The organism is Ramlibacter sp. (assembly GCF_035627355.1).
Taxonomy (GTDB): Bacteria; Pseudomonadota; Gammaproteobacteria; order Burkholderiales; family Burkholderiaceae_C; genus Ramlibacter.
Window position 1 is genome coordinate 53,066 of sequence record NZ_DASPLW010000007.1, and the last position, 109,784, is coordinate 162,849.

Annotated in this window: 115 protein-coding genes (2 of these 115 running past the window's edge); 56 read left to right on the top strand and 59 right to left on the bottom strand. The window is 70.2% G+C overall.

Features of this window, described 5'->3' with window-relative positions; translation table 11 throughout:
* Window positions 1-218, bottom strand: the beginning of a protein-coding gene (locus VEC03_RS01660) for an aminotransferase class IV (RefSeq protein ID WP_324912390.1). Its footprint begins 688 nt before the window's first position; the window shows 218 of its 906 coding nt (coding positions 1-218); it begins with the start codon at window positions 216-218; its stop codon lies beyond the left edge, outside the window.
* Between the two features lie 66 nt (window positions 219-284).
* Between VEC03_RS01660 and VEC03_RS01665 the strand changes: the two genes are divergently transcribed.
* From VEC03_RS01665 to VEC03_RS01680, 4 genes are all read left to right on the top strand, one after another.
* Window positions 285-1,097 carry a TIGR00266 family protein gene (locus VEC03_RS01665; RefSeq protein ID WP_324912391.1) on the top strand — a complete coding sequence of 271 codons (813 nt, stop codon included), beginning with the start codon at window positions 285-287 and terminating at the stop codon, window positions 1,095-1,097.
* 174 nt (window positions 1,098-1,271) lie between these two features.
* The gene (locus VEC03_RS01670) at window positions 1,272-1,616 is read left to right on the top strand and encodes a PA2779 family protein (protein ID WP_324912392.1); all 345 of its coding nucleotides are present in this window, start codon (window positions 1,272-1,274) and stop codon (window positions 1,614-1,616) included.
* Between the two features lie 28 nt (window positions 1,617-1,644).
* Window positions 1,645-2,646 carry a PA2778 family cysteine peptidase gene (locus tag VEC03_RS01675; protein WP_324912393.1) on the top strand — a complete coding sequence of 334 codons (1,002 nt, stop codon included), beginning with the start codon at window positions 1,645-1,647 and terminating at the stop codon, window positions 2,644-2,646.
* A 368-nt stretch (window positions 2,647-3,014) separates the two neighbouring features.
* On the top strand, window positions 3,015-3,458 hold the full coding sequence (locus VEC03_RS01680) for a DUF4864 domain-containing protein (RefSeq protein WP_324912394.1): 444 nt from the start codon (window positions 3,015-3,017) through the stop codon (window positions 3,456-3,458).
* Window positions 3,459-3,560: 102 nt separating this feature from the next.
* On the opposite strand, the gene VEC03_RS01685 is transcribed toward VEC03_RS01680, so the two are convergent.
* Both VEC03_RS01685 and VEC03_RS01690 read right to left on the bottom strand, forming a co-directional pair.
* Entirely contained in the window at window positions 3,561-4,169 is a 609-nt protein-coding gene (locus VEC03_RS01685; RefSeq protein ID WP_324912395.1) for a L,D-transpeptidase, read from the bottom strand.
* A 145-nt stretch (window positions 4,170-4,314) separates the two neighbouring features.
* Window positions 4,315-5,223, bottom strand: a complete 909-nt coding sequence (locus tag VEC03_RS01690) for a hypothetical protein (protein WP_324912396.1) — start codon at window positions 5,221-5,223, stop codon at window positions 4,315-4,317.
* A 13-nt stretch (window positions 5,224-5,236) separates the two neighbouring features.
* Here VEC03_RS01690 and VEC03_RS01695 point away from each other — a divergent pair, with 13 nt between their 5' ends.
* On the top strand, window positions 5,237-5,938 hold the full coding sequence (locus VEC03_RS01695) for a hypothetical protein (RefSeq protein ID WP_324912397.1): 702 nt from the start codon (window positions 5,237-5,239) through the stop codon (window positions 5,936-5,938).
* A gap of 47 nt (window positions 5,939-5,985) precedes the next feature.
* Here the strand turns inward: VEC03_RS01695 and VEC03_RS01700 are convergent, their stop codons facing one another.
* The 9 genes from VEC03_RS01700 to VEC03_RS01740 all read right to left on the bottom strand — a co-directional run bounded on the left by VEC03_RS01700 (window position 5,986) and on the right by VEC03_RS01740 (window position 12,394).
* On the bottom strand, window positions 5,986-6,252 hold the full coding sequence (locus VEC03_RS01700) for a hypothetical protein (RefSeq protein ID WP_324912398.1): 267 nt from the start codon (window positions 6,250-6,252) through the stop codon (window positions 5,986-5,988).
* 76 nt (window positions 6,253-6,328) lie between these two features.
* On the bottom strand, window positions 6,329-7,243 hold the full coding sequence (locus VEC03_RS01705) for a DUF808 domain-containing protein (RefSeq protein WP_324912399.1): 915 nt from the start codon (window positions 7,241-7,243) through the stop codon (window positions 6,329-6,331).
* 84 nt (window positions 7,244-7,327) lie between these two features.
* Window positions 7,328-7,522, bottom strand: a complete 195-nt coding sequence (locus VEC03_RS01710) for a hypothetical protein (protein ID WP_324912400.1) — start codon at window positions 7,520-7,522, stop codon at window positions 7,328-7,330.
* Window positions 7,523-7,592: 70 nt separating this feature from the next.
* Window positions 7,593-7,838, bottom strand: coding sequence for a F0F1 ATP synthase subunit C (atpE, locus tag VEC03_RS01715; RefSeq protein WP_324912401.1), 246 nt, complete (start codon window positions 7,836-7,838; stop codon window positions 7,593-7,595).
* A 42-nt stretch (window positions 7,839-7,880) separates the two neighbouring features.
* Window positions 7,881-8,348 (bottom strand): 2-amino-4-hydroxy-6-hydroxymethyldihydropteridine diphosphokinase, encoded by a 468-nt coding sequence (gene folK / locus VEC03_RS01720; protein WP_324912402.1) that lies wholly within the window; start codon window positions 8,346-8,348, stop codon window positions 7,881-7,883.
* Window positions 8,349-8,380: 32 nt separating this feature from the next.
* On the bottom strand, window positions 8,381-9,985 hold the full coding sequence (gene pcnB / locus VEC03_RS01725; RefSeq protein WP_324912403.1) for a polynucleotide adenylyltransferase PcnB: 1,605 nt from the start codon (window positions 9,983-9,985) through the stop codon (window positions 8,381-8,383).
* Window positions 9,982-10,656 (bottom strand): HAD family hydrolase, encoded by a 675-nt coding sequence (locus VEC03_RS01730; RefSeq protein WP_324912404.1) that lies wholly within the window; start codon window positions 10,654-10,656, stop codon window positions 9,982-9,984. Before VEC03_RS01730 ends, pcnB begins: the two co-directional genes overlap by 4 nt.
* Window positions 10,653-11,327, bottom strand: a complete 675-nt coding sequence (gene hda / locus VEC03_RS01735; protein WP_324912405.1) for a DnaA regulatory inactivator Hda — start codon at window positions 11,325-11,327, stop codon at window positions 10,653-10,655. The genes VEC03_RS01730 and hda overlap by 4 nt, the downstream gene beginning before the upstream one ends.
* Window positions 11,324-12,394, bottom strand: coding sequence for an AI-2E family transporter (locus tag VEC03_RS01740; protein WP_324912406.1), 1,071 nt, complete (start codon window positions 12,392-12,394; stop codon window positions 11,324-11,326). The genes hda and VEC03_RS01740 overlap by 4 nt, the downstream gene beginning before the upstream one ends.
* 92 nt (window positions 12,395-12,486) lie before the next feature.
* On the opposite strand from VEC03_RS01740, the gene purM reads away from it, so the two are divergent.
* Window positions 12,487-13,521 carry a phosphoribosylformylglycinamidine cyclo-ligase gene (purM, locus tag VEC03_RS01745; protein ID WP_324912407.1) on the top strand — a complete coding sequence of 345 codons (1,035 nt, stop codon included), beginning with the start codon at window positions 12,487-12,489 and terminating at the stop codon, window positions 13,519-13,521.
* A 58-nt stretch (window positions 13,522-13,579) separates the two neighbouring features.
* On the opposite strand, the gene VEC03_RS01750 is transcribed toward purM, so the two are convergent.
* Window positions 13,580-14,431: a SirB1 family protein gene (locus VEC03_RS01750; RefSeq protein WP_324912408.1), complete on the bottom strand. Its 852-nt coding sequence runs from the start codon at window positions 14,429-14,431 to the stop codon at window positions 13,580-13,582.
* A 61-nt stretch (window positions 14,432-14,492) separates the two neighbouring features.
* Window positions 14,493-16,058: a murein biosynthesis integral membrane protein MurJ gene (gene murJ / locus VEC03_RS01755; RefSeq protein ID WP_324912409.1), complete on the bottom strand. Its 1,566-nt coding sequence runs from the start codon at window positions 16,056-16,058 to the stop codon at window positions 14,493-14,495.
* 107 nt (window positions 16,059-16,165) lie between these two features.
* Between murJ and rpsT the strand changes: the two genes are divergently transcribed.
* Window positions 16,166-16,471, top strand: coding sequence for a 30S ribosomal protein S20 (gene rpsT, locus VEC03_RS01760; RefSeq protein WP_324912410.1), 306 nt, complete (start codon window positions 16,166-16,168; stop codon window positions 16,469-16,471).
* 262 nt (window positions 16,472-16,733) lie between these two features.
* Here the strand turns inward: rpsT and VEC03_RS01765 are convergent, their stop codons facing one another.
* On the bottom strand, window positions 16,734-17,039 hold the full coding sequence (locus VEC03_RS01765; protein ID WP_324912411.1) for a DUF3579 domain-containing protein: 306 nt from the start codon (window positions 17,037-17,039) through the stop codon (window positions 16,734-16,736).
* Window positions 17,040-17,271: 232 nt separating this feature from the next.
* Here VEC03_RS01765 and VEC03_RS01770 point away from each other — a divergent pair, with 232 nt between their 5' ends.
* Together VEC03_RS01770 and argF are read left to right on the top strand one after the other, a co-directional pair.
* On the top strand, window positions 17,272-18,465 hold the full coding sequence (locus tag VEC03_RS01770) for an aspartate aminotransferase family protein (protein WP_324912412.1): 1,194 nt from the start codon (window positions 17,272-17,274) through the stop codon (window positions 18,463-18,465).
* Window positions 18,466-18,469: 4 nt separating this feature from the next.
* Window positions 18,470-19,390, top strand: a complete 921-nt coding sequence (gene argF, locus VEC03_RS01775; RefSeq protein ID WP_324912413.1) for an ornithine carbamoyltransferase — start codon at window positions 18,470-18,472, stop codon at window positions 19,388-19,390.
* 50 nt (window positions 19,391-19,440) lie between these two features.
* Here argF and VEC03_RS01780 read toward each other — a convergent pair whose 3' ends face one another.
* Window positions 19,441-19,818: a hypothetical protein gene (locus VEC03_RS01780; RefSeq protein WP_324912414.1), complete on the bottom strand. Its 378-nt coding sequence runs from the start codon at window positions 19,816-19,818 to the stop codon at window positions 19,441-19,443.
* 75 nt (window positions 19,819-19,893) lie between these two features.
* Between VEC03_RS01780 and VEC03_RS01785 the strand changes: the two genes are divergently transcribed.
* The 4 genes from VEC03_RS01785 (at window position 19,894) to kynA (ending at window position 23,086) form a co-directional block, all read left to right on the top strand.
* A complete protein-coding gene (locus tag VEC03_RS01785; protein ID WP_324912415.1) occupies window positions 19,894-20,220 on the top strand; it encodes a YkgJ family cysteine cluster protein in 327 nt (108 codons plus the stop codon).
* Between the two features lie 73 nt (window positions 20,221-20,293).
* A complete protein-coding gene (gene kynB / locus VEC03_RS01790) occupies window positions 20,294-20,920 on the top strand; it encodes an arylformamidase (RefSeq protein WP_324912416.1) in 627 nt (208 codons plus the stop codon).
* A gap of 58 nt (window positions 20,921-20,978) precedes the next feature.
* Window positions 20,979-22,241 carry a kynureninase gene (gene kynU / locus VEC03_RS01795; RefSeq protein WP_324912417.1) on the top strand — a complete coding sequence of 421 codons (1,263 nt, stop codon included), beginning with the start codon at window positions 20,979-20,981 and terminating at the stop codon, window positions 22,239-22,241.
* Window positions 22,238-23,086, top strand: a complete 849-nt coding sequence (gene kynA / locus VEC03_RS01800) for a tryptophan 2,3-dioxygenase (RefSeq protein WP_324912418.1) — start codon at window positions 22,238-22,240, stop codon at window positions 23,084-23,086. The genes kynU and kynA overlap by 4 nt, the downstream gene beginning before the upstream one ends.
* 18 nt (window positions 23,087-23,104) lie before the next feature.
* Here the strand turns inward: kynA and VEC03_RS01805 are convergent, their stop codons facing one another.
* From VEC03_RS01805 to VEC03_RS01820, 4 genes are all read right to left on the bottom strand, one after another.
* Complete coding sequence (locus VEC03_RS01805; RefSeq protein ID WP_324912419.1) at window positions 23,105-24,283, bottom strand: FAD-dependent monooxygenase; 1,179 nt, start codon at window positions 24,281-24,283, stop codon at window positions 23,105-23,107.
* Between the two features lie 39 nt (window positions 24,284-24,322).
* On the bottom strand, window positions 24,323-25,327 hold the full coding sequence (locus VEC03_RS01810; protein ID WP_324912420.1) for a hypothetical protein: 1,005 nt from the start codon (window positions 25,325-25,327) through the stop codon (window positions 24,323-24,325).
* A 124-nt stretch (window positions 25,328-25,451) separates the two neighbouring features.
* On the bottom strand, window positions 25,452-28,322 hold the full coding sequence (locus VEC03_RS01815) for an aconitate hydratase (RefSeq protein ID WP_324912421.1): 2,871 nt from the start codon (window positions 28,320-28,322) through the stop codon (window positions 25,452-25,454).
* A 108-nt stretch (window positions 28,323-28,430) separates the two neighbouring features.
* Window positions 28,431-29,093, bottom strand: coding sequence for a helix-turn-helix domain-containing protein (locus VEC03_RS01820; protein ID WP_324912422.1), 663 nt, complete (start codon window positions 29,091-29,093; stop codon window positions 28,431-28,433).
* A 39-nt stretch (window positions 29,094-29,132) separates the two neighbouring features.
* On the opposite strand from VEC03_RS01820, the gene VEC03_RS01825 reads away from it, so the two are divergent.
* Window positions 29,133-29,852, top strand: coding sequence for a DAPG hydrolase family protein (locus VEC03_RS01825; protein ID WP_324912423.1), 720 nt, complete (start codon window positions 29,133-29,135; stop codon window positions 29,850-29,852).
* A 16-nt stretch (window positions 29,853-29,868) separates the two neighbouring features.
* Here the strand turns inward: VEC03_RS01825 and VEC03_RS01830 are convergent, their stop codons facing one another.
* On the bottom strand, window positions 29,869-31,065 hold the full coding sequence (locus VEC03_RS01830) for a phosphoglycerate dehydrogenase (RefSeq protein WP_324912424.1): 1,197 nt from the start codon (window positions 31,063-31,065) through the stop codon (window positions 29,869-29,871).
* The gene (gene serC / locus VEC03_RS01835; RefSeq protein ID WP_324912425.1) at window positions 31,058-32,140 is read right to left on the bottom strand and encodes a 3-phosphoserine/phosphohydroxythreonine transaminase; all 1,083 of its coding nucleotides are present in this window, start codon (window positions 32,138-32,140) and stop codon (window positions 31,058-31,060) included. The genes VEC03_RS01830 and serC overlap by 8 nt, the downstream gene beginning before the upstream one ends.
* Window positions 32,141-32,426: 286 nt before the next feature.
* Here serC and VEC03_RS01840 point away from each other — a divergent pair, with 286 nt between their 5' ends.
* Entirely contained in the window at window positions 32,427-33,257 is an 831-nt protein-coding gene (locus tag VEC03_RS01840) for a helix-turn-helix domain-containing protein (RefSeq protein WP_324912426.1), read from the top strand.
* Window positions 33,258-33,260: 3 nt separating this feature from the next.
* Here the strand turns inward: VEC03_RS01840 and sbmA are convergent, their stop codons facing one another.
* Window positions 33,261-34,271, bottom strand: a complete 1,011-nt coding sequence (gene sbmA, locus VEC03_RS01845) for a peptide antibiotic transporter SbmA (protein ID WP_324912427.1) — start codon at window positions 34,269-34,271, stop codon at window positions 33,261-33,263.
* A 334-nt stretch (window positions 34,272-34,605) separates the two neighbouring features.
* On the opposite strand from sbmA, the gene VEC03_RS01850 reads away from it, so the two are divergent.
* The gene (locus VEC03_RS01850; protein WP_324912661.1) at window positions 34,606-34,965 is read left to right on the top strand and encodes a pyridoxamine 5'-phosphate oxidase family protein; all 360 of its coding nucleotides are present in this window, start codon (window positions 34,606-34,608) and stop codon (window positions 34,963-34,965) included.
* A 49-nt stretch (window positions 34,966-35,014) separates the two neighbouring features.
* Here the strand turns inward: VEC03_RS01850 and acnB are convergent, their stop codons facing one another.
* From acnB to VEC03_RS01870, 4 genes are read right to left on the bottom strand one after another with little or no spacing between them, the layout of a single operon-like run.
* Window positions 35,015-37,606, bottom strand: a complete 2,592-nt coding sequence (acnB, locus tag VEC03_RS01855; protein WP_324912428.1) for a bifunctional aconitate hydratase 2/2-methylisocitrate dehydratase — start codon at window positions 37,604-37,606, stop codon at window positions 35,015-35,017.
* Between the two features lie 24 nt (window positions 37,607-37,630).
* Complete coding sequence (locus tag VEC03_RS01860) at window positions 37,631-38,416, bottom strand: hypothetical protein (RefSeq protein ID WP_324912429.1); 786 nt, start codon at window positions 38,414-38,416, stop codon at window positions 37,631-37,633.
* Between the two features lie 25 nt (window positions 38,417-38,441).
* On the bottom strand, window positions 38,442-39,428 hold the full coding sequence (locus VEC03_RS01865; RefSeq protein ID WP_324912430.1) for a CoA ester lyase: 987 nt from the start codon (window positions 39,426-39,428) through the stop codon (window positions 38,442-38,444).
* Between the two features lie 11 nt (window positions 39,429-39,439).
* Window positions 39,440-40,426, bottom strand: a complete 987-nt coding sequence (locus tag VEC03_RS01870) for a malate dehydrogenase (RefSeq protein WP_324912431.1) — start codon at window positions 40,424-40,426, stop codon at window positions 39,440-39,442.
* A 191-nt stretch (window positions 40,427-40,617) separates the two neighbouring features.
* Between VEC03_RS01870 and VEC03_RS01875 the strand changes: the two genes are divergently transcribed.
* The 7 genes from VEC03_RS01875 (at window position 40,618) to gltA (ending at window position 46,576) form a co-directional block, all read left to right on the top strand.
* The gene (locus tag VEC03_RS01875) at window positions 40,618-41,400 is read left to right on the top strand and encodes a GntR family transcriptional regulator (RefSeq protein WP_324912432.1); all 783 of its coding nucleotides are present in this window, start codon (window positions 40,618-40,620) and stop codon (window positions 41,398-41,400) included.
* Between the two features lie 166 nt (window positions 41,401-41,566).
* Window positions 41,567-42,001, top strand: a complete 435-nt coding sequence (sdhC, locus tag VEC03_RS01880) for a succinate dehydrogenase, cytochrome b556 subunit (RefSeq protein ID WP_324912433.1) — start codon at window positions 41,567-41,569, stop codon at window positions 41,999-42,001.
* 19 nt (window positions 42,002-42,020) lie between these two features.
* Window positions 42,021-42,386, top strand: a complete 366-nt coding sequence (sdhD, locus tag VEC03_RS01885; protein ID WP_324912434.1) for a succinate dehydrogenase, hydrophobic membrane anchor protein — start codon at window positions 42,021-42,023, stop codon at window positions 42,384-42,386.
* A gap of 76 nt (window positions 42,387-42,462) precedes the next feature.
* Entirely contained in the window at window positions 42,463-44,199 is a 1,737-nt protein-coding gene (sdhA, locus tag VEC03_RS01890; protein ID WP_414708447.1) for a succinate dehydrogenase flavoprotein subunit, read from the top strand.
* Between the two features lie 58 nt (window positions 44,200-44,257).
* On the top strand, window positions 44,258-44,962 hold the full coding sequence (locus tag VEC03_RS01895; RefSeq protein ID WP_324912436.1) for a succinate dehydrogenase iron-sulfur subunit: 705 nt from the start codon (window positions 44,258-44,260) through the stop codon (window positions 44,960-44,962).
* A gap of 5 nt (window positions 44,963-44,967) precedes the next feature.
* Entirely contained in the window at window positions 44,968-45,249 is a 282-nt protein-coding gene (locus tag VEC03_RS01900; RefSeq protein WP_324912437.1) for a succinate dehydrogenase assembly factor 2, read from the top strand.
* A gap of 16 nt (window positions 45,250-45,265) precedes the next feature.
* Window positions 45,266-46,576 carry a citrate synthase gene (gene gltA / locus VEC03_RS01905; protein WP_324912438.1) on the top strand — a complete coding sequence of 437 codons (1,311 nt, stop codon included), beginning with the start codon at window positions 45,266-45,268 and terminating at the stop codon, window positions 46,574-46,576.
* Between the two features lie 68 nt (window positions 46,577-46,644).
* Here gltA and VEC03_RS01910 read toward each other — a convergent pair whose 3' ends face one another.
* From VEC03_RS01910 to VEC03_RS01920, 3 genes are all read right to left on the bottom strand, one after another.
* Entirely contained in the window at window positions 46,645-47,448 is an 804-nt protein-coding gene (locus VEC03_RS01910; protein ID WP_324912439.1) for a methyltransferase domain-containing protein, read from the bottom strand.
* Between the two features lie 116 nt (window positions 47,449-47,564).
* A complete protein-coding gene (locus VEC03_RS01915) occupies window positions 47,565-49,205 on the bottom strand; it encodes a LuxR C-terminal-related transcriptional regulator (protein WP_324912440.1) in 1,641 nt (546 codons plus the stop codon).
* A 52-nt stretch (window positions 49,206-49,257) separates the two neighbouring features.
* The gene (locus VEC03_RS01920) at window positions 49,258-49,737 is read right to left on the bottom strand and encodes a BON domain-containing protein (protein ID WP_324912441.1); all 480 of its coding nucleotides are present in this window, start codon (window positions 49,735-49,737) and stop codon (window positions 49,258-49,260) included.
* Between the two features lie 153 nt (window positions 49,738-49,890).
* Between VEC03_RS01920 and leuC the strand changes: the two genes are divergently transcribed.
* The 11 genes from leuC to accD all read left to right on the top strand — a co-directional run bounded on the left by leuC (window position 49,891) and on the right by accD (window position 62,093).
* Window positions 49,891-51,312: a 3-isopropylmalate dehydratase large subunit gene (leuC, locus tag VEC03_RS01925; RefSeq protein WP_324912442.1), complete on the top strand. Its 1,422-nt coding sequence runs from the start codon at window positions 49,891-49,893 to the stop codon at window positions 51,310-51,312.
* A gap of 12 nt (window positions 51,313-51,324) precedes the next feature.
* Complete coding sequence (locus tag VEC03_RS01930) at window positions 51,325-51,456, top strand: entericidin A/B family lipoprotein (RefSeq protein WP_324912443.1); 132 nt, start codon at window positions 51,325-51,327, stop codon at window positions 51,454-51,456.
* Window positions 51,457-51,602: 146 nt separating this feature from the next.
* The gene (gene leuD / locus VEC03_RS01935; protein WP_324912444.1) at window positions 51,603-52,253 is read left to right on the top strand and encodes a 3-isopropylmalate dehydratase small subunit; all 651 of its coding nucleotides are present in this window, start codon (window positions 51,603-51,605) and stop codon (window positions 52,251-52,253) included.
* A gap of 7 nt (window positions 52,254-52,260) precedes the next feature.
* Window positions 52,261-53,349 carry a 3-isopropylmalate dehydrogenase gene (gene leuB / locus VEC03_RS01940; protein ID WP_324912445.1) on the top strand — a complete coding sequence of 363 codons (1,089 nt, stop codon included), beginning with the start codon at window positions 52,261-52,263 and terminating at the stop codon, window positions 53,347-53,349.
* Between the two features lie 77 nt (window positions 53,350-53,426).
* Window positions 53,427-54,575 carry an aspartate-semialdehyde dehydrogenase gene (gene asd, locus VEC03_RS01945; RefSeq protein ID WP_324912446.1) on the top strand — a complete coding sequence of 383 codons (1,149 nt, stop codon included), beginning with the start codon at window positions 53,427-53,429 and terminating at the stop codon, window positions 54,573-54,575.
* Between the two features lie 285 nt (window positions 54,576-54,860).
* A complete protein-coding gene (locus VEC03_RS01950) occupies window positions 54,861-57,632 on the top strand; it encodes a FimV/HubP family polar landmark protein (protein ID WP_324912447.1) in 2,772 nt (923 codons plus the stop codon).
* Between the two features lie 25 nt (window positions 57,633-57,657).
* A complete protein-coding gene (gene truA, locus VEC03_RS01955; RefSeq protein ID WP_324912448.1) occupies window positions 57,658-58,440 on the top strand; it encodes a tRNA pseudouridine(38-40) synthase TruA in 783 nt (260 codons plus the stop codon).
* Window positions 58,437-59,159 (top strand): phosphoribosylanthranilate isomerase, encoded by a 723-nt coding sequence (locus VEC03_RS01960; protein WP_324912449.1) that lies wholly within the window; start codon window positions 58,437-58,439, stop codon window positions 59,157-59,159. The genes truA and VEC03_RS01960 overlap by 4 nt, the downstream gene beginning before the upstream one ends.
* On the top strand, window positions 59,137-60,384 hold the full coding sequence (gene trpB, locus VEC03_RS01965; RefSeq protein WP_324912450.1) for a tryptophan synthase subunit beta: 1,248 nt from the start codon (window positions 59,137-59,139) through the stop codon (window positions 60,382-60,384). The genes VEC03_RS01960 and trpB overlap by 23 nt, the downstream gene beginning before the upstream one ends.
* Entirely contained in the window at window positions 60,381-61,190 is an 810-nt protein-coding gene (gene trpA, locus VEC03_RS01970; RefSeq protein ID WP_324912451.1) for a tryptophan synthase subunit alpha, read from the top strand. Before trpB ends, trpA begins: the two co-directional genes overlap by 4 nt.
* Before the next feature lie 30 nt (window positions 61,191-61,220).
* Window positions 61,221-62,093 carry an acetyl-CoA carboxylase, carboxyltransferase subunit beta gene (gene accD / locus VEC03_RS01975; RefSeq protein ID WP_324912452.1) on the top strand — a complete coding sequence of 291 codons (873 nt, stop codon included), beginning with the start codon at window positions 61,221-61,223 and terminating at the stop codon, window positions 62,091-62,093.
* Window positions 62,094-62,156: 63 nt separating this feature from the next.
* On the opposite strand, the gene VEC03_RS01980 is transcribed toward accD, so the two are convergent.
* Window positions 62,157-62,702, bottom strand: a complete 546-nt coding sequence (locus VEC03_RS01980; RefSeq protein ID WP_324912453.1) for a YggT family protein — start codon at window positions 62,700-62,702, stop codon at window positions 62,157-62,159.
* 56 nt (window positions 62,703-62,758) lie between these two features.
* Here VEC03_RS01980 and VEC03_RS01985 point away from each other — a divergent pair, with 56 nt between their 5' ends.
* Entirely contained in the window at window positions 62,759-63,394 is a 636-nt protein-coding gene (locus tag VEC03_RS01985) for an LON peptidase substrate-binding domain-containing protein (protein ID WP_414708443.1), read from the top strand.
* Window positions 63,395-63,415: 21 nt separating this feature from the next.
* Here VEC03_RS01985 and VEC03_RS01990 read toward each other — a convergent pair whose 3' ends face one another.
* Window positions 63,416-65,263: a nucleoside-diphosphate sugar epimerase/dehydratase gene (locus VEC03_RS01990; protein ID WP_324912455.1), complete on the bottom strand. Its 1,848-nt coding sequence runs from the start codon at window positions 65,261-65,263 to the stop codon at window positions 63,416-63,418.
* Between the two features lie 36 nt (window positions 65,264-65,299).
* Here VEC03_RS01990 and pseB point away from each other — a divergent pair, with 36 nt between their 5' ends.
* The 18 genes from pseB to lysS are packed head-to-tail and all read left to right on the top strand — an operon-like array spanning window position 65,300 to window position 83,562.
* On the top strand, window positions 65,300-66,310 hold the full coding sequence (pseB, locus tag VEC03_RS01995) for a UDP-N-acetylglucosamine 4,6-dehydratase (inverting) (RefSeq protein ID WP_324912456.1): 1,011 nt from the start codon (window positions 65,300-65,302) through the stop codon (window positions 66,308-66,310).
* Window positions 66,307-67,461, top strand: coding sequence for a UDP-4-amino-4,6-dideoxy-N-acetyl-beta-L-altrosamine transaminase (gene pseC / locus VEC03_RS02000; protein ID WP_324912457.1), 1,155 nt, complete (start codon window positions 66,307-66,309; stop codon window positions 67,459-67,461). Before pseB ends, pseC begins: the two co-directional genes overlap by 4 nt.
* On the top strand, window positions 67,458-68,351 hold the full coding sequence (locus VEC03_RS02005) for an aldo/keto reductase (RefSeq protein ID WP_324912458.1): 894 nt from the start codon (window positions 67,458-67,460) through the stop codon (window positions 68,349-68,351). The genes pseC and VEC03_RS02005 overlap by 4 nt, the downstream gene beginning before the upstream one ends.
* Entirely contained in the window at window positions 68,348-69,136 is a 789-nt protein-coding gene (locus VEC03_RS02010; protein WP_324912459.1) for a glycosyltransferase family protein, read from the top strand. The genes VEC03_RS02005 and VEC03_RS02010 overlap by 4 nt, the downstream gene beginning before the upstream one ends.
* Window positions 69,133-69,801 carry a class I SAM-dependent methyltransferase gene (locus tag VEC03_RS02015; protein WP_324912460.1) on the top strand — a complete coding sequence of 223 codons (669 nt, stop codon included), beginning with the start codon at window positions 69,133-69,135 and terminating at the stop codon, window positions 69,799-69,801. The genes VEC03_RS02010 and VEC03_RS02015 overlap by 4 nt, the downstream gene beginning before the upstream one ends.
* Window positions 69,798-71,081 (top strand): aminotransferase class III-fold pyridoxal phosphate-dependent enzyme, encoded by a 1,284-nt coding sequence (locus tag VEC03_RS02020; protein ID WP_324912461.1) that lies wholly within the window; start codon window positions 69,798-69,800, stop codon window positions 71,079-71,081. Before VEC03_RS02015 ends, VEC03_RS02020 begins: the two co-directional genes overlap by 4 nt.
* Before the next feature lie 4 nt (window positions 71,082-71,085).
* Complete coding sequence (gene pseG, locus VEC03_RS02025) at window positions 71,086-72,651, top strand: UDP-2,4-diacetamido-2,4,6-trideoxy-beta-L-altropyranose hydrolase (protein WP_324912462.1); 1,566 nt, start codon at window positions 71,086-71,088, stop codon at window positions 72,649-72,651.
* The gene (locus VEC03_RS02030; protein ID WP_324912463.1) at window positions 72,648-73,325 is read left to right on the top strand and encodes a hypothetical protein; all 678 of its coding nucleotides are present in this window, start codon (window positions 72,648-72,650) and stop codon (window positions 73,323-73,325) included. Before pseG ends, VEC03_RS02030 begins: the two co-directional genes overlap by 4 nt.
* The gene (locus VEC03_RS02035; RefSeq protein WP_324912464.1) at window positions 73,322-74,005 is read left to right on the top strand and encodes a PIG-L family deacetylase; all 684 of its coding nucleotides are present in this window, start codon (window positions 73,322-73,324) and stop codon (window positions 74,003-74,005) included. The genes VEC03_RS02030 and VEC03_RS02035 overlap by 4 nt, the downstream gene beginning before the upstream one ends.
* 22 nt (window positions 74,006-74,027) lie before the next feature.
* Window positions 74,028-75,077, top strand: a complete 1,050-nt coding sequence (pseI, locus tag VEC03_RS02040; RefSeq protein ID WP_324912465.1) for a pseudaminic acid synthase — start codon at window positions 74,028-74,030, stop codon at window positions 75,075-75,077.
* A gap of 44 nt (window positions 75,078-75,121) precedes the next feature.
* The gene (locus VEC03_RS02045; RefSeq protein WP_324912466.1) at window positions 75,122-76,708 is read left to right on the top strand and encodes a hypothetical protein; all 1,587 of its coding nucleotides are present in this window, start codon (window positions 75,122-75,124) and stop codon (window positions 76,706-76,708) included.
* Window positions 76,709-77,668 (top strand): hypothetical protein, encoded by a 960-nt coding sequence (locus VEC03_RS02050; RefSeq protein ID WP_324912467.1) that lies wholly within the window; start codon window positions 76,709-76,711, stop codon window positions 77,666-77,668.
* 10 nt (window positions 77,669-77,678) lie between these two features.
* A complete protein-coding gene (locus tag VEC03_RS02055) occupies window positions 77,679-78,974 on the top strand; it encodes a hypothetical protein (protein ID WP_324912468.1) in 1,296 nt (431 codons plus the stop codon).
* The gene (locus VEC03_RS02060; protein ID WP_324912469.1) at window positions 78,958-79,731 is read left to right on the top strand and encodes a class I SAM-dependent methyltransferase; all 774 of its coding nucleotides are present in this window, start codon (window positions 78,958-78,960) and stop codon (window positions 79,729-79,731) included. Before VEC03_RS02055 ends, VEC03_RS02060 begins: the two co-directional genes overlap by 17 nt.
* Window positions 79,728-80,483 carry a glycosyltransferase family 2 protein gene (locus tag VEC03_RS02065; RefSeq protein ID WP_324912470.1) on the top strand — a complete coding sequence of 252 codons (756 nt, stop codon included), beginning with the start codon at window positions 79,728-79,730 and terminating at the stop codon, window positions 80,481-80,483. Before VEC03_RS02060 ends, VEC03_RS02065 begins: the two co-directional genes overlap by 4 nt.
* Before the next feature lie 5 nt (window positions 80,484-80,488).
* Window positions 80,489-81,421 carry an NAD-dependent epimerase/dehydratase family protein gene (locus VEC03_RS02070; RefSeq protein WP_324912471.1) on the top strand — a complete coding sequence of 311 codons (933 nt, stop codon included), beginning with the start codon at window positions 80,489-80,491 and terminating at the stop codon, window positions 81,419-81,421.
* Window positions 81,418-81,981, top strand: a complete 564-nt coding sequence (locus VEC03_RS02075; protein ID WP_324912472.1) for a sugar transferase — start codon at window positions 81,418-81,420, stop codon at window positions 81,979-81,981. Before VEC03_RS02070 ends, VEC03_RS02075 begins: the two co-directional genes overlap by 4 nt.
* 45 nt (window positions 81,982-82,026) lie before the next feature.
* Window positions 82,027-83,562: a lysine--tRNA ligase gene (gene lysS / locus VEC03_RS02080; protein ID WP_414708444.1), complete on the top strand. Its 1,536-nt coding sequence runs from the start codon at window positions 82,027-82,029 to the stop codon at window positions 83,560-83,562.
* A gap of 28 nt (window positions 83,563-83,590) precedes the next feature.
* Here lysS and VEC03_RS02085 read toward each other — a convergent pair whose 3' ends face one another.
* From VEC03_RS02085 to VEC03_RS02195, 23 genes are all read right to left on the bottom strand, one after another.
* On the bottom strand, window positions 83,591-84,418 hold the full coding sequence (locus VEC03_RS02085; protein ID WP_324912474.1) for a class I SAM-dependent methyltransferase: 828 nt from the start codon (window positions 84,416-84,418) through the stop codon (window positions 83,591-83,593).
* 60 nt (window positions 84,419-84,478) lie between these two features.
* Window positions 84,479-85,537, bottom strand: a complete 1,059-nt coding sequence (nagZ, locus tag VEC03_RS02090) for a beta-N-acetylhexosaminidase (protein ID WP_324912475.1) — start codon at window positions 85,535-85,537, stop codon at window positions 84,479-84,481.
* Window positions 85,534-85,944 carry a holo-ACP synthase gene (gene acpS, locus VEC03_RS02095; protein WP_324912476.1) on the bottom strand — a complete coding sequence of 137 codons (411 nt, stop codon included), beginning with the start codon at window positions 85,942-85,944 and terminating at the stop codon, window positions 85,534-85,536. Before acpS ends, nagZ begins: the two co-directional genes overlap by 4 nt.
* 34 nt (window positions 85,945-85,978) lie before the next feature.
* Window positions 85,979-86,731 carry a pyridoxine 5'-phosphate synthase gene (locus tag VEC03_RS02100; protein WP_324912477.1) on the bottom strand — a complete coding sequence of 251 codons (753 nt, stop codon included), beginning with the start codon at window positions 86,729-86,731 and terminating at the stop codon, window positions 85,979-85,981.
* Window positions 86,728-87,477 carry a DNA repair protein RecO gene (gene recO / locus VEC03_RS02105; RefSeq protein ID WP_324912478.1) on the bottom strand — a complete coding sequence of 250 codons (750 nt, stop codon included), beginning with the start codon at window positions 87,475-87,477 and terminating at the stop codon, window positions 86,728-86,730. The genes VEC03_RS02100 and recO overlap by 4 nt, the downstream gene beginning before the upstream one ends.
* Window positions 87,464-88,411: a GTPase Era gene (gene era, locus VEC03_RS02110; RefSeq protein WP_324912479.1), complete on the bottom strand. Its 948-nt coding sequence runs from the start codon at window positions 88,409-88,411 to the stop codon at window positions 87,464-87,466. The genes recO and era overlap by 14 nt, the downstream gene beginning before the upstream one ends.
* Complete coding sequence (gene rnc, locus VEC03_RS02115) at window positions 88,408-89,100, bottom strand: ribonuclease III (protein ID WP_324912480.1); 693 nt, start codon at window positions 89,098-89,100, stop codon at window positions 88,408-88,410. Before rnc ends, era begins: the two co-directional genes overlap by 4 nt.
* A gap of 7 nt (window positions 89,101-89,107) precedes the next feature.
* Window positions 89,108-89,461, bottom strand: a complete 354-nt coding sequence (locus tag VEC03_RS02120; protein WP_324912481.1) for a DUF4845 domain-containing protein — start codon at window positions 89,459-89,461, stop codon at window positions 89,108-89,110.
* Between the two features lie 29 nt (window positions 89,462-89,490).
* Window positions 89,491-90,459 carry a signal peptidase I gene (gene lepB / locus VEC03_RS02125; protein WP_324912482.1) on the bottom strand — a complete coding sequence of 323 codons (969 nt, stop codon included), beginning with the start codon at window positions 90,457-90,459 and terminating at the stop codon, window positions 89,491-89,493.
* A 66-nt stretch (window positions 90,460-90,525) separates the two neighbouring features.
* Window positions 90,526-92,334 (bottom strand): translation elongation factor 4, encoded by a 1,809-nt coding sequence (lepA, locus tag VEC03_RS02130; protein ID WP_324912483.1) that lies wholly within the window; start codon window positions 92,332-92,334, stop codon window positions 90,526-90,528.
* A 510-nt stretch (window positions 92,335-92,844) separates the two neighbouring features.
* Window positions 92,845-94,323, bottom strand: a complete 1,479-nt coding sequence (locus tag VEC03_RS02135) for a DegQ family serine endoprotease (RefSeq protein WP_324912484.1) — start codon at window positions 94,321-94,323, stop codon at window positions 92,845-92,847.
* A gap of 69 nt (window positions 94,324-94,392) precedes the next feature.
* Window positions 94,393-95,430 (bottom strand): MucB/RseB C-terminal domain-containing protein, encoded by a 1,038-nt coding sequence (locus VEC03_RS02140; protein ID WP_324912485.1) that lies wholly within the window; start codon window positions 95,428-95,430, stop codon window positions 94,393-94,395.
* Window positions 95,431-95,434: 4 nt separating this feature from the next.
* Entirely contained in the window at window positions 95,435-96,037 is a 603-nt protein-coding gene (locus VEC03_RS02145; protein WP_324912486.1) for a sigma-E factor negative regulatory protein, read from the bottom strand.
* A 16-nt stretch (window positions 96,038-96,053) separates the two neighbouring features.
* Window positions 96,054-96,689, bottom strand: a complete 636-nt coding sequence (gene rpoE, locus VEC03_RS02150) for an RNA polymerase sigma factor RpoE (RefSeq protein WP_324912487.1) — start codon at window positions 96,687-96,689, stop codon at window positions 96,054-96,056.
* Window positions 96,686-97,120 (bottom strand): hypothetical protein, encoded by a 435-nt coding sequence (locus tag VEC03_RS02155; RefSeq protein WP_324912488.1) that lies wholly within the window; start codon window positions 97,118-97,120, stop codon window positions 96,686-96,688. Before VEC03_RS02155 ends, rpoE begins: the two co-directional genes overlap by 4 nt.
* A 46-nt stretch (window positions 97,121-97,166) precedes the next feature.
* The gene (gene fabF, locus VEC03_RS02160; RefSeq protein WP_324912489.1) at window positions 97,167-98,411 is read right to left on the bottom strand and encodes a beta-ketoacyl-ACP synthase II; all 1,245 of its coding nucleotides are present in this window, start codon (window positions 98,409-98,411) and stop codon (window positions 97,167-97,169) included.
* Between the two features lie 7 nt (window positions 98,412-98,418).
* Window positions 98,419-98,658 (bottom strand): acyl carrier protein, encoded by a 240-nt coding sequence (gene acpP, locus VEC03_RS02165; RefSeq protein ID WP_013902185.1) that lies wholly within the window; start codon window positions 98,656-98,658, stop codon window positions 98,419-98,421.
* Window positions 98,659-98,751: 93 nt separating this feature from the next.
* Window positions 98,752-99,495 carry a 3-oxoacyl-ACP reductase FabG gene (gene fabG / locus VEC03_RS02170; protein ID WP_324912490.1) on the bottom strand — a complete coding sequence of 248 codons (744 nt, stop codon included), beginning with the start codon at window positions 99,493-99,495 and terminating at the stop codon, window positions 98,752-98,754.
* Entirely contained in the window at window positions 99,492-100,442 is a 951-nt protein-coding gene (fabD, locus tag VEC03_RS02175; RefSeq protein ID WP_324912491.1) for an ACP S-malonyltransferase, read from the bottom strand. Before fabD ends, fabG begins: the two co-directional genes overlap by 4 nt.
* Before the next feature lie 43 nt (window positions 100,443-100,485).
* Window positions 100,486-101,463, bottom strand: coding sequence for a beta-ketoacyl-ACP synthase III (locus VEC03_RS02180; RefSeq protein WP_324912492.1), 978 nt, complete (start codon window positions 101,461-101,463; stop codon window positions 100,486-100,488).
* Window positions 101,460-102,509 carry a phosphate acyltransferase PlsX gene (gene plsX / locus VEC03_RS02185; protein WP_324912493.1) on the bottom strand — a complete coding sequence of 350 codons (1,050 nt, stop codon included), beginning with the start codon at window positions 102,507-102,509 and terminating at the stop codon, window positions 101,460-101,462. The genes VEC03_RS02180 and plsX overlap by 4 nt, the downstream gene beginning before the upstream one ends.
* A gap of 133 nt (window positions 102,510-102,642) precedes the next feature.
* Window positions 102,643-102,825: a 50S ribosomal protein L32 gene (gene rpmF / locus VEC03_RS02190; RefSeq protein ID WP_135249669.1), complete on the bottom strand. Its 183-nt coding sequence runs from the start codon at window positions 102,823-102,825 to the stop codon at window positions 102,643-102,645.
* Window positions 102,826-102,959: 134 nt separating this feature from the next.
* Window positions 102,960-103,502 (bottom strand): DUF177 domain-containing protein, encoded by a 543-nt coding sequence (locus VEC03_RS02195; protein ID WP_324912494.1) that lies wholly within the window; start codon window positions 103,500-103,502, stop codon window positions 102,960-102,962.
* Window positions 103,503-103,528: 26 nt separating this feature from the next.
* Between VEC03_RS02195 and VEC03_RS02200 the strand changes: the two genes are divergently transcribed.
* Together VEC03_RS02200 and VEC03_RS02205 are read left to right on the top strand one after the other, a co-directional pair.
* Window positions 103,529-104,122: a Maf family nucleotide pyrophosphatase gene (locus tag VEC03_RS02200; RefSeq protein ID WP_324912495.1), complete on the top strand. Its 594-nt coding sequence runs from the start codon at window positions 103,529-103,531 to the stop codon at window positions 104,120-104,122.
* Window positions 104,122-104,883: an SAM-dependent methyltransferase gene (locus tag VEC03_RS02205; RefSeq protein ID WP_324912496.1), complete on the top strand. Its 762-nt coding sequence runs from the start codon at window positions 104,122-104,124 to the stop codon at window positions 104,881-104,883. The genes VEC03_RS02200 and VEC03_RS02205 overlap by 1 nt, the downstream gene beginning before the upstream one ends.
* Here the strand turns inward: VEC03_RS02205 and VEC03_RS02210 are convergent.
* From VEC03_RS02210 to VEC03_RS02225, 4 genes are read right to left on the bottom strand one after another with little or no spacing between them, the layout of a single operon-like run.
* Window positions 104,880-105,887, bottom strand: a complete 1,008-nt coding sequence (locus VEC03_RS02210; RefSeq protein ID WP_324912497.1) for a S49 family peptidase — start codon at window positions 105,885-105,887, stop codon at window positions 104,880-104,882. The two genes, VEC03_RS02205 and VEC03_RS02210, sit on opposite strands and share 4 nt — an antisense overlap.
* A gap of 10 nt (window positions 105,888-105,897) precedes the next feature.
* Window positions 105,898-106,272 carry a Rieske (2Fe-2S) protein gene (locus VEC03_RS02215; RefSeq protein ID WP_324912498.1) on the bottom strand — a complete coding sequence of 125 codons (375 nt, stop codon included), beginning with the start codon at window positions 106,270-106,272 and terminating at the stop codon, window positions 105,898-105,900.
* A complete protein-coding gene (locus tag VEC03_RS02220) occupies window positions 106,265-106,933 on the bottom strand; it encodes an HAD-IA family hydrolase (RefSeq protein ID WP_324912499.1) in 669 nt (222 codons plus the stop codon). The genes VEC03_RS02215 and VEC03_RS02220 overlap by 8 nt, the downstream gene beginning before the upstream one ends.
* Window positions 106,905-107,912 carry an RluA family pseudouridine synthase gene (locus VEC03_RS02225; protein ID WP_324912500.1) on the bottom strand — a complete coding sequence of 336 codons (1,008 nt, stop codon included), beginning with the start codon at window positions 107,910-107,912 and terminating at the stop codon, window positions 106,905-106,907. The genes VEC03_RS02220 and VEC03_RS02225 overlap by 29 nt, the downstream gene beginning before the upstream one ends.
* 511 nt (window positions 107,913-108,423) lie before the next feature.
* On the opposite strand from VEC03_RS02225, the gene VEC03_RS02230 reads away from it, so the two are divergent.
* A protein-coding gene (locus VEC03_RS02230) for an Rne/Rng family ribonuclease (RefSeq protein WP_324912501.1) crosses the window boundary here: on the top strand, window positions 108,424-109,784 show its 5' end (the start). 1,585 nt of this gene lie beyond the right edge of the window; 1,361 of the gene's 2,946 nt are visible here — the first part of the coding sequence; it begins with the start codon at window positions 108,424-108,426; its stop codon lies beyond the right edge, outside the window.

Below are 109,784 nucleotides of genomic sequence, written 5' to 3' on the forward strand. Positions count from 1 at the left end.
CCCGGGTCGAGGCGGAAGCGCCGGCAGCTCTCGAAGAAGCGATCCAGGTGCGCATCGAGGCGGAAGAACGCGCCCTGCCACACCGTCACGACGTCGTAGGTCGCGTCGGAGCGCAGGAATCCCCAGTCGGTGATCGGGATCGAGGCCTGGTCCACCGGCAGGTAACGGCCACGCTGCCAGGCGCAGCCGCGCGAGAAGTCGTCGTTGGCGTTGTCCATGGGCGCATTCTGGACCGAACCGGTTCGTTACCATCGCGCGGTTTTTCATCGCGAAGGAAGCAGCACATGGCAATGGACGTGATCGACTACGAGATCCGCGGCTCGGAGATGCAGTTCGTCGAGGTCGAACTCGATCCCGGCGAGGCCGCCATCGGCGAGGCCGGCAGCATGATGTTCATGGACGCCGGCATCGCCATGGACACGGTGTTCGGCGACGGCAGCGCGCAGCAGGGCGGCCTGTTCGGCAAGCTGATGGGCGCCGGCAAGCGGCTGGTGACCGGCGAGTCCCTGTTCACCACCATCTATTCCAACAATGCCCGCACCAAGCAGCGCGTGGCCTTCGCCGCGCCCTACCCCGGCAAGATCCTGCCGATGGACCTTCGCCAGCTGGGCGGCACGCTGATCTGCCAGAAGGACGCGTTCCTGTGCGCCGCCCGCGGCGTGTCGCTGGGCATCGCGCTGCAGCGCAAGCTGTCCACCGGCTTCTTCGGCGGCGAAGGTTTCATCATGCAGAAGCTCGAAGGGGACGGCCTGGCCTTCGTGCACGCCGGCGGCACCGTGGTCCGGCGCGAGCTCCAGGCCGGCGAGACGCTGCTGGTGGACACCGGCTGCGTGGTGGCCTACACGGCGGGCGTGGCCTTCGACATCCAGTACGTGGGCAAGGTCAAGACCGCGCTGTTCGGCGGCGAGGGGCTGTTCTTCGCGCGCATGGCCGGCCCCGGCACGGTGTGGCTGCAAAGCCTGCCGTTCTCGCGCCTGGCCTCGCGCGTGTTCGCGGCGGCACCGCAGCGCGGCGGCTCGCAGGGCGAGGGCTCGGTGCTGGGCGGCTTCGGGGCCGGCGGCCTGCTCGGCTCGGTCCTGGGCGGCGACAACGACTGAGGCGCCGGGCCGGGCTCGAAGGGGCCGGCACAGGGTCAGCGCCGCCTGTGCGAAGGGTGCAACTCATCCGTTGCTCTGACGACACAAGCACGCGTGGCGCGCGTATATTGACCTCGCGCCGGGGCCCGCATGCCGGCGCGCGTCCCGTACCGCAACCCCTCAAGGAGCCCGAAGATGAACCTGAAGAAGATGACCTGCCGCGCCCTGATCGTCTCGATGTTCGCGCTGTCCTTCCAGACGGCGAGCGCCGGCCTGATCGGCGCCCAGCAGGCAGCGCCGGCGCAGGCCGACCGCGCAGCCGTGCTCGAGGTGCTGGCGCGCGCCGACACGGCCTCGCAGCTGCAGGCGATGGGCGTGGACCCGCTGCAGGCGCGCGATCGCGTCGCGGCCATGAGCGACCATGAAGTGGCGCAGCTCGCGGCCGACATCCGCCAGGCGCCGGCGGGTGCCGACGGCGGCACCGTGCTCGCCGTGGTCGTGATCGCCGCCGCGATCTGGTATTTCGCGTACCGCCGCTGATGCGCGATTGCGAGGCCGGATGACCGGCATGATCGCCACCGGAGCCCGCCTCGTGCGGGCTTCCCCTTTTGCGGCGCTGCGCGCCTTCGTCGCGGCCCTCGCCGTCCTGCTGGCGGGCTGCGCGCAGATGGTGCCGCAGACGGTCGCGCTGCGCACCGGCTGGCCGGCCGGCGTGCCGCAGAGCACGACCATCCAGGACGTCCCCTTCTTTCCCCAGGACGAGTACCAGTGCGGCCCGGCGGCGCTGGCGACGGTGCTCGCCTTCAGCGGCGTCCCGGTGACGCCCGAGCCGCTGGTCGGCCAGGTCTACATCCCCGAGCGGCGCGGCAGCCTGCAGCTGGAGATGCTGGCGGCGGCGCGCCGCTACGGCCGCGTGTCGTACGTGCTGGCGCCGCGCTACGGCGACCTGCTGCGCGAGGTCGCGGCGGGCAACCCGGTGCTGGTGCTGCAGGACGTGGGTGCGCTCACCACCCAGTGGCACTACGCGGTGGTCAATGGCTTCGACTACCCGAGCGGCACGGTCTACCTGCGCTCGGGCACCGAGGCGCGGCGGGAGATGCCCTTCACCGCCTTCGAGCGCAGCTGGATGCGCAGCGGCTACTGGGCGATGGTGGCCACGCCGCCCGACCGCATCCCCGCTACCGCCACCGAGGACGCCTGGATGAATGCCGTGCTGGCGATGGCCCGCGTGGCGCCGGCCGAGGCCGTGACCACCGCCTTCGAGACCGCGCGGCAGCGCTGGCCCGACAACCTGGCCGCCGCCGTCGGCCTGGCCAACCAGCTGCATGCGCGCGGCGCGCTGGCCCAGGCCGCCGAGGTGCTCGGCGAGGCACGGCAGCGCCACCCCGGCTCGGCCATCCTGGCCAACAACCTGGCCCAGGTGCTGTCCGACCTCGGCCGGCAAGGCGAGGCCCTGGCCCTGATCGAGGAAGCCGCCGCCGACCCGGGCAACCCCTTCGCGTCCGAGATCCGCGCCACCCGCGAGACCATCCTCGGGCGCATGAAGCAGCGCGGCAGCGGCCCGCAGTAGTCCGGCAACGGGCCATCGCTGCGGATGCGCGCCTACAGGCCGACGGGCAGCACGCTTGCGGCGGCCCGCCCGACCCCTGGCCGAGACTGTGGCCGTGCCCGCCGGGGCACCCGCGCCACGAGACAGGTATCGGACTTCCGCGCCCCCAAAGCGAAACGGACGAACATTGTCCAGCGGGACCGGTGGGCCACCCCGCCTTCCGGCAGCCGTGTGCTGCCTTCCCTGCATCCGTCTCCCGCCGTCACGCGCCGGGTCGCTGCGCGCACGCGCGCTCACGCCTTTGCGCACGGTGCGCAGCGCCCTGCGCCTACAGCCCCCGCGCGGGTCGCTTCCTACGCTGGCGGCATCCCACCTGCCGGAGACACACGATGTACAGGCATCCCCATCGCATCCTCATGCTGATTGCACTGGCGCTGGCCGCGACCGGCTTCCAGCTCCGCGCCGCGGCCGACCCGCTGCCGGACCCCGAGGCGCAGAAAGTGCGCGAAGTGATCGTCGCCCAGCTGTCCGCCCTGGCCCTGGACGATGCCGACCGGGCCTTCGAGACGGCCACGCCCGAAGTGCGCGCCGCCATCGGCAGCTCCAACCGCTTCCTGGCCATGGTGCGCGGCGCCTATCCCATGGTCTATCGCCCCGCCTCGGTGAACTTCCACCAGCCCGAGCAGGAAGACGGCGGCGTGCTGCAGCTGGTGGAAATCCAGGACGACGACGACAAGTCCTGGCTGGCCCTGTTCGCGCTGGAGCGGCAACCGGACGCGAGCTGGCGCATCAGCGGCTGCGTAGTGGCCGAGAACCACTGGCAAAAAATCTGACCACCCCCGAAGCGCCTTCGGCGCTCCCCCCTCAAGGGGGCGCCACCAGCGGCCCGGCAAAGCCGGTTCCGCGGTGGCACTGAACGGGTCTGCGGAGGACTGTTAGAGCTGCGTGAAGCTTGCGGCGCCCTCTTCGGGCAGCACGTAGACGACGCCGCCCGGACGCTGCCCCAGCAGGGGCTCGATCACCTCGAGGAAGAACGGCACCGGCACCACCACGCAGCCGGCCGACAGGCGCCGCTCCTCCGGAGCCGATGACGCGAGCCGCGCCGACCGCACCGCGTACGAACGGCCCGGGCGCACCCGGTGGATCGCCAGCGCCGCCTCGTAGTCGAACCAGATCACGCTTTCGCCGTCGAGGTTTCGGCCCGCATGGGCCTGGAACCGGCCCGCCGGCGTGGTGCGGTCCTGCGGCGCGAGAGTCCCCGTCTGCGCGCGCTCGCCCACGCCGGGCACGCTGTGGTCCCCGAGGGCCGAGCCGAGCAGCACGTCCGTCGCGGCCAGCAGTTGCCCATCGGCGCGGAACGCAAACAGCCGCGCCGCCCTCTTGTCCACGACGACGAACGGATGCCCCTGCGCATCGCCGCTGGCCAACGCCCATTGGGCCACTTCGTGTGCCTCGCCCGTCGCGATTGCCGGCTGGGCCGCGCCGGCGGCGCACGCTAGCGCCCAGGCGGCGCACAGCGCCGCCACTCTGCCTTTCCACTGCATTCGAGTCCCCGTCGGCCCCGTAGGCCGGGGCGCTTGTGTCGCGAGCCACGAGTCGGCTCGACGGTGACGATGCTAGTGGGAGCTGGGGCGACTCGGCCGTACGGGCACGAATCGGCGCACGCGATGCCGCGGGTCGTGGCCTATTTCACGCGTTCGGCGCAGCAGCGCCGCGGGCGCGCCGGGCCTGCGGCGGGGGCACCTCGTAGAGGCCGAACTGCTCGCGCACGCTGCGGGTCTCGGGCAGCACGTAGATGATCGCCCCGGCGCTTCGCACCAGGGGCGAGAACACCTTCTCGTAGAAGGCCACCGGCAGGTTGATGCAGCCGAAGGAGATGCGGTTGTCGCGGGACGTGGACGAGGCCAGCCGCTGCAGCCGACGCTCGGCCTTCACCAGCGGGCGCACCCGGTGCATGGAGACGGCGAGGTCGTAGGAGACCCAGACGATGTCCTCGCCATGGGTGTTCACGCCCGGCTCGGCGACGAAACGGCCGGCCGGCGTGGTCTTTTCCTCCGGGCGGACCTGCGACAGGGGCTTCTCGCCGATGCCCGGCACCGGGTCGTCGCCGACCGCGGCGCCCAGGAGGGCCGGCACCTGCTGCACCAGCACGCCGTCCGGGCCGAACAACCACACGCGGGCATCCTGCTTGTCGACGATGGCGAAGGCACGGCGGCCGTGGTCGCCGGAGTCCACCGCCCAGTCCGCCACCTGCCTCACCGGCTCCGGAGGCCGCCGGCCGCCGAAGACGGCGTGGCGCGGGGGCCGCACAGGAGGGGCCGTGATGAGGGGTGCAGACGGAGCGGGCGCCTGCACTGCTGCGGGGGCCGGTACGGCAGGCGGTGGTGGCAGCGCAGCGACTTGTTGCTGCGCTGCCGGCGGCACCACGCGCTCGTCGGTCGCAGCGGCCGCCGCCGGCGACTCGCCCTGGCGGCGTTCCAGCCAGCCGGCCCCGCCGATCCCGAGCGCCAGGCCCAGGGCCAGCAGGAGCGCGCGCGCGGCGCGCCCGGCGCCCGGTGGGCGCCGTTCAGGACGGGAAATGTCGCGTGGCATGCGCATGAAGGATCCGCACATGAAAAGGGCGGGCGCGCGGCCCACCCTTCACCGGAGCCAGCCGGCTCAGTTGCGGTCGGCGCGGGCCGCGCGATCGCTGGTGCTGCTGTCCGTGGTGCTGCTGCCGGCGCTGCCCGACGCACCCATGGTGCTGCCGCTGCTGCTGCCGCTGCTCGAGGTGTCCGACGAACCGCTGCTGGCCGCCGGCGAGCTGGACGAGCTGGAGCTGGTGCTCGGCGAGCTGCTGGGGGTGCTGGAGGACGAGGACGAGGAGCCGCTGGCACCCATGGTGCTCGGCGACGAGGAGCTGGACGAGCTGGACGACGGCGAGGAGGTGCTCGAATCGCTGCTGCCGCTGGCACTCGGGCTCGTGGTGCTGCCGCTGGTGCTCGGGCTGCTGCTCGAACCGGAGGCGCCCATCGAGCTGGTCGAACGGTCATTGGGGTTGGTCGGCGTGGAGGCGCCGGCGGTGCCGCCGGCGGCACCTGCTGCCGGGGAAGCACCCGTCGATCCGCTGCTGCCCGAACTCTGGGCGAAGGCGATGCCGCCGAACGCCAGGGCCGCCGCGGCCGCCAGGGTCGTGAAGGTCGTCTTGGTTGCGCTCATGTTGAACTCCTTGATTGACATGCTTGGAAACGCGCCGGCATGGCGCGCCGGCTGCGCAAAGATTAGGCGGCGCCTGAGCACCAGCGAAGTGGGCTTAGAACGGCAGGGCCTGTAGGACCGCCACTGTCACGATTTGCGGCTCAGGCACCGGCGCGCGCAGGGCTAAGCCTGAGCCTCGCCGGGTGCCGGCTGCTCGGTCTTGGAGACGCCCCGGATGTTCAGGATGGCCAGCGCCACCTGCAGCGCGATCAGCGCCCACGCGCCGTCATGCCAGCCCCACACGGCCCACAGCACGTTGCTGGCGAGAAACACCCAGAAGCCGGTGTTGCGGCGATGCTTGCGGCTGGAGGCGACCAGCCAGGCCGCCAGCAGGCTGGCCGCCATCGCGGGCCACTGCAGCAGGTCGATCCATTCGGGCAGGAATTCCATGGCGCCGCACGCTAGTCGCCTGCGCCGCACTCACGCGACAGCAGCGTGCCATGCAGGCTGTAGGACGCCGGCCGCTTCAGGCCGGAGCACGGCGGGCGAAGGTGCGGCGCGCCACTTCCACGACTGCCAGCACGATGGCGCCCGCCACCATGCCGATCGCCGCGTGCAGCAGCAGCGGCAGCAAGGCCGCTGCGATGCCGGGCAGCGCGTGCGAGGCACCCTCCACCGCATGCTCGAGCGCCGGGACGCCGTGCGTGAGGATGCCGCCGCCGACCAGGAACATGGCGATGGTGCCGGCGATCGACAGCCCGCGCATCATCCAGGGCGTGGCGCGCAGCAGCCCGCGCCCCACCGCCGCAGCGATACGGCGCCCGCGCGACACCAGCCACAGCCCCAGGTCATCGAGCTTGACGATGCCGCCCACCAGCCCGTACACGCCCACCGTCATCAGGGCGGCGATGCCGACCAGCACGCCGATGCGCGTGGCCAGCGGCTGGTCCGACACGGTGCCCAGCGCGATGACGACGATCTCCGCCGACAGGATGAAGTCGGTACGGATCGCTCCGCGGATCTTGGTTTTCTCCAGGGCCAGCACATCCACCGCCGGGTCGGCCAGCGCGCGTTCCAGTTCCTTGTGCCGGGCATCCTCCTCCCCGTGGTGCAGGAAGCGATGGGCGAGCTTCTCCACCCCCTCGAAGCAGAGGTAGGCGCCGCCCAGCATCAGCAGCGGCAGCACCGCCCAGGGCGCCAGCGCGCTGATGGCCAGGGCGGCCGGGACCAGGATCAGCTTGTTGACGGCCGAGCCCTTGGCCACCGCCCACACCACCGGCAGTTCGCGGTCGGCGGCGATGCCGGTGACCTGCTGCGCGTTCAGCGCGAGGTCGTCGCCCAGCACGCCGGCCGTCTTCTTGGCGGCGACCTTGGTCAGGATGGACACGTCGTCCAGCAGGGTGGCGATGTCGTCCAGCAGGGCGAAGAAGCTCGAAGCCATGGCAGCGGGTCGGGGCAGGGCCCGCCATCATCGCCGAAGGCGGCGCGCCCGTGGGCCGCGCGGCGGCGACCCTCAGCGGCGACCTCAGGTGTTGCCGGTGACGTAGGGGCTGCGCGGCTTGTGGTCCTCGCGCACGTGGTGCTCCTCGGCACGCTCGTCGGGATGGTGGATGGTCTCGTTGCTGCCTTCGGGCACCGGCTCTTCACCGGGGTCCGGCCGCTCGCGTGGCGGCACCACGTCGGGCGCGGAAGCAGGCTTGTTGGAAGCAGGCTGGTTCATGGCAAGTCCTCCAGCCCACTCTAGGAAGGGCGCCGCCGCCGCGCTGTAGGACGGCGGCGCGTGGCGGCGCTCAGCCGGTGGCAAAGGGATTGGCGAACACGAACATCATCGCCACGCCCACGCCGATCAGGAAGTTCGCGTCGATCAGTCCGGTCAGCAGGAACATCTTGACCTGCAGCGGTTCCATCAGCTCGGGCTGGCGCACGGCGCCTTCGATGAAGCGCCCGCCCATGGTGCCTATGCCCAGGCAGGCGCCGATCGCGCCGAGGCCGATGATCAGTCCGCACGCCAGTGCAATCAGTCCGGTGTCGCTCATGGGGTACCTCCTTCTTCGTTGGACGGCCCCATGGTCGCCGGCTCAGGGAATGCGGGCAATGACCTGGGAGGTCATGGCCGCCAGCGCGCCGGGCGGCACCAGCGCCGGTGCGATCTCGGCCAGCGGCGCGAGCACGAAGGCGCGCTCGTGCATGCGCGGATGCGGCACGACCAGCCGCGGGCTGGCGATGCGCGCCTCGCCATAGAGCAGCAGGTCGAGGTCCAGAGTGCGCGGTGCGTTCGGCCACGGGCGTTCGCGCCCGGCCTCCAGCTCCAGCCGCTGCAGGGCCGCGAGCAGTCCGGGGGCCGGCAGCGTCGTGCGCAGCGCCACCACGGCATTGACGAAGTCCGGGCCGGTGGTGCCCACCGGCGCGGTGCGCCAGAGCGAGGAGCGCGCGGTGACGCGGGTGTGCGGCAGGGTCCCCAGCCGGTCCATGGCTGCCAGCACGGCGGCCCTCGGGTCGCCCAGGTTGGCACCGAGCGCCACGTAGGCTGTGACCGGCTCCCTCATGGCTGCGCGTCGCGCCGCGGCAGCGACACGCGTCAGTCGCCGGTGCCGGCCGGTGGCGCGGCCTCGCTGCCGGCCGCAGCCGCGGCTCCGGCCGGCTTGCGGCGGCGGCGCCGGCGCTTGCGGGGCGCGTCGCCCGTGGCCCCCTCGGCGGCATCCGATTCGCCCTGTTCCTGCGCCGGGGCGGGCGGGAGCGGCGCACCAGCGGCCGGGCGCTCCGCGGCCGAGGCCTTCTCCTGCGGCTTGACCACGCGCACGCGGCGCGCACCCTTCTGCTGCTGCTCGGCGCGCACCTGGGCGACCAGGTCCTCGCGGGCCTGCTCGTCGGCCTGGCTGAACTCCTGCCACCAGTCGGCCAGCACCACGTCGACCTCGCCGGAATCGGCGCGCAGCCGCATGAAGTCGAAGCCGGCGCGGAAGCGCGGCTGTTCGACCAGGCTGAAGGGCGTGCTGCCCATGCGGCGCTCGAAGCGCGGCTGCATCATCCAGATCTCGCGCATGTCGGCGCCGAGCTTGCCGCGGCCGGACACGTCGCCGATGCGGCTGTCGAACACGTCGTCGATGGCGCCCTGCAGCGCCGGGATCGGGTGCTGCTTCTGGGCCAGCCGTTGGGCCCAGCCCTCGCGCACGTCGGACCACAGCACGCAGGCCAGCAGGAAGCTGGGCGCGACCGGCTTGCCTTCGGCCACCCGACGGTCGGTGTCCTGCAGGGCCGAGCGCACGAACGGCTGGTCGGCCCGCTCGACCACCAGGTCCAGCAGGGGATAGATGCCGGTGGCCATGTCCAGGGCCTTGAGCTGCTCGATGGTCGCGACCGAGTGGCCGGTCTGCAGCAGCTTGAGCATCTCGTCGAACAGGCGGCTCTGCGGCACGTCGGCCAGCAACGGCAGGCTGGGCCGCAGCGCGGCCTGGGTCTTGCCCTCCAGCTTGAAGCCCAGCGGGCTGAGCTTGGCGGCGAAGCGCACCGCGCGGATCACCCGCACCGGGTCCTCGCGATACCGGGTGGCAGGGTTGCCGATCATGCGCAGGGTCAGCTTGCGCGCGTCCTTCATGCCGCCGTGGTAGTCGACCAGCGTCTGCGTCTGCGGGTCGTAGTACATGGCGTTGATGGTGAAGTCGCGCCGGGTGGCGTCTTCCTCCTGGGGCCCCCAGACGTTGTCGCGCAGCACGCGCCCGCTGGCGTCCACCGCGTGCTTCATCCCGGCCAGCTCGTTGCGGCTGGTCTTCTCGTTGCCCGCAACGGCCTCGGCCGCGGCGTTGTCCATGTACGCGCGGAAGGTGGAGACCTCGATCACCTCGTGTTCGCGCCCGCGCCCGTACACCACGTGCACGATGCGGAAGCGCCGGCCGATGATGAAGGCGCGCCGGAACAGGCCCTTGACCTGCTCGGGCGTGGCGTCGGTGGCGACGTCGAAGTCCTTGGGCCGCAGGCCCAGCAGCAGGTCGCGCACCGCGCCGCCGACGATGTAGGCCTCGAAGCCGGCCTCCTTGAGCGTGCGCACCACGTTGGCGGCGCGCTCGTCCACCAGGGCCGGGTCGATGTGGTGTTCCTGCGGGCCGATCTCCTGGCGCTTGCCGAAGCGCGGCTTGCGGCCGTTGCCGCCGCCGCCCAGCAGGCGGTCGATGAATTGCTTGATCATGGGTGGGAAGGGAACAGGTCGAGTATGCGCCAGCCACGCTGGGCGGCCAGGCTGCGCAGGACGGCGTCCGGGTTGGTGGCCACCGGGTGGTCGCAGCGCTCCAGCAGTGGCAGGTCGTTCATCGAGTCCGAATAGAAGGTGGTCTCGACCTGCCCCCAGTCCAGGCCCTGTGCGGCCAGCCACTGGCCGACCCGGTCGACCTTGCCCGCGCGCATGGACGGCACGCCGTCGATCTCGCCGGTGATCCAGCCGGCCTCGTCGCGCGCCAGCCGCACCGCGATCAGCTCGTCCACTCCCAGCGCGCGGGCGATCGGCTCGGTGACGAACTCGTTGGTGGCAGTGACGATCAGCACCCGGTCGCCGGCGTCCTGGTGCGAGCGCACCAGTTGCAGCGCCTCGGGCCGGATGGCGGGCCCGACCACCTCGCGCATGAAGCGCTCGCGCGCCTGCGCGGCCGCCTCGGGGCCCTTGAGGCGGATCGCCTCGGTGGCGAAGCGCACGTAGTCGTGCACGTCCAGCGTGCCCGCCTTGTAGTGCTCGTAGAAGGCGTCGTTGCGCTGCTTGAAGACGACGGGGTCGGTCCAGCCGATCGCCTGCGTGAACTCGCCCCAGGCGTAGTCGGAGTCGATCGGCAGCAGCGTGTGGTCGAGGTCGAACAGCGTGACCTTCACTCGTTTTCCAGCATGGACTTGATGAGGGGGATGGTGATGGCGCGCTGGGTCTGCAGCGCGTAGGCGTCGAGTTGCTCCAGCAGTTGCATCAGGCTGCCCAGGTCGCGCGCGAACCGGGTCAGCATGAAGTCCATCACCTCGTCGGAGAGGAACACGCCGCGCGCATCGGCGGCGCGGCGCAGCACCGCGCGGCGCTCGGGCTCGGACAGCACCTGCAGCTGGAACACGTGGCCCCAGCCCAGGCGCGTGCGCAGGTCCTCGCGCAGCCGCAGGCCGGCCGGCGCCAGCGGCCCGGCAGCCAACACGCCGCGCTGCAGGGCCTGCGCGCTGACGAACCAGGCGAACGCGGCGTGCTGCTGCACGGCGGTGTACAGGTGCACGTCGTCCATCAGCACCACGGCCCAGCGCTCGTCGAAGGCGGGCGGCTCCAGCATGGAGGCGTCCAGCCAGCCGACGGCGGCGCCCTGCTCGCGCAGGGCTTCCTGCACGGCCTTGAGCAGGTGGGTCTTGCCACTGGCCGGCGGACCCCACAGGTAGGTCGGCACCGGGCTGCGGGTCGGGCTGCCCACCCACAGCTTCAGGTGCGCCAGCGCGGCCTCGTTCGGCCCGGCGCTGAAGCCCGCCAGCGTGGGGGCGCGGGCCAGGGCGATGGGAAGCGGCAGCTGCTTCATCCCTGGTACAGGCCGCTGCCCATGTAGCCGGCGCGCACCCGGCGGATCGCCACCAGCAGCAGCGCGCTGGCCGGCAGCGCCACCAGCACGCCGAGGAAACCGAACAGCTGCGCGAAGGCCAGCAGCGCGAAGATGACGGCCAGCGGGTGTAGCCCGATGCGCTCGCCCACCAGCCGCGGCGTGAAGAAGAAGCCCTCGATCACCTGGCCGGAGCCGTAGACCACCGCCACCATCACCAGCGCCTTGGCCGAGGCGAACTGCAGCAGCCCGGCCAGGATGGCCAGCACCAGCCCGATGCCGAAGCCCAGGTAGGGCACGAACATGGCCAGCCCGGTGAACAGGCCGATCGGCAGCGCCAGGTCCAGCCCGAACAGGGCCAGCCCGGTGGAATAGAAGGTGGCCATGGTGAGCATCACCAGCAGCTGCCCGCGCAGGTACTGGCCGAGCACCTGGTCCGCCTCGTGGGTGAAGGAGTCCACCGCCGGGCGCACGCGCGGCGGCACCAGTTCCACCATCCGGTGCACGAAGCGGTCCCAGTCCAGCAGCAGGTAGAACAGCGCGACCGGGATCAGCACCGCGTTGAACACCAGGGCGAAGGCCACGCTGCCGCCGATCTTGAGCGAGGACAGCAGGCTGCTGACCGCGTCGTCGTAGTTGGCCTGCAGGTAGCGCATCACCTGCACCTTCAGGCTCTGCAGGTCCAGCGCGACGTCGATGCCGAACTGCGCCAGCCACGGGCGCACGGTGTCGTCCAGCCACTTGAAGAGCACCGGCACCTGCTCGCGCATCAGCGGGATTTCCTTGGCCAGGATGGGCACCACCATGAGGAACAGCGACAGCAGCACCACGATGAAGAGCAGCTCCACCAGCACCACCGACACGAAGCGCGGCACCCGGCCGCGGCCGGCTTCGTCCAGGCGATCGACCAGCGGCGTGAGCGCGTAGGCGAGCACCGCGCCGACCACGAAGGGCGTGAGCACCGGGCCCAGCGCGCGCAGGGCCCAGACCGACGCCAACGCGATCAGCGCCCAGATGGCGGCGCGTTTCTGCGTGGGTGTGAAGGGCATCGGCGGCGGTGCTGCGGCGGCCGGCCCGCGGGAGGGCCGCCGGTAAAATCACGCGAATTCTATCGGGCGCCCCTGCGCGCCCTCCCCCTCCCATGAGCCAGACTCCCCTCTCGTACAAAGACGCCGGCGTGGACATCGATGCCGGCGACGCGCTCGTCGACCGCATCAAGCCCCTGGCGAAGCGCACGATGCGCGAAGGCGTGATGGCGGGCATCGGCGGCTTCGGCGCGCTGTTCGAGGTGCCCAGGCGGTTCCGGGAGCCGGTGCTGGTCAGCGGCACCGACGGCGTGGGCACCAAGCTCAAGCTCGCCTTCGAGTGGGGCATGCACGACACCGTGGGCATCGACCTGGTGGCCATGAGCGTCAACGACGTGCTGGTGCAGGGCGCCGAGCCGCTGTTCTTCCTCGACTACTTCGCCTGCGGCAAGCTGGACGTGGACACCGCCGCCCGCGTGGTGGGCGGCATCGCGCGCGGCTGCGAGCTCTCCGGCTGCGCGCTGATTGGCGGCGAAACGGCCGAGATGCCCGGCATGTACCCGCCCGGCGAATACGACCTGGCCGGCTTCGCAGTCGGCGCGGTCGAGAAGTCGAAGATCCTGTCCGGCTCGAACGTGCAGGCCGGCGACGTGGTGCTGGGCCTGGCGTCCAGCGGCGTGCACTCCAACGGCTTCTCGCTGGTGCGCAAGTGCATCGAGCGCGCCGGCGCGCAACTGCCGGCCACGCTGGACGGCCAACCGTTCCGGGAAGCGGTGATAGCGCCCACGCGGCTGTACGTCAAGCCGGTGCTGGCGGCACTGGCGCAGCATGCCGGCATCAAGGCGCTGGCCCACATCACCGGGGGCGGCCTGCTGGAGAACATCCCGCGCGTGCTGCCCGAAGGCCTGGCCGCCCACCTGAAGGCGGGCAGTTGGCCGCGCAGCGAGCTGTTCGCCTGGCTGCAGGCGACCGCCGGCATCTCCGACCAGGAGATGAACCGCACCTTCAACAACGGCATCGGCATGGTGGTCGTGGTGGCGCCGGGCGAAGCGACCGCGGTGGCGGCGACCCTGCGCGCACAGGGCGAGACGGTGCACGACATCGGCGCCATCGCGCCACGCGGCGACGGCGCCGCGGTCGTGATCGCCTGAGCCGGCCGACGGCCGCTGCGCCGGCCGGGTACCCGATGGCGGGGCGCTCGCGCGGCCCTCAGCTTCGGGCGCGGCGCAGGTCGGCCACGCGCTCGGCGATCGCGTCGATGTCGAGCGAATCCTGCGCGTGGATCAGGTAGGTCTCCAGGTCCAGCACGGCCATGGCCGCATGGCCCTGCTCCGCATGCGCGAGGCCGCGGTCGCGGTACTCGGCCCAGGCATCGGGCAGCAGCACCAACAGCCGGTCCTGCACCGCGATCAGGCGCTGCCAGTCTTCCTGCGCGCGGTGGATCTCCTTCAGGTTGCGCAGCATGCGCGCGATGATGTCGCGCGGCGACGCGGCCTGCAGGTACAGCCCGAGCGGGACCTCGAATTCGTCCACAAGCCCGCTGCGGCGCTTGTAGGGCTCCAGCCGCTCGGACAGTTCCTCGCGCGAGAGCGACTGGCCGGTGAAAGGGTCGATCACCACCTGCCCCTTGGGCAGGTTCACCTTGATCATGAAGTGGCCGGGGAAGCACACGCCGCGCGCGTGCAGGCCCAGGCCCTGGGCCAGTTCCATCCACAGCACGGCCAGCGAGATCTGGATGCCGCGCCGGGTGCGCAGCACGACGTTGAGGTAGCTGTTGTCGGGATCGCAGTAGTCGTTGACGTTGCCGCCGAACGACAGGTCGCGGAAGAAGAACTGGTTGAGCGCACGCAGCCGCTGCAGTGGCGCGGCGTCGGCAGGCAGGCGGCGCTTGAGGCGCGCCAGCAACTGGTCGACGTCGCCCAGCACCTGCTGCACGTCGAGGTCGGGGTACTCGTCCTGGGCGATGCTGGCAGCCGCTTCCAGCAGGGGGAAATGGTCGTCGTCCTGCACCAGTGCACGGAAGTACTCCAGTGCGGTCGGGACCTCGAAGTTGAGCGGCATGGTGGCGATCGTTGTAATGGACCGGCCGTGCGAGCGTCAAGGCAGGGTCGTACCCGGCTTGTCAGCGCGTGACAAATTGCCTCAGCTTCAAGCCGGCGGCCCAGAGCGCACCGAAGTAGAGCGCGCCCGACGCCACCAGCAGGCCGCCCAGGAGCGCTGCGCGCTGCAGGGCCTGCGCGCGCAGCGCCATCCAGGGGAAGTGGCCGGCCGCCCAGGCCAGGAAGATGGCCAGCAGCGCCGTGGCGGCCAGCACCTGCAGCAGGAAGCGTGGCCAGCCCGGTGCCGGCAACCAGCTGCCGCGCCGGCGCAGGCCGACCAGCAGCCAGCCCGCATTGAGCAGCGCACCCAGGCCGATCGAGAGCGCCAGGCCGGCGTGCTTGAAGAAAGGCACGAAGGCGACGTTCATCAACTGGGTCAGCACCAGCACCAGGACGGCGATCTTCACCGGCGTGCGCGTGTCCTGGCTGGCGTAGAAGCCGGGCGCCAGCACCTTGATGCCGACCAGGCCCAGCAGGCCGATGCCGTAGCCGCCCAGCGCCACCGACACCTGCAGCACGTCGCTGTCGCGGAACGCGCCATAGTGGAACAGCGTGGACACCAGCGGCAGGCCGAACACCAGCAGCGCGGCCGAGGCGGGCGCCGCCAGCAGCACCACCAGGCGAAGGCCCCAGTCGAGCATGGACGAATAGCGCTCGCCGTCGCCGGCGGCGCGGGCGGAGGCGAGCTGGGGCATGAGCACCACGCCCAGGGCAACGCCGAGCAGGGCCGTGGGGAATTCCATCAGGCGGTCGGCATAGAACAGCCAGGTCACGCTGCCGGCCGGCAGCCAGGAGGCGATCTGCGTGTTGATCAGCAGGGAGATCTGGGCGACGCTGACGCCCAGCAGGGCCGGGCCCATGAGCGAGAGGATGCGGCGCACCCCGGGGTCGCGCCAGGCAGCGCGGACGCGCGACCAGGCGAGCCCGATGCGCGGCAGCATGCCGAGTCGCCGCAGCGCCGGCACCTGGATGCCCAGCTGCAGCAGGCCGCCCAGCATGACGCCGGCGGCCATCGCGTAGATCGGCTCGATGCCGCGGGCGGCGAACCAGGGCGCCCCCCACCAGGCCGCGGCGATCAGGGCCACGTTGAGCAGCACCGGGGTGGCCGCGGGGATGGCGAAGCGCTTCCAGGTGTTGAGGATGCCGGCCGACAGCGCCACCAGCGACATGAAGCCGATGTAGGGGAACATCCAGCGGGTCATGAGCACGGCGGCGTCGAAGGCCTGCGGGTCCTGCCGCAGCCCGCTGGCCAGGGCCCAGACCAGGGCCGGCGAGGCCGCCACGCCGACCGCGCAGGTCGCCAGCAGCACCCAGGCCAGCACCGTGGCCACGCTGTCGACCAGCCGGCGGGTGGCCTCCTCGCCCTGTTGCTCGCGGGTGTGGGCCAGCGCCGGCACGAAGGCCTGGCTGAAGGCGCCCTCGCCGAACAAGCGGCGGAACAGGTTGGGGATGCGGAAGGCGACGTTGAAGGCGTCGGTCAGTGCCGTGGCGCCGAACACCGCCGCCATCAGCAGGTCGCGGATGAGCCCGGTGATGCGCGACGCCAGTGTCAGCAGGGAGACCGTGGAAGCGGCTTTGAACAGGCTCACCGGCTCAAGTGTACCGGCGCCCCTGCGGCGCCCTGCAGGCAAGTGGGCGCTTCGCTTACAATGGAGGGCTTTGCTGGCATCATCCTCAGACACCGAAGGAACCATCCATGGCTTCTACCAAGCCCAAGAAGAAGAACCCCCGCCTGGCGTCCGGCCGCAAGCGCGCGCGCCAGAACGTCAAGCTCAATGCAGCGAACACCTCGCTGCGCTCCAAGTACCGCACCGCGGTGAAGAACGTGGAGAAGGCCGTCGCCGCCGGTGACAAGGCCAAGGCCACCGAACTCTTCGCCAAGGCCCAGAGCATCGTCGACACCGTCGCCGACAAGGGCATCTTCCACAAGAACAAGGCGGCCCGCGACAAGGCCCGCCTGTCGGCCAAGGTCAAGACCCTGGCCGCCCCCGCCGCCGCCTGACCCCGTCAGACCGGCTCGCCCGGGCCTGCATCCGCAAGCCCGCCGTTTGAACCGGGTGCGCTGCCAGCAAAGCAAGGAAACCGCCTTCGGGCGGTTTTTTTGTTGCGCGCTCTGAGCGCAAGCGCGCGAAGCGCGCCTTTGCTGGCACCCGAATGCCTCGGGGACAGGCCGGCGAAGCGCGAGCGCGCAGCCGCTCTGTCCTCGACTGACCAGGTGTATTCGCGTGCATTCGCGCGCAGCGCGCTCGCAGGATCTACAGGATCTACTCAGCCCCCGCCACCTTCTCTGCCATCCGCAGGTCGTTGTCGCGGGCGAAGTTCATGACGAAGTCCCAGGCCATGGGGTCGTGCCGGCGCAGGTCGCTGTGCACCACCACCGTCTTGACGCCGTCGATCACGCGCGGCACGCACCACGGCGAGTAGCTCAGGTGGCTGCCCGGAGCCGACCCGCCCGGCCGGAAGCCGCTCATGACCCCGGCCAGGCGCTCGGCCCAGTCGCTCGGGCGGAAGGTTCGACCGTCCCGGGTGATGCCCTGGATGAAGACTTCTTTGGCGGGGGTGGTGACCATGTAGGGGTAGGCATGGCGGCGCCGCGGCAACGGGGATCAAGGCCCGCGACAGCGCCCAAGTATTCTATCTTATATAAGACTTCCGGCCCGTCGACGCCGGGCCCGCCACGAGCATCGCACCGCATCGCTGCGATGCGCAATCGTCAAGCATCGGGCTTCCGGCCTGTGCCTAAAATCGGGCCTCAACGGCTCACGCGTTGAGCCGCTTTTCTTTTCTGGAGGACACCTTCCAATGGCCCTGATCGAGGCAGCGACGCCGCACACGATGAACACCTACGGCCGCGTGCCGATCGCCCTGTCGCACGGCCAGGGCGCGCGCGTGTGGGACGTCAACGGCAAGGCCTACCTGGACGCGCTGGCCGGCATCGCGGTCAACACCCTGGGCCACAACCACCCCAAGCTGGTGCCGGCGCTGCAGGACCAGGTCGCCAGGATCATCCACAGCAGCAACTACTACCACGTGCCCAACCAGGAGAAGCTCGCGGCCAGGCTGGCCGGGCTGTCGGGGCTGTCCAAGGTGTTCTTCTGCTCCACCGGGCTGGAGGCCAACGAGGCCGCGATCAAGCTGGCGCGCAAGTTCGGGCACGACAAGGGCATCGAGCGGCCGCAGATCGTGGTGTACGAAAAGGCCTTCCACGGCCGCAGCATCGCCACCCTGTCGGCCACCGGCAACCCGAAGATCCAGCAGGGCTTCGGCCCGCTGGTGGAAGGCTTCATCCGGGTGCCGCTGAACGACATCGAGGCGCTCAAGGCCGCCACCGAGGGCAACAAGGACGTGGTGGCCGTGTTCTTCGAGACCATCCAGGGCGAAGGCGGCATCAACCCGATGCGCGCCGAGTACCTGCAGCAGGTGCGCGAGCTGTGCGATGCACGCGACTGGCTGATGATGATCGACGAGGTCCAGTGCGGCATGGGCCGCACCGGCAAGTGGTTCGCCCACCAGTGGGCCGGCATCCGCCCCGACGTGGTGCCCATGGCCAAGGGCCTGGGCTCGGGCGTGCCGATCGGCGCGGTGGTGGCCGGCCCGCGGGCGGCGGACATCTTCCAGCCCGGCAACCACGGCACCACCTTCGGCGGCAACCCGCTGGCCATGCGCGCCGGGGTCGAGACCATCCGCATCATGGAAGAGGACGGCCTGCTGGAGAACGCCGCCGACGTGGGCAGCCACCTCAAGGGCCTGCTGGCGCGCGAACTCGGCGGCCACGCCGGGGTGAAGGAGATCCGCGGCCAGGGCCTGATGATCGGCATGGAACTGGACCGGCCGTGCGGCGTGCTGGTCAACCGTGCCGCCGAAGCGGGTCTGCTGATCAGCGTCACCGCCGACAGCGTGGTGCGGCTGCTGCCTCCCCTGATCTTCACGCGGGCCGAGGCCGACGAGTGCGTCGCCATCCTGGCGCCGCTGGTCAAGTCCTTCCTCGCGGAGTAAGGCGATGACGATCCGGCACTACCTGCAGTTCGTGGACTTCACGGCCGACGAGTACGCGTGGCTGTTCGAACGGGCCGCCGTGATCAAGCGCAAGTTCAAGGCCTACGAGAAGTACCACCCGCTGGCCGACCGCACGCTGGCCATGATCTTCGAGAAGGCCTCCACCCGCACGCGCGTGAGCTTCGAGGCCGGCATGTACCAGCTGGGCGGCAGCGTGGTGCACCTGACCACCGGCGACAGCCAGCTCGGGCGTGCCGAGCCGATCGAGGACTCGGCGCGGGTGATCAGCCGCATGGTGGACCTGGTGATGATCCGCACCTTCGGCCAGGACAAGATCGAGCGCTTCGCCGAGCACTCGCGGGTGCCGGTGATCAACGGCCTGACCAACGAGTTCCATCCCTGCCAGATCCTGGCCGACCTGTTCACCTACCAGGAGCACCGCGGCTCCATCGCCGGCAAGACCGTGGCCTGGGTGGGCGACGGCAACAACATGGCCAACACCTGGCTGCAGGCCGCCGAGCTGCTGGGCTTCACGGTGCACGTGTCCACCCCCAGCGGCTACGAGGTCGACCAGGCCGTGGCCGGCGTGCGCAGCCGCGACAGCTACAAGGTGTTCAAGGACCCGATGGACGCCTGCCGCGGCGCCGACCTGGTAACCACCGACGTGTGGACCAGCATGGGCTACGAGGCCGAGAACGAGCAGCGCCGCAAGGCCTTCGCCGACTGGTGCGTGGACGAGGAGATGATGCGCGTGGCCAAGCCCGACGCCCTGTTCATGCACTGCCTGCCCGCCCACCGCGGCGAGGAAGTGGCCGCCGAGGTGATCGACGGCCCGCAGTCGGTGGTGTGGGACGAGGCGGAGAACCGCATGCACGTGCAGAAGGCGCTGATGGAGTACCTGCTGCTGGGTCGCGTAGCGCCCTGAGCGCCGGAGACGGGCGACTGCCGTCGCCGTCATCCCCCACCGCGCACCGGTCAGCGCGCCAGCGCTGCCGACGATGCCCCCAGGGTCATCACGCCCAGCTTCACCAGCCGCGACTCGATCGCCCAGCGGGTGCGGCCGAGCGCCGCCGCCAGGTCCTTGGTCGGGGTGCCCGCGTCGAAGCCGGAGCGCAACTGCTCGTCGTCGTCCGCGCTCCAGGGCTTGCCGGTGTTGGGTGGCGCCTCGCGCCGCGGCCGCGCCGCAGGGGCGGGCGCGGCCACCGCAGTGTCCAGCGCCTGCGAGACCGCGAACAGCGCGCGGATCACCGGCGGTGCGTTGTAGGGGCTGTCCGCCGGCATGGCCTCGCCGGTGACGGGGTGGATGCCCTGGGCCAGGGTGTCGATAATCTCGCGCGCGGTCTGCAGTTCCATGATCGTTCCTTTCCAAGAAACTGTATTTGCATACAGTGATCGCGCAACGCCAGGCGGCCGCCGGCGGTTGACCACATGTCCCCCACCCTCCCCCATCCTTGCCTGGTTTGCGGTGCCTGCTGCGCCGCGTTCCGCGTCGACTTCGCCGTCGAGGAACTCGACCACAACGGCGGCTGCGTGCCCGCCGGGCTCGCGGTCGAGGTGACCGCCCGCACCTGGCGCATGCGCGGCACCGACCACCAGCCGATGCGGTGCGCCGCGCTGACCGGCCGAGTCGGCGAAAAGGTCGCCTGCGGCATCTACGAATGGCGACCCAATCCCTGCCGTGAACTGGAGCCGGGCAGCGATGCCTGCCTGCGCGCCCGCGCGCGCCACGGCCTGCCGCCGCTGCCGATGCTTTAGGCCTCAACAAAAATCAAAGGGTGTTGGCAATAACCGACACCACGGTTATTTCCGGCGTTCCACACTGCGCCGCATGCCACGCCTCTGGGACATCTCGCCGCCGGTGCACGCGGGCTCGCCCGTGTTCCCCGGCGACACGCCGTACGCGCAGCAGTGGGCCGCGCAGATCGCGCCCGGCTGCCCCGTCAACGTCAGCAGCCTGACCCTTTCGCCGCACGTGGGCGCCCATGCCGACGCCCCGCTGCACTACGACCCGCAGGGCGCCGCCGTCGGCGCGCTCGACCTCGACCCCTACCTCGGCCCCTGCCGCGTGATCCACGCCATCGGCCGCGCGCCCCTGGTCCACTGGGCGGATCTCGCCCATGCCGCCGCGGACCTGCCGCCGCGCGTGCTGGTGCGCACCTACGAGCGCATGCCGGTGGACCGCTGGGACGACGCCCTGGCCGCCTTCGCCCCCGAGACGATCGAGCGCCTGGCCGATGCCGGCGTGCGGCTGGTGGGCATAGACACCGCCAGCATCGACCCGGCCGACAGCAAGGACCTGCCCAGCCACCAGTCGATCCGCCGACGCGGCCTGCGCGTGCTGGAGAACCTGGTCCTCGACGAGGTCCCCGAAGGCGACTACGAACTGATCGCCCTGCCCCTGAAACTGATGACGGCCGACGCTTCGCCGGTGCGCGCCGTCCTGCGTACTCCATGAGCGCGCCGGGCCCCCCCAAGCGCTCATTTCCGGAGCACGCAGTGCGGAGGAATTCCGAATGCTGACATTGCAAGCCTGCCGCGCCCGCGACGCGGCCGACCCGCTGCGCCCGCTGCGCGACCTGTTCGCTCTGCCCGACGGCGTGATCTACCTGGACGGCAACTCGCTCGGTCCGCTGCCGCGGGCCACGGCCGCGCGCGTCGCGCGCACCGTCGAACACGAATGGGGCGAGGGCCTCATCCGCTCCTGGAACACGGCGGGCTGGTACGAGATGCCGCGCCGCATCGGCGACCGCATCGCCGGCTGGATCGGCGCCGGCCCCGGCGAAACGGTGGCCACCGACACCACCTCGATCAACCTCTACAAGGTCCTGAGCGCCGCCCTGGCGATCGCGACGGAGGACCAACCGGGCCGCCGCGTCGTGCTGAGCGAGCGCAGCAACTTCCCGACCGACCTGTACATCGCCCAGGCCTTGTGCGCCGAGCGCGGCTGCGAACTGCGGCTGGTCGACGCGCCGCAGGAGATTCCGCAGGCGCTGCAAGGCGGCGACGTCGCCGTGCTGATGCTCACCCACGTGAACTACCGCACCGGCGCCATGCACGACATGGCGGCGCTCACCGGCCTGGCCCACCGCCACGGCGTGCTCGCGGTCTGGGACCTGGCGCACAGCGCCGGCGCCGTGCCGGTGGACCTGCAGGGCGCCGATGCCGACTTCGCGGTCGGCTGCGGCTACAAGTACCTCAATGGCGGTCCCGGCGCACCGGCCTTCGCCTGGGTGCACCCGCGCCACGCCGACCGCTTCTGGCAGCCGCTGGCCGGCTGGTGGAGCCATGCGGCTCCGTTCGAGTTCACGCCCGAGTACCAGCCGGCGCCCGGCATCGCCCGCTACCTGTGCGGCACGCAACCGGTGCTGAGCCTGGTGGCCCTCGACTGCGGGCTCGATGCCCTCGATGCCGCGCGTCCGCTGGGCGGCATGGACGCCTTGCGGGCCAAGTCGCTGGCCCTCACCGACCTGTTCATCGCGCTGGTGGAGGAGCGCTGCGCCGGCCAGGCACTGGTCCTGGTGACGCCGCGCGAGCACGCGCAGCGCGGCTCGCAGGTGTGCCTGTCGCGGCCCGAAGGTGCCTACGCCATCGTGCAGGCGCTGATCGCGCGCGGCGTGATCGGCGACTTCCGCGCGCCCGACATCCTGCGTTTCGGCTTCACCCCGCTGTACCTGGGCTTCGAGGACGTGTGGAACGCCGTCGAGCAGCTGCGCCAGGTGCTGGAGAGCGGCGAATGGCAGCGCCCCGAATTCAACCGACAACAGGCCGTGACATGAACGACAGGACCCGACCCGAGGACATCGTGCGCGCAGAAGGCGCGCAACTGGATTTCAGCCGCTCCATGAGCTACGGCGACTACCTGCAGCTGGACGCGATCCTCAGCGCGCAGAAGCCGCTGTCGCCCAACCACAACGAGATGCTGTTCATCATCCAGCACCAGACCAGCGAGCTGTGGATGAAGCTGATGCTGCACGAGCTGGGCGCGGCCATCGGCTGCGTGGCGTGCGACGAGCTCGGCAGCGCCTTCAAGATGCTGGCCCGCGTCTCGCGAATCATGGAGCAGCTGGTCCACGCCTGGGACGTGCTGGCCACCATGACGCCGCCCGAGTACAGCGCGATCCGGCCCTACCTGGCCAGCTCCAGCGGCTTCCAGAGCGCACAGTACCGGCGCATCGAATTCACGCTGGGCAACAAGAACCCGGCCATGCTCAAGCCCCACGAGCACCGGCCCGACCTGCTGGAGCAGGTGCGCGCCGCCTTCGAGGCCCCCTCGCTGTACGACGAGTCGCTGCGCCTGCTGGCGCGGCGCGGCCTGCCGGTGCCGGCCAGCCACGTCGAGCGCGACTGGACCCTGCCCTACGTCGAGAGTCCGGAAGTGGAGCAGGCCTGGCTGCAGGTCTATCGCAACCCCGAGCAGTACTGGGACCTGTACCAGCTCGGCGAGGAGCTGACCGACCTGGAGGACGCGTTCCGGCTCTGGCGCTTCCGCCACGTGACCACGGTGGAACGCATCATCGGATTCAAGCGCGGCACCGGCGGCACCGGCGGCGTGCCCTACCTGCGCAAGATGCTGGACGTGGTGCTGTTCCCCGAGATCTGGCGGCTGCGCACCGATCTCTGAACCGGGGCCGCAGGCCGCTCAGGCCTCGATGCCCCGGTACAGCCAGGGCAGGTCGAGCAGCGGCTCGCCGCCGGCCGCCATCGCGAGGTTGCGGGCACGGCGCAGCAGGCCGTCGGCATGGAAGATCCAGCCGTTGCGCTGCGAGCGGCGCTGCACCCGCGCGCAACGCTGCCAGCGATTGAGCGCGTAGCGCTGCAGGCTGGTGGGCACGTCCATCACGCGCTCGTCGCAGGCGGCCAGCACCTTCTGCAGCGACCAGGCGTCCTCGATCGCCATGCCGGCCCCCTGCGCGAGGTAGGGCCGCATCGGATGGGCCGCGTCGCCGAGCAGCACGGCCCGCCCGCGCGCCATCTCCGCCGCCCCGCGCACCGGCGGACGGTCGTGCACCGGCCACATGCGCCAGACCTCGACCGCATCGACCAGCGACTGCAGTTCGCCGCACAGCCCGGCGACGGCCGCGCGCAGGGCATCGGGGTGCACGGCGTGGTCCCAGCCGGCGCCCGCCCGCCCTTCGATGAATCCGACCACGTTGAGCGCCTCGCCGGCCCGCACCGGGTAGCGCACCAGGTGCATCTGCGGTCCCAGCCAGGCCTGCACCTCGTTGCCCCGCAGCGCGGCGGGCAGCTGCGACATCGGCACCAGCGCCCGGTAGGCCACGTGCCCGGTCGCCGGCGCGGGGCCGTCGCCCACCAACTGCTCGCGCAGGCGGCTCCACACGCCGTCGGCGATCGCCATGGCATCGGCTTCCACCAGCGCGCCGCCCTCCAGGTGCGCCTGCGCCAGTTCGCCATCGACCCGGACGGCGGCGATGCGCAGGCCGGTGCGCAGCCACGCGCCGGCATCCGCGGCGGCCTGCAGCAGCGCGTCGTGCAGGTCGGCGCGGTGCACGGTCAGGTAGGGGGCGCCATAGCGCTGCTGCGCCGAAGCACCGAGCGCGAGCGAGCCCAGTTCGCGCCCATCCAGGGCATCGCGCACCGACAGGCGCGGCGGCTGCCAGGCGAGCGCCTGCAGCCGATCCAGCAAACCCCACTCGCGCAGCACGCGCGTGGCATTGGGCCCGAGCTGCAGGCCGGCGCCCACTTCGGAGAACTCCTGGGCCTGCTCGAACAGCCGCACCTCCCAGTTGGCGGCCCGGGCGGCCACTGCGGCCGCGAGCCCCGCGATGCCTCCCCCGGCGACGAGAACGTCCTGTGCCATTGCCGCGCATTGTGCCCGCGCTCGCGCGCGCAGCAGCCCTCAGGGCGCGGCGGCAACGCCGATCAGCGAGGCCACCAGCTGCGCCTCGCCGATCGCCGTCTCCCGCAGCGTGATGCCCGCGTTCACCTGGCCGCGCAGGAAGTCGGCGACGGCGGTGCCCACCGCGGCGTCCTCGGCCACCACTTCGATGGCAGCGGGCGGACCGACCCGCTGCAGGAACGTTGCCATGCCGGCGGCCAGCTCGAGGGCCGGTCGCGACTGTTCGCCCACCAGCAGCACCAGCCGGTCGGCCGGGCGCAGGGCTTCGTGCACCAGGGGATTGCCGAAGGCACGGCGCGAGACGGCCTGCACCCGCAGCGGCCGGCCGCTCAAGGGCAGGTCCAGGTACGCGGCGCCGAAGTCGCTGGTGCCCGGGGTCGCGTCGGCGAAGCGGCGATAGACCAGCGGCCGGTTGAAATGGTCGGCGAGCTGGCGCGCCCGTTCGATGGCACGCTGGTCGTCCGAGGCCAGCAGCCCGAAGCGGCGGTCCAGGTCGGGCAGCACCGTGGAAGGCGTCAGCGTGCAGGGCTCGCTGAGCACGCGCCAGATGTCCTGCGGACGCATCGAAGGCGCCGTGGCCACCGCCTCGATGCGGCGCTCGAACGGAACCGGCCCCTCCAGCCACTGGGTCGTGCTCAGGACCAGCGGCTCCTGCAGCGTGCGTGGCCCGAAGCTGCGGTGCAGGACGCGCGGCACCGCGTGGCGGCCGCGGGCCGGCGGCTTGAGCGCCGCCTCGATCACCGCCTCCGGTCCTTCCTGCCACAGCACGAACCAGCCGGCGACGTGCAGCACGGCACCGCACAGGCCGGGCACGCGCCCGGGACCCTGCACGCGCCTGCGGGCGGCGAACAGTTCGTCCATGGCCGAGCCCCGCACCTCGGCCCGGCTCACGCGCACCACGCGCAGCACGCCCTGGCCATCGGGCACCGGCGGTGTGGCGGAACCGATGGATTCCTCCGGCGCGATGGTGGGCGAGACGCCCCGGCGGGCGCTGAATCGGATCAAGGGGCCAGTCCTTCGGCAAGGGCCCGCCGCGCGGGCTCGCTCGAGTGTACGGCCTGATCCTTCAGGCTTGAAGCATCTCCGGGCCGCTCGCAGCCCCGATGCGACTGCTGCGACGAGGCGGCCCTCAGGCCGCGAGCAACTGCCGCAACACGAAGGGCAGGATGCCGCCGTGGCGGTAGTACTGCACCTCGATGTCGGTGTCGATGCGCAGCGTGACCGTGATCTCCTGCCGGCTGCCGTCGGCGCGCAGCACCACGACCTTGGCGTCGCTGCGCGGGCGCAGGCTGGGGTCGGGCACCACGTCGATCAACTCCGAGCCGTCCAGCCGCAGCGACTGCCAGGTGTCGGTGTCCTGGAACTGCAGCGGCAGCACGCCCATGCCCACCAGGTTGCTGCGGTGGATGCGCTCGAAGCTGCGCGCGATCACCGCCTTGATGCCCAGCAGCTGGGTTCCCTTGGCCGCCCAGTCGCGCGAGGATCCCGTGCCGTACTCCTCGCCGGCGAAGATGACCGTGGGCCGGCCCTCGGCCATGTACTTCATGGCGGCGTCGAAGATGGACATCTTCTCCGTGCGGCCCTGGGCGTCGCGGTACAGGGTCACGCCGCCCTCCTCGCGCGAGCCGCCCGGCAGCGCCGGGATCATCAGGTTCTTGATGCGCACGTTGGCGAAGGTGCCACGCATCATCACGTCGTGGTTGCCGCGGCGCGAGCCGTAGCTGTTGAAGTCCGCCTTCTTCACGCCATGCGCCAGCAGCCACTGGCCGGCCGGCGAGCTCTCCTTGATCGACCCGGCTGGCGAGATGTGGTCGGTGGTGATCGAGTCGCCGAACAGCGCCATGATGCGCGCCCCGCGCACCGACACGTCCTGCTTCGGGTCGTTGGCCGCGGGCGGCTGCGGGTCGAAGTCCGGGAACAGCGGCGGCTCGGCGATATAGGTGCTGGCCGGCCAGGCATAGGTCTCGCCGGACACGCCGTGGATGCCCTTCCAGAGCTCGCCCGGCTCGGACTTCACCTTCGCGTAGTTGCGGCGGTAGGCCTCGCCGTCCATGGCGTGCTTCATCAGCTTGTGGACCTCCTCGCTGGACGGCCAGATGTCGCCCAGCCAGACGTCCTTGCCGCCGTGTCCCTTGCCGACCGGCTCGCTCATCAGGTCCTTGAGCACCGTGCCGGCCAGCGCGTAGGCCACCACCAGCGGCGGGCTGGCCAGGAAGTTGGCCTTGATGTTCGGGTGGATGCGGGCCTCGAAGTTGCGGTTGCCCGACAGCACGGCGGCGCACACCAGGTCGTTCTTGGTGATGGCTTCGTTGATCTCCGCCGCCAGGTCGCCCGAGTTGCCGATGCAGGTGGTGCAGCCGTAGCCCGCCACGGTGAAGCCCAGCTGCTCCAGGTAGGGCAGCAGCCCGGTCTTCTGCAGGTACTCGGTCACGATACGCGAGCCGGGCGCCAGCGAGGTCTTGATGTGCGGCTGCACGCGCAGCCCCGCTTCCACCGCTTTCTTGGCCAGCAGGCCGGCGGCCAGCAGCACGCCCGGGTTGGAGGTGTTGGTGCAGCTGGTGATGGCGGCGATCAGCACGTCGCCGTTGCCTATGGTCACGTCCTGCGGCGCGGTGGGCGCCGCGGCGGCCTCCGACTGCGCCGAATGCAGCGTCGGCCGGTTGTAGACCATCTCCGTCTCGGACACGATCGCCGCCGGCCGCAGCGGGGGGGCGGACGGAATCTTGGGGTCCGGGGTTTCGCCGCCCGGGTGCAGCAGCGTACGGCTCTGCAGCGTCTCGGCCGGCTGGTTGAACCCGTTCTCGGCGATCGGGGCGCTGAACAGGCGCGTGAACTGCTCCTTGACCTTGCCCAGTTCGATGCGGTCCTGCGGCCGCTTGGGACCCGACAGGCTGGGCGTGACGTCGCCCAGGTCCAGTTTCACGACCTGCGAGTAGTCCAGTTCGCCGGCCTGCGGCACGCCGAACAGGCCCTGGGCGCGGAAGTAGGCCTCCAGCGCCGAGATCTCGGACTCGCTGCGGCCGGTGCCGCGGAAGTAGTCGAGGGTCTTCTCGTCGACCGGGAAGAAACCCATGGTGGCGCCGTACTCGGGCGCCATGTTGCCGATGGTGGCGCGGTCCGGCACGGCCAGCGTGCGCGTGCCCTCGCCGAAGAACTCGACGAACTTGCCGACCACCTTGTGCTTGCGCAGCAGCTCCGTCACCGTGAGCACCAGGTCGGTGGCGGTGCAGCCTTCGCGCAGGCGGCCGGTCAGCTCCAGGCCGACCACGTCGGGCGTGAGCATGTAGACCGGCTGGCCAAGCATGGCCGCCTCGGCCTCGATGCCGCCCACACCCCAGCCGACCACGCCGATGCCGTTGATCATCGTGGTGTGGCTGTCGGTGCCGACCAGCGAATCGGGGTAGTAGACGCCCTGGGGCGTGCTGTGCACGCCGCGCGCCAGGTACTCCAGGTTGACCTGGTGGACGATGCCGAAGCCGGGCGGCACCACGCCGAAGGTGCTGAAGGCCTGCATGCCCCACTTCATGAACTCGTAGCGCTCGCGGTTGCGGTGGAACTCGAGCTTCATGTTCAGGTCGAGCGCGTCGCGCGTGCCGTAGTGGTCGACCATGATCGAGTGGTCCACCACCAGGTCCACCGGCACCAGCGGTTCGACGCGCCCCGGGTCGCGGCCCAGCCGGGCCGCAGTGCTGCGCATGGCGGCCAGGTCTGCCAGCAGCGGCACGCCGGTGAAATCCTGCAGCACCACGCGCGCCACCACGAACGGGATCTCCTCGGTGCGCGCCGCGGTGGGCGACCAGTTGGCGACCTGGCGCACGTGGTCGGCGGTGACCTTGAGGCCGTCGCAGTTGCGCAGCACCGACTCCAGCACGATGCGCATGGACACCGGCATCCGCCTGATGTTGGGGAATTCCTCGGCCAGGGCCGGCAGCGAGTAGAGGCTGCCGGTCTGCCGGCCGAACTTGAAGCTCTTCAGGGTGCGGGCAAAGGCGTGGGGCATCGGGTCTTCCTTTTCTTCTGGACCGGAGGTCGTGTCCCGGCTGGGACAGCTCGCCCCATTGTGCCGCCGCCTCCGCCGTTGGGTTGCCGGAGCGGCCGATACCCGCAGTCAGGGAGCGGCTGCGCTACCGGACCGGAACAGGGCCACGATGGCATCGAGTTCCGCCTCGTCGTCCCAGTCCGCAGCCGGCGCCAGCACCAGGCGGGCGGACAGGTAGCCCAGGTTCAGCGAGAGGAACAGGCGGGCCATGCGCTCCGGCGCGATGTCGGACCGCAATCGCCGGTCCGCCTGCAGGCTCGTGAACAAACTGACCAGCGGCTTCCAGGCAGCCGATCGCCAGTGGGCGGCGAACCGCTCGCGCGCCGAGGCATCGCGCAGCACCTCCGCCATCAGCAGGCGGACCAGCTCGGGAGCGCCCTGCCAAGCCTGCAGGCGCGAGGCCAGCAGCGAGCGATGCCAGCCTGCCAGGTCCGCGGCGGACGCGCCGATGGCGCGGCGCAGGCCCTCGAGCGACAGCGGTGCCAGGTGCATCAGCACCGCTTCCTCGACGACCGCCCGGACCAGCGCCTCCTTGGAACCGAAGTGCTTGAACAGCGTGCGCTCCGTGGTGCCGGCGCGGGCGGCGATCTCGCGCGTGCTCGCCCGCTCCACCCCGCGTTCGGCAAAGAGCTGCGCCGCCGCCCACAGGATCTCGGCGCTGCGGGCTTCCGAACGCGGGCGGCCGCGCGCCCGCGATTTACTTTGTATAGCTGTCACTTTACTTATATTCAAACAAGAAGTACAGTGGATGCTATACACATCTGACCTGCCATGAGCTACCAGGCCTTGCCCCTGCCGGTCCTGGCCGCAGCCGAGCGGCCCCCGGTGCCTGCCTATCCGGCGAGGCACCCGGGCCCGCCGCAGCCCGCGGCCCTGCCCTGGCCCCTCAAGCCGCTGGGGTCCGCCCGCTTCGGCGTCGACCGCCTGGCGGACGGACGCACCCGGTACTGGATCCGCCACGAGGTGCTGCGCGGCGTCTCGCCGCGCATGCTGGCCTGGTGGTTCGCCCACCTCGAGGGCGAGGTGGAGGTGGACGGCCGCCGGGTCGACCGCTACCGCGCCTGGCATCCCTACGACCACGTGCATGCGAGCTATGCGAAGCGGCTGCCGGACGGCAGCGTGGGGCCCGGCGCGGTGATCCGCCTGAAGGAGTTCCTCGGCGCCAATCGCCGCTTCGAGGTCGACATCGAGACCCGCATCGAGAAGCTCGACGAGGAGGGCTTCATCCACAACCCGGTGGTGCATGGCATCTCGGGACTCGCGCGGATGGAATACACGTTCCGGGCGGTGCCGGACGGCACCCTCTATGAGAACTGCCTGGTGATCGGCACGAGGCGTGGCGTCGCCCGCCTGCTGCAGCCCCTGGTGCTGCGGCTCGCCTTTCCCGCCGGCAAGGGCGAAGCCTGGCTGCGCCACAACGTCGAGGAGGTCGGCATGCTGGAGCACTTCCTGCCCGGCCTGTACCGGCAGGAGACCGGCCGGCAGGACTGACCCGGACCGGCTTGCTTCAGTCCGCTTCGGCGGCCGGCAGGTAGCGCACCGCGAGCACGCCCTCGATGGCGCGCAGCGCGGCCAGCACCTCGGCCGAGACCTCGCTGTCCACGTCCACCAGCGTGTAGGCCATCTCGCCGCGCGACTTGTTGACCATGTTGTGGATGTTCAGGCCGGCCTGCGCCATGGCCGTGGAGATCTGGCCCAGCATGTTGGGCACATTGGCGTTGGCGATCGCCACCCGGAAGCGCGACTCCCGCGCCATCGCCACGCCGGGGAAGTTGACGGCGTTGACGACGTTGCCGTGCTCCAGGTAGTCGCGTAGCTGCTCGGCGACCATCACCGCGCAGTTGTCCTCGGCCTCGCGGGTGGAGGCGCCCAGGTGCGGGAGCGCGATCACGCCGGGGTGGCGCAGGATGGCGCCGTGCGGGAAGTCGCAGACGTAGCGGCCCAGCGTGCCGGCGTCCAGCGCCCGCAGCACGGCCGCGTCGTCGACCACGCCCTCGCGCGAGAAGTTCAGCAGCACCCCGCCGGACTTGAGCAGCGGCAGGTTATCGGCGTTGACCAGGTGCCGCGTGGCATCGAGCAGCGGCACGTGCAGGCTGACGAAGCGCGAGCTGCGCAGCACTTCGGGCACGCTGCCGGCGCGGCGCACCTGCGAGGGCAGGCTCCAGGCCGCATCCACCGTGATCTCGGGGTCGAAGCCCACCACGTTCATGCCCAGCTGCAGCGCCGAATGGGCGACCAGGCAGCCGACCTTGCCCAGGCCGATCACGCCCAGGGTCTGCCCGGCCAGCTCGAAGCCGGCAAAGGCCTTCTTGCCCTCCTCCACCTGCCGATCCAGGTCGGCGGCGGACGGATCCAGCCCGTCGACGAAGCGCTGCGCCGCCGGCAGGTTGCGCGCCGCCATCAGCATGCCGGACAGCACCAGTTCCTTCACCGCATTGGCGTTGGCGCCCGGCGCGTTGAATACCGGCACGCCGCGCGCGCTCATGGCCTTGACCGGGATGTTGTTGGTGCCGGCACCGGCACGCGCGATCGCCTGCACGCTGGCGGGCACCTGCATGGCATGCATGTCGGCCGAGCGCACCAGCACCGCGTCCGGCTCCTCCACGTCCTTGCCGACCCGGTAGCGTCCGGCCGGCAGGCGCTGCAGCCCCACCTCCGAGACCTGGTTCAGCACCAGGATCCGGAACGGGCGCAGGCTAGCCATGCTGCCTCTCGAATTCCTGCATGTAGGCGACCAGCGCCTTCACGCCCTCGATCGGCATGGCGTTGTAGATCGAGGCGCGCATGCCGCCGACCGAGCGGTGGCCCTTGAGCTGGATCATCCCGCGCTCGGTGGCCCCCTTGAGGAAGGGCTCGTCCAGGGCCGCGTCCTTGAGCGTGAAGGGCACGTTCATCAGCGAACGGTCCTCGGGCGCGACCGGGTTGCGGTAGAAGCTGCTGGCGTCCAGGTAGTCGTACAGGATCTTGGCCTTGGCCCGGTTGTGCTCCTCCATGGCCGCCAGGCCGCCCTGCGCCTTGAGGTGCTTGTAGACCAGCCCGGCGATGTAGATCGCGTAGGTGGGCGGGGTGTTCAGCATCGAGTCGGCCTCGGCCTGCAGCTTGTAGTTGAAGGCCGAGGGCGTGATCGGCAGCGCGTGGCCCAGCAGGTCGTCGCGCACGATCACGACCGTCACCCCGGAGGGGCCCATGTTCTTCTGGGCGCCGGCATAGATCAGGCCGTAGCGGCTGACGTCGATGGGCCGCGACAGGATGTTGGACGACATGTCGGCCACCAGGGGCACGGCGCCCGTGTCGGGCGTCCAGTGGTACTCGACGCCGCCGATGGTCTCGTTGGAGCAGATGTGCACGTAGGCGGCGCCCGGATCCAGCTTCCATCCGGACTGCTTCGGGATCGCGGTGAACTTCGAGGCCTCGCCGGTGGCGGCGATGTTGACCGTGCCGTAGGTCTTCGCTTCCTTGACCGACTTCCTGGACCAGTCGCCGGTCACCACGTAGTCGGCGCGGCCGCTGCGCCCGATCAGGTTCATGGGGACGATGGCGTTCTCGCCGATCGCCCCGCCCTGCAGGAACAGCACCTTGTAGTTGGACGGGATCCCCATCAGCTCGCGCAGCGTGGCTTCCGCTTCGGCGTGGATGCCGATGAATTCCTTGCCGCGGTGGCTCATCTCCATCACCGACATGCCGCTGCCGTGCCAGTCGAGCATTTCCTCGGCCGCCTGGCGCAGGACGGCTTCGGGCAGGGTGGCGGGACCGGGGCTGAAGTTGAAGACGCGGGTCATGGGATGCTGTCGAAAAAGGGGTGGGACAGCATACAAGAAGCCGGTGGGCCTGCCGGCCGCGGGCCCATGGCCACGTGGCGATCTTTGCTTCTCCGCTGTTCCTGCGCCGCGTGCTCTGGGCCCTGGGCCGATTCGGCCTCGTGCCTGGGTTGCGGCGCGCTGCAACTGGCCGTCGACATGCAAGCCTCCTTGGAAGTGGGTGCTGGCATGGTGGTCACCGGGCCGAGGCAGGTCCATGACCTGCGAAGTCATGGAAGTCCGGCCGCGCAACGCATAGCATGCCTGCATGAGCCTCGCCCCCCAGCCGACCCTCGCCCCGCCACCCTTCGGCGCCCAGTTGCGCCGCTGGCGACTGCACCGCCGGCTCTCGCAGCAAGGGCTGGCGGGGGAAGCCGACATCTCGACCCGCCACCTCAGCTTCGTGGAGACCGGCCGTGCCCTACCCAGCCGCGAGATGGTGCTGCGGCTGGCCCAGCGGCTGGACGTGCCGCTGCGCGAGCGCAATGCCATGCTGGTGGCTGCCGGCTACGCGCCCATGTACCGCGAACGGCCGCTGGCGGATCCTGCGCTCGCCCCGGCACGCGAGGCCGTCGAGCTGATCCTGCGGGCGCACGAGCCCAACCCGGCGCTGGCGGTGGACCGGCACTGGAACCTGGTCGCCGGCAACCGCATGCTGCCGCACCTGCTGGCCGGCGCCGATGCCGCGCTGCTGCAGGGGACGGTCAACGTGCTGCGCCTCAGCCTGCATCCGCGCGGGCTGGCCGGCCGCATCGTCAACCTGGGGCAATGGCGGACGCACCTGTTCGAGCGGCTGCACCAGCAGGTGCAGGCGACCGGCGATGCCGTGCTGTCGGACCTGCTGGCGGAACTGCAGGCCTACCCGGTGCCCGAGGGCGCGCACGACACGCGGCTGGACGGCGAGCACCTGGGCGTGGCGCTGCCATTGCAGTACCGCGCGCAGGATGGGCGGGTGCTCAGCTTCATCAGCACCACCACCGTCTTCGGCACGGCGGTGGACGTGACCGTGCAGGAGCTGGCACTGGAAACCTTCTTCCCGCTGGATGCGGCGACCGGCGAGGCGCTGCGCCAGCTGGCGGCCGCGACCGAGGGCCCCTGAGGCCTACCCCGGCGTCGCCGCCGGCCGCACGTCGGCCGCATCGCCGGCCTCGATCTGCCGCTCGAAGGCGCGCAGGCGCTTGTAGACCGACATCAGCTCCACGATGGTGGACCAGCTCAGCACCAGGAACTGGAACGAGCTCTCCACCCGGCCGAACGCGCGCACGATCTGCTGCATCACGCCCAGGGTCACTGCCCCGCTCACCATGGTCGGCGCCAGGGCGATGTAGGGCACCAGCACGCCGAACTGGATGTAGGACCACTTGGCGACATCGAAGTACAGGTAGTGGAAGAACAGGCGGAAGTAGTTCTTGCGCACGTCGCCGAACAGCCGCCCGGTCTCGGGCGGGCTGGCGCGCGCCGGGTCGTCCTCGCCATAGACCAGCTCCTTGCGGTAGGCCGCCTCCACCCGCTGGTTCTGGAACTGCAGGCCCGGCAGCTTGATGCCGACCACTGCCAGCAGCACCGTGCCGGCCAGCGCGAACGCGATGGCGACCCAGACCAGCGAATACGGGACGGTCCCGAACCAGGGCAGCTCGGTCACCTTGGCCGACAGGGTGGCCAGGATGGGCAGGAAGGCACCCAGCACCATCAGGCTGCGCATGAAGTCGATACCCAGGCCCTCCATGATGGTGGCGAAGCGCATGGTGTCCTCCTGCACGCGCTGGGCGGCGCCTTCGATGTGGCGCAGCTTGTCCCAGTGCGACATGTAGTAGTCGTTCATCGCCGTGCGCCAGCGGAAGATGTAGTGCTTGACGAAGAAGTCCAGCACCACCGCGATCGTCACGTACAGCATGGCGATGCGCAGGAACAGGTTGAGCTGGGCCCAGTAGTCGGCCGTGGTGATCGACCCCGGCTTGGCCAGCGCCTTCTGCACCAGGTCGTAGAAGCTGCCGAACCACTCGTTGATCTGCACGTCCAGCTCCACCCGGTACCAGGTGGCGAACAGGATGACGGCCGTGCCCAGCAGGGACCAGGGGAGCCAGCGGCGGGAGAAGAAGAACGACTTGAACATGCGAGGGCCTTCGCCGGTTGAACGGCGGATGCTACGGGAAGTGCGGACCCGGCACGGCACCGGCCGTCACCGGCGGAAGGGGATGCGGGGATGTCGGAGCCGGCGCACAGCCTGCGGTGGACGCTTCCGACGCTGCGGATGAGCGCCGCGGCCCAAGATGGATCCAAGACCCGACCGGGACCCCGAAGGACTTCCCCATGAGCAAGGACAAGACCCCCCAGCAGCGGCTGTGGGAGATGATCAAGGACATCCGTTTCGCCATGCTGACGCACCGCCATGGCGACGGCGCCTGCACTCGCACCCGCTCACCACCCTGAACCGGGGACTCGGCGAACTGCCGGTCCTCTATTTCTTCGTCTCGCGACGCACCGAGCTGGGCGAGCGCTTGCGCAACGACGGCAACGTCAACGTGTCCTATGCCGACCCGCACAACGACCGCTACGTGTCGATCAGCGGCCAGGCCACCGTCAGCGAGGACCGCGACACGCGCCACCGGCTGTTCAACCCGATGACCAAGGCCTGGTTCCCCGGCGGCGCGGACGATCCCGATCTGGAACTGGTGGAGGTCCACATCACCCACGCCGAGTTCTGGGACATCCGGGAGAGCAAGCCCACCCAGCTGTTCAAGCTGGCAGCGGCGGCGGTGAGCGGCGAGCGGCCCACCATCGGCGAGCACCACGAAGTGCTGGTCTGACCATGAAAAACGGCCCCCGGGGGGCCGTTCTTCCGTGGGAGCCAGCCGCTTACGCCGGCACCTTGTCGGCGACCTTGCGGAAGTCGTCGATGCGGTCGAAGTTCATGTACTGGTAGATCTTCTCGCCGTTGGCGTTGATCACGCCGATGTCGGCCAGGTACTCCTCGCGCGTCGGGATGCGGCCCAGGCGCGAGCAGATGGCGGCCAGCTCGGCGCTGCCCAGGTACACGTTGCTGTTCTTGCCCAGCCGGTTCGGGAAGTTGCGGGTGGAGGTGGAGAACACCGTCGCGCCCTCCTTCACCTGCGCCTGGTTGCCCATGCACAGCGAGCAGCCCGGCATCTCCATGCGGGCGCCGGCGGTGCCGAGCACGCCGTAGTGGCCTTCCTCGGTCAGCTGCTTCTGGTCCATCTTGGTCGGCGGCGCCACCCACAGCTTGGTCGGGATGTCGCGCTTGCCTTCCAGCAGCTTGGAGGCCGCACGGAAGTGGCCGATGTTGGTCATGCACGAGCCGATGAAGACCTCGTCGATCTTGGCGCCGGCCACGTCGGACAGCGTCTTGACGTCGTCCGGGTCGTTCGGGCAGGCGACGATCGGCTCGGAGATCTCGGCCAGGTCGATCTCGATTACGGCGGCGTACTCGGCGTCGGCATCGGCCTCGAGCAGCTGAGGGTCCTTCAGCCAGGCTTCCTGGGCGGCGATGCGGCGCGCCAGCGTGCGGGCGTCCTGGTAGCCGTTGGCGATCATCCAGCGCATCAGCGTGATGTTGCTGTTGATGTACTCGATGATCGGTTCCTTGTTCAGGTGCACCGTGCAGGCCGCGGCCGAGCGCTCGGCGGAGGCGTCGGACAGCTCGAACGCCTGCTCCACCTTCAGGTCCGGCAGGCCCTCGATCTCGAGGATGCGGCCGGAGAAGATGTTCTTCTTCCCGGCCTTGGCCACCGTCAGCAGGCCCTGCTTGATGGCGTACAGCGGGATGGCGTTGACCAGGTCGCGCAAGGTGACGCCGGGCTGCATCTGGCCCTTGAAGCGCACCAGCACGCTCTCGGGCATGTCCAGCGGCATCACGCCGGTGGCGGCCGCGAACGCCACCAGGCCGGAGCCGGCCGGGAAGCTGATGCCGATCGGGAAGCGGGTGTGCGAGTCGCCGCCGGTGCCGACCGTGTCGGGCAGCAGGAAGCGGTTGAGCCAGCTGTGGATCACGCCGTCGCCCGGGCGCAGCGAGACGCCGCCGCGGGTGGAGATGAAGTCCGGCAGCTCGTGGTGCATCTTCACGTCCACCGGCTTGGGGTAGGCCGCGGTGTGGCAGAACGACTGCATCACCAGGTCGGCCGAGAAGCCCAGGCAGGCCAGGTCCTTCAGCTCGTCGCGCGTCATCGGGCCGGTCGTGTCCTGCGACCCCACCGACGTCATCTTCGGCTCGCAGTAGGTGCCCGGGCGGATGCCCTGGCCTTCCGGCAGGCCGCAGGCGCGGCCGACCATCTTCTGCGCCAGGGTGAAGCCCTTGCCGCTGTCCTTGGGGGCTTGCGGCAGGCGGAACAGCGTCGAGGGCGGCAGGCCCAGCGCCTCGCGGGCCTTGGCGGTGAGGCCGCGGCCGATGATCAGCGGGATGCGGCCGCCGGCACGCACCTCGTCGAACAGCACCTCGCTCTTGACCTGGAAGGTGGCGATCACCTCGCCGTTCTTCAGCGCCTTGCCCTCGTAGGGGCGCAGCTCGACCACGTCGCCCATCTCCATCTTGGAGACGTCCAGCTCGATCGGCAGCGCGCCCGCGTCTTCCATGGTGTTGTAGAAGATCGGTGCGATCTTGCCGCCCAGGCAGACGCCGCCGAAGCGCTTGTTCGGCACGAAGGGGATGTCCTCGCCGGTCCACCACAGCACGCTGTTGGTGGCCGACTTGCGCGAGGAACCGGTGCCCACCACGTCGCCCACGTAGGCGACCGGGTGGCCCTTGGCCTTGAGCTCGTCCAGGAACCTGACCGGGCCGCGCTTGCCGTCTTCCTCCGGCTGGAAGGGCGCGCCCTCGCGCTTGTTCTTCAGCATGGCCAGCGCGTGCAGCGGGATGTCGGGGCGGCTCCAGGCGTCCGGGGCGGGCGACAGGTCGTCGGTGTTGGTCTCGCCGGGCACCTTGAACACGGTGACCGTCAGGCTCTGCGGCACTTCGGGGCGGCTGGTGAACCACTCGGCGTCCGCCCAGCTCTGCAGCACCGCCTTGGCGTTGGCGTTGCCCTTGTCGGCCTTTTCCTTGACGTCGTGGAACTGGTCGAACATCAGCAGCGTCTTCTTGAGCGCATCGGCCGCGACGGTGCCCACTTCGGCGTCGTCCAGCAGCTCGATCAGAGGGCCGATGTTGTAGCCGCCCAGCATGGTGCCCAGCAGCTCGGTGGCCTTGGCACGGCTGATGACCAGGCACTTCTCGGTGCCGTGCGCCACGGCGGCCAGGTAGCTGGCCTTGACCTTGGCGGCGTCATCCACGCCGGCCGGCACGCGGTGGGTGATCAGGTCCAGCAGGAAGTCGGCCTCGGCGGTGCCGGGCTTCTTCAGCAGCTCGACCAGGTCGGCCGTCTGTTGTGCCGACAGGGGCAGCGGCGGGATGCCGAGCGCCGCGCGCTCGGCCACGTGGTTCACATAGGCTTGCAGCATGGGTTCTCCGTCCTTGGATGCGGGTTACTGGTTGGTGCTGGGGGCCGGGGCCGCGGCACCGGCGGCCGGGACGCTCGCGATGCCTGAGGCCGGCGACGAAGCGGCGGCCTCGGCGGGAGATGCCGCCGGAGCCGGCTGGGCGGCCGCGGTGGCGGGAGCCGGCGCGCTGGCGGCCGGCTGCGGCGCGCAGCAGGGCATGGCACCGTGGCGGCCGCCGTGGCCGTGCATGCCGCCGCCGGCCGGCAGCGGCTCCAGGATGCTCGGGCGCGGATTGCGCTTGAGCTCCTCGGCGTACGTGACCTGCTCCGGGCTCTGGCACTCGTCGGCGAGGCGCTGGCCCAGCTTTTGGCTCATCAGCATGGACTTGTTGCCCAGCTGCAGCCACATCGCGCCCCGCTTGCCGTCCTCCAGCCGGATCGCACCGGTGCGGCTCTGCACCGGGTGCATGAGGAAGCGGTGGCCCTTGGTGCTGACCACGAACAGCCCGGCCCGGCGGGCGGCGCGCACGCGCACGGTCGCGCCGAGCTCGCACGGCATCTCGCCCACGTAGACCTGCTTCGCGACTTCGAGGTCCTCTTCGCTCAGCTGGATGCTGGGGTCGTCGTCGATCGGGGTCACCTCCTCGACCGCCTTCTGCGCGGACCGCGCCAGGGGCTTGCCCTTCCCCTTTGCAGCAGCGGGTTTGGCCGCCGGCTTGCTGGCCGCAGTTGCGGTCTTGCCCGCGTCGGGCTTGGCGGTTTGCGCCGTCGCCGGCAGGGCCAGGGCGATCAGCAGCGCGGCCACGGCGGCCGGCACGAGACGGTCATGCATGGTGTCTCCTGTGGGGTCGTCGAAATCAGGGGCCGGCGAACCAGCCCTGCGCCTGCGCCGGCAGCCGCGCACCCGTGGCGTGGGCGCGCTCCAGCACCTGCCAGTGGAAGCGGTAGCTGGCACGGTCGTGCAGCTTGCCGTCGAAGCTGATGGGCGCCCAGTCGGCCTGCTCGGCCTGCTGCAGGATGCAGGCAGCCTGGGCGATCTCGCCTTCGCTGGGCGACATCGCCTTCAGGATCGGGCGGATCTGGTCGGGGTGGATGCTCCACATGCGCGTGTAGCCGAACTCGTTCACGGCCCGGCGCGCGGCGGTCTCCATCGCCTGGGCATCCTTGAATTCGGTCACGACGCAGTGCGAAGGCACCTTGCCATGCGCGTGGCAGGCCGAGGCGATCTCCAGCTTGGCGCGCACGACCAGCGGATGCGTGAACTGCCCCTGCGCGGCCATGCCTTCCTCGGGAATGGCACCGCCGTGGGCCGAAACGAAATCCATCAACCCGAAGCTGAGCGACTGGATGCGCGGATGGCCGGCGATGTCGAAGGCACGGTGCACCGCGGCCGGCGACTCGACCAGCGCGTGCAGCGGCAGCTGCCGCGCGCCGGCGGCATCGAGCGCATGGGCGGCGATCTCGACGTCGCGCAGCGACTCCACCTTGGGGATCATCACGTGCGACAGGCGGGCGCCGGCCCGGCCGACGATGGCCTGCACGTCGTGCGCGAAGGCGGGATGGTCCACCGGGTGCACGCGGACGGCGACACGCGCACCGGGGGCGGCGCCCATCACCAGGTCGGTGACGAGCGCTGCGTGTTCGGCCTCGCGGCCGACCGGCGCGCCGTCCTCGCAGTCGAGCGTGACGTCGAACACGCAGGCGCCGAATTCACGCGTCATTTCGGCCTGCAGCTGCAGGCTCTTGCGCATCCTGGCCTCCACGCCGCTGTAGTGGTCGCACACCGGCAGCCCGCCGGTGCGCGCCTGGGCGCCGAGGAGGATGTCGCGCGGGTGCTGCTTCACGCGGCGCCCGCTCAGAGCAGGTGCGCCACGCCGGCCTGTTCGTCCTGCAGTTCCTTGAGCGTCTTGTCGATGCGCTCCTGGCTGAACGCGTCGATGGGCAGGCCCTTGACGATCTCGTACTTGCCGTTGGCGGTGGTGACGGGGAAGCCGAACATCACGTCCTTGGGGATGCCGTAGTCGCCGTTGGAGGGCACGCCCATGGTGACCCACTTGCCGTTGGTGCCCAGGGCCCAGTCGCGCATGTGGTCGATGGCGGCGTTGGCGGCGGAAGCGGCCGAGGACAGGCCGCGCGCCTCGATGATGGCGGCGCCGCGCTTGCCGACGGTGGGCAGGAAGGTGTCGGCGTTCCACACCTGGTCGTTGATCATGTCCTTGACGCTCTTGCCGCCCACGGTGGCGAAGCGGTAGTCGGCGTACATGGTGGGCGAGTGGTTGCCCCAGACGGTCAGCTTCTCGATGTCGGCGACGGCGCAGCCGGTCTTGGCCGCGATCTGCGACAGCGCGCGGTTGTGGTCCAGCCGCAGCATGGCGGTGAAGTTCTCGCGCGGCAGCGAGGGCGCGCTCTTCATGGCGATGTAGGCGTTGGTGTTGGCCGGGTTGCCGACCACCAGCACCTTGACGTTGCGGCTGGCGACCTTGTCCAGCGCCTTGCCCTGGGCGGTGAAGATCTGCGCGTTGGCGGCCAGCAGGTCGGCGCGCTCCATGCCGGGGCCGCGCGGGCGGGCGCCCACCAGCAGGGCGTAGTCGGTGTCCTTGAAGGCGGTGTTGGCGTCGGCGTGGGCCTCCATGCCGGCCAGCAGCGGGAAGGCGCAGTCCTCCAGCTCCATCATCACGCCCTTGAGCGCCTTCTGCGCCTTCTCGTCCGGGATCTCCAGCAGCTGCAGGATCACGGACTGGTCCTTGCCGAGCATCTCGCCCGAGGCGATGCGGAACAGCAGGGCATAACCGATCTGGCCGGCGGCGCCGGTGACGGCGACGCGGACGGGCTTCTTGCTCATGGGGAAATCTCCGAAGGTGGTCAATCGAATGAGGTCGCGCCGGCGGCGCGGGCCGGTGCGACCGGCGGCGCGAACGGGGCGGCAGCGCCCGCGCGGCAACAGACGGCGAGTGTACCCGCTGGCCACCGCCGGGGTCAACTTGTCTTATGTCTTATATAAGATATGATGGGCCTTTTCGCTGCCGCCCCGACATGCCTGCCCTGCCCCCGACCGACGACAACGCCGCCCTGGCTGCGCCGTCTGCTGCCGGGCCGTCGTTCAGCCCGCTGTACCAGCAGATCAAGGCCCTGATCCTGCGCAGCCTGCAGGCCGGCGAATGGAAGCCCGGCGAATCGATCCCGAGCGAGATGGACCTGGCCGCGCGATTCCGCGTCAGCCAGGGCACGGTGCGCAAGGCGATCGACGAACTCGCCGCCGAGAACCTGCTGGTGCGGCGCCAGGGCAAGGGGACCTTCGTCGCCACCCACGCCGAGCAGCACGTGCAGTACCGCTTCCTGAAGCTGGTGCCCGACGACGGCGACCGCGACGCGGGCGGCCCGGCCGAGCGCGCCATCCTGGAGTGCCGGCGCACCCGCGCCACGGCGGAGGTGGCCCGCGCATTGGGCCTGCGCACCTCGGACTCGGTGGTGCAGGTGCGCCGCGTGCTGTCGTTCGCGGGCGAGCCCACCATCCTGGAAGACCTGTGGCTGCCGGGCACCGCCTTCAAGGGCCTGAGCGCCGAGCAGATGGAGGGCTACCAGGGGCCCACCTACGCGATGTTCGAGATCGAGTTCGGCGTGCGCATGGTCCGGGCGGAAGAAAAGATCCGGGCGGTCGCGGCCGACGAGCAGCAGGCGCAGCTGCTGAAGGTGCCGCGCGGCACGCCGCTCCTGAGCGTGGAGCGCACCGCCTACACCTACAACGACGTACCGATGGAACTGCGGCGCGGGCTGTACCGCACCGATCGCCGGCACTATCGCAACGAGCTGAGTTGACCGGCTCCGCCACGCGCATCCGCGCCTGTCCCCGACCCGCCGCGACAAGGTGCGCGACGCTTGAGGATTCGCATGTTTCGTGTCCGGTTGTTGCGTTGAAATAGAATTTTGGGTCGTCCGCCCTCGTCGGCGGCACGCGCAACACCTCCCGAGAAAGCCACCTCCCATGTCAGTTGCCCAGAAGCCGCGCCCGGAATTCCGCAACATCAACGCGTTCAGGGACCTCCCCACCTACCGCCTGCCGGCGCCCGGACGCGTGTCCATCCTGCACCGGATCAGCGGCGCGCTGATGTTCGTGCTGCTGCCGTTCATCATCTGGATGTTCGACACCTCGGTCTCCTCCGAGCTGTCGTTCGCCCGCTTCACGTCGGCCTTCTCCGCCGGCATCGGCTTCGTGCCGGGATGGTTCGTGAAGCTGGTGGCGCTGGGCCTGACCTGGGCCTACCTGCACCACTTCATCGCCGGCGTGCGCCACGTCTGGATGGACATCAGCCACGACGCGGTCACCCTGCAGCGCGGCCGCCCCTCGGCCATGGTCACCCTGGGCCTGAGCGTCGTGCTGACCATCGTGCTCGGCCTGAAGCTGTTCGGCGTCTACTGATCTCGCGGGAAGAAACACCATGGCAGTCAACTACGGAACACGCCGCACCGTCGTCGGTGCGCACTACGGCCTGCGCGACTGGCTCAGCCAGCGCATCACCGCCGTCCTGATGGCGGTCTTCACGGTGGTCGTGCTGGCCCAGCTGCTGTTCAGCAGCGGGCCGATCGGCTACGAGAGCTGGGCCGGCATCTTCGCCAGCCAGTGGATGAAGGTGCTGACCTTCGCCGTCATCGTCGGCCTGGCGTGGCACGCCTGGGTCGGCATGCGCGACGTGCTGATGGACTACATCAAGCCGATCGGGCTGCGCCTGGTGCTGCAAGTGTTCGTGATCGTGTGGCTGACCGGCTGCGCCGGCTGGGCCATCCAGGTTTTGTGGAAGGTGTGAGCAAGTGGCATACAGCAGCAAGAACATCACCCGCCGGCGTTTCGACGTCGTCATCGTCGGGGCTGGCGGCTCCGGCATGCGCGCCTCGCTGCAGCTGGCGCGCGCCGGCCTCAACGTGGCCGTGCTCACCAAGGTCTTCCCCACCCGCTCGCACACGGTGGCCGCGCAGGGCGGCATCGGCGCGTCGCTGGGCAACATGTCCGAGGACAACTGGCACTACCACTTCTACGACACCGTGAAGGGTGGCGACTGGCTGGGCGACCAGGATGCGATCGAGTTCATGTGCCGCGAGGCGCCCAAGGTCGTGTACGACCTCGAGCACATGGGGATGCCGTTCGACCGCAACCCCGACGGCACCATCTACCAGCGCCCGTTCGGCGGCCACACCGCCAACTACGGCGAGAAGCCCGTGCAGCGCGCCTGCGCCGCGGCCGACCGCACCGGCCACGCCATGCTGCACACGCTGTACCAGCAGAACGTCAAGGCCCGCACCAGCTTCTTCGTCGAGTGGATGGCGCTCGACCTGATCCGCGACGCCGAGGGCGACGTGGTCGGCGTCACCGCGCTGGAGATGGAGACCGGCGACCTGCACATCCTGGAAGCCAAGACCACGCTGCTGGCCACTGGCGGCGCCGGCCGCATCTTCGCGGCCTCGACCAACGCCTACATCAACACCGGCGACGGCCTGGGCATGGCGGCCCGCGCCGGCATCCCGCTGCAGGACATGGAGTTCTGGCAGTTCCATCCCACCGGCGTGGCCGGTGCCGGCGTGCTGCTGACCGAAGGCTGCCGCGGCGAGGGCGCGATCCTGCTGAACAGCAACGGCGAGCGCTTCATGGAGCGCTACGCGCCCACGCTGAAGGACCTGGCGCCGCGCGACTTCGTGTCGCGCTCCATGGACCAGGAGATCAAGGAAGGCCGCGGTTGCGGCCCGAACAAGGACTACGTCCTGCTCAAGCTGGACCACCTCGGCGCCGACACCATCCACAAGCGCCTGCCCTCGGTCTACGAGATCGGCGTCAACTTCGCCAACGTCGACATCACCCGCGAGCCGATCCCGGTGGTGCCGACCATCCACTACCAGATGGGCGGCGTGCCGACCAACATCCACGGCCAGGTGGTGACGCAGGAAGGCGACGTGCACAACAAGGTCGTCAACGGCCTGTACGCCGTGGGCGAATGCTCCTGCGTCAGCGTGCACGGCGCCAACCGGCTGGGCACCAATTCACTGCTGGACCTGCTGGTGTTCGGCCGCGCCGCCGGCGACCACATCGTCGAGTTCGCCAGCCGCAACAAGTCGCACAAGCCGCTGCCCGCGGACGCCGCCGACCGCACGCTGGCTCGGCTGGCGCGTCTGGACTCGGCCACGTCCGGCGAGTACGCGCAGGACGTCGCCAACGACCTGCGCCAGAGCATGCAGAAGCACGCCGGGGTGTTCCGCACCCAGGCCATGCTGGACGAGGGCGTGCACCAGGTCGCCGCGCTGCGCGAGCGGGTGAACGCGATCGCGCTGAAGGACCAGTCGATGGTGTTCAACACCGCGCGCGTCGAGGCGCTGGAGGTGGAGAACCTGATCGAGTGCGCCCAGGCCACCATCGTCTCCGCAGCCGCGCGCAAGGAATGCCGCGGCGCCCACACGGTGAGCGATTACGAGAAGCCCGCCGACGATCCGCAGGCGCCGCTCGGCCGCGACGACGCCAACTGGCTCAAGCACACGCTGTGGCACAGGGAGGGCAGCCGCCTGAGCTACAAGCCGGTCAACCTCAAGCCCCTCACCGTCGAATCGGTGCCGCCGAAGGTCCGCACCTTCTGACCGGCCATCCCCGCACGTTCCCGGCGCCCCCAAGCTCCTCCATTCCTCCCGAGACACCATGCAGAAACGCACCTTCCAGATCTACCGCTACGACCCCGACAAGGACGCCAAGCCGTACATGCAGACGGTGCAGATCGAGCTGGACGGCAACGAGCGCATGCTGCTCGATGCCCTGATGAAGCTGAAGGCGCAGGATCCCTCGCTGTCCTTCCGCCGCTCCTGCCGCGAGGGCGTCTGCGGCTCGGACGCCATGAACATCAACGGCAAGAACGGGCTGGCCTGCCTGACCAACATGCGGACGCTGAAGGACCCGATCGTCCTCAAGCCGCTGCCCGGGCTGCCGGTGGTCCGCGACCTGATCGTGGACATGACCGACTTCTTCAAGCAGTACCACTCGATCAAGCCCTACCTGATCAACGACACGATCCCGCCCGAGAAGGAGCGGCTGCAGTCGCCCGAGGAGCGCGACGAGCTCAACGGCCTGTACGAGTGCATCCTGTGCGCGAGCTGCTCGACCGCCTGCCCCAGCTTCTGGTGGAACCCCGACAAGTTCGTCGGCCCGGCCGGCCTGCTGCAGGCCTACCGCTTCCTGGCCGACAGCCGAGACCAGGCCACCAGCGAGCGCCTGGACAACCTGGAAGATCCGTACCGCCTGTTCCGCTGCCGCACCATCATGAACTGCACCGACGTGTGCCCGAAGGGGCTCAACCCGGCGCAGGCGATCGGCAAGATCAAGGAACTGATGGTCCGCCGGGCCGTCTGACGCCGATGGGCGAGGCCCTGCTCGACGAACATGCGATCGGCAAGCTGCGCTGGCGATGCCGCCGCGGCATGCTGGAGAACGACCTCCTGATCGAGCGCTTCTTCGCCCGCCACGGCACGGCCCTGACGCCCCGCCAGGGCGCCGTGCTGGAGGAACTGATGCAGCTGTCCGACAATGAACTGATGGACCTGCTGCTGCGCCGGCGCGAGCCGTCCGGCGAACTCGACCGCAGCGAGGTGCGAGACATGCTGGAGCTGCTGCGCACCCGCCCCGCCGCGAACGATTGAACTGAAGGAAACCGAGATGAAACCCGCCGACAACAAAGCCACCCTGTCGTTCAGCAACGGCAGCCCGAGCGTCGAGTTGCCCGTGTACCAGGGCAGCATCGGCCCGCAGGTGATCGACATCCGCAAGCTGTACGCGCAGACCGGCATGTTCACCTACGACCCGGGCTTCATGTCCACGGCGTCCTGCCAGTCGACCATCACCTACATCGACGGCGACAAGGGCGAGCTGCTGTACCGCGGCTACCCGATCGAGCAGCTGGCCACCCAGTGCGACTTCCTGGAGACCTGCTACCTCCTGCTGTACGGCGAGCTGCCCAACCAGCAGCAGAAGAACGAGTTCGTCTCGCGCGTGACCAACCACACCATGGCGCACGAGCAGATGCAGTTCTTCCTGCGCGGCTTCCGGCGCGACGCGCACCCGATGGCGGTGATGACCGGCCTGGTCGGCGCGCTCTCGGCCTTCTATCACGACAGCACCGACATCAACAATCCGCAGCACCGGGAGATCTCGGCGATCCGCCTGATCGCCAAGATGCCCACGCTGGTCGCCATGGCGTACAAGTACAGCGCCGGCCAGCCCTACATGTACCCGAAGAACTCGCTGTCGTACACGGCGAACTTCATGCGCATGATGTTCGCCACGCCCTGCGCCGAGTACGAGCCCAACGAGGTGCTGGTGCGCGCGATGGACCGCATCTTCATCCTGCACGCCGACCACGAGCAGAACGCCTCCACCTCCACGGTGCGCCTGTGCGGCAGCTCGGGCACCAACCCGTTCGCGGCCATCGCGGCCGGCGTGGCCTGCCTGTGGGGCCCCGCGCACGGCGGCGCCAACGAGGCGGCGCTGAACATGCTGGAGGACATCCAGCAGATGGGCGGCGTGGCCAAGATCGGCGAGTTCGTCAGCAAGGTCAAGGACAAGAACTCCGGCGTCCGCCTGATGGGCTTCGGGCACCGCGTCTACAAGAACTACGACCCGCGCGCCAAGCTGATGCGCGAGACCTGCCACGAGGTGCTCAGCGAACTGGGGCTGGAGAACGATCCGCTGTTCAAGCTGGCCATGTCGCTGGAGAAGATCGCGCTGGAGGACGAGTACTTCGTCTCGCGCAAGCTGTACCCGAACGTGGACTTCTATTCGGGCATCGTGCAGCGCGCCATTGGTATCCCGGTGTCGCTGTTCACCGCCATCTTCGCGCTGGCCCGCACGGTGGGCTGGATCGCGCAGCTGAACGAGATGATCGGCGACCCCGAGTACAAGATCGGCCGGCCGCGCCAGCTGTACGCCGGCGCCGCCCGCCGCGACGTGCAGCCGATCGACAAGCGCTGATCGCGCCACGGCGCCATCGAAAAGCCACCTTCGGGTGGCTTTTTTCGTCTTCCGGCCCCGCGTTGGCGTCAGCGGCCGGTCACCGTCGAAAGCTGCACGTCGCAAGCCATCCTTCCGTCCACGGCGGCATCGCGCCACCCGGCGCCCAGTTCCTGTTCGAGCGCAGCCCGGCTCGCTTCGCTCGTCCTGGACACCAGGTTCATCAGGGGCGTGCTGGTCACGTACTGCCGCACGAACTCCTCGACCGGCGGCAGGAGCAGCGTCGTGCGGGTCCTCTTCACTTCGACGTCCCGGAAGCCGGCCGCCGCCGTGAGCTCCCGAAGCGTCGCTTCGTCGTGAAGCGAGAAGACGACGTGGACGAACGCAGTGGCTTGCGGTCCGATGTGCTTGCCCAGCGCCGCGGCGAGCGCCTCGAACAAGGGCGGCGTGGGCCCGGGCAGGCCGAGGACGACCCGCCCGCCCGGCGCCAGGACGCGCCGCATGTCGCGCAAGGCTCCGGGTTTGTCGGACATGAATTGCAGGCCCATCTGGCAGAGCACCAGGTCGAATGCGGCGTCCGGCAGCGGCATGGCGTCGGCGCTGCCCTCGTGCCACTCGATCCCGAGCCCGGACGAAGTCACCGACCGCGCAACGGCCAGCATCGCCGGGTTCAGGTCCAGGCCCGCAACCGAGCCGCCGCTGCCGACCCGTTGGGCTGCAAGCCGGGTCACCACGCCGGTGCCGCACGCCACATCCAGGACCTGCTCGCCCGGGCGCGGTGCAGCAATCCGGATGAATTCGTCGGCCAGCGGCGCCGCGATGCTCGGCACGAAGTAGCGCTGGTAGTTCTCGGGGGCGGTTCCGCCGTAGGTCTGCGCAAAGGTCTGGTCCATGGCGATCTCCTTCGGTCTTGATGGAGATCCCACGCTAGGCGCCGGGCCGGGCCCCCGCATCCCGAGGCTTGACCAATCGGCGCAGGCGCCATGGTCAGGATTGACCATCCTGGCGGTCAGAGAAGCCCGTGCCGGAAGGCGAAGGCGCTCGCCGCGGTTCGCGAACCCACTTCCAGCTTCGTGAAGATGTTGCTCAGGTGGCGGGCAACGGTGTGCTCGCTGATGAAGAGGCAGGACGCGATCTCGCGATTGGATCGGCCCTGGGCCACCAGCCTGAGGACTTCGAGCTCGCGGCTGCTGAGCGGGCCGGAGCATGCAGCCGTTGCCTTCGGCGGATGATCGAGCGCCGCCAGGGCGGGAGCGGCTCCCAGCCGCGCGAACGTGCGTGCCGCCGCATCCCGGTGAGCGCGCGCCGTATCGTGGTCGCCCACCGCCTGGCAGGCCCTGGCAATGAGCACCCGAACCTGCGCCGTCTCGTAGGCGGCGCCGAGGTCCTGCCACCCGGACCACGACTCGCGCAGGAAGGCCAGCGCCGCCTGGGCATCGCCCTGGGCCAGGAGGACGGCGCCGGCCGCCTGGTTCGCCGAGGCCCGCAGGAAAGTCGCAGCGGAAGCCGCGGCAAGTTCCTGGAGTTGCCGCGCAGACAGGGCGGCCGGTTCGACCTCGGCCGCTGCCAGCATGATCTCGACGTGGGCGCGGAGCACCAGCGGCCGGGCCGTCGCGCCGGCCAGCCCCTGCCGATCGCCGGACTCGCCCAGGACTCGGCGGATGGCAGCCTTCGCCGCGTCCAGGTCCCCCTGCGCCAGCCGGAGCAGCGACAGGCCCGGCTGCGGCTCGATGCCAAGCCGGCTGGCTTCGGTGTACATGGCTTGCGCGAGCCCGAACTCGCCGCGCAATCGATGCAGCTCGGCTGCCTGGTAGAACGCACGCCCGGCGAATTTCTCGCGGCTTTCCTGGCAGACGTCGATGGCCCGGCTTGCCTCCGAGATGGCACCGGACCAGTCGCCCTGCAGCTGGAGGATCTCGGAGCGATGCACGAGGCATTCGCCCCGAAAGGCAAGCAGGTCCGGCTGGGCGGCGCACCACTCGGCCAGCGCCTCCGTCCATTCCGTGCAGCGCCGGAAATCGAAGATGCGCTGGCAGGTCACGATCGCGGCGCAGTAGACGATCCCTGCTGCCATCGGGGAGACATCGCCGGCCGTGACGGCGACCATCGCCTCGTCCAGCTGCTGCACGCCCCGGTCGATGCGGTCGAGCCGGATGAGGGCCTGCCCACGGCTGAGCAGGCCGAACGCCAGCACGTCGGCATCCCCCAGCTGGTCGGCCAGCGGGACCATCGATTCGAAGTCGGCCTGCGCACCCTCGGCCTCGCCCCGCATCATCTGCATCAGCCCGGAGAGCAGGTGCACGTACGCCTGCTCCGCTCGATCGGGACTGTCGCCGACCAGTCGCTGCAGCCGGGCGAGCCACCCTGTGCATTGCGCGATGTCTCCCCTGAGCAGGGCGGTCAGGGCCAGCCAGAAGGTCCAGCGCGCGGCGCGCCGGGGATGTTCGCCGTCGACCAAGACCTGCTGCAGTCTCCTGAAAGTCGCGATCGCATCGGCGGCCTGTCCGACCAGGTAGGCGGCCTGGGCCAGTTGCTCGAGATCCGCCACCTCGAGTGGGGAGCGGGCGTCGGCAGCACGGAGCTGGGCGTACGCCTCCCGCCAGTTGCGGTGCACGACGGCCCGCCTGCCGAGCTCGAGTGCCGTGGGCATCGTGTCGCAGTCTCCTTTTGGGCGCGCAGCCGGACCGCCGTGCGGCGCCGGTTCAGGGTAGCCGGTAGCGCGGCTGGTCCTGCGTTCCCACCATCAGCAGGTTCACCACGCCCATCACGTCGTCCACCTGCATGGCCGCCCGCTCCAGGCCCTCGGCCTGCTGCCCGGATCGAACGCAGCCCATGAGCGTGACGAGTCGCCGCTCCCCGAGCACCCACACGCTGGTGTCGTCGAAGCGCCCGTCCAGGCGCAGGTACTGCGCCACCCGGGGGATCAGTTCCTTGTCGTAGAGGTAGGAATTGGGCAGCCGGCAGCGGCCGGAGCGGTAGCAGCTGTTGCCGTGCTGGGCCCGCACGTGGGCCTGCTCCCTCATCTCCTCCTCGGTCATGCCGGGCGGAGCGGGCACCGGGCAGCCCGGCAGGCCCGAGGTGGCCTGCACGAAGGGGTCGTCGAACCAGTTGCGGCGCTCCTGCGCCGCCGCCGTGCAGGCCAGCGCGGCAGCCAGGGGCAGGAGGCAGGCGCGGATCGTCATGGCTTTGTCCGGCCACCATGCTGCGGGGCGGCGGCGGCCGCTGTCAACGGGGCGCGCCGGGGGGGACGATGGAGCAGGTTCCTCGCGGGTGCCCTTACGGCAGAGCGGCGCCCAACCCGGCCGATAAAATGGCCGGTTCAGCCGGAAGCACCCATGGCACGCACCCTCTACGACAAGATCTGGGACGAGCACGTCATCCACACCGAGGAAGACGGCACGGCCATCCTCTACATCGACCGCCACCTGGTCCACGAAGTCACCAGCCCGCAGGCCTTCGAGGGCCTGCGCGAAGCCGGCCGCAAGGTCTGGCGCATCAGCTCGGTGGTGGCCACCGCCGACCACAACACGCCGACCACCGGCTGGGAGCGTGGCTACGACGGCATCGACGACCCGATCAGCAAGGAGCAGGTCACCACGCTGGACCGCAACATCGGCGAGTTCGGCGCGGCCGCCTACTTCCCCTTCCTGTCCAAGCGCCAGGGCATCGTGCACGTGATCGGCCCCGAGCAGGGCGCCACCCTGCCGGGCATGACGGTGGTCTGCGGCGACTCCCACACCTCCACCCACGGCGCCTTCGGGGCGCTGGCCCACGGCATCGGCACCAGCGAGGTCGAGCACGTGCTGGCCACCCAGACCCTGCTGGCCAAGAAGGCGAAGAACATGCTGGTCAAGGTCGAGGGGCAGCTGCCCCGCGGCGTGACCGCCAAGGACATCGTGCTGGCCATCATCGGCAGGATCGGCACCGCCGGCGGCACCGGCTACACCATCGAGTTCGGCGGCTCCGCCATCCGCTCGCTGTCGATGGAAGGGCGCATGACGGTCTGCAACATGGCCATCGAGGCCGGCGCCCGCGCCGGCATGGTGGCGGTGGACGACAAGACCATCGAGTACGTCAAGGGCCGCCCGCTGGCCCCCACCGGCGTCGAATGGGACCAGGCCGTCGCCTACTGGCGCACCCTGCACTCCGATCCGGACGCGAAGTTCGACACCGTGGTGGAGCTCGACGCGGCGAAGATCATTCCGCAGGTGACCTGGGGCACCTCGCCCGAGATGGTGCTGGGCGTGGACGCGCGCGTGCCCGATCCCGACAAGGAGAAGGACGCCACCAAGCGCGGCGCCATCGAACGTGCGCTGACCTACATGGGCCTGGAGCCGGGCAAGCCGATCAACGACATCGTCATCGACAAGGTGTTCATCGGCTCGTGCACCAACAGCCGCATCGAGGACATGCGCGAGGCCGCCGCCGTGGTGAAGAAGCTGGGCCGGAAGGTGGCGAAGAACGTCAAGCTGGCCATGGTGGTGCCCGGCTCCGGCGTGGTGAAGGAGCAGGCCGAACGCGAGGGCCTGCACGAGATCTTCAAGGCGGCCGGCTTCGAGTGGCGCGAGCCGGGCTGCTCCATGTGCCTGGCCATGAACGCCGACCGGCTGGAACCCGGCGAGCGCTGCGCGTCCACCAGCAACCGGAACTTCGAAGGCCGCCAGGGTGCCGGGGGCCGCACGCACCTGGTCAGCCCCGCCATGGCCGCCGCCGCGGCGGTGCATGGCCATTTCGTCGACGTCCGCCAATTCATCTGAGGAGGAGAGCCCATGTCCGTGAAGAAGATCGCCGCCCTGTTCGCATTGGCCGTGCTGCTGGCCGGCTGCAACACCGTCAAGGGCATGGGCCAGGACATCCAGAAGGCCGGCGGCGCCATCGAGGACGCGGCCAAGAAAAAGTAAATACCTCGGGGACAGACCACCGAAGCAACGCGCAGGTGCTCTGTCCCAGACTGATTGAGACAGGGGACAGACCACCGAAGCGAAGCGCAGGTGCTCTGTCCCCGACCGACTAGAAAGGGCGACCCGCAACGCGGGCACTGACTCCCATGAAAAAGTTCACCGTACACAAGGGCCTAGTCGCCCCCATGGATCGCGAGAACGTCGACACCGACGCGATCATCCCCAAGCAGTTCCTCAAGTCGATCCGCAAGACGGGCTTCGGCCCCAACCTGTTCGACGAGTGGCGCTACCTGGACGCCGGCTATCCGGGCCAGGACCCGGCCAGCCGCAAGCCCAACCCGGACTTCGTGCTGAACCAGCCGCGCTACAGCGGCGCCTCGATCCTGCTGGCGCGCAAGAACTTCGGCTGCGGCTCCTCGCGCGAGCACGCGCCCTGGGCCCTCGACCAGTACGGCTTCCGCGCCCTGATAGCCCCCAGCTTCGCCGACATCTTCTTCAACAACAGCTTCAAGAACGGCCTGCTGCCCATCGTGCTGCCGGAATCCACGGTGGCGAAGCTGTTCGACGAGGTGCAGGCCTTCCCTGGCTACGAGCTCACCATCGACCTGGAGCGGCAGGTGATCGTCAAGCCGGACGGCAGCGAGATCGCCTTCGACGTGCAGCCCTTCCGCAAGTACTGCCTGCTCAACGGCTTCGACGACATCGGCCTGACCCTGCGCCAGTCCGACAAGATCAAGGCCTACGAAGCGCGGCGCCTGGCCAGCAAGCCCTGGCTGGCCCACACCCTGAACGGATGATCGCGAGATGAAGATTGCAGTACTGCCCGGCGACGGCATCGGGCCGGAGATCGTGGCCGAAGCGGTCCGGGTGCTGGATGCCCTGGACCTGAAGTTCGAGATGGAGACCGCGCCGGTCGGCGGCGCCGCGTACGAGGCGCACGGCCATCCGCTGCCCGAGTCCACGCTCGAGCTCGCCAGGGAGGCCGACGCCATCCTGTTCGGCGCCGTCGGCGATTGGAAGTACGACAAGCTCGAGCGCGCGCTGCGCCCCGAACAGGCCATCCTGGGCCTGCGCAAGCACCTGGGCCTGTTCGCCAATTTCCGCCCGGCGATCTGCTACGAGCAGCTCACGCATGCCTCCAGCCTGAAGCCGGAACTGGTGGCCGGGCTGGACATCCTGATCATCCGCGAGCTCACGGGCGACATCTATTTCGGCCAGCCGCGCGGCCGCCGCAGCGCACCCGATGGCCACTTCCCGGGCGCCGAGGAAGCCTTCGACACCATGCGCTACACGCGCCCGGAGATCGAGCGCATCGCCCGCGTCGCCTTCCAGGCCGCCCGCAAGCGCGGCAAGCGCGTGACCAGCGTGGACAAGGCCAACGTGCTGGAGACCTTCCAGCTGTGGAAGGACGTGGTCACGGAAGTCGCCAGGGACTATCCGGACGTCGAGCTCGACCACATGTACGTGGACAACGCCGCCATGCAGCTGGTCCGGGCGCCCAAGAAGTTCGACGTGGTGGTCACCGGCAACATGTTCGGCGACATCCTCTCGGACGAAGCCGCCATGCTCACCGGCTCGATCGGCATGCTGCCCTCGGCCAGCCTGAACGAGCGCAACCAGGGCCTGTACGAACCCAGCCATGGCAGCGCGCCGGACATCGCCGGCCAGGGGATTGCGAACCCCTTGGCTACAATACTGTCCGCCGCCATGATGCTCCGCTTCTCCCTGAACCAGCCCGAAGCCGCCGACCGGATCGAATCCGCGGTGAAGCAGGTGCTCGCCTCGGGGCTGCGCACGGCGGACATCCATTCCGAAGGCACCACGAAGGTCGGCACCCGCGCCATGGGCGACGCCGTCGTGGCCGCGATCACCACCAAAACCACCAAGGGCTAGCAAGCTCCGGTTCGTCGCGCGCCTGTCCCCCGGCGAGACGAGCCGGGGGAAACGGATCAACTGAAAGGCGTATGACGATGGCACTCTCCAAGGCACAACAACCGCTGGTCGGCCTGGTCGGCTGGCGCGGCATGGTCGGCTCGGTCCTGATGGACCGCATGCAGGCCGAAGGCGACTTCGGCTTGGTCGAACCGGTCTTCTTCTCCACCTCCAACGCCGGCGGCAAGGCACCCGCCCAGGCCAAGAACGAGGCGACCCTGAAGGACGCCTTCGACATCGAGGCGCTGAAGAAGTGCGACATCGTCATCACCTGCCAGGGCGGCGACTACACCACCGAGGTGTTTCCCAAGCTGCGCGCCGCCGGCTGGAACGGCCACTGGATCGACGCCGCCTCCACGCTGCGCATGAAGGACGACGCGGTGATCGTGCTTGACCCGGTCAACCTGCCGGTGATCAAGAGCGCGCTGGCCAAGGGCGGCCGCAACTGGATCGGCGGCAACTGCACCGTCAGCTGCATGCTGATGGGCGTGGGCGCGCTCTACAAGGCCGGGCTGGTCGAGTGGATGAGCAGCATGACCTACCAGGCCGCGTCCGGCGGCGGCGCCCAGCACATGCGCGAACTGCTGACCCAGTTCGGCACGCTCAACGCCGAGGTCAAGGCGCTGCTGGACGACCCCAAGTCCGCCATCCTCGAGATCGACCGCAAGGTGCTGTCGCGCCAGCAATCGATGAGCGGGGCCGAGACCGAGAACTTCGGCGTGCCGCTGGGCGGCTCGCTCATCCCCTGGATCGACAAGGACCTGGGCGACGGCGTGTCGCGCGAGGAGTGGAAGGCCGGCGCCGAGACCAACAAGATCCTCGGCCAGGGCCCCGGCTTCGGCAACGCGGCCGTGCCGGTGGATGGCTTCTGCGTGCGGGTCGGCGCCATGCGCTGCCACAGCCAGGCGCTGACCTTCAAGCTGAAGAAGGACGTGCCGCTGGCCGATATCGAGGCCATGATCGCGGCCGACAACGAGTGGGTGCGCGTGGTGCCCAACACGCGCGAAGCCACGATGAAGGACCTCACGCCGGTGGCCGTCACCGGCACCCTGGGCATCCCGGTCGGACGCCTGCGCAAGATGGCGATGGGTCCCGAGTACCTCGGCGCCTTCACCATCGGCGACCAGCTCCTGTGGGGCGCGGCCGAGCCGCTGCGCCGCATGCTGCGCATCCTGCTGGAGGCCTGATCCGCGCACGCTCCACCGGCGTGCCGAGCCGACGGTGGAGCCTGTAACGGCCGCCTTACAGTTCGTTGTCGAGTGGCAACATGAGCTCCGGCCTTGTCGGGTTCGACAGCGGGCTCCGGACGTTAAGCCTTGTCTCAGCTTGTCGCCCTAAGACATTGATGCTATGGTCGTTTTAGCTATATCCGTCTCGAGGCGAATGTCCGCATGATGAGAACAAAACTGCCTGCAGACCGAGCGGTGGGGACTCCAACACACAAGACGAAAAGGCCGTGGCAAGCCCATGCAGTGGCGCTCGCCGCGGCCGCCTTGTTCAGCCTGCCCAGCCCGCCGGCGCAAGCCCTCGCGCTCGGCCGCATCACGGTCCAGTCTGCCCTGGGCGAGCCGCTGCGCGCGGACATCGACCTGCCCGAGATCACCCCCGATGAGGTCGCCACCCTGCGCGTCAACATGGCCACGCCGGACGCCTTCCGCGCGGCCGGCATGGAGTTCAGCCCGGCCTTGCCGGGCCTGACGATCACGCTGGAGAAGCGGCCCGATGGTCGCCATTTCCTGCGCTTGACCGGCCAGCGTCCGGTCAATGATCCCTTCGTCGACCTGATCCTGGAGACCACCTGGTCATCGGGCCGCATCGTGCGCGACTTCACGATGCTGTTCGACCCGCCCAGCATGCGCCAGAACCGCGCGCCGCTGGCGGCGCAGGTGTCGCCCTCCACCACGCCTGCACCGCAGCGCTCGGTGACCCCGGCGCCGGTGACGCCGCAGCGCAGCGCTCCGGTGACCGCCAGCCGGGCGCCCTCGGTCGCAGCGCCGGCGCCCGCACCTGCGACCGCGGCTCGCAGCGCCGAGCCGCGGCAGGTCACGGTCCAGGCCGGCGACACCGCCGGTGGCATCGCCGGCATCCACAAGCCTGGCAGCGTGTCGCTCGACCAGATGCTGATCGCCATGCTGCGCGCCAACCCGGATGCCTTCATCGACGGCAACGTCAACCGCCTGCGGGCGGGCGCCGTGCTGGACATGCCCACGGCCGAGCAGGCCCGCTCGGTCGCCCCGGCCGAGGCCCGCCGCATGGTGGTGGCCCAGAGCCGCGACTTCAACGAATTCCGACGCCGTCTCGCCGATGGCGTGGCCGCCGCTCCCGCGGCACGCTCGCAGCGCGAAGCCAGCGGCCGCATCCAGGCGCAGGTCGAGGAGAAGCGGCCTGCGGCGGCTTCGCCCGACAAGCTGACCCTGTCCAAGGGCGGCGTGCAGGACAAGGCCAGCGCCGACCAGATCGCCCGCAGCCGCGCCGAACAGGACGCCGCCACCCGGGTGGCAGAACTGAATCGCAACCTGAGCGAGCTGAACAAGCTCAGCGGAGCGGTCCCGGGCGCCGCCGCCAGCGCCGCGCCTGCCGCGGCGCAGCCGGCTTCCGGCCCCGCGCTGGGCTCCGTGGCAGTGCCGGCCCCGGCTGGTGTCACTCCCGCGGCGCCGGCATCCGCACCGGCTGCCACGCCCGCCGCGGCCACACCCGCCAGCGCTCCCGCCGAGGCAACCGCCGGAGCGGCCAGTTTGCCTGTGGCCGCCAGCGCAGAGGCGCCCGCCTCGGCGCCTGCAGCAGCGGCCTCGGCTCCCGCGGCAGACGCTTCGGCCCCTGCACCCGCCGCTCCCGCGCCTGAGCCAACCCCGGCGGTTGCCGCGCCCAAGCCGGCCGCCGCACCGGCCCCCGTGGCCGAGCCCAGCTTCACCGACGAGTTGCTCGAGAACCCGCTGATCCCGGCTGCCGGCGGCGGCATCCTGGCCTTGCTGCTCGGCCTGGGCGTCTGGAAGCTGGTCCAGCGCCGCCGGGCCACGCAGGTCGACAGTTCCTTCCTGGAGAGCCGGCTGCAGCCGGACTCCTTCTTCGGCGCCAGCGGCGGCCAGCGCATCGACACGGCGGAGGGCACGCCCACCGGCTCGTCGATGGTCTATTCGCCCAGCCAGCTCGACGCCGCCGGCGACGTCGACCCGGTGGCCGAAGCCGACGTCTACCTCGCCTACGGTCGCGACCTCCAGGCCGAGGAGATCCTCAAGGAAGCCCTGCGCATCAATCCGCAGCGCATCGCCATCCACACCAAGCTGCTGGAGATCTACGCCAAGCGCCAGGACGCCAAGGCCTTCGAGCAGCTGGCCCGCGAGGCCTTCGAGCTGGCGCAGGGCCAGGGGCCCGAGTGGGCGCACATCTGCGAAATGGGGCTGGAGCTCGATCCGTCCAATGCGATGTACCAGCCGGGCGGCCAGCCCGGCGGCGTTGCAGCCGCCGGAGCGGCGATCGGCATGGCCACCGCGCGGCAGCCCGCCGTGCCGGAGGAGCCGGCTTCCAGTGCGGTCGACCTCGACCTGGACCTCGACTTCTCGCTCGACGATTCGGGCGCGGAGCCGGCTGCGCCGATGATGGCCGCGGCGGCTCCGGCCGCCAGCCTGGACCCGGACGCCACCTTGCTGCCGGGTGCACGCCCGCCGGCCATGGACCCGGACGCCACGCTGCTGCCGACCGCTTCCGAGCCCCCGGCGCTGGACATGGACTTCGGCCTGGACACGCCAGCTGCCGCGCCGGCCGCGGCCCCCGACCTGGATCCGCCCGCCATCGAGCCGATCCGCCTGGATGCGGCGGAAGCGGCGGAAGCGGCGCCCGCCGACGACAACAGCCTCAGCTTCGACCTGGGCTCGCTGGACGTGCCTGCGGCCGCTCCGGCCCCCGCTGCTGCTGCCCCGGCACCGTCTGCCTCCGATGGCGGCATGATCGAGTTCGATCTCGGTTCACTGTCGCTGGACCTGGACACGCCCGCCGCCGCCAGCCCCGCGCCGGCCGCCGCTGGCGATGCCGAACCGGCCGCCGCCGACTCCGGCCTGAGTACCGCCGGGCTGGACCTCGACGCCGGCAACGGCGACGACCCGCTGGCCACCAAGCTGGCGCTGGCCGAGGAGTTCAACGCCATCGGCGACGCCGACGGGGCTCGCAGCCTCGCGCAGGAAGTGATCGCCGAGGCCTCGGGCGAGCTCAAGTCCCGCGCCCAGAAGCTGCTGGCGGAGATCGGCTGATCCCGCGCCCTCGCGCGCGCCGCCCATGAGGTGGGCACTCGGCATCAGCTACCTCGGGCAGGCCTACGACGGCTGGCAGAGCCAGCCGTCCGGCCGCACGGTCCAGGACCATCTCGAGACGGCGCTCGCCCGCTTCGCCGACCAGCCCGTCTCCACCGTCTGTGCCGGTCGCACCGATGCCGGCGTGCACGGCCTGATGCAGGTGGTCCATTTCGACACCGCGGTCGAGCGCACCGCCTTCTCCTGGGTGCGCGGAACCAACCGCTACCTGCCGGCCGACATCGCGGTGCAGTGGGCGCAGCCGGTGCCCGACGCATTCCATTCGCGTGCCAGCGCGCTGGCCCGGCGCTATGCCTACGTGCTGCTGGAGTCGCCGGTGCGCCCCAGCCTGGAAGCAGGCCGCGCGGGCTGGGTGTTCCGGCCGCTGGATGAAGCGGCGATGCGGGATGCCGCCCAGCGGCTGCTGGGCCAGCACGACTTCACCTCCTTCCGGGCCTCGGCCTGCCAGGCAAAGTCGCCGGTGAAGACCATGCGGCGCATCGAGATCACGCGCCGCGGCCCCTATTGGCGTTTCGAGTTCGAAGCCGACGCCTTCCTGCACCACATGATCCGCAACATCATGGGCTGCCTGGTGCAGGTCGGCCAGGGGCTGCAGCCGCCGCAATGGATGGACGAGGTACTGGCCGCGCGCAGCCGGGACGCCGCCGCGCCCACCTTCTCGCCGGATGGCCTGTATTTCCTCGGGCCCGTATACGAACCCCGCTGGGGCTTGCCGGATCGCACCGCTGCTTATGATTGGCTGCCATGAGCGCAGCCCACTCCCTGCCGAGTCCGCGCACGCGGATCAAGATCTGCGGCCTCACGCGTGAGCGGGACGTGGACACCGCGGTCGAGGCCGGCGCCGATGCGGTCGGCTTCGTCCTCTACCCGAAAAGCCCGCGGTTCGTGACTGCGCAGCGGGCGGCCGAGCTGGCGCGGCGGCTGCCACCGTTCGTGACCCCGGTGCTCCTGTTCGTCAACGAGGAGCCGCAGGTCGTGCAGGCCGCCGCCCGGGCCGTACCCGGCGCCATGCTGCAGTTCCACGGCGACGAAACGCCCGAGCAATGCGACGCCGCCAGCGACCATGGCCTGCACCCCTGGATGCGGGCGGCGCGCATACCCCTGCAGGCGCCGGAATCCTTCGACTTGCTAAAATTCGTGGCTTCCTACCCCAGCGCCCGATGCCTGCTCCTCGACGCCCATGTCGAGGGCTACGGCGGCGGCGGCAAGGCATTCGATTGGTCACGGCTTCCACCAAGCGTCAACGCTCACCTCGTCTTGTCTGGTGGACTGGCACCTGCAAACGTGGCCGATGGCATCGTGCAAGTACGGCCGCGTTGCAGGACGCTGGCCGTTGATGTGAGCTCCGGGGTCGAGGCGTCCAAGGGCGTCAAGGACCCGGACAAGATCCATCGGTTCGTCGCCGCCGTCCGCGCGGCCGACGCACTTCTTGCAAGGTCCCCGAATGCCCTCCTCTCCTCAGCCTGATGCCGCCGGCCACTTCGGCCCCTACGGCGGCAGCTTCGTCAGCGAGACGCTGACCCACGCCATCGACGAACTGCGCGCCGCCTACGGCCGCTACCAGCACGACCCGGAGTTCCTGGCCGAATTCCGCTACGAACTCGCCCATTTTGTCGGCCGGCCCTCGCCCATCTACCACGCGCAGCGCATGAGCCGCGAGATGGGCGGCGCGCAGATCTACCTCAAGCGCGAAGACCTCAACCACACCGGAGCCCACAAGATCAACAACGTGATCGGCCAGGCCATGCTGGCGCGCCGCATGGGCAAGCCGCGCGTGATCGCCGAGACCGGTGCCGGCCAGCACGGTGTCGCCACCGCCACCATCTGCGCCCGCTACGGGCTGGAGTGCGTGGTCTACATGGGCAGCGAGGACGTCAAGCGCCAGAGCCCCAACGTCTACCGAATGAACCTGCTGGGCGCCCGCGTGGTGCCGGTCGAATCGGGTAGCCGCACGCTCAAGGACGCGCTGAACGAGGCCATGCGCGACTGGGTCACCAACGTGGAGAACACCTTCTACATCATCGGCACGGTGGCGGGCCCGCACCCCTACCCGATGATGGTGCGCGATTTCCAGAGCGTGATCGGCAACGAGTGCCTGGAACAGATGCCGCAGATGACCGGGCGCCAGCCCGACGTGGTGGTGGCCTGCGTGGGCGGCGGCAGCAACGCCATGGGCATCTTCCACCCCTACATCCCCTTCGAAGCGACGCGCCTGGTCGGCGTGGAAGCCGCCGGCCAGGGACTGGACAGCGGCAAGCATTCGGCTTCGCTTCAGCGCGGAAGCCCCGGCGTGCTGCACGGCAACCGCACCTACATCCTGCAGGACGCCAACGGCCAGATCACCGAGACGCACAGCGTCAGCGCGGGGCTCGACTACCCCGGCGTCGGGCCCGAGCATGCCTGGCTGAAGGACATCGGCCGTGCCGAGTACGTCGGCATCACCGACCAGGAGGCGCTGGACGCCTTCCATTACCTGTGCCGCACCGAGGGCATCATCCCGGCGCTGGAATCCAGCCATGCCGTGGCCTACGCGATGAAGCTGGCGAAGACCCTGAAGCCCGAGCAGAGCATCCTGGTCAACCTGTCCGGCCGCGGCGACAAGGACATCGGCACGGTGGCCGACCTGGCGGGCGTGGACTTCTACGATCGCCCCTCCATGCGTGGGTTGAAGGTGAAAGGCGGCGCGCAATGAGCCGCATCGCCGCCACCTTTTCCCGACTGGCCGCCGCCAAGCGCAAGGCCCTCATCCCCTACGTCACCGCCGGCTTCCCCTACCCGGACGTCACGCCGGAACTGATGCACGCCATGGTGGAAGCGGGCGCCGACGTCATCGAACTGGGCGTGCCCTTCTCCGACCCCATGGCCGACGGGCCGGTGATCCAGAAGGCCGGCGAGAAGGCACTCGCGGCCGGCATCGGCATGGCCCAGGTGCTCGCCATGGTCCGCCGCTTCCGCGAACGCGACAGCCGCACGCCGGTGGTGCTCATGGGCTACGCCAACCCGGTGGAGCGCTACGAGCTCGGCCACGGCGTCGGCGCCTTCGCGCGCGATGCCGCGGCGGCCGGCGTCGACGGCGTGCTGGTGGTGGACTACCCGCCGGAGGAATGCGAGGCCTTCGCCGCCACGCTGAAGGCGGCCGGCCTGGACCTGATCTTCCTGCTGGCGCCCACCAGCACGACGCAGCGCATGCGGCAGGTGGCCCGCGTGGCCAGCGGCTACGTCTACTACGTGTCGCTCAAGGGGGTGACCGGCGCCGGGCACCTGGACACCTCCGCCGTCGAGCAGATGCTGCCGCGCATCCGCGAGCACGTCCACATCCCGGTCGGGGTCGGCTTCGGCATCCGCGATGCCGAGAGCGCCCGCGCCGTCGGACGCGTGGCCGACGCGGTCGTGATCGGCACCCGGATCATCCAGCTGATCGAGGACCAGCCGCGCGACGCCGTCGCTGCTGCCGCCGCCGGTTTCCTGCGCGAGATCCGCCAGGCCCTCGACTCATAGAATCAACCGATTGCCCAGGAGCACCCGCCCATGAGCTGGCTCGAGAAACTGCTGCCCCCCAAGATCCAACCGATCGATCCCAACGAACGCCGCGGCGTGCCCGAAGGCTTGTGGGTCAAGTGCCCCAGCTGCGAGACGGTGCTGTACAAGACCGACCTCGAGCACAACCAGAACGTCTGCCCCACCTGCAGCCACCACCATCGAATCGGCGCCCGGGCCCGGCTGGACGCCTTCCTGGACCCGGAAGGCCGCTGGGAGATCGGGCAGGAAGTGCTGCCGGTGGATGCGCTCAAGTTCAAGGACAGCCGGCGCTACCCCGAGCGGCTGAAGGAAGCGCTGGAGAACACCGGCGAGACCGACGCGCTGGTGGTGATGGGCGGCGCCGTGCACGGCATCAGCCTGGTGGCGGCCGCCTTCGAGTTCGACTTCATGGGCGGCAGCATGGGCAGCGTGGTGGGCGAGCGCTTCGCGCGCGGCGTGGAGAGCGCCGTCGAGCAGAAGGTGCCTTTCGTCTGCTTCACCGCCACCGGCGGTGCCCGGATGCAGGAAGGCCTGCTGTCGCTGATGCAGATGGCCAAGACCAACGCCGCCCTGACGCGGCTGGCCCGCAAGGGCCTGCCCTACATCAGCGTGCTGACCGACCCGACCATGGGCGGGGTGAGCGCCGGCTTCGCCTTCGTAGGCGACGTGGTGATCGCCGAGCCCAAGGCACTGATCGGCTTCGCCGGCCCGCGCGTGATCGAATCGACCGTGCGGGTAACCCTGCCCGAGGGCTTCCAGCGCGCCGAGTTCCTGCAGCAGAAGGGCGCCGTAGACTTCATCTGCGACCGGCGCGAACTGCGCCAGAAGGTGGCGCACACGCTGGCCATGCTGCTGCGCCAGCCGGCCGACGCCGTGATCTGAGCGTCGGCTTCGCCTCCGCTGCAGCGCCGACCTCGCAGGTCAGGCCGCACAGCGGCGGCAACGCTACAGGATGGGCCGGAACACCGCGGCCAGCACCATCGTCAGCACCTGCAGCAGCACCAGCAGCGCCAGCGGCGACAGGTCGATGCCGCCCACCAGCGGAATGACGCGCCGGAACGGCCGCAGCAGCGGCGCGCACAGGCGGTCGACGATGTCGGTCAGCATGGAATCGCTCTGCACCCAGGACAGGATCGCATAGACGATCACCAGCGCGGTGAGCGCCGACAGCACCAGCCGCACCAGGCCATACAGCGCCATGGCGAACACGACGCCGAACCCGGTCCCGCCGGCGAACAGGCTCCACAGGATGGCGTACTGCACGAGCTCGACCAGGTAGGCCGCGACGACACTGGCCGTATCCCAGCGCGCCACCGCCGGCAGCACCTTGCGCAGCGGCAGCACGATCCAGTCGGTCAGCGCGAAGACGAAGCGGCCGACGGGGTTGCCGAAGGGCACGCGCTGGCGCTGCATGTACAGCCGCAGCAGGCAGGCGCCGCCCAGCAGGCCGGTGGCCACATCGAGTAGGAATGAAAGGATTTGGTAGCCCATTGCCCCGCCGTCGCAGTTCGCGTGGGATGATAGCGGCGTCACCCCGGATCCCATCCTTGGCCGCCGCCCTCAACCTGCAGTCGCTGCCGCTGTTCCCGCTGGGCACGGTGCTGTTTCCGGGTGGCCTGCTGCCCCTGCGCATCTTCGAGGTGCGCTACCTCGACATGATCGGCCGCTGCCACCGTACCGGCGCGCCGTTCGGCGTGGTGTCGCTGGTGCAGGGCGAGGAGGTGCGCCGCCCCGGGAGCGGGCCGGAATCGTTTGCCACGGTGGGCACCCTGGCCACGATCGAGACGCTCGAACATCCACGGCCCGGCCTGATGATGGTCCGCATCCTGGGCGGGCAGCGCTTCCGGATCGGCTCCAGCGAGCAGCTCAGGCATGGCCTGTGGGTGGCCGACGTGCAGCAGCTCGATCCGGACCTGGTCGTGCCGGTGCCCGAGGACCTGCAGCCGACGTCCACCGCGCTGGGCCGACTGATCCATTCGCTGCAGGAGAAATCCGCCGCGAACGAACCGATCCCGATCGCGCCGCCCTGGCGGCTGGACGATTGCGGCTGGGTCGCCAACCGCTGGTGCGAGCTGCTGCCGCTGCCGGTCCCGCTCAAGCAGCGGCTGATGGAACTGAACAACCCGCTGCTGCGGCTGGAGCTGGTGGGGGACGTGCTGGCGAAGACGGGGATCGCTTCGTAGCTTGCGCCCAGGCGGCCCCGGCTACACCGGCACCGCCGCCCTGGCCTCGGCCGCGCGGTACTCCGGCACGTGCTCGCGCAGCCATTCGCGCACGGCGTCCGGCGATGGATGCGGGCCGGCGTGTTCGATCCAGCCCGCCACCTCGCCGATGTCGGGCAGCGGGCTCTCGCTCTTGGCGATGCGCAGCTTGGCGTGCGGCGTCGGCTCCGTGGTCTCGCGGTCCGCAAGCAGTTCCTCGTACAGCTTCTCGCCCGGTCGCAGCCCGGTGTAGGCGATCGGCACTTCCTGCTCGGTCCTGCCCGACAGCCGGATCAGCATGCGCGCCAGCTCCACGATCTTCACCGGCTGGCCCATGTCCAGCACGAAGATCTGACCCGAGCGGCCCATGAGCCCGGCCTGCAGCACGAGCTGCGCCGCCTCGGGGATGGTCATGAAATAGCGGACGATCTCCGGGTGCGTCACCGTCACCGGCCCCCCGCGCGCGATCTGGGCGGTGAACAAGGGCACGACCGATCCGCTGGAGCCCAGCACGTTGCCGAAGCGCACGGAGACGAATTCGGTCGCACCCTGCTCGCCGCGGGCCACCGCCTGCACCAGCAGCTCCGCCAGCCGCTTGCTGGCGCCCATGATGTTGGTGGGATTCACCGCCTTGTCGGTGGACACCATGACGAAGCGACGGGCGCCACAGGCGGCGGCCGCTCGCGCGGCATGCAGGGTGCCCAGCACGTTGGTGCGCAAGGCCTCGATCTCGTTGTGCTGCTCCATCAGCGGCACGTGCTTGTAGGCCGCCGCGTGGAAGACGACCGCCGGGCGGTGCTGCAGGCAGATGGCGCGCAGCCGCTCCGGCTCGCGCACGTTGGCGGTGTAGTACACGCCCTGCATCGCCGGGTGGGCCTGCCTCAGCTGCTGCTCCAGCTGGTAGATGCCGAATTCGGAGACATCCACGCAGACGAGGCGGCCGACGCCGAACCGCGCCACCTGCCGGCACAGCTCGGCGCCGATCGAGCCGCCTGCGCCCGTGACCAGCACCACCTGGCCGGAGAACAGTTCCGCCAGTCCCGCGACGTCCAGTTGCACCGGCTCGCGTCCGAGCAGGTCCTCCAGTTCCACCTGGCGCAGCCCGGTGGCTTCCGGCGCGAGCCACTGGTCCGCGCGGGGGACGGTCAGCAGGCTGATGCGCGCGCCGGCGGCCATCATCAGCGCCTCGCGCCGGTCCGGCGCACCGGGCGGGCTGGCCACCAGCACGGCGGCGGCCGAAACCGACTGGCAGATCCGTTCCAGATCCGCCACCCGCCCCAGGACGGGCACGCTCTGGAGCGAGCGGCCCACTTCGGCCGCCACCGGCGACACGATGGCCGCGGGCAGCCAGTCGGGCGAGCCCTTCACGTTGCGCAGCGCGCCTGCCGCGTCCTGCAGCGATCCGACGATCACGACCGGCCGCATCGAGCCCTCGGCGCCGCTGCGCTCCGCCATGGTGCGCCAGGCGGCACGCACGGCGCCCAGTAGCAGCAGGGCCAGCAGCGGCTGCAGCAGCAGCACCGAACGCGGGAAGTACTCCAGCCGCAGCATCAGGATGGCAGCGGAGGACAGGATCGCCCCCAGCAGCACGCCGACGGCGAGCTGGCGCAGGTCCGCCAGCCCGATGAAGCTCCAGGACTGCCGGTGCGCCCGGGCCACGCCCAGCCCGATCACGTAGCTCAGGACGCATACCGGAGCCGAGACGAAGGCGAGCCAGGCGTACTCGCCCGGCACGTCCAGGTTGAAGCGCAGCCAGAACGCGAGCCACCAGGCCACCAGCAGGAGCGACACGTCCGCCAGGGCTTGCAGCGCGCCGATCAGGGCGTGTGGCGACGGGCGGCGGATGGGCATGGAAGTATCCTATTGTCTTTCAACCGCCACGCGACGATGTTCAACCAGAAGTCCATTCTCATCACGGGCGGCACCGGGTCGTTCGGCCAGCGCTACGTGCAGACCCTGCTCGCACGTTACCGGCCGGCGCGCGTCATCGTGTTCTCTCGCGACGAGCTGAAGCAGTACGAGATGCAGCAGCGCATCGACGGCCCCCAGATGCGGTACTTCATCGGCGACGTTCGCGACGACCAGCGCCTGATGCAGGCCATGCGCGGCGTCGACTTCGTGATCCACGCCGCGGCCCTGAAGCAGGTTCCCGCCGCCGAATACAACCCCATGGAGTGCATTCGGACCAACGTGCACGGGGCGGAGAACGTGATCCGGGCGGCGATCGCCAACAACGTGCAGAAGGTGATCGCCCTTTCCACCGACAAGGCCGCCAACCCGATCAACCTGTACGGCGCGACCAAGCTGGCGTCGGACAAGCTGTTCGTGGCCGCCAACAACATGGTGGGCGGCGGTCCCACCCGGTTCGCCGTGGTGCGCTACGGCAACGTGGTGGGCTCCCGCGGCTCGGTGGTGCCGCTGTTCGAGCGGCTGCTGCGCGAGGGCGCGAAGAGCCTGCCCATCACCGACCCCCGCATGACGCGCTTCTGGATCAGCCTGCAGCAGGGCGTGGACTTCGTGCTGGAGAACTTCGCCCGCATGCGCGGCGGCGAGATCTTCGTGCCCCGGATCCCCTCGATCCGCATGGTCGACCTGGCCGAGGCGATGGCGCCGGGGCTGCCCACGCACACCATCGGCGTGCGCCCGGGCGAGAAACTGCACGAGATCATGTGCCCCGCCGACGACTCGCACCTGACGCTGGAATTCCCGCGCCATTTCGTGCTCCGACCGACCATCCGCTTCTACAACGTGGAGACCGATTACACGGAGGACGGGCTGGGCGAGCGTGGGCACGCGGTCCCCCAGGGCTACGAATACAACTCGGCCAGCAACAGCCACTTCCTCACGCCCGCGGAGATCCGCGAGTTCAACCGCCTCGCCCAGGCACCCGCCGCATGATCCCCTACGGCCGCCAGCAGATCTCCGCGGAGGACATGGAGGCGGTGCGGGCCGTGCTCGGCTCCGACTTCCTCACGCAGGGCCCGGCGGTCCCGGCTTTCGAGCGGGCGGTGGCGGACTACGTCGGGGCGCCGCATGCGGTCGCGGTCAATAGCGCCACCTCCGCCCTGCACGTGGCCTGCCTGGCGCTGGATCTGGGCCCGGGCGACCTCGCCTGGACCAGCCCGAACAGCTTCCTCGCCTCGGCCAACTGCGCCCGCTACTGCGGCGCCGAGGTCGATTTCGTGGACATCGACCCGCACGACCTCAACCTGTCGGTGCCGGCGCTGCGCCGCAAGCTGGAGGAAGCCGCCGCCCGCGGCCGCCTGCCGAAGGTGCTGATCCCGGTGGACTTCGCCGGCCGCTCGGCCGACCTGCAGGCCATGCGCGAACTGGCGGACCGGTACGGATTCGCCATCGTCGAGGACGCGTCGCACGCGATCGGCGCCACCTACCGCGGGCACAAGGTGGGCGGGCACGGCTGGGCCGACATCACCGTGTTCAGCTTCCACCCGGTGAAGATCATCACCAGCGGCGAGGGCGGCATGGCGCTCACCCACCGGCCCGAACTCGCCCGGCGCATGGAACTCGCGCGCTCGCACGGCATGACGCGCGATCCTTCGCAGATGGGCGGCACCCCCCATGGCTCCTGGTACTACGAGCAGGTGGCCCTGGGCTGGAACTACCGCATGACGGACCTGCAGGGCGCGCTCGGCACGAGCCAGTTGGGGCGCATCGAAGCCTTCCTGGCCCGTCGGCAGGCGATCCGCGCGCGCTACGACCGGGGGTTGGCCCAGCTGCCGCTGTGGCTGCCCGCGCCCGACCGCGACGGCCGCTCGGCCCTGCACCTCTACCCGATCCAGCTGGCGCCCGAGGCCGGGCGCGAGCGCCGCACGGTGTTCGACGAGCTGCGCGCGGGCGGGATCGGCGTCAATGTGCACTACATCCCGATCCACACCCAGCCCTATTACCGCGCCCTGGGCTTCCGCGACGGGGACTTCCCGGCCGCCGAGGCCTACTATGCGCGGGCCATCACGCTGCCCCTGCATGCCGGCATGACGGACGCAGACACCGATGCGGTCATCGCGGCCGTGCAGGCCGCACTCGCGTGACACCCTCGGGGCAGCAACTCGCCCTGGGCACCGCCCAGCTCGGGCTGGACTACGGCATCACCAATGAATCCGGCCGGGTGCCAGCCGCCGAAGCGCAAGCCATGCTCGATGCAGCCTGGGCCGGCGGGGTGCGGATGCTGGATACAGCGCCGGCCTACGGCAGCAGCGAGGCCGGCCTCGGCCAGGCCTTCGCGCACCGGCCGAAGCGAGCCTGGCGCGTCATCACCAAGACCATGCCGCTGCGACTGCCCGCCATCGACTCGCAGGCACTGGCTCAGGTCGACGCGGCCTTCCAGCGCTCGCTCGCGGCGCTGGGCGCCGTCGACTCCCTGCTGGTCCACCACGCCGACGACCTGCTGGTGCCCGGCGGCGAGGCGCTCTACGGCTGGCTGCGCGAGCAGCAGCAACAGGGCCGCGTACGCCGGATCGGCGCCTCGATCTACGACGGCCCGCAGGCCCGGCAGCTGCTGCAACGCTATGCGCTGGACGTGGTGCAGTTGCCCGCCAGCATCGCCGACCAGCGGCTGCTGGCGGACGGTACGGTGGCACGGCTCGCCGATGCCGGCATCGAGTTGCACGCCCGGTCGCTGTACCTGCAGGGCCTGTTGCTGGCCGATCCCGGTTTCGTGGCCGGGCGCTTTCCGGCGCAAGCGGCGTGGACACAACGCTTCCATGACGAATGCCGCAGGCGGGCACTGCAGCCGGTGCAGGCCTGCCTCTCGTTCTTCCGCGGCCAGCCGGCCCTGGCCGTCGCCGTGATCGGCGCCGCGTCCCGCGCCGAGATCGCCGCCCTGCTGGCCGCCTGGGCCGCTGTCCCTGCTGGCGACTGGTCCGGGTGGGCAGTGGACAATCCGGCTTTCACCGATCCCCGCCAGTGGACCAACCTTTGAACGCTTCCGTCCCCGGCCGCACCGTCGCCGTCGTGCAGGCCCGCATGGGTTCGACCCGCCTGCCGGGCAAGGTGCTGCTGCGCACCTGCGGCAAGCCCCTGCTGCAGCACCAGATCGAGCGGGTGCGCCGCTGCACCACCATCGACCTGCTGGTGCTGGCCACCGGAACCAATGCCGTCGACGACCCCGTGGCCGAACTCGGCCGGCAACTGGGAGTGGCGGTGTATCGCGGCAGTCCCGACGACGTGCTGGACCGGATGGTGCAGGCGGCGCGCCCGCACCGGCCGCAGTACCTCGTCCGCCTGACCGGCGACTGCCCCCTGAGCGATCCCGCGGTCATCGACCAGGTCGTGCGCGCAGCGCAAGCGCCCGGCGTGGATTACGCCTCCAACGCCCTGCATCCCACCTGGCCCGATGGACTGGACGTCGAATGCATGCGCTTCGCAGCGCTGGAGGAAGCCTGGCGCGAGGCGCGCAAGCCCAGCGAACGGGAGCACGTCACCCCCTTCCTGCACACGCAGCCGCAGCGCTATCGGCTGGCTGACGTTCGGCACGATCCCGATCTGTCCGCGCTGCGCTGGACGGTGGACGAGCCCGCCGACTTCGTGTTCGTCTCGCAGGTGTTCGAGCATCTCTATCCGGTGAATCCGGACTTCGGCACTAGCGACGTGCAGGCGCTGCTCGCACGCCTGCCCTCCCTCGGCACCCTCAACGCCACGCACGGGCGCAACGAAGGCTACCTGCGCTCGCTGGCGCAGGACGCACTCCAACCCGCCGCACCATGAGCCAGCGCGACATCTTCCTCGCCGGCGAGGGCGACGCCTACTTCCGCCGCAATGCGGCCGGCTACGACCCGGCACGCGCCGGGGAAGGCACCCTGGCGCTGGAAACGGTGCAGCAGTACGTGGAAGCGAGCGCCAGCGTCCTGGAGATCGGCTGCGCCAACGGGCTCAACCTCGAGCGGCTGCGCCGCGCACGCGGCTGCCGCGGCGCCGGCATCGATCCCTCGCAGGCCGCCATCGCCGCCGGCCTGCGCGACTTCCCGCAGCTCGACCTGCGGGTGGGGACCGCCGATGCGCTGCCGTTCGCCGACGCCAGCTTCGATCTCGTGTGGTTCGGCTTCTGCCTTTACGTCACGGACCGGCCGCTGCTGCCTCGCGTCGTGGCCGAGGCCGACCGCGTGCTGAAGAACCGGGGCTTCCTCGCGATCGTGGACTTCGATCCGGGTCCGCCGGTGGCGCGCCGCTACAGCCATGCGCAGGACGTGGCCAGCTACAAGACCGATCACGCGCAACTGTTCCTGGGATTTCCACAGTACGTCCTGGCGGAAAAGCGCCCCTTCTCGCATGCCGGCAACGGCTTCCATCCGGACCCCGGCGAGCGGCTGGCGATCCAGGTTCTCTACAAGGACGAAGCCGGCGGCTACGTCCCGCTCGAAGGCAGGCCATGAACCGATACAGCAAGTCCGAGGCCATGCTGGACCGCGCCGAACGGGTGATCCCGCTCGGCGCGCAGACCTTCAGCAAGAGCCGCACCCAGTACCCGCGCGGCGTCTCGCCCTACTTCGCCGATCGCGCGCTGGGTAGCCGGGTCTGGGACGTGGACGGCAACGAATACATCGACTTCATCAACGCGCAGTGCTCGGTCACCCTGGGCCATTGCGACCCGGACGTCACGCGCGCCGTACAGGCGCAGTTGCAGCGCGGGACCATCTTCACGCTCAGTTCCGAGCTGGAGATCGAAGTGGCCGAAAAGATCGTGCGGCTCGTCCCCTGCGCCGAGAAGGTGCGCTTCGGCAAGAACGGCTCCGATGCCACCTCAGGTGCAATCCGGCTGGCGCGTGCGTTCACCGGGCGCGAACGCGTGGCCGTGTGCGGCTACCACGGCTGGCAGGACTGGTACATCGGATCCACCGCGCGGCACCTGGGCGTGCCGGGTGCCGTGCGGGCGCTCACCCACACCTGGACGTACAACGATCCGGATTCCCTGCAGAAGCTCTTCGCGGCGCATCCCGGCGAGTTCGCAGCGGTGATCCTGGAGCCGATGAACCTCGTCGAGCCGGCACCCGGCTTCCTGCAGGCCGTCCAGGCGCTGTGCCGACGCGAGGGCGTGCTGCTGGTCTTCGACGAGACCATCACCGGCTTCCGCTACGCGCTGGGCGGCGCGCAGGAGGTGTTCGGCGTCACGCCCGACCTCGCCACCTTCGGCAAGGGCTTGGCCAACGGCTATCCGGTGTCCGCGGTCGCCGGCCGGGCGGACGTGATGAAGCTGATGGAAGAGGTGTTCTTCTCCTTCACCTTCGGCGGCGAGACGCTGTCGCTCGCCGCGGCGCTGGCGACGATGGGCAAGCTGGAGCGCGAGCCGGTCATCCCGACGCTGCGCGCCCGCGGGGAGCGGCTGCTGCGCGACACGCAGGCAGCGATCGACCGCCACGGCCTGGACGATGCCCTGTCGCTCTCGGGCCATCCCTCGTGGTCCTTCCTGCAGTTCAAGGATGCCCGCGGCACCACGCTGTGGGAGCTCAAGACCCTGTACATGCAGGAAGTGTTCCGCCGCGGCGTGCTGGCCTACGGCACCTACAACATGAGCTACGCGCACGGCGAAGACGACCTCGACCGGCTCGCCACGGTCCACGACGAGGTCTTCGACGTGCTGGCCCGGGGACTGCGCGGCGGGGTGCGGCCGCTGCTGGAGTGCGAGGTGCTCCAGCCGCTCTTCAAGGTGCGCTGACGCGATGCGGGTGGCGCTGCGCACCGATGCATCCGGGCGCATCGGCACCGGCCACCTGCGGCGCTGCCTGTCGCTGGCGCGCGCCCTGAACGCCGAGGGCGTGGACACCCTGTTCATCTGCCGCCGCCACGACGCCCTCAGCGCCGCCATCGAATCCGAAGGGCAGGCGCATGCCTGGCTGCCCAAGCCTCCGCCGTGCTTCGTCGCGCGCCCGGACGATCCACCCCATGCCGACTGGGCCGGGGTGGCCTGGGAGCAGGATGCACGGGAAACCGCCCGGGCACTGGCCGGCTTCGCCCCGGACTGGGTGCTGGTGGATCACTACGCGCTGGACGCGCGCTGGCATGGCGCCCTGTCCGCGGCCACCTCGGCGCGCATCGCCGCCATCGACGACCTGGGCGACCGCCCGTTGGCGGTGGACCTGCTCATCGACCAGAACCTGCAGCCCGATGGCAGCGGCAAGTACGAAGGACGCCTGCCGGCGGCCGCGCGCACCCTGCTCGGCCCACGCCATGCACTGCTCGCCGGGATCTATGCCCAGGCGCCGCGCTACCGGTTCCGCCGCCACGTGGCCAGCATCGGCATCTTCATGGGTGGCGCCGACCTGGACGATTTCGGCGGCCGGGTGCTGCGGGCCTGCCGCGAGGTGGCCGGGTTCGAGGGCTCGATCGAGCTGGTGTCCTCGCGGCGCAGCCCGCATTTCGCGGCCCACGAGGAGCTGGCGCGCCGGTGGCCGGGCACCCGCGTCCTCGCCGGCCTGCCGGACCTGGCCGACTTCTTCGCCCGGCACGACCTGCAGGTGGGCGCCGGCGGCGGCGCGGCCTGGGAGCGCTGCTGCCTGGGCGCCCCCACGCTCGCGCTGCAGATCGCGGCCAACCAGGGCGCGGTGCTGCCGCAACTGGCCGCGCGCGGCGCGGTGGAATGGCTGCAGCGGCCGGATCCCGGCGTGGAGGCGATCGGGCGCGCGGTGCGCCGCCTGCTCGACGAACCGCGCCGGCGGCTTGCCCTGGTTCGCGCCAGCCGCTGCCTGGTGGACGGCCGCGGCAGCGCCCGCGTGGCCGCGGTGCTGGCCCTCGCGGGCGGGATGCCCTGGCAATTCCGCGCCGCCGAAGCCACCGACGAGGAACTGCTGCTGGCCTGGGCCAACGAGCCGCAGGCGCGCGCGCAGGCCTTCGACCCGTCTACCATCACCCCCGCGGGCCACCACGCCTGGTTCCGGCAGCGCCTCGCGCGCGCCGACGACTGCCTGATCGTAATCGCCTGCTCACGCGCCGGCACGCCGGTGGGGCAGGTTCGCTTCGACCGCACGGGCGAGGCGTGGAGCATCGACTACGCGCTCGATTCCGCCCATCGCGGCTGGGGCCACGGCCGGCGCCTGCTGGCCGGTGCCATCGGATTCTTCCGCGGCCGCCGGGGCTTCGCCGAACTGAAGGCGCTGGTCAAGGCGGACAATGCGGCTTCGCTGGGCGTCTTCCGCGGCCTCGGCTTTGCCGAGAGCGCGGCGGTCCACCAGGGCCAGCCCTGCCGCGAATTCCGCAGTTCCACGACAGCCATGATGGAGCCCCGATGACGACCATCCTCGTTGCGAGCCGCATGCCCGCGCACCGGCGCCTGCGTGCCGCGCTGGAGGCGGCCGGCTTGCGCGTGATCGCCATCGAGACTCCGGAGGAGCTGGCCGCGGGCACGTGGCAGGCCGCTGCGCCCGAATACCTGTTCTTCACCCACTGGTCCCACCGCATCCCCGCGGAAATCCACGAGCGCCACGCCTGCGTGGTCTTCCACCTGGCGAACCTGCCCGAGGGGCGCGGCGGCAGCCCGATCCAGAACCAGATCGCGGCCGGGCAGGAGGCCACCACCCTCTGCGCGTTGCGCTGCGTGCAGGAGATGGACGCCGGGCCGGTCTACCTGCGCCGCCCCATGAGCCTGCTGGGCACGGCGGACGAGATCCTGCAGCGGGCTGCCCGCGAGATGGAAGGCATGATCCTGGAGATCGTGCGGCGCCGGCCCGAGCCGGTGCCGCAGGAGGGACAGCCCACGGTGTTCCGCCGCCGCACCCCGGCCGACGGCGACATCGCAGCGCTGGCCAGCCTGCAGCAGGTGTTCGACGCCGTCCGCATGCTGGACGGCCATTCCTATCCGCCTGCCTTCCTGGAGGTGGGCAACCTGCGGCTGGAATTCAGCCGCGCCAGCCTGAAGGACGACCACGTGATCGCCGACGTCCGCATCCGACTGAGAACGCCATGAACCAGGACCGCGCCCCCGTGCTGGTGGTCGCCGCCCACCCCGACGACGAAGTGCTCGGTTGCGGCGGCACGATCGCGCGCCTGGCGGGCGAAGGCCGGGCCGTGCACGTGCTGATCCTGGCCGACGGCGAAAGCGCCCGCCCCCAGGCCGGTATCGACGAGGCTGCGGCTCGCGCCTCCGCGGCGCAACGCGCGGGCGAGGCACTGGGGGTGGCCTCGGTGACCTGCCTGGGCCTGCCCGACAACCGGCTCGACACGGTGGATCTGCTGCAGGTGGTGCAGGCGATCGAGGCAGTGCTCGGGCGCGTGCAGCCCGCCACCGTGCTCACCCATCACCACGGCGACGTCAACATCGACCACCGCATCGCCCACGAGGCGGTGCTCGCCGCCTGCCGGCCGCTACCGGGCTCCTGCGTCCGCGAATTGCTGTTCTTCGAGGTGCCCTCGTCCACCGAGTGGCGCCCGGGCTCGCCTGCGACCGCCTTCGCACCCACGGTGTTCGTGGACATCGGGCCGGCGCTGGCAGCGAAAATGGCGGCCCTGGAGGCTTACGCCGCCGAGCTGCGGCCGGCGCCGCACCCGCGTTCGCGCGAGGCCATCGACGCGCTCGCGGCCTGGCGGGGTGCCAGCGCCGGCGTTGCCCGCGCCGAAGCCTTCATGCTCGGGCGCTCGCTGCGCTAGACCCGGAACACGCCACGACACCATGCCTTTCATCCTTGCCGGCCGGCCCATCGGACCCGACGCCCCGCCTTTCGTGATCGCCGAGATGTCCGGCAACCACAACCAGTCGCTGGAGCGCGCGCTCGCCATCGTCGACGCCGCGGCCGCTGCCGGCGCGCACGCGCTGAAGATCCAGACCTACACGCCGGACACGATGACCATCGAGGCAGGCGGCGGCGATTTCTTCATCAACGACCCGGGCAGCCTGTGGAAGGGCCGCAGCTTCCACGACCTGTACCGGGAAGCGCAGACGCCCTGGGAGTGGCATGCCCCCATCTTCGAGCGCTGCCGCCGGCACGGGATGATCGGCTTCTCCTCGCCCTTCGACGCGAGCGCGGTAGACTTCCTCGAATCGCTGGACGTGCCGCTGTACAAGATCGCATCCTTCGAGAACATAGACCTGCCGCTCATCGAGAGGGTGGCGCGGACCGGCAAGCCGATCATCATGTCCACGGGCATGGCGACCGCGGCCGAGCTCGACGAGGCGGTGCGTACCGCGCGCGGCGCAGGCTGCCGCGACCTCGTGCTGCTCAAGTGCACCAGCACCTATCCGGCGACGCCGCAGGACAGCAACGTGCGCACCATCCCGCACATGCGCGATCTGTTCGGCTGCGACATCGGCCTGAGCGACCACACCATGGGCGTGGGGGTCGCGGTGGCGGCGGTGGCGCTGGGGGCCGTCGTCGTGGAAAAGCACTTCACCCTGGCACGCGCCGACGGTGGCGTGGACAGCGCCTTCTCGCTGGAGCCCGGCGAACTGCGGGCCCTGGTCACCGAAACGGAGCGGGCCTGGCAGTCCCTCGGCGGCGTGAACTACGGTCCTACGCCGGCGGAAGTGAAGTCGCTCGCCTATCGCCGCTCGGTCTACGTGGTGGCCGACGTGCGGGCGGGCGAGGCGTTCACGACGGCCAACCTGCGCATCATCCGGCCCGGCCACGGCCTCGCGCCCAAGTACCAGCGCATCGCGCTCGGCAAGAAGGCGGCGCGCGACATCGCCCGCGGCACGCCGCTGAGCTGGGACCTGATCGCCTGAGCGATGCGAAGCTCCCACGCTGCCTGCCACCCTCGCGCCTGCCCATGACGCCGCTGCGCATCGGCTTCGCCAGCGTCTATGCCTGGCGGCCCCACGTCGAGCAGATGATGTTCCTGGCCCGCCTCGTGCAACAGGCCGGGCACGAGGCGCTGTTCCTCGCCTGCGACAGCGACCTGCCGGCCTGCTACACGCGCCTGCTGCGCGACGTGCGCCCGGACTGGATGGAATGCGCGATGTGCCGCGCGGGCGGCGTGCGTTCCTATGCCGGCAGCCACGTGACCGCCATCGGCGCCCTGCAGCCGGAACCGGGCATGGCCACGAAGCAGGCGCGTGAATGGGCAGCGTCCAGTGCGAGCACGCTGGGCCGCTTCGAAGCACCGGCGGAGTACGAGAGCGAGGAGTTCCTGCAGCTGCGCGACCGGCTCGCGCCCGCCGTGGCAAAGGCGTATGCGGCGGCGTCCGAATGGATCCGGCGCGAGCGGCTCGATGCCCTGTGCCTGTTCAATGGGCGCATGGACGCGACCCGCGCCATCCTCGAGGCTGCGCGCGCGGCCGGGATCCGCGTGCTCAGCTTCGAGCGCACCTGGTTCGGCGACGGCCTCCAGTTGCTGCCGGACGAGCATTGCCTGGGCCTGCAGTCGGTCTGGCGCCTGGTGTCCGAATGGAAGGACCGGCCGCTCACCCGGGAGCAGGCCACGCGCGCGGCGGAACTGGCGGCCCGGCGCTTCCTGCGCCGCAACCACACGGAATGGCGTGCCTACAACGTCAACGCCGTCGCCACGCCGTGGCCGGTGGCGGCGGCCCGTCGCAAGGTGCTGTTCCTGCCCAGCAGCAACAACGAGATCTGGGGGCACGAGGACTGGCGCTCCGGCTGGGGCGATCCCATGGCGGCGATGGAGGGGCTGATGGCGCGTCTTGAGCTTTCGCCTTCCGACATCGTGCTGCGCTGCCACCCGAACTGGGCGGAGCGCATCGGCAAGAACGACGGGCGCCGGCCCGAGCAGTTCTACACGCGCTGGGCACAGGGGCTGGGCATTCACGTGATCCCGAGTGCCGACCCCACCAGCACCATGCACCTGATCGAGCAATGCGAGCTGCTGGTTCTCCAGTCGGGCAGCGCCGCCTTCGAGGCCGGCGTGCTGGGCAAGCGGATCGTCACCACGACGCCCTCGACCTACCACCTGGGCGGCTTCACCGAGAACGTGCACCGGCCGGACGATCTCGCGCACCTGGACCCGCTCCAACCGGCGCTGCCACCGGAGCGCGCGCGCGAGGTCACCCGGCGGGCGCTGCGCTTCGGCTACACCATGGCCTACCGGATCGCGCAGTACACCCGGGCGCTGCAGGCAACCTCGAGCAGCGCCTACCGCTACGCCGACCGCGCCGATCCCGACCGGCTGATGCGCCTGCTGGCAACCGGCACCCTGGAGCCCGACGACGCGGCCTGGGCGCCGGACCTGGCCGGCGAAGGCGTGGTGCTCGAGGCGATCGCCCGCCGCGACTGGGGGGCCTTCGGCCGGCCCGCCGCGCCGGCCGACGCAGGACCCGCCCGCGGCGAACCCGTGCAACGGCGCCTGCTGTTCCGCCCGATCGACAGGGTGCGCGGCTGGATGCAGGTGGGGGACCGCTGAATGCCGCTGCTGAAAACGCTCGCCAGGGGCATGGCGAAGGCGCCCGGCTATACGCTGATGCGCGGCCTGGGCCGCTTCGCCACCGTGCGCCGGATGGTCGCCGCAGCCCGCCGGCAAGCGCACGCGGGTCGGCTGCCTGGCTTCCTGGCCAATTGCGAGGCGCGGCTGGCCGATTCGCTGTTCGCACTGCCGGACCCGGATCAGTTCCTGCGCGAGCTGGAAGCCGGCGGGCTGGCGCTCGGCTTGCGCCTGCCGCCGCAGGTGGTGGAGGCGATCGAGCGCTTCGCGCAGGAGGCCGAGTGCCACGCGGACCGGGTGGAGACGCAGGGCTTCACGGCGGCCCGGCGCGAGCAGGCGCAGGCGCAGGCGAGCCTGGGCAAGCCGATCCTGCTGGCACAGTTCTTCAATGCCGCCACCCGCTGCCCGGTGATCGGGCAGGTCTCGCAGGACCCGCTGCTGCACTGGCTGGCCGCTCGCCATCTCGGGTCCGTGCCGAGGATGGTCGGCGTGAACCTCTGGTGGACCTTCCCGGTGCAGGCTCTGGAGGAAGATCGGGACCGGCACGCTCACCTGTTCCACCGCGACGTCGACGACTTCCGCTTCCTCAAGTTCTTCTTCTACGTCACCGACGTGGAGCCCGGCGACGGCGCCCACGTGTGCGTGGTCGGTTCGCAGGCGCGCCCGCCGGCACGTTCCTGGGCCGACCGCTGGGTGCTGCGCCGCTACACCGACGAGGAGGTGACCGCCACCTACCCGCCAGCCGCGGTCACCGAGATCTGCGGGCCGGCCGGCACCGGCTTCGCCGAGAACACCTTGTGCATCCACAAGGGCCGCACGCCGACGAGGGCGCCGCGGCTGCTGCTTCAGGTGCAGTTCGCGCTGTTCGACTACGGTGTGCTGCACGACCGGCGAGCGCCCGGGGCCCTGGGCCTGCTCCCGGCCGGCGGCCAACCGGCATGAGGAAGCAGCCTTGCTGACCTCGCGCCAGTGGCGGCAGCTCTGGTACCTGCCCGTGCTCGCCGCCGCGATGGCGCTGATGATGCTGCGCCTCATGGTGGCGGCGCGCCTGTTCGACGTGGAGGCGTTCGCCCAATACAACACCGGGCTGCTGCTGTCCACCACCTTTTGCATGCTGGGTTGCCTGGGCCTGCAGCAACTGCTGCAGCGGGACATGCCGATCCTGCTGGCGCGCGGGCGCGAGCGCGCCGCCCTGGTGCTGCTGCTGCAGGCCGTCTGGGTCGGCGCCGCCTGCGCCCTGGTGGCCGTGCTGCCCGCTGCCCTTGCGGCCGGCATCGTCCAGGCGCACCCAATGGTGGCCGTGCTGGGCGTGCTGCACGGGCTGTCGCAGCAGCTGTTCGTGGTGGCGACGGTGGAAAGCCGAAGCCGCGGCGACGCCCTGCGCTATGCCTGGCAGAACCTCGTGCGCGCCGGCCCCGTGGTGGGTGGCGGCGCGCTGGTGGCCTGGGCGACCGGATCGCCGGCGCTGGTGCTGGCGACCGAGGCGGTGCTATCGCTCGCGCTGATCGGGGGCATCCTGGGCGCGCTGCTGCGGCGGGGCCGCTGCAGCCTGGGCCTGCTCGCAACACTCGCCCGCCGCGGCTGGCGGCGGCCCGCCTGGGCCACCGCGGGCGTCATGCTGACGGTCTCCATCGTGAGCTTCGTGCTCCTCAACCTGGACCGGTGGGTGGCCGTGAGCTGGCTGGCGCCGGCGGCATTCGCCCAGTTCGCCTTTGCCGCCATCGTGCTGCTGGCAGCGCAATCGATCCAGAACATGGTGAATGCCACCGTCCACCCCATGATCGCGCGCCGCTTCGGATTGCAGGGGACGGGCGCCGCCTTCCGACTGTCCAGCGGGGTATCGCTGGCCACCCTCGCGGCGGCCCTGGTGCTCGCCTGGCCGGCGCACGAGCTCGCGCAGTTCGCCATCCGCCGCTGGTTCCCCGCCTATGCGCCGGCCATCGAACTGCTGTGGCCCCTGCTGGCCGCGGCCGTGCTGCGGGTCTCCGACTACTGGTCCAGCTTCCTGCTGATCTGCAACCACGAGCGGCAGTTGCTGAAGCTCCAGCTCGGCGTAGGGGCGGCCGCCGCGGGTGGCTGGGTACTGTTCCTCGCCGGCCGGGGCGGCTTCGCGCCCACGGTCCTCGACGTCTGCTGGCTCAGCTTCGTGCTTGCCGCTGCCAGCCATGCCGCCACCGCAGGCAGCGCCTTCGCGCTGCGTGCAAGCGATTCCACGAAAGGACGAATGAGCCATGCCCAATCCCAGTGACGTCCGGCGGGTGAAGGGGACGTTGCGACATACGCTGGACCAGTTGCTGCTGGTCGACCTGCTCCGTTACCTGGTGGTGGCGCTGCGCTACTTCTGGTTCGTCAAGGTCCGGCGCCGCCTGGCGACGCTGGACGCCGGCCGCGGCGCCGATGCCGCCGTGGCCGGCCACACGGTCTCACACAACCTGCGCGGGCTGCGCGACCTGGCGGTGAACCGCTCGCACCTGCTGGTGCGGCCCCTGTCGGTGCTGGAAACGCTGCCCACCGACGCCCGCATCCTGAGCATCGGGCCGCGCTCCGAGGGCGAGCTGCTCAGCCTGGCGGCGCACGGGTTCATGTGGTCGCGAATCGAGGCGTTAGACCTGATCTCCTATTCGCCCAAGGTGCAACTCGGCGACATGCACAGCACGCGCTATCCCGATGGCAGCTTCGACGCCGTCATCCTCGGCTGGGTGCTCGCCTACAGCGAGGAGCCGGGACGGGCGGCGCGCGAGATCGTGCGCATCACGCGGCCGGGCGGCATCATCGCCGTGGGCGTGGAATACAGCCCTCTCAGCCAGGAGGAGATCGTGGCCAGCCTCGGCTACCTTCCAGGGGCCCGCAAGCGCATCGCATCGTGCGAGGAGATCCTGTCCTTCTTCGGCGATGCCGTCGACCACGTCTACTACCGTCACGTGGTCGCCTCCGCGCAGCGCGATCACCAGGGCAATTTCTGCCTGCTGTTCTCGGTGCGGGGCCCGGTCGAGTCCACCGCATGAGCTCGGAACTGGTCTCCATCATCGTCCCCGCGTGGCGTGCCTCGGGCACGATCGGGGACACCATCGCTTCGGTGCTCGCCCAGACCCATGGCGATTGGGAGATGCTGGTCGCCGACGACTGTTCGCCCGACGACACGCGCGCCATCGTGGCCGCCTGGGCGGCGCGCGATCCCCGCATCCGGCTGCTGGCGCTCGAGAAGAACGGCGGGCCGGCAGCGGCACGCAACGCCGCACTGGCTGCCGCGCGCGGGCGGTGGCTGGCCTTCCTCGACAGCGACGACGTCTGGCTGCCGGCGAAGCTGGAGCGAACGCTCGCCCACGCGCGCGCCCATCGCTCGGTGCTCACCTTCACCGGCTTCCGGCGCATGAGCCAGGACGGCGCCCGCGTCGGCGGCTACATCGGCGTGCCGCGAACGCTCACCTACAGGCAACTGCTGGGGGATACCGCGATCGCGACGTCCACCGTCGTGCTGGACCGCGATCAGGTGGGCGAAGTCCGCATGCAGCGCGTGTACTACGACGATTTCGCCTGCTGGCTCGGCATCCTCCGGCGCGGCTTCGTCGCGCACGGGCTGGACGAGGACCTCATGCGCTACCGCGTACAGCCCCGGTCCGTCTCGCGCAACAAGCGGCGATCGGCGCAGGAGGTCTGGAAGGCCTACCGGCACATCGAGGGCCTGGGACCGCTCGCCGCCGCCTGGCACTTCACGCGCTACGCCGTCAACGGGGCGCGCAAGTACCGCCGCTTCTGAAGCTCATGGCGCAGGGCACGATCGTCGTCACCGGTGCCAGCGGCTTCGTCGGCAGCGCGCTGGTGCGCCGGCTGCAGGAGCTGGGCCGCCCGGTGCTGGCCGTGTCGCGGCGAGCGGGCGCGCCGCTCACCGGGGTGCGGGCTTCGACCCTGGCCAGCTACGAGGACGCGGCCGCACTCGATGCGGCCTGCGACGGTGCCGCCGGCGTGGTGCACCTGGCGGCGCTGGCGCACCGCAGTGGCAGCCCGCAGGAATTCGCGGGGAGCGTCCGGGCGGGACAGGCCCTGGCCCATGCCGCGGTGCGTGCCCGCGTGCCGCGCTTCGTGCTGGTGAGCTCCGTCGGCGTCCTCGGCAACCACACCGATTCCGGCCCCTTCACGGAGGCCAGCCCGGCGCGCCCCGTGGAGCCTTACGCACTGAGCAAGTTGCGCACCGAGGATGCCGTGGCGGCGGCCACGGCCGGCACCGCCACCGGACTCGTGATCGTGCGCCCGCCGCTCGTCTACGGGCCGCAGGCCCCGGGCAACTTCGGGCGCCTGGTGGAACTGGTGCGCCGCGGGCTTCCGTTGCCGGTGGCAAGGGTGCGCAACGCCCGCACCTTCATCGGCATCGACAACCTGCTCGACCTGCTGGTGCTCTGCCTCGACCATCCCGCCGCAAGCGGCGAGCTGTTCCTGGCGGGGGATGCCGAGGACCTTTCGACGCCCCAGCTCGCGCGCTGCATCGGCGAAGGGCTGGGGCGCCCGGCGTGGCTGCCCGGCATCGCACCGCCGCTGCTGCTGGCGGCTGCCACGCTGCTGGGCCGGCGGCGGCTGGCCGAGAGCCTGTGCGCGTCCCTGCAGGTGGATGCGTCCAAGGCACGGCGGGTGCTCGGCTGGACGCCGGCGATTCCGGCCGAAGAGGGCGTGCGCCGCGCCGCACGCGCATGGACCGCATGAGCAAGCGGTTGATGGACATCCTGCTGGCCGGCAGCGCCGTGGTGTTGCTGGCCCCGGTGATCGCGGGGGTGGCGCTGCTGGTGAAGCTCACGTCGCCCGGGCCGGTGCTCTACTGGTCCGAACGCGTGGGCCGCGGCAACACGAACTTCCGCATGCCCAAGTTCCGCTCCATGCGGACCGGCACGCCGGCCGTGGCGACCCACCTGCTGCCCGATCCGCAGCAGTGGATCACGCCGGTGGGCAGGCTGCTGAGGCGCAGCAGCCTGGATGAACTGCCGCAGTTGTGGAGCATCCTGAAGGGCGACATGAGCATCGTCGGACCCCGCCCCGCCCTGTTCAACCAGGACGACCTGGTGGCGCTGCGCACGGAGCGCGGGGTGCACCGGCTGCGCCCGGGGCTGACCGGCTGGGCCCAGGTCAACGGTCGCGACGAACTGCCGATACCGGCCAAGGTGGCCTTGGACGCCTGGTACCTCGAGCACCAGGGCCTGTGGCTCGACCTGAAGATCATCCTGCTGACGGCGCTGAACGTGGTCGGAGCGCGCGGCGTCTCCCACTAGGCAGAAACTAAAATGGCGGGTTTGCCGCGCAGTCCCACCCCGACCATGACCCATACCCCCGGCGCCACGCCGCCCCCGCCCCAGGACGACAACCAGCTGATCGCCGAGCGCCGAGAAAAGCTGAGGGCCCTGCGCGAGGCGCAGCGCGAAGGCAAGGGCGTCGCCTTCCCCAACGACTTCAAGCCCGGCGACCACGCGGCCGACCTGCATGCGGCGCATGGCGACAAGCCGGCCGAGCAGCTCGAGGCCGAAGGCACGGTGGCCCGCGTGGCCGGCCGCATGATGCTCAAGCGGGTGATGGGCAAGGCCAGCTTCGCCACGCTGCAGGATGCCAGCGGGCGCATCCAGGTCTATGTCACGCGCGATGCGGTCGGCGAGGAGGCCTACGCCGCCTTCAAGCACTGGGACCTGGGCGACATCCTGGGCGCCGAGGGCAAGGTGTTCAAGACGCGCACCGGCGAACTGTCACTGCATGCCACCTCGATCCGCCTGCTGACCAAGAGCCTGCGGCCGATGCCGGACAAGTTCCACGGCATCGCGGACCAGGAGATGAAGTACCGGCAGCGCTACGTCGACCTGATGACCGACGAGGACGCGCGCAAGCGCTTCGTTGCCCGCAGCAAGGCGATCTCCGGCATCCGCGACTTCATGGTGCAGCACGGCTTCCTGGAAGTGGAGACGCCCATGCTCCACCCCATTCCCGGCGGCGCCAATGCGCGGCCCTTCGTGACCCACCACAACGCGCTGGACCAGCAGATGTTCCTGCGCATTGCGCCGGAGCTGTTCCTCAAGCGGCTGATCGTGGGCGGCTTCGAGCGGGTGTTCGAGATCAACCGCAACTTCCGCAACGAAGGCATCTCGGTGCGCCACAACCCCGAGTTCACGATGATGGAGTTCTATGCGGCGTACTGGAACTACCAGGACCTGATGGACTTCACCGAGGCACTCGTGCGCGACGCCGCGCAGAAGGCAACGGGCACGCTGCAGCTCGCGTACGCGGGCCGGCCGGTGGACCTGGCCGCCCCCTTCGAGCGCCTGACCATCCGCGAGGCGATCGCCAGGCACACCGATGCCGGCGCCGGCGCGGACGACCGTGAATGGCTCATCGCGGCCCTCAAGAAGCTGGGCCTGTCCGAAGAGAAGGACCGCCTGTCCGGCCGCTCGCTGGCCGGACTGCAGGTGCTGTACTTCGAGGAAGCGGTGGAGGAAAAGCTCTGGCAGCCTACCTTCATCATGGAGCACCCGACCGAGATCTCGCCGCTGGCGCGCGCCAACGACGAGCGGCCGGAGGTCACCGAGCGCTTCGAGCTGTACATCACCGGGCGCGAGATGGCCAACGGCTTCTCCGAGCTGAACGACGCCGAGGACCAGGCCGCGCGCTTCGCCGCCCAGGTCGATGCCAAGGACGCCGGCGACGACGAGGCCATGTACTTCGACCACGATTTCGTGCGCGCGCTCGAGTACGGCATGCCGCCCACCGGCGGCTGCGGCATCGGCATCGACCGGCTGATGATGCTGCTGACCGACAGCCCCAGCATTCGGGACGTGATCCTGTTCCCGGCGCTGCGGCGAGAGGGCTGACGGCGCGCGGCAGGCGACGGCCGCGCGCCTACTCCGCCGCCGGCACCGCCACGATCTTCGCGCGCACGGTGAACAGGTCCTCCATGGAGAACCGGTGGAAGCGGGCATCCAGGCGCTGCACCACCTCGGCGGGAGGCGCTTCGACGTGGGGCTGCACGGCCAAAGCGCGGAATCCCGCCTGCGCAAACAGTTCCAGGAATTCGCTGTGCCGCAATCGGTTGACGTACTGGAATTTCGAGTTGTACGGCTTCCAGGCTTCGTCCGAGAACGTCAGGAAATTGAACTGCAGCCCGGCATCCCCTCGGGCGTAGTGATCACCGTAGTCGATGAAGTTGATCGCCAGTCCCTGGGGCTTGAGGATGCGCAAGACTTCGGCGAACAGCTTCTCGAGTGCCGGACGGGGAATGTGTTCCAGCGTGTCGACGGAGTAGAAGCAGTCGACGGAACCGTCGGCCAGGCGCACCGACGCGAGTTCTGCAGGCGCGACGTACTCGATGCCGAAGTCCCGAAGGTCCTGCCAGTTCCGGAGCGACGGGGCCGGTACCCCCAGCCGGGAAGCCATGTAGCGGGCCGCATGCTCGACCAGGTCCAGCCGCGCCAGCCGGTCGATGTCGACGCAGGTGATGCGTCGGACTCCCATCAGGCGCAGCGCCACCGCGACGGCCATGTCCCGGCCGGCGCCGATCTCAACGAAATGGGAATGCCTCACGTCCATGCGCGCATCGGCATCCGAAAAGAGGCGGGTCGCAGCTGCCAGCAGTTCGTCAAGGTAGCCCGCCCGCCGGGGCCACTCGCGCGTCACATGCCTTTGCAGCAGGTAGTGGACTTGGGCCCCGAGGGGCAGCGCGGACAGCAAGCGGAAAATCCGGGCCTTCGTCTTCCAATGCATCGGGGTTCTGCCTTGCGGCCATTCAGGTCAGGGCAGCAGGCGCAGCGCCTGCATGTAGCGCGGCTGCACCATCAGCTCGTCCCAGCCCAGTGGCTGGCCAACCGGCAGCAGCGCCAGCCGGCGGTGCTCGCTCGCAGGGCGGGCGGTCCAGCGCCCCTGCACCTGCGACTCGGCCAGCCCGTCCAGCAGCTCATCCACGGCCTGCCCGTCGCCCAGTGACTGGTTGCACAGCAGCACCATGTCGCAGCCCGCTTCGAGCGCCGCCTCGGCTGCTTCGGTGTAGCTGACCAGCCGCCCATCGATACGGCGGGCCCCTTCCATGCTCAGGTCGTCGCTGAACACCGCGCCTGCGAAACCCAGCTGCTCGCGCAGAATCTCCTGCAGCCAGCGCCGCGAGAAGCCGGCCGGCAGCTTGTCGACCTTCGGGTAGATCACGTGGGCCGGCATCAGGCTGGTCAGCGACATGTTCAGCCAGCCATAGGGCGCGGCGTCGTCGGCCAGGATGGCCTTCAGGCTGCGCCGGTCGACCGGCACCTCGGTGTGAGAATCGGCCTTGACGAAGCCGTGGCCCGGGAAGTGCTTGCCGCAGTTGGCCATGCCGGCCTGCAGCAGGCCCAGCACCAGGCTTTTGGCCAGCATGGCGACCACACGCGGGTCCGAATGGAAGGCGCGGTCGCCGATCACGCCCGAGGCGCCCCAGTCGAGGTCCAGCACCGGGGTGAAGCTGAAATCGACGCCGCAGGCGCGCAGCTCCGCGCCCAGCACGTAGCCGGCCGCCGTGGCCGCGTTGGTGGCGGCCAGCGCGTCGCGCATCCACAGCTCGCCGAACGCTCGCATGGGCGGCAGGTGCGTGAAGCCGCCGTGCCGGAACCGCTGGACCCGCCCGCCCTCGTGGTCCACGCAGATCAGCGCATCGGGCCGCACGGCCTTGATGTCGGCGCACAGCTGCGTGAGCTGGCGGTGGTCCTGCCAGTTGCGCGTGAACAGGATCAGGCCGCCGGTGAGCGGGTGCTCGAGCCGGCGGCGGTCGACGGCGGTGAGTTCGGTGCCGGCGATGTCCAGGATGACGGGGGCGTGTTCGTTCATGCGGTTGCTTGTTGTTCCTGCTGTTCGACGACCACGAAGCTGGCCGCGTAGTCGCTCTCGTCGGTCACGCTCAGGTGGGCCTTCAGCCCGCGCGCCTCGAACCACTGCCTGAGCGCCCCGTGCAGCAGCAGCACCGGCTGGCCGCTGGGCAGCTTGGCGACTTCGCAGTGGCGCCAGGTCATGGGCATGCGCATGCCCAGGCCCACCGCCTTGCTGAAGGCTTCCTTGGCCGAGAAGCGGGTGGCGAGGTAGCGCACGCCCCGCTCGGGCCAGCGGGCGCTGCGCGCGTGGAAGACCTCCAGCTCGCCGTCGGCCAGGATGCGGCGAGCAAAGCGTTCGCCGTGGCGCTCGAGCGAGGCCCGGATGCGGCGCACGTCGCAGATGTCGGTGCCTATGCCGTAGATCACGCGGCACCTCCGAGGGGCACGAGGCTCATCGCGCTCAGGCGAACGCGCGGGCTATGCACGCCTGGTACTCGCGCACGGTGGCCGCGTAACCCAGCTCCAGGGCGTCGGCGATGAACGCATGGCCGATCGACACCTCCTGCACCCCCGGGACGGCCCGCAGGAAGGCGGTCAGGTTGTCGCGATTGAGGTCATGGCCGGCATTGACGCCCAGGCCGGCGGCTTGCGCGGCGCGGGCGGCCTCGGCGAAGCCGCGCAGCACGTCGTCCTGGCGCACCGTGCCCCAGGCCCGTGCGTAGCTTTCGGTGTAGAGCTCCACCCGGTCGGCGCCGACGGCGCGCGCCGCCGCCATCATCTGCGGCAGCGGGTCCATGAACAGGCTGACGCGCACGCCCAGCGCACGGGCCTCCTGCACCACCGGGCGCAGCCGGTCGGCGTCGGCGGGGAAGCTCCAGCCGTGGTCGCTGGTGAACTGGCCCTCGCTGTCGGGCACGAAGGTGCACTGGTGCGGGCGCAGGCGCCGCACGTACTCCATGAGGTTGTGGAAGGGGTTGCCTTCGATGTTGAACTCGGCGTCCGGATGGTGGCCGACCAGTTCGCTCAACCCGGTCACGTCCTCGCCTCGGATATGGCGCCCGTCCGGCCGCGGATGCACCGTGATCCCCTGCGCCCCGGCCTGGAGGCAGATCGAGGCGGCGCGGGTCACGCTGGGGATGCCCAGGTGCCGGGTGTTGCGCACCAGCGCGACCTTGTTCAGGTTGACGGACAGGGCCGTGCGGTTCGGGTTCATAGGGACTGGAGGTCCAGCATCAGCTGGCGGGTGCGCAGCGTGGCGACGCCGCAATGGTAGTGCAGCAGCCGGCGCAGCTGCGGCTTGAGTTCGGGCATGCCGGCGGCCGCGCGCAGGACGGCGGTGAAGGGCGCCGCGTCGTCCAGCGCGGCCTGCAGGACCTGCCATTGCGTGCCGGGCGTGCTGGCGCGCTCGCCCTCCGGCGCGGCGACCAGCCCGCCTTCGGGCTGCAGGCTGTAGCGGGCCTGCGGCTGCACGGGCTCCAGCGTCAGGGTCTGCAGCTGCAGCGCCGGCAGCAGGCCGGTCTCGCGCAGCAGCAGCAGCTCGAACGCGCGCAACGCCGGCTCCAGCGCCTCGCCATGCTCGGAGGCCAGCACCTGGACGGCGGCGGCGTAGGCGTCGAACAGCCGTGGATGCGGATCGTCGCGCGCCAGCAGCCGCAGCAGCAACTCGTTCAGGTAATAGCCGGACAGCAGCGCATCGCCGGTCGGCATGACCTGGCCACCCACCCATTCCGCCCCCTTGAGCGTGCGGATCTCCGCGTCGCCGCCGAACGCCAGGCGCAGCGGCTGCAGCGGCAGCAGCACCGGGCGGAAGCTGGAACTCGGGCGCTTGGCGCCCTTGGCGACCAGCGCCACGCGGCCATGGCGGCGCGTGAACACCTCCAGGATCAGGCTGGACTCGCTCCAGTCGTACCGGTGCAGGACGAACGCGGGTTCGTCGGCGGTGCGCTTACTCGTAGCCAAAGCTGCGCACCCGTGCCTCGTCGTCGGCCCAGCCGGTGCGCACCTTGACCCACAGTTCGATGAACACCTTGGCGCCCAGCAACTTCTCCAGCTCCTCCCGGGCCTCGGTGCCGATGCGCTTGAGCCGCTCGCCCTTGTCGCCGATCACCATGGCCTTGTGGCTGTCGCGCTCGACCACGATGGTGGCGGCGATGCGCACGAAGCGGCCGTGCTGCGGGCTGGGCTCCTCCTCGAACTTCTCGACCACCACGGTCGAGGTGTAGGGCAGCTCCTCCCCGGTCAGCCGGAACAGCTTCTCGCGCACCGTCTCGCCCGCCAGGAAGCGCTCGCTGCGATCGGTCAGCTCGTCCTCGCCGTACCACCACGGCTGCTGCGGCAGGTACTTGCCGCAAATGTCGAACAAGCGGGCGACGTCCTTCGGGTTCTTGGCCGACATCGGCACGAATTCGGCGAAGGGGTGCCGCTCCTGCATGTCGCGCAGCCAGGGCGCCAGCTCGCTGCGCCGATGCACCGTATCCAGCTTGTTGGCCACCAGCACGGCCGGCACCTCCGGCTTGAGCAGCGACAGCACCTTGGCATCGCCCAGCGTGAACCGCCCGGCCTCGACCACGAACAGCACCAGGTCGACGTCGCCGATGGCACCCAGCACCGTCTTGTTCAGCGAGCGGTTGAGGGCCGTGGCATGGCGGGTCTGGAAGCCCGGCGTGTCCACGAAGATGAACTGCGAGGCGCCTATGGTGCGGATGCCGGTGATCCGGTGGCGCGTGGTCTGGGCCTTGCGCGAGGTGATGCTGATCTTCTGGCCGACCAGTGCGTTGAGCAGGGTGGACTTGCCGACGTTGGGCTTGCCGACGATGGCGACCACGCCGCAGCGCTGCCCCGGGTCGTCGGTGCCGGGGGTTGCGGTCGGGGAAGGCGGCTCTTCGGGGTTCATCGGGTCCTGGATTTCAGCGCCAGCAGCATGGCGGCGGCCGCGGCCTGTTCGCCGGCACGGCGCGAGCTGCCGATCCCGCGTTCGCTGGCGCCCAACTCGGGGATCTCGCACTCCACGTCGAAGGTCTGCTTGTGGGCTGCGCCCAGCACGCCGGCGACGCGGTAGACCGGCAGCTTCATCTTGCGGGCCTGCAGCCATTCCTGCAACTCGGTCTTGGGGTCCTTGGCCGCGGCCTGCATGCCCGGGCTGATGGTCACGTCCCGGAAGAGTCGCTGCACCACGGCTTCGGCGGCGCCATAGCCGGCGTCCAGGTGCACGGCGCCGATGACCGCCTCCAGCGCATCGGCCAGGATGGAGGGCCGGCGCCGGCCGCCGGAGCGCGCCTCACCCTCGCCCAGCCGCAGCAGCTCGGGCAGGCCCAGCCCGACCGCCAGCTGGTGCAGCGTCTCCTGCTTGACCAGGTTGGCCCGCACGCGCGAGAGGTCGCCCTCGGCCAGCGAGCCCAGCTGTTCGTACAGCATGGACGAGACGGCGAGGCTGAGGACGGCGTCGCCGAGGAATTCGAGCCGCTCGTTGTGCTCGGACGAGAAACTGCGGTGCGTCAGCGCCCGCTGAAGCAACCGTGGCTGCGCGAACCGGTGCTGCAGTCGCGACTGCAGTTCGCCGAGACCCGCCGCATCGCCATCCACGCCGGTCCTACTTGGTCGTATGGGCGTACTTGAGCAGCAGGTACGCCGGGCCGAACATGTGGATTTCCTTGTTGTACGCGACCTTGAGCACGTTGCGGTCGTTGGCGCGGGTGATCACCAGGTCCTTGGAGGTCACCGACTTGATGTCGTCGACGTTCGCCGCCTTCTCGAACGCGGTGCGCACTTCGACCGGGCCGCCGGCGTTCTTGGCGTTCTCCATCGCCTTGACCACGGCCTGGAATTCGATCATGGTCGGCACGGCCTGTGCCAGCAGCACCCCGCCGCCGGCCAGCACCGCGATGACGAAGACCAGGCCAAAGAACGAAATGCCCGCCTGGCGGCGCTTGGAACTGTGCTTCATGTGTACCCCTCGCTACTCCTGCAGACTCTTTATTGGAAACCGCCGATCCGCCCGAGGTCGCCGAAGTTCATCCAGATGAAGAATGCCTTGCCGACGATGTTGCGCTCCGGCACGAAGCCCCAGTAGCGCGAATCGAGCGAATTGTCCCGGTTGTCGCCCATCATGAAGTAGTGCCCGGGCGGCACCTTGCAGACGACGCCCTCGACACTGTAGCGGCAATTCCCGCGATCCGGAAAGTCCTCCACGCCCGGCACGAACGCGGGCCGGTCCTTGTCGTTCAGCACCCGGTAGGTCTTGCCGCCCAGCGTCTCGCGGAACTGCTGCGAGTAGCGCATGGCGTCCTCCTCGAAGAAGTCGGACAGCGGCTGCGTGGGGACCGGCTGGCCGTTGATGGTCAGCCGCTTGTTCAGGTAGGCCACCTCGTCGCCCGGCACGCCGATCACGCGCTTGATGTAGTCCAGGCTCGGTTTGGGCGGGTAGCGGAACACCATCACGTCGCCGCGCGCCGGCGGCGTGCCCTCGGTGACCCGGGTGTGCAACACCGGCAGGCGCAGGCCGTAGGCGAACTTGTTCACCAGGATCAGGTCGCCGACCATCAGCGTCGGGATCATGGATCCGGACGGGATCTTGAACGGCTCGAACAGGAAGGAGCGCAGGACGAAGACCGCCAGGATCACCGGGAACAGGCCGGCGGTCCAGTCCAGCCACCAGGGCTGCATCAGCAGCTTTTGGCGGGCCTGGGCGATGTCGGGGCCGTCGACCTGGCTGATGCCCTGGGCGGCGAGCTGGGCGCGACGCTGCTCGGCCTGCTGCGCCACCGCTTCGGCGGCGCGGCGCCTGCGCGGCAGGAACAGCAGGCGTTCGGCGACCCAGTACAGGCCCGTGACGACCGTGGCCAGGAACAGCAGCAGCGCGAAGTTGCCCTCGACGATGCCGAGGTACCAGGCCAGGGCATACCCGGCGAATCCCGCGAGGACCGCGGCGGTGAGGACCGGCATGGATTCAGCCCCTCCTGCCGGCAGCCCGTGCAACCGGGGCCAGGGGGCGCTGGCGGCGCTGCGGCCTCATTCCTCGACCTGCAGGATGGCGAGGAATGCTTCCTGGGGGACTTCGACCGAGCCGATCTGCTTCATTCTCTTCTTGCCTGCCTTCTGTTTTTCGAGGAGCTTGCGCTTGCGGGTGATGTCGCCGCCGTAGCATTTTGCCAGCACGTTCTTGCGCAGCGCCTTGACGGTCTCGCGGGCGATGATGTTGGCGCCGATCGCGGCCTGGATCGCGACGTCGAACATCTGCCGGCTGATGATCTCGCGCATCTTGGCCACCACCGCGCGGCCGCGGAACTGGGCCTGGCTGCGGTGCACGATGATGGACAGCGCGTCGACCCGGTCGCCGTTGAGCAGGATGTCCACCTTCACCACGTCGGACGGCCGGTATTCCTTGAACTCGTAGTCCATGCTGGCGTAGCCGCGGCTGACCGACTTCAGCTTGTCGAAGAAGTCCAGCACGATCTCGCCCAGCGGCAGCTCGTAGGTCAGCATGACCTGGCGGCCGTGGTAGGCCATGTTGATCTGCACGCCGCGCTTCTGGTTGGCCAGCGTCATCACCGGTCCGACGTACTCCTGCGGCATGTACAGGTGCACGGTGACGATGGGCTCGCGGATCTCCTGGATCCGGCCCTGGTCCGGCATCCGGGAGGGGTTCTCGACCATGATCACCTCGCCGTCGCCCTTGACCACCTGGTAGACGACGCTGGGCGCGGTGGTGATCAGGTCCTGGTCGAACTCGCGCTCCAGCCGCTCCTGCACGATCTCCATGTGCAGCAGGCCCAGGAAGCCGCAGCGGAAGCCAAAGCCCAGCGCCTGGCTGACCTCCGGTTCGTACTGCAGCGAGGCGTCGTTAAGCTTGAGCTTCTCCAGCGCGTCGCGCAGGCTGTCGTACTGGTTGGCCTCCACCGGGTACAGGCCCGCGAACACCTGCGGCTGGATCTCCTTGAAGCCGGGCAGCGGCTCGGTGGCGCTGCCGGCGTTGTTCGGCAGCTTCTTCTCGAGCGTCACCGTGTCGCCCACCTTGGCCGCCTGCAGTTCCTTGATGCCGGCGATGATGTAGCCGACCTCGCCGGCGTTCAGCGACTCGCGCGGCTCGTTGGACGGCGTGAACACGCCCAGGCTGCCGGCCTCGTAGGCGGCACCGGTGGCCATCAGCTTGATGCGCTCGCCCTTCTTCAGGCTGCCGTCGACCACCCGCACCAGCATCACCACGCCGACATAGCTGTCGAACCAGCTGTCGACGATCATGGCGCGCAGCGGGGCATCGGGGTTGCCGCGCGGCGGCGGCACCTTGGCGACGATCGCCTCCAGGATCTCGTCGATGCCCATGCCGGTCTTGGCCGAGCAGGGGATCGCCTCGGAGGCGTCGATGCCGATCACGTCCTCGATTTCCGCCTTGGCGTTGTCCGGATCGGCCTGCGCCAGGTCCATCTTGTTCAGCACCGGCAGCACCTCGACCCCGAGGTCGAGCGCGGTGTAGCAGTTGGCGACCGTCTGCGCCTCGACGCCCTGGCTCGCATCCACCACCAGCAGCGCACCCTCGCATGCCGACAGCGAGCGGCTCACCTCGTACGAGAAGTCGACGTGGCCCGGCGTGTCGATCAGATTGAGGTTGTAGACGCGCCCGTCGCGCGCCGTGTAGCGCAGTGCAGCGGTCTGCGCCTTGATGGTTATCCCACGCTCCCTTTCGAGCGCCATCGAGTCGAGCACCTGCTCTTCCATCTCCCGGTCGGAAAGCCCTCCGCAGCGCTGGATCAGGCGGTCGGCGAGCGTCGACTTGCCGTGGTCGATGTGCGCAATGATCGAGAAATTTCTGATGTGATTCATCAACGGGAGCGCTTAAGTGCTTGATTCGCTTGGAGCGAAGGCATGAAAAAAGGGCGCGCCGCTTGGCGACGCGCCCTGAACCAACAATCTATGGCAACTGCGATGGTTGGAGCTTCATTGTAGGCATAAAGCCCCGCCCGTACAGCCCGGCCATGGCCGCAGACCCCTCGTTGCAGCCCAGCAACATGCAATTCATACACAGCTTATCAACAGGTTGGTGGGCGAGTCGGCAGGACAACTTGTGGGTGATCTGTGGATCAGCCGGGGAGCCTGGGTGGACATCCCGCATGGTGGGTTCCGGCGCGATCCATATGCAGGAAACCCGCAGGCGCACGGTCCGATTCTATCCAAATCGGATCACCGGCTCCTAACAAGTTAGCGAGCGCAAACATCAGTCTGAAACTCAACCGTCACAATTTTCTTTGGGCGGCGCGCAACAGCGCACCGGCAACCGGGAACAAAAAACCCCAAACCCGAGTGCGGGTTCGGGGTTTGCGACCCGGGGGCGGTTCAGCGCTGCGGCCGGATCAGCAGGTAGGTGGCCAGCTCGCCGCGGCGCAGCAGCACCGGAATCGGCTTGCTGCGATCGGCCTTGGCCAGTGCGGCGTCGAAGTCGCGCACGCTGCCGACTTCCGCGTTGCCGATCTGCAGGATCACGTCGCCTTCGCGGATGCCGGCCCGCGCGGCCGCTTCGGTCGCCGCTTCCACTCGCACCCCACCCTTGACGTTCAGTTCCTTCTTCTGCGCCTCCGACAGGTCGCTCACGGCCAGGCCGATCGACTGCGCCGCCGGCGACGAGGAGCCGCGCGGGCGCTCCTCGGCGCCCTGCGCGCGCTGCACCGGCTTCTCGGGCTCGAACTCGGCCACCTGCACGCTCAGTTCGCGCGAGCCACCGCGGCGGAACACAGTCATGTCGGCACGGGTCCCCGGCTTGGTGTTGCCGACCAGGCGCGGCAGGTCGGTGGCGCGTTCGATGGCCTGGCCGCTGAAGCGGGTGATGATGTCGCCGGCCTCGACGCCGGCCTTGGCCGCCGGGCCGCCCGGTTCGACGCTGCGCACCAAGGCCCCCTGCGGCTTGCCCAGGCCGATGGACTCGGCCACGTCCTTGGTCACCTGGTCGATCTGCACGCCGATGCGGCCGCGCGTCACGCGGCCGTTGGTCCGTAGCTGCTCGGCCACCCGCATCGCCTCGTCCATGGGTATCGCGAAGGAGATGCCCATGAAGCCGCCCGAGCGCGAGTAGATCTGGCTGTTGATGCCCACCACCTCGCCGCGCAGGTTGACCAGCGGCCCGCCGGAATTGCCGGGGTTGATCGCCACGTCGGTCTGGATGAAGGGCAGGTAGTCGCCGGTGTCGCGCGCCTTGGCGCTGACGATGCCGGCCGTGACCGTGTTCTCCAGCCCGAAGGGCGAGCCGATCGCCATCACCCATTCGCCGACCTTGAGCTTGCTGACGTCGCCCACCCTCACGAAGGGCAGGCCGTTGGCGTCGATCTTCACCACCGCGACGTCGGTGCGCTTGTCGGACCCGACGATGCGGGCCTTGAACTCGCGCTTGTCGGGCAGGGTGACCAGCACCTCGTCGGCGCCCTCGACCACGTGCGCATTGGTCATGACGAAGCCGTCCGCGCTCAGGATGAAGCCCGAACCCACGCCGCGCGGCTGCTCCTGGCCGGGGCCCGGGCCGCGGGGACCGCGCGGGATGTTGGGCATGGGCGTGCCGAAGAAGCGCCGGAAGAACTCCTGCATCTCCTCGTCCATCTGCCCCTGTTCCTGCGGGTTGCTGCGCACCCTCTCCATGGTGCGGATGTTGACCACGGCAGGCCCGACCTTCTCGACCAGGTCGGTGAAGTCGGGCAGCCCGGTGCGCGGCTGCGGGGCCGACTGGGCCAGCGCCGGTGCCGGCTGCACCAGCAGGGTGGCGGCCGCGAAGGCCAGCGCGCACGCCATGGCCTGGGTGCGAAGCTTCTTCCAATCGATTCGGATCATGTGTACCTCGTTACTCGACAGGTTCATCCGGGGTGCGGGCCGGCGCCGCGGCACCGGTGCGTATGCGGGCTAGCGGCGGCGCTCTATGCCCTGGGCGAAGGCCTTGAGCGTCTGCACCGGCACCTCCCCCACCGCCGTCACCCACCAGTCGTCCATGCGCCGGGTCAGGGTCTGGGTCGCGCCGCTCGCCATCAGCCCTTCGCGCTGGTGCCGTTCGCGGTCGAACGGCTCGATGAAGAGCGAGACGGCGGCCAGGCCGTCGGAGAAGATCCATTGCAGGCTGCCGTTCGCGGCGTCGCCCGTGCCCGGGCGCCGGTAGCAGTTCATGGGCTTGAAGCCCGGCACGGCTGCCTTCAGCATCCAGCCTTCGCTGGCCGCGTCGGTCTTGACCGCCTGCGCGCGCTCCACGCGCCAGCCGGCCGGCGGCTGCATCATGCGGGCGATCTTGTCGCCCCGCACCGGCACGTCGAGCTGTAGCTCGGAGAACGCCGCCTGCTCCAGCACGCGGCCCTGGTCGTCCAGGGTCTGCAGCTTCATCACCAACCCGGTGCGCTTCTCACTCCACACGCGGTAGCCGAACCGCAGGTGGTCCTTGGGGGCGAGCTGCACCACGTCGGCATCGAAGCCGGCCACCCGCTCCGCGCCGGTCCGGCGCGCGGTGTAGAAGTCGGGGATGGAGGTGTCGGACGAATGCAGCAGGTTGGGGAACAGGCCCATGGCCTCGCGCTTCTCGGCGCGCACCACCCGGGCGTCCGGCTGGAAGGTGAGGACTTCCTCGTTGCGCCGGTAGGTCGAGCGCGGCGCACCGGTGAGCACCTCCACCTTCTCGATCTGCTGGGTCGGGTGGCCGGCATGCCAGATGCGCGCACTGGAGAGCTCGCCGCCGCTGGACGAGACCACGAAGGTGCCTACGTAGCTGCGCTCGCGCGAGGCCTCCTGCATGCGCATCAGCCACTCGTTGATGCCGCGCTCGGCCGCCGGCTCCACCGCCTGCGCGGCGCCTTGCTGGGCTGCCGCGACGCCCAGGAATCCCAGCGCCCACAGCGCCCACAGCGCCAGCAGGCAGCGGCTGGCAGCGGCGCGCAGCGGCAGCAACGTCATCGACATGAGGTCAGCGCGCGGGGCTTTCGAAGGTGGCATTGCGCAGGAATCCTGCGGGCGTCTGCAGCGCCGAGGCGCCGCCCAGCTGGCGGTGCGCCGCCAGCATCTCGTCCAGCCGTGGGTCACGGATCATCACGCCGGGCTCCGAACGCGCCAGCGCCGTGCCCGGTGCCTGCTGCGGCACCGCGGCGAGCTGGGATTGGGCCCCGTTCGGCTGGAACCCGTCGGTGCCGGTCACGGACCAGCCTACGGCCGCGAATGCGGCCACCGATGCCATGCCGGCCACCACCTTCCAGCGGAAGCTGCCGTCGTTGGCCGCAGCCTGGGCCGATGAGCGGACCGGCGCGGCCAGTTCGGGACCTGGCTCGGGCTGCGGGGCCGGCTCCTGCGCCAGGCGGGCCGACAGCCGCTTCAGGAATGCCGCAGTTGGCGTGCCGCCGGCCAGGTCCGGCGAGCGCAGGGCATCGCCGATGAGGTGGTACGCGTGCCAGCTCGCGAGTGCGGCCCTGTCGGCGCAGGCCGCCTCCACCGCGCGGACGAAGTCCTCGCCCTGCAACCGGCCGTCGGCCAGCGCGGAAATCCGTTCCCTGTCGTCCATCTGTCGTTCGTCCATCGCTCTCACCTCGCCGTTACCAGCGCTTGCCCGACTGGTTTTCCAGCAGGGGCTTGACCTTGGCCGAGATCGCTTCCCGCGCGCGGAAGATGCGCGAGCGGACGGTCCCGATGGGGCAGCTCATCACCTCCGCGATCTCTTCGTAGCTCAGCCCTTCGATCTCGCGCAGCGTGACCGCCTGCCGCAGTTCCTCGGGCAGCGCCTCCATGGCCGAGTTGACCGTGGCGGCGATTTCCTTGGCGGCAAGCACCGTCTCGGGCGTTTCCGGGCTGGTTAGTTCGTTCTCCACCGAGGAAGTTTCATCCTCGTCCTCGCCGCCCCGCAGGGCACTCTCGGAGACCAGCGGGTCGCGCTTGAGGTCCGCCAGCGCCTTCTTGGCGGTGTTGACGGCGATCCGGTACAGCCACGTGTAGAACTGCGCCTCGCCGCGGAACTGGCCCAGCGCCCGGTAGGCGCGGATGAAGGTCTCCTGGGCGATGTCCTCGACCAGGTCCACGTCCCGCACCATCCGCCCGATCAGCCGCTCGATGCGCCGCTGGTACTTGATGACCAGCAGCTCGTAGGCGCGCTGGTCGCCCGCCACGGTGCGGGCCACCAGCATCTGGTCGGTGTCTTGCGGGGAGGGGGCGGGGGCAGGCGGGCTCTGGGTCATGGTCTCGCCGACGGCGGCTCGGCCCCGGGCAGCGCGTCGGCATCGGCGCGCGAATATACAGCACGCCGCATCGCAGCCCAGCGGGCAGGAAGGCGCCGGCGCTCGGCCCAGAACCAGGTGGTCGGCCCCGGGCCGCTCCATCGCAGCAGCAGCGCCGATTGCAGGTCCAGCACCGCATCCAGCTGCCCCACCCCGTCCGCGGGCTGGCCCTCGCCCGGCGACCAGGTCCACCCGCTGCCGTCCCAGGACAGCCAGCCGTCCGGCTGGCGCCACCACCAGCGTGCCGCCCAGGCCCCGGCCGACGCGCTGGCGGCCAGGCCGGCGGCGAGTCGTGCCGGCGAGGCGCCCTGCCAGGCCCAGGCCGCGCAGGCGAGCGCCCCCGCGCCCCAGACCAGCGCCACGAGCAGCCCCAGGAATGCGGAACGCCCCACCGGATAACTCACCGATGGGGCGCCGTGCATGGGAAAGCGGCGGGCGTCAGACCCGCTTGAAGACCAGCGTGCCGTTGGTGCCGCCGAAACCGAAGTTGTTCTTCATGGCAACCTCGATCTTCATGTCCCGCGCCGTGTTGGCACAGTAGTCCAGGTCGCACTCCGGATCCTGGTTGAAGATGTTGATGGTCGGCGGCGCCTTCTGGTGGTGCAGCGCCAGCACCGTGAACACCGACTCGATGCCGCCCGCCCCGCCCAGCAGGTGGCCGGTCATGGACTTGGTGGAGCTGACCACGACCTTCTTCGCGTGCTCGCCCAGGGCGGCCTTGATCGCGTTGGTCTCGTTCAGGTCGCCCAATGGCGTGGAGGTGCCGTGGGCATTGAGGTAATCGATCTCGTCGGCGTTGATGCCGGCATTGCGCAGGGCACCCACCATGGCCCGGCGCGGGCCGTCGACGTCGGGCGCCGTCATGTGGAAGGCGTCGGCCGACATGCCGAACCCGGCCAGCTCGGCGTAGATCTTCGCGCCGCGCGCCCGGGCGTGTTCGTATTCCTCGAGCACCAGCACGCCGCCGCCCTCGCCCAGCACGAAGCCGTCGCGGTCCTTGTCCCAGGGGCGGGACGCGGTCTTGGGGTCGTCGTTGCGGGTCGACAGCGCGCGCGAGGCGGCGAATCCGCCGATGCCCAGCGGCGAGACCGAGGACTCGGCGCCGCCGCAGACCATGATGTCGGCGTCGCCGCTGTCGATCATGCGGGCCGACAGGCCGATCGCGTGCAGGCCGGTGGTGCAGGCCGTCACCACGGCGATGTTCGGGCCCTTGAAGCCGTACTTGATCGAGACGTGGCCGGAGATCATGTTGATGATCGAGGCGGGCACGAAGAAGGGCGACACCCGACGCGGGCCGCGCGCTGCGAGCTCGGCATGGGTCTGCTCGATCATGGGCAGCCCGCCGATGCCGGCGCCGATGTTCACGCCGATGCGCTCGGCCAGCTCGGGCGGGAGGGCATCCCCGGTGGGCAATCCGCTGTCGGCCACTGCCTGGCAGGCCGCCGCCAGCCCGAGGTGGATGAACCGGTCCATGTGCCGGGCTTCCTTCTCGGGGATGTACTGCGTGATGTCGAAGCCCTTGACCTCGCCGGCGAAACGGCAGGCGAAGTTGGCTGCATCGAACTGCGTGATGAGGTCGATGCCGGGCCGGCCGGCCAGCAGGTTGTCCCAGGATTCGGCAACCGTGTTGCCAACGGGGCTGACGCAGCCCAGGCCGGTGACGACGACGCGGCGGCGGGTCATTTCGTGATCAGGCCTTCTGGTGGGCGTTGGCGTAGTCGATGGCGTTCTGCACGGTCGTGATCTTCTCGGCGTCCTCGTCCGGGATCTCGATGCCGAACTCGTCCTCCAGCGCCATCACCAGCTCGACCGTGTCAAGGGAGTCGGCGCCCAGGTCGGCCACGAAAGCCTTTTCGTTGGTCACCTGGGACTCCTCCACGCCGAGTTGCTCGGCGATGATCTTCTTGACACGTGCTTCGATATCGCTCATGGGTTCCCTCTGGGGGTTTGTGGATTGAATCGGGGATTCTAGCGTCCGCACCCGGCCGGCCCGGCCGTGGCGACCGGGCCGGCCTGAGGCGGATCAGGCCATGTACATGCCGCCGTTGACGTGCAATTCCTGGCCGGTGACGTAGCCGGCGGCCGGCGACGCGAGGTAGGCAACCGCATGGGCCACGTCGGCCGGCTTGCCGAGCTGGCCCAGCGGGATCTGCCCCAGCAGGGCCTTGCGCTGCTCTTCCGGCAGCGCGGCGGTCATGTCCGTCTCGATGAAGCCGGGCGCCACGCAGTTGACCGTGATGCCCCGGCTGCCGAGTTCGCGGGCCAGCGCCCGGGTCAGCCCGGCCACGCCGGCCTTGGCGGCGGCGTAGTTGGCCTGGCCGGGGTTGCCGGAGGCACCCACCACCGAGGTGATGTTGACGATGCGCCCGTGGCGCTGCTTCATCATGGTGCGCATCACCGCCCGGCTCAGGCGGAACACCGCCTTCAGGTTGGTGTCGACCACGGCGTCCCAATCCTCGTCCTTCAGCCGCATGGCGAGCATGTCGCGCGTGATGCCGGCGTTGTTGACCAGGATCTGCAGCCCGCCGTGCTGCTTGACGATGGCGTCGACCAGGGCCTCGCTCTGGGCGGCGTCGTTGACTTCCAGGCGCTCGCCCCGCCCGCCATGGGCCGCCAGGGCTTCGCTCACCTTCTGTGCGCCGGCGTCGCTGGTCGCGGTTCCGATGACCAGTGCGCCGCGCTGGGCCAGTTCCAGGGCGATGGCCGCCCCGATGCCGCGCGAGGCGCCGGTGACCAGGGCCACCTGGCCCTTCAGTTCTTCGCTCATGCCAGCAGCCCCCGGGCTTCGGCCAGGCTGGTCGGGTCGTAGACCGCACCGGCGACCAGCGCCGGATCGATGCGCTTGCACAGGCCCTGCAGCACCTTGCCGGGGCCGCATTCCAGCACCACGCCCACCCCGCGCACCTGGATGGCCTTGATGCAGTCCACCCAGCGCACCGGCCCGAACGCCTGCTCGTACAGGGCGGCCCGGATGCGGTCCGGGTCGGTCTCGACCTGGGCCTCGATGTTGTTGACGACGGGAATCGCCGGGCTGGACAGGGCGACCTGCGCCAGCCGCTCGCGCAGGCGGTCGGCCGCCGGCTTCATCAGGCTGGAGTGGAACGGTGCCGACACCGGCAGCGGCAGCGCGCGCTTGGCGCCGTTGGCCTTGAGGACCTCGCAAGCCTTGTCCACGGCTGCCTTGCTGCCGGCGATCACGGTCTGGGCCGGATCGTTGAAGTTGACCGCCTCCACGACTTCGTCGGTGTTGGTGCCGAAGCTGCGCTGGACCTCGGCGCAGCCTTCGACCACCTTCCGGGCATCCATGCCCAGCACGGCCGCCATGGCGCCGGCACCGACCGGCACCGCCTCCTGCATGGCCTGGGCGCGGAACCGCACCAGGGGCGCCGCGTCGGCCAAGCTCAGGGCGCCTGCGGCGACCAGCGCCGAATACTCGCCGAGCGAATGGCCGGCCACCACCGCGGGCGGCTCGCCGCCTTCGGCCAGCCAGGCCCGGTAGGCCGCCACGCCCGCCACCAGCATCACCGGCTGGGTGTTGGTGGTCAGCCCCAGGGCTTCCTTGGGCCCTTCCTGGATCAGCCGGCCGATGTCCTCGGACAGCGCCTCGGAGGCCTCGGCGACCACCTGCTTCACGGCCGGATGGTCGCCCCAGGCGTCGAGCATGCCCACGGCCTGTGAACCCTGGCCGGGGAACACGAATGCAAACGGTTTCATGTCGTCGTGGAGAAAACGAAAGGGTGGATGCAGGGCGGCGGACTCAGTAGTCCAGCAGCACCGCGCCCCAGGTGAAGCCGCCACCGACACCCTCCAGCATCAAGGTGTCGCCGCGGCGGACCTTGCCTTCCCGCACCGCGGCGTCCAGCGCCAGCGGGATGGAGGCGGCCGAGGTGTTGCCGTGCTGGTCGACGGTGACGACCAGCTTGTCCATCGGCAGCTTCAGCTTGCGGGCCGTGCCCTGCATGATGCGGATGTTGGCCTGGTGGGGGATCAGCCAGTCGATGTCGGCGTCGGTCTTGCCGGCCTTGGCCAGCGTGGCGCGGGCCGAGCTCTCGAGCACGCCGACCGCGAGCTTGAACACCGCCTGGCCATCCATCTTGAGCAGCGGGTCGCCCAGCACCTGCCCGCCGGCCACGGTGCCCGGCACGCACAGGATGCCCACGTGCTTGCCGTCGGCGTGCAGGTCGCTGGCCAGGATGCCGGGGGTATCGGACGCCTCCAGCACCACGGCGCCGGCGCCATCGCCGAACAGCACGCAGGTGGTGCGGTCGTTGAAGTCGAGGATGCGCGAGAACACCTCGGCGCCGATCACCAGCGCCCGGTTCGCGCTGCCGGTGCGGATCATGGCGTCGGCCACCGTCAGCGCATAGACGAAGCCGCTGCACACCGCCTGCACGTCGAACGCCGGGCAGCCGGCGATGCCGAGCTTGTTCTGCAGGATGCAGGCCGCCGAGGGGAACACCATGTCGGGCGTCGAGGTGGCCACGATGACCAGGTCGATGTCGGCCGGGCCGCAGCCCGCCGCCTCCATCGCATGCCGGGCCGCGTACACGCCGAGGTCACTGCTGGTCACGTCGGGCTCGGCGAAGTGGCGCGCCCGGATCCCGGTGCGCTCGACGATCCACTGGTCGGAGGTCTCGATGCCCCGCGCCGCAAGCTGGGCGGCGAGGTCGTCATTGGTCACGCGGCGCGGCGGGAGGTAGCTGCCGGTGCCGGCGATGCGCGAATATCGGCTCATTCGGAAGAGAGGGTCTCGACTGCTGCGGCTTCTGCCGCGGGACCGGCCAGCAGGGGCCGGGCGTGGGCAATGCGGGCCTGGACGCGGTCGAGCAGGTTGTTTCGGGCCGCATCATACGCCCGGGCCAGTGCCTGCTCGAAAGCGAATGCGTCCGCCGATCCGTGGCTCTTGAACACCAGCCCGCGCAGCCCGAGCAGCGCGGCGCCGTTGTAGCGGCGGTAGTCCACGCGCCGCTTGAAGGCGGCCAGCACGGGATAGGCGAACAGCGCCGCCGCCTTGGTCAGCGGGTTGCGCGAGAACTCCTCGCGCAGGAAGCCGCCGACCATGCTGGCCAGGCCTTCGCTGGTCTTGAGCGCCACGTTGCCGACGAAGCCGTCGCAAACGACGATGTCGGTGGTGCCCTTGAAGATGTCGTTGCCTTCCACGTTGCCGTGGAAGTTGAGGTCGCCGGCCGCGGCCGCGGACCGCAGCAGCTCGCCGGCGCGCTTGATCACCTCGCTGCCCTTGATGATCTCCTCGCCGATGTTCAGCAGGCCGACGCTGGGCTGCTCGCGGTCGTTCAGCGCAGAGACCAGGGCCGACCCCATGACGGCGAACTGCAGCAGGTGCTGCTCGGTGCAGTCGACGTTGGCGCCCAGGTCAAGAACCGTGGTGGCCCCGCCCTTGGCGTTGGGCAGCGGCGAAGCGATGGCGGGCCGGTCGATGCCGTCCACCGTCTTGAGCAGGTAGCGGGCCAGCGCCATCAGCGCGCCCGTGTTGCCCGCCGACACCGCCGCGTCGGCCTTGCCGTCCTTGACCTGCTGGATGGCCAGCCGCATGGAGGAGTCCTTCTTGCGACGCAGCGCGACCTCCACCGGGTCGTCCATGGCGACCACCTCGGAAGCGGGCACGTGTTCGGCCCGGGGATGGAAGCGCTGCAGCGCCTCGCCGCTGCCCACCAGCAGCAGCCGGGCCTCGGGGTGCGTATCCAGGAAGTGGCGACAGGCGGGCAGCGTCACCATCGTCCCGTGATCGCCCCCCATGCAATCGACGGCCAGAATCGTCATGTCCTCAAATGTAGAGCTTCGCGCCGGACAGGCCTGCGACCTTGCGCAAACGGCGCGCACGTCCGGGCGGCAGGCGCAAAAAAGGCCCGGGCTGCGCAGGCAGCGGCGGGCCTCTTGCTAGCCGCGGACGGGATCAGGCGTCGTTCTTGGTCTTGAGGACCTTGCGGCCGCGGTAGAAACCGTTCGGGCTGATGTGGTGGCGCAGGTGGGTTTCGCCGGTGGTGGGTTCCACGGCGATACCCGGCACCGTCAGGGCGTTGTGCGAACGGTGCATGCCCCGCTTGGAGGGCGACTTCTTGTTTTGCTGGACGGCCATGCCGGACTCCTGGATGCTGGGGCGCCTCGCACAACGCGAAACGCCATGGACGGTGGGTGGGAAGCGCGGCGGCCGCCACGAGGGCCTGGCATTTCGCGCGAAGCCCGCCATTATAGGGCATCGCGGACTCCGCGCTATGACTTGCCCGGTTTGAGGGCCTTCAGGCGGGCGAACGGGTTCTCGCGCGGCTCGCCGGCGTCGAAGTCCGGGTCGGCCGCGGACAGCCGCACCGGCACCGGGCAGACGTCGTGCCGCGGCACGGCGGGCACCTCCATCAGCAGCTCGTCCTCGACCAGGCCGGGCAGGTCGAACGAGCGGCTGATCGCCAGCACGTCCTCCTCGGCCGCCTCGTCCTGCGCAGCCGCCGTGTCCTCGTCGGCGACGAAGCGGAAGGACCGGTCCACCGCCAGCGGCACATCGACCGGCTCCAGGCAGCGCTGGCAGGTCAGCCGCAGGGCGGCAGACGCCTCGAGGTGCAGCCAGACTTCGGGATGCAGGTGGCCGGGGTTGCGCAATTCGCCGCGCGCCGACCACGCGACCGCTTGCCCAGGCTGGTCGGCCGACGCCTCGGCGGCCAGCCGGGCGAACGCGGCCAACGGCGTCTCGCCGGACAACTGCGCGCCTTCCTCGGCGAACGCCCGCACGTCCAGCTGCTGCGGGCTGAAGGACCTCTTCATCCGGACCAGTGTAAGAGAATCGCCGCATGCCCATGCCTGCCTCGCGGCCCCTGATCCTTGGTTCGACGTCCCGCTATCGCCGTGAGTTGCTGGAGCGACTCGGCTTGCCGTTCGAGGTGGTTGCACCGGAGGTCGACGAGACCCCACGGGCTGGCGAATCGCCGGCGGCACTGGCGGCACGGCTGGCCCTGGCCAAGGCCCGCGCCGTGGCGCAGCGGCACCCGCAAGCCGTGGTGATCGGATCGGACCAGGTGGCCGATCTCGACGGCGAGCCGCTGGGCAAGCCGGGCGACCACGCGCGTGCCACGGCCCAGCTTCGCCGCATGCGCGGGCGCACCGTGGTCTTCCAGACCGCGCTGGCGGTGGCGTGCGCGGACAGCGGATTCGAGCAGCAGGACCTCGCACCGGTGCGGGTGGTCTTCCGCGAGCTCGCCGACACCGAGATCGAGAACTACCTGCGCATCGAGCAACCCTACGACTGTGCCGGCAGCGCCCGCAGCGAAGGGCTGGGCATCGCACTGCTGGAGGCGATCCACAGCGACGACCCGACGGCGCTGGTCGGCCTGCCGCTGATCCGCACCTGCCGGCTGCTGCGCGCCGCCGGCCTGCAGGTGCCCTGATGGCGGCCGCCGGCACCCTGTTCCTGGTCCCTGCCCCGCTGGATTTCGGCTGCCCCGTACCGACGCCGCTGCAGCAGGTGATGCCGGCCGGCACCCTGGAGGTGGCCGCGCGCCTGGGCCACTGGATCGCCGAGAACGCCAGGACCACGCGCGCCTACCTGAAGCGGGTGGGCGAGATCGTTCCGCTGGCGCAGCCGCTGCAGGCGCTGGCCATCACCGAGCTGCCCCGGGACGTGCACAAGAAAGGCGATCACAGCGGTGGTTTCGATGCGCGGCCCCTGCTGGGGCCGGCGCTACAAGGCCACGACATCGGCCTGGTGAGCGAAGCGGGGATGCCGGCCGTGGCCGATCCTGGTTCGTCGGTCGTGCGGGCGGCGCACCAGCTGGGGATCCGCGTGGTGCCGCTGGTCGGGCCGGTTTCCCTGTTGCTCGCGCTGGCGGCCAGCGGCTTGAACGGGCAGTCGTTCGCGTTCGTGGGCTACCTGCCGCAGCAGCCCGGCCCGCGCACGCAGCGCATACGCGAACTGGAAGCCCTGGCGCTGCGCACCGGACAGACCCAGCTGTTCATCGAGACGCCGTACCGCAATACCGCCCTGTGGCAATCGCTGCTGGACACCTTGCGCGGCGACACTCGCCTGGGCGTCGCCGCCGGCCTGACCCTGCCCGACGCGCACGTGGCCATGCGAACGGCCGGGCAGTGGAAACGAGAAGCGGGCGCGCCGCCCGCCGACACGCCCGCCGTGTTCCTGATCGGCGGCTAGCGCAGCGCCGGCAGCGTGCGGACCGCGCGGATTGCGCCTTCACCGATGGCGGCGCCGAAGCGCTTGGCCAGTCGCTCGGCCACGTTCTCGCGCCGGGTGTAGTCGACCAGTTCCTCGGCCTTGACCACCTCGCGCGCGACGAAGTCCAGGTTGGCGAGCTGGTCCGCCAGGCCCATGTCCACCGCCTGCTGGCCGGTCCAGAACAGGCCGGTGAACAGCTCCGGCGTGTCCTTCAGCCGCTTGCCGCGGCCGGCCTTGACCACGTCGATGAACTGCCGGTGGACCTGGTCCAGCATCTGCTGCGCATGTTCGCGGTGCTTCTCGGTCTGCGGGCTGAAGGGATCGAGGAATCCCTTGTTCTCGCCGGCGGTCATCAGGCGCCGTTCCACGCCCAGCTTGTCCATAAGGCCGACGAAGCCGAAGCCGTCCATCAGCACCCCGATGCTGCCGACGATGCTGGCCTTGTCCACGTAGATCCGGTCGGCGCCGGCGGCGATGTAGTAGGCCGCCGAGGCGCAGGCCTCCTCCACCACCACGTACACCGGCTTCTGGTGCAGGGCCCGGAGCCGCTTCATCTCGTCGTTGACGATGCCCGCCTGCACCGGGCTGCCCCCGGGCGAGTTGATCAGCAGCACGATGCCCTTCGCGCCCGCGTCCTCGAAGGCGGCCTTCATGGCGGCGACGATGAACTCGGCGCTGTTGTCCGAGTCGGCGGCGATCTCGCCCTGGATCTCGACCACCGCCGTGTGCGGCATGGACTTCTCGCTGGCCGTCGGCCCTCCCCGGTAGAGCAGGGTCCAGAACACCAGCACAAAGAACGCCAGCCAGCCCAGGCGCGTGAAGGTGCGCCAGCGGCGCGCCGATCGCTGCTCCGACAGGGTGGCGAACATCAACCGCTCCATGGTCTGCCGCTCCCAGCCCGGCTGCAGTCCGGAAGCGGCGGGGGGTGGGGCGGGCGCAAAGGAGGGTTCCCGGTCGTTGCCGGGGTTCATCGGATCGGTCATGGGGAGACGCTCAGAAAGCGACGGGTTGCAGGTTCCAGTCAGTATGCCAGTGCACCACCCCGTCCTGTTCGCTCACTTCGATGCGTACCAGCCCGCCTCGGCAGGGGCCGCCGGCACAGGCGCCGGTGTCGGGGTGGTAGACCGCCCCATGGGTGGAGCACAGCAGCCACTGCCCGCTGTCGTCGAAGAAACGGTTGGGCTGCCAGTCCATCTCCATGGCGACGTGGGCGCAGCGGTTCAGGTAGGCGTGGACCCGGCCGCGCCAGCGGATCGCGAAGGCCCGGCAGGTCTGGCCGCCATGGACCACGTCGAACGGCACGGCCAGCCCGCCGTCCACGAGCTCGTGGCTGTTGCACAGGGGCAGGCGCGAGCCGGCTTCAGGCATGGGCGAGCAACCAGTGGCGCAGGTCGGCCACGGAGTGGGCAATATGCAATGGGCCCAGTGCGTCGAAGCTGTCGGGGGCGTGCGCGCCGTAGCTCACGCCGACCGCGGCGCACCCGGCGTTGCGGGCCATCTCCAGGTCGTGGGTGGTGTCGCCGATCATCAGCGTGCGCTCGGGTTCGGTGCCGAATTCGCGCATCAGCTCCAGCAGCATGCGCGGGTCGGGCTTGCCGGCGGTCTCGTCGGCGGTGCGCGTGCCGTCGAACAGGCCATGCATCTCCTGCGCCTGCAGCACCTCGTCCAGGCTGCGGCGCGACTTGCCGGTGGCCACCGCCAGCCAGTGGTGCCGGGCCTTGAGTTCCTGCAGCAGCGGCAGCGCGCCCCCGAACAGGCTGAGGTCGTTCTGGTGCTGGTAGTAGTGGTGGCGGTAGCGCTGGCCCAGCTCGGCGTACCGGTCCGGCGGCACGTCGGGTGCTGCGCGGGCCAGCGCCTGGCCCAGGCTCATGCCGATCACATAGGCGGCGGCCTGCTCGCTCGGCCGGGCACCGCCCACGTCCACGACGGCGCGCTGGATGCAGCGCACGATCACCGCGGTGGAGTCGTACAGCGTGCCGTCCCAGTCGAAGGCGATCAGGTCAAACTGGCGAGGCCGTGGGCTGGGCATGGCGGTCGGCGAACTGCTGGAGCTCGGTGGGCAGGGGCGCTTCCAGCTGGACCGGCTCGCCGGTGGCTGGATGGCGGAACTGTAGCCGCCACGCATGCAGGAACATGCGGCGCAGGCCCTGGCGCTGCAGCGAGCGGTTCAACTCGAAGTCGCCGTACTTGTCGTCGCCGGCGATCGGATGCCCCTGGGAAGCCAGGTGCACCCGGATCTGGTGCGTGCGGCCGGTCTTGATCGTCACTTCCAGCAGCGTGAACGCGCCCAGCCGCCGCGCCACCCGGACCAGGGTGATGGAGCGCTTGGCCTCGGGGTGGTCGCTGCCCACGACCTTGACGCGGCGCTCGCCGGCGGCGCCGTCCTCGCCGGCGACCAGGTACTTGTGCAGCGGCAGGTCGATCACCTTCCGGGTGGCCGGCCAGGCGCCGGCCACCAGCGCCAGGTAGGTCTTGCCCGTCTCGCGGCCCCGGAACTGGTCCTGCAGCCGGGTGAGCGCGGAGCGCTTCTTGGCCAGCACCAGCACGCCGGAGGTCTCGCGGTCCAGCCGATGGACGAGCTCGAGGAACCTGGCCTGCGGCCGTGCCTGGCGCAGCTGTTCGATCACACCGAAGCTGACTCCGCTGCCGCCGTGCACGGCCACGCCGGCCGGCTTGGCGATGACCAGCAACTGCTCGTCTTCCATGAGGACGGGGAATTCGCGGGCCGGCGCCGGGCGCGCCGCGGTGTCCAGAACCCGCTCGGGCAGTCGGACCGGCGGCACGCGGACCCGGTCGCCCAGCTCGACCCGGGTGTCGGCCGCCGCCCGGCCCTTGTTCACCCGCACCTCGCCACTGCGGATGATCCGGTAGACATGGGTCTTGGGGACGCCCTTGAGCTCGCGCAGCAGGAAGTTGTCGAGGCGCTGGCCGGCCGAGTCGTCGCCGACCTCCAGCGTTTTCACTTCGGCTTTCGCGGCACCGGCGCCCGCCCCTATAATCCTTGCCACTGGCGTCTCGCCGTAAGTGCTTGATTCGGCTGGAGTTTAGTCCACCGCAGCACCCAGAGGCGCCGGCAGGTCGATGCCGACGTCGCCCTTGCCGCGGATGCGGGCTCCCAGAAGCCGCAGCCGCCGGCCAAGGCGCCGGAGCCGCCGACGCCCAAGCGAAACCCGAACCGGAATCAAGGCCGCCAGACTTCAGAAGCTGGCGGCGGAAAAGCGAGACCCCCTGTGCTGATGGCGCTGATCCTGGCCTGCTGGCGGTGGCTGATGCCGCCTGCCGCCGGCTTCGGCCCGCCCCGGCGCATGTCCCGGACCCCACGGCTTGCAGTTGCTGTGGCCCTGCGGTCCCCTCCCCGCCTCGCCCCCCTCCACGCGCCTCCCCTGCGATTGCTGACATAGCCCACCGGGCCGTCCGCACGCACCTGCGCGCCTTTCCGCTTCCCGTTTCGCCTGCGCCGGCCGGCATCGTGGGCCCCTGCATGGGGCCGTTTGTTCACGAGAACAAGAAGGTGACGCAATGAAGCGGATGCTGATCAATGCCACGCAGGCCGAAGAGCGCCGGCTGGCCATCGTCGACGGGCAGAAGCTCCTCGACTACGAAATCGAGATCGAAGGGCGCGAACAGCGCAAGGGCAACATCTACAAGGCCGTGGTGACGCGCGTGGAGCCTTCGCTGGAGGCCTGCTTCGTCGACTACGGCGAGGACCGCCACGGCTTCCTGCCGTTCAAGGAGATCTCCAAGCAGTACTTCACGCCGGGCGTGTCCCCGTCGCAGGCGCGGATCAACGACGTGATCAAGGAGGGCCAGGAACTGCTGGTCCAGGTCGAGAAGGAAGAGCGCGGCAACAAGGGCGCCGCGCTGACCACCTTCATCTCGCTGGCCGGCCGCTACGTGGTGCTGATGCCGAACAACCCGCGCGGCGGCGGCGTGTCGCGCCGGATCGAGGGCGACGACCGGGCCGAGCTGAAGGAGGCGATGGACCAGCTGGAGTACCCCAACGGCATGTCCATCATCGCCCGCACCGCGGGCATCGGCCGCAGCGCGCCGGAACTTCAGTGGGACCTGAACTACCTGCTGAAGCTGTGGAACGCGATCGACGGCGCCGCCAAGGGCGGCAAGGGCGCGTTCCTGATCTACCAGGAGTCCTCGCTGGTGATCCGCGCGATCCGCGACTACTTCAACAGCGACATCGGCGACATCCTGATCGACACCGACGACATCTACGAGCAGGCGCACCAGTTCATGTCGCACGTGATGCCGGAGCATGCCGCCAAGGTCAAGCGCTACCGCGACGACGCGGCGCTGTTCTCGCGCTTCCAGATCGAGCACCAGATCGAGTCGGCCTACGCCCGCGAGGTCAAGCTGCCCTCCGGCGGCGTGATCGTCATCGACCACACCGAGGCGCTGGTGTCCATCGACGTCAACTCGGCGCGCGCCATCAAGGGCGGCGACATCGAGGAGACCGCCACCCGCACCAACCTGGAAGCGGCCGACGAAGTGGCGCGCCAGATGCGCCTGCGCGACCTGGGCGGCCTGATCGTCATCGACTTCATCGACATGGAGGAGTCGAAGAACCGCCGAGAGGTGGAGAACCGCCTGCGCGATGCGCTGCGGCAGGACCGCGCGCGCGTGCAGTTCGGCACCATCAGCAAGTTCGGCCTGATGGAGATGAGCCGCCAGCGGCTGCGCCCGGCGTTGTCGGAAGGCGCCTCTATTCCCTGCCCGCGCTGCGGCGGCCACGGCCACATCCGCGACACCGAGAGCTCGGCGCTGCAGATCCTGCGCATCATCCAGGAAGAGTCGATGAAGGACAGCACGGCCGCGGTGCACGTGCAGGTGCCGGTGGAAGTCGCTTCCTTCCTGCTCAACGAGAAGCG

Bases quoted from the DNA above. Each gene is read 5' to 3' on its own strand.
- VEC03_RS01665 (WP_324912391.1), top strand. From the start codon at position 285: ATGGCAATGGACGTGATCGACTACGAGATCCGCGGCTCGGAGATGCAG.
- VEC03_RS01670 (WP_324912392.1), top strand. From the start codon at position 1,272: ATGAACCTGAAGAAGATGACCTGCCGCGCCCTGATCGTCTCGATGTTC.
- VEC03_RS01675 (WP_324912393.1), top strand. From the start codon at position 1,645: ATGATCGCCACCGGAGCCCGCCTCGTGCGGGCTTCCCCTTTTGCGGCG.
- VEC03_RS01680 (WP_324912394.1), top strand. From the start codon at position 3,015: ATGTACAGGCATCCCCATCGCATCCTCATGCTGATTGCACTGGCGCTG.
- VEC03_RS01685 (WP_324912395.1), bottom strand. From the start codon at position 4,169: ATGCAGTGGAAAGGCAGAGTGGCGGCGCTGTGCGCCGCCTGGGCGCTA.
- VEC03_RS01690 (WP_324912396.1), bottom strand. From the start codon at position 5,223: ATGCGCATGCCACGCGACATTTCCCGTCCTGAACGGCGCCCACCGGGC.
- VEC03_RS01695 (WP_324912397.1), top strand. From the start codon at position 5,237: ATGAAAAGGGCGGGCGCGCGGCCCACCCTTCACCGGAGCCAGCCGGCT.
- VEC03_RS01700 (WP_324912398.1), bottom strand. From the start codon at position 6,252: ATGGAATTCCTGCCCGAATGGATCGACCTGCTGCAGTGGCCCGCGATG.
- VEC03_RS01705 (WP_324912399.1), bottom strand. From the start codon at position 7,243: ATGGCTTCGAGCTTCTTCGCCCTGCTGGACGACATCGCCACCCTGCTG.
- VEC03_RS01710 (WP_324912400.1), bottom strand. From the start codon at position 7,522: ATGAACCAGCCTGCTTCCAACAAGCCTGCTTCCGCGCCCGACGTGGTG.
- atpE (WP_324912401.1), bottom strand. From the start codon at position 7,838: ATGAGCGACACCGGACTGATTGCACTGGCGTGCGGACTGATCATCGGC.
- folK (WP_324912402.1), bottom strand. From the start codon at position 8,348: ATGAGGGAGCCGGTCACAGCCTACGTGGCGCTCGGTGCCAACCTGGGC.
- pcnB (WP_324912403.1), bottom strand. From the start codon at position 9,985: ATGATCAAGCAATTCATCGACCGCCTGCTGGGCGGCGGCGGCAACGGC.
- hda (WP_324912405.1), bottom strand. From the start codon at position 11,327: ATGAAGCAGCTGCCGCTTCCCATCGCCCTGGCCCGCGCCCCCACGCTG.
- VEC03_RS01740 (WP_324912406.1), bottom strand. From the start codon at position 12,394: ATGCCCTTCACACCCACGCAGAAACGCGCCGCCATCTGGGCGCTGATC.
- purM (WP_324912407.1), top strand. From the start codon at position 12,487: ATGAGCCAGACTCCCCTCTCGTACAAAGACGCCGGCGTGGACATCGAT.
- VEC03_RS01750 (WP_324912408.1), bottom strand. From the start codon at position 14,431: ATGCCGCTCAACTTCGAGGTCCCGACCGCACTGGAGTACTTCCGTGCA.
- rpsT (WP_324912410.1), top strand. From the start codon at position 16,166: ATGGCTTCTACCAAGCCCAAGAAGAAGAACCCCCGCCTGGCGTCCGGC.
- VEC03_RS01765 (WP_324912411.1), bottom strand. From the start codon at position 17,039: ATGGTCACCACCCCCGCCAAAGAAGTCTTCATCCAGGGCATCACCCGG.
- VEC03_RS01770 (WP_324912412.1), top strand. From the start codon at position 17,272: ATGGCCCTGATCGAGGCAGCGACGCCGCACACGATGAACACCTACGGC.
- argF (WP_324912413.1), top strand. From the start codon at position 18,470: ATGACGATCCGGCACTACCTGCAGTTCGTGGACTTCACGGCCGACGAG.
- VEC03_RS01780 (WP_324912414.1), bottom strand. From the start codon at position 19,818: ATGGAACTGCAGACCGCGCGCGAGATTATCGACACCCTGGCCCAGGGC.
- VEC03_RS01785 (WP_324912415.1), top strand. From the start codon at position 19,894: ATGTCCCCCACCCTCCCCCATCCTTGCCTGGTTTGCGGTGCCTGCTGC.
- kynB (WP_324912416.1), top strand. From the start codon at position 20,294: ATGCCACGCCTCTGGGACATCTCGCCGCCGGTGCACGCGGGCTCGCCC.
- kynU (WP_324912417.1), top strand. From the start codon at position 20,979: ATGCTGACATTGCAAGCCTGCCGCGCCCGCGACGCGGCCGACCCGCTG.
- kynA (WP_324912418.1), top strand. From the start codon at position 22,238: ATGAACGACAGGACCCGACCCGAGGACATCGTGCGCGCAGAAGGCGCG.
- VEC03_RS01805 (WP_324912419.1), bottom strand. From the start codon at position 24,283: ATGGCACAGGACGTTCTCGTCGCCGGGGGAGGCATCGCGGGGCTCGCG.
- VEC03_RS01815 (WP_324912421.1), bottom strand. From the start codon at position 28,322: ATGCCCCACGCCTTTGCCCGCACCCTGAAGAGCTTCAAGTTCGGCCGG.
- VEC03_RS01825 (WP_324912423.1), top strand. From the start codon at position 29,133: ATGAGCTACCAGGCCTTGCCCCTGCCGGTCCTGGCCGCAGCCGAGCGG.
- VEC03_RS01830 (WP_324912424.1), bottom strand. From the start codon at position 31,065: ATGGCTAGCCTGCGCCCGTTCCGGATCCTGGTGCTGAACCAGGTCTCG.
- serC (WP_324912425.1), bottom strand. From the start codon at position 32,140: ATGACCCGCGTCTTCAACTTCAGCCCCGGTCCCGCCACCCTGCCCGAA.
- VEC03_RS01840 (WP_324912426.1), top strand. From the start codon at position 32,427: ATGAGCCTCGCCCCCCAGCCGACCCTCGCCCCGCCACCCTTCGGCGCC.
- sbmA (WP_324912427.1), bottom strand. From the start codon at position 34,271: ATGTTCAAGTCGTTCTTCTTCTCCCGCCGCTGGCTCCCCTGGTCCCTG.
- acnB (WP_324912428.1), bottom strand. From the start codon at position 37,606: ATGCTGCAAGCCTATGTGAACCACGTGGCCGAGCGCGCGGCGCTCGGC.
- VEC03_RS01860 (WP_324912429.1), bottom strand. From the start codon at position 38,416: ATGCATGACCGTCTCGTGCCGGCCGCCGTGGCCGCGCTGCTGATCGCC.
- VEC03_RS01870 (WP_324912431.1), bottom strand. From the start codon at position 40,426: ATGAGCAAGAAGCCCGTCCGCGTCGCCGTCACCGGCGCCGCCGGCCAG.
- VEC03_RS01875 (WP_324912432.1), top strand. From the start codon at position 40,618: ATGCCTGCCCTGCCCCCGACCGACGACAACGCCGCCCTGGCTGCGCCG.
- sdhC (WP_324912433.1), top strand. From the start codon at position 41,567: ATGTCAGTTGCCCAGAAGCCGCGCCCGGAATTCCGCAACATCAACGCG.
- sdhD (WP_324912434.1), top strand. From the start codon at position 42,021: ATGGCAGTCAACTACGGAACACGCCGCACCGTCGTCGGTGCGCACTAC.
- sdhA (WP_414708447.1), top strand. From the start codon at position 42,463: ATGCGCGCCTCGCTGCAGCTGGCGCGCGCCGGCCTCAACGTGGCCGTG.
- VEC03_RS01895 (WP_324912436.1), top strand. From the start codon at position 44,258: ATGCAGAAACGCACCTTCCAGATCTACCGCTACGACCCCGACAAGGAC.
- VEC03_RS01900 (WP_324912437.1), top strand. From the start codon at position 44,968: ATGGGCGAGGCCCTGCTCGACGAACATGCGATCGGCAAGCTGCGCTGG.
- gltA (WP_324912438.1), top strand. From the start codon at position 45,266: ATGAAACCCGCCGACAACAAAGCCACCCTGTCGTTCAGCAACGGCAGC.
- VEC03_RS01910 (WP_324912439.1), bottom strand. From the start codon at position 47,448: ATGGACCAGACCTTTGCGCAGACCTACGGCGGAACCGCCCCCGAGAAC.
- VEC03_RS01915 (WP_324912440.1), bottom strand. From the start codon at position 49,205: ATGCCCACGGCACTCGAGCTCGGCAGGCGGGCCGTCGTGCACCGCAAC.
- VEC03_RS01920 (WP_324912441.1), bottom strand. From the start codon at position 49,737: ATGACGATCCGCGCCTGCCTCCTGCCCCTGGCTGCCGCGCTGGCCTGC.
- leuC (WP_324912442.1), top strand. From the start codon at position 49,891: ATGGCACGCACCCTCTACGACAAGATCTGGGACGAGCACGTCATCCAC.
- VEC03_RS01930 (WP_324912443.1), top strand. From the start codon at position 51,325: ATGTCCGTGAAGAAGATCGCCGCCCTGTTCGCATTGGCCGTGCTGCTG.
- leuD (WP_324912444.1), top strand. From the start codon at position 51,603: ATGAAAAAGTTCACCGTACACAAGGGCCTAGTCGCCCCCATGGATCGC.
- leuB (WP_324912445.1), top strand. From the start codon at position 52,261: ATGAAGATTGCAGTACTGCCCGGCGACGGCATCGGGCCGGAGATCGTG.
- asd (WP_324912446.1), top strand. From the start codon at position 53,427: ATGGCACTCTCCAAGGCACAACAACCGCTGGTCGGCCTGGTCGGCTGG.
- truA (WP_324912448.1), top strand. From the start codon at position 57,658: ATGAGGTGGGCACTCGGCATCAGCTACCTCGGGCAGGCCTACGACGGC.
- VEC03_RS01960 (WP_324912449.1), top strand. From the start codon at position 58,437: ATGAGCGCAGCCCACTCCCTGCCGAGTCCGCGCACGCGGATCAAGATC.
- trpB (WP_324912450.1), top strand. From the start codon at position 59,137: ATGCCCTCCTCTCCTCAGCCTGATGCCGCCGGCCACTTCGGCCCCTAC.
- trpA (WP_324912451.1), top strand. From the start codon at position 60,381: ATGAGCCGCATCGCCGCCACCTTTTCCCGACTGGCCGCCGCCAAGCGC.
- accD (WP_324912452.1), top strand. From the start codon at position 61,221: ATGAGCTGGCTCGAGAAACTGCTGCCCCCCAAGATCCAACCGATCGAT.
- VEC03_RS01980 (WP_324912453.1), bottom strand. From the start codon at position 62,702: ATGGGCTACCAAATCCTTTCATTCCTACTCGATGTGGCCACCGGCCTG.
- VEC03_RS01990 (WP_324912455.1), bottom strand. From the start codon at position 65,263: ATGCCCATCCGCCGCCCGTCGCCACACGCCCTGATCGGCGCGCTGCAA.
- pseB (WP_324912456.1), top strand. From the start codon at position 65,300: ATGTTCAACCAGAAGTCCATTCTCATCACGGGCGGCACCGGGTCGTTC.
- pseC (WP_324912457.1), top strand. From the start codon at position 66,307: ATGATCCCCTACGGCCGCCAGCAGATCTCCGCGGAGGACATGGAGGCG.
- VEC03_RS02015 (WP_324912460.1), top strand. From the start codon at position 69,133: ATGAGCCAGCGCGACATCTTCCTCGCCGGCGAGGGCGACGCCTACTTC.
- VEC03_RS02020 (WP_324912461.1), top strand. From the start codon at position 69,798: ATGAACCGATACAGCAAGTCCGAGGCCATGCTGGACCGCGCCGAACGG.
- pseG (WP_324912462.1), top strand. From the start codon at position 71,086: ATGCGGGTGGCGCTGCGCACCGATGCATCCGGGCGCATCGGCACCGGC.
- VEC03_RS02030 (WP_324912463.1), top strand. From the start codon at position 72,648: ATGACGACCATCCTCGTTGCGAGCCGCATGCCCGCGCACCGGCGCCTG.
- VEC03_RS02035 (WP_324912464.1), top strand. From the start codon at position 73,322: ATGAACCAGGACCGCGCCCCCGTGCTGGTGGTCGCCGCCCACCCCGAC.
- pseI (WP_324912465.1), top strand. From the start codon at position 74,028: ATGCCTTTCATCCTTGCCGGCCGGCCCATCGGACCCGACGCCCCGCCT.
- VEC03_RS02045 (WP_324912466.1), top strand. From the start codon at position 75,122: ATGACGCCGCTGCGCATCGGCTTCGCCAGCGTCTATGCCTGGCGGCCC.
- VEC03_RS02050 (WP_324912467.1), top strand. From the start codon at position 76,709: ATGCCGCTGCTGAAAACGCTCGCCAGGGGCATGGCGAAGGCGCCCGGC.
- VEC03_RS02060 (WP_324912469.1), top strand. From the start codon at position 78,958: ATGCCCAATCCCAGTGACGTCCGGCGGGTGAAGGGGACGTTGCGACAT.
- VEC03_RS02065 (WP_324912470.1), top strand. From the start codon at position 79,728: ATGAGCTCGGAACTGGTCTCCATCATCGTCCCCGCGTGGCGTGCCTCG.
- VEC03_RS02070 (WP_324912471.1), top strand. From the start codon at position 80,489: ATGGCGCAGGGCACGATCGTCGTCACCGGTGCCAGCGGCTTCGTCGGC.
- VEC03_RS02075 (WP_324912472.1), top strand. From the start codon at position 81,418: ATGAGCAAGCGGTTGATGGACATCCTGCTGGCCGGCAGCGCCGTGGTG.
- lysS (WP_414708444.1), top strand. From the start codon at position 82,027: ATGACCCATACCCCCGGCGCCACGCCGCCCCCGCCCCAGGACGACAAC.
- nagZ (WP_324912475.1), bottom strand. From the start codon at position 85,537: ATGAACGAACACGCCCCCGTCATCCTGGACATCGCCGGCACCGAACTC.
- VEC03_RS02100 (WP_324912477.1), bottom strand. From the start codon at position 86,731: ATGAACCCGAACCGCACGGCCCTGTCCGTCAACCTGAACAAGGTCGCG.
- era (WP_324912479.1), bottom strand. From the start codon at position 88,411: ATGAACCCCGAAGAGCCGCCTTCCCCGACCGCAACCCCCGGCACCGAC.
- VEC03_RS02120 (WP_324912481.1), bottom strand. From the start codon at position 89,461: ATGAAGCACAGTTCCAAGCGCCGCCAGGCGGGCATTTCGTTCTTTGGC.
- lepB (WP_324912482.1), bottom strand. From the start codon at position 90,459: ATGCCGGTCCTCACCGCCGCGGTCCTCGCGGGATTCGCCGGGTATGCC.
- lepA (WP_324912483.1), bottom strand. From the start codon at position 92,334: ATGAATCACATCAGAAATTTCTCGATCATTGCGCACATCGACCACGGC.
- VEC03_RS02135 (WP_324912484.1), bottom strand. From the start codon at position 94,323: ATGATCCGAATCGATTGGAAGAAGCTTCGCACCCAGGCCATGGCGTGC.
- VEC03_RS02140 (WP_324912485.1), bottom strand. From the start codon at position 95,430: ATGTCGATGACGTTGCTGCCGCTGCGCGCCGCTGCCAGCCGCTGCCTG.
- VEC03_RS02145 (WP_324912486.1), bottom strand. From the start codon at position 96,037: ATGGACGAACGACAGATGGACGACAGGGAACGGATTTCCGCGCTGGCC.
- rpoE (WP_324912487.1), bottom strand. From the start codon at position 96,689: ATGACCCAGAGCCCGCCTGCCCCCGCCCCCTCCCCGCAAGACACCGAC.
- fabF (WP_324912489.1), bottom strand. From the start codon at position 98,411: ATGACCCGCCGCCGCGTCGTCGTCACCGGCCTGGGCTGCGTCAGCCCC.
- acpP (WP_013902185.1), bottom strand. From the start codon at position 98,658: ATGAGCGATATCGAAGCACGTGTCAAGAAGATCATCGCCGAGCAACTC.
- fabG (WP_324912490.1), bottom strand. From the start codon at position 99,495: ATGAGCGAAGAACTGAAGGGCCAGGTGGCCCTGGTCACCGGCGCCTCG.
- fabD (WP_324912491.1), bottom strand. From the start codon at position 100,442: ATGAAACCGTTTGCATTCGTGTTCCCCGGCCAGGGTTCACAGGCCGTG.
- VEC03_RS02180 (WP_324912492.1), bottom strand. From the start codon at position 101,463: ATGAGCCGATATTCGCGCATCGCCGGCACCGGCAGCTACCTCCCGCCG.
- plsX (WP_324912493.1), bottom strand. From the start codon at position 102,509: ATGACGATTCTGGCCGTCGATTGCATGGGGGGCGATCACGGGACGATG.
- rpmF (WP_135249669.1), bottom strand. From the start codon at position 102,825: ATGGCCGTCCAGCAAAACAAGAAGTCGCCCTCCAAGCGGGGCATGCAC.
- VEC03_RS02195 (WP_324912494.1), bottom strand. From the start codon at position 103,502: ATGAAGAGGTCCTTCAGCCCGCAGCAGCTGGACGTGCGGGCGTTCGCC.
- VEC03_RS02200 (WP_324912495.1), top strand. From the start codon at position 103,529: ATGCCCATGCCTGCCTCGCGGCCCCTGATCCTTGGTTCGACGTCCCGC.
- VEC03_RS02205 (WP_324912496.1), top strand. From the start codon at position 104,122: ATGGCGGCCGCCGGCACCCTGTTCCTGGTCCCTGCCCCGCTGGATTTC.
- VEC03_RS02210 (WP_324912497.1), bottom strand. From the start codon at position 105,887: ATGACCGATCCGATGAACCCCGGCAACGACCGGGAACCCTCCTTTGCG.
- VEC03_RS02215 (WP_324912498.1), bottom strand. From the start codon at position 106,272: ATGCCTGAAGCCGGCTCGCGCCTGCCCCTGTGCAACAGCCACGAGCTC.
- VEC03_RS02220 (WP_324912499.1), bottom strand. From the start codon at position 106,933: ATGCCCAGCCCACGGCCTCGCCAGTTTGACCTGATCGCCTTCGACTGG.